This window comes from Streptomyces tibetensis (assembly GCF_007655005.1).
Lineage (GTDB): Bacteria > Actinomycetota > Actinomycetes > Streptomycetales > Streptomycetaceae > Streptomyces > Streptomyces tibetensis.
In genome coordinates, this window is sequence record NZ_SZVW01000019.1 from 57,672 (window position 1) to 173,014 (window position 115,343).

Annotated in this window: 98 protein-coding genes and 3 pseudogenes (2 of these 101 cut by a window edge); 37 read left to right on the forward strand and 64 right to left on the reverse strand. The window is 71.5% G+C overall.

The window, feature by feature from the left end; all coding sequences use genetic code 11:
* From FDO69_RS29680 to FDO69_RS29700, 5 genes are all read left to right on the forward strand, one after another.
* A protein-coding gene (locus FDO69_RS29680; RefSeq protein ID WP_104783899.1) for a serine hydrolase domain-containing protein crosses the window boundary here: on the forward strand, positions 1–434 show its 3' portion. Its footprint begins 751 nt before the window's first position; only the last 434 of its 1,185 coding nucleotides appear in the window; the start codon falls outside the window, past its left edge; the stop codon is at positions 432–434.
* A gap of 88 nt (positions 435–522) precedes the next feature.
* Positions 523–1,371, forward strand: coding sequence for an alpha/beta hydrolase family protein (locus tag FDO69_RS29685; protein WP_324827769.1), 849 nt, complete (start codon positions 523–525; stop codon positions 1,369–1,371).
* Positions 1,368–5,582 carry a caspase family protein gene (locus FDO69_RS29690; RefSeq protein ID WP_104783905.1) on the forward strand — a complete coding sequence of 1,405 codons (4,215 nt, stop codon included), beginning with the start codon at positions 1,368–1,370 and terminating at the stop codon, positions 5,580–5,582. Before FDO69_RS29685 ends, FDO69_RS29690 begins: the two co-directional genes overlap by 4 nt.
* 55 nt (positions 5,583–5,637) lie before the next feature.
* A complete protein-coding gene (locus FDO69_RS29695) occupies positions 5,638–6,621 on the forward strand; it encodes a small ribosomal subunit Rsm22 family protein (protein WP_104783908.1) in 984 nt (327 codons plus the stop codon).
* Positions 6,622–6,698: 77 nt separating this feature from the next.
* Positions 6,699–7,052 (forward strand): hypothetical protein, encoded by a 354-nt coding sequence (locus tag FDO69_RS29700; RefSeq protein ID WP_104783911.1) that lies wholly within the window; start codon positions 6,699–6,701, stop codon positions 7,050–7,052.
* On the opposite strand, the gene FDO69_RS29705 is transcribed toward FDO69_RS29700, so the two are convergent.
* Positions 7,019–8,239 carry a S28 family serine protease gene (locus tag FDO69_RS29705; protein WP_104783914.1) on the reverse strand — a complete coding sequence of 407 codons (1,221 nt, stop codon included), beginning with the start codon at positions 8,237–8,239 and terminating at the stop codon, positions 7,019–7,021. The genes FDO69_RS29700 and FDO69_RS29705 overlap by 34 nt on opposite strands.
* A 133-nt stretch (positions 8,240–8,372) precedes the next feature.
* Positions 8,373–8,582: a DUF6243 family protein gene (locus FDO69_RS29710; protein ID WP_234388172.1), complete on the reverse strand. Its 210-nt coding sequence runs from the start codon at positions 8,580–8,582 to the stop codon at positions 8,373–8,375.
* Between the two features lie 112 nt (positions 8,583–8,694).
* Between FDO69_RS29710 and FDO69_RS29715 the strand changes: the two genes are divergently transcribed.
* Complete coding sequence (locus tag FDO69_RS29715) at positions 8,695–9,327, forward strand: TetR/AcrR family transcriptional regulator (RefSeq protein ID WP_104783919.1); 633 nt, start codon at positions 8,695–8,697, stop codon at positions 9,325–9,327.
* Here the strand turns inward: FDO69_RS29715 and FDO69_RS29720 are convergent.
* Complete coding sequence (locus tag FDO69_RS29720; protein WP_104784199.1) at positions 9,306–10,163, reverse strand: glycerophosphodiester phosphodiesterase; 858 nt, start codon at positions 10,161–10,163, stop codon at positions 9,306–9,308. The two genes, FDO69_RS29715 and FDO69_RS29720, sit on opposite strands and share 22 nt — an antisense overlap.
* Positions 10,164–10,225: 62 nt before the next feature.
* Between FDO69_RS29720 and FDO69_RS43125 the strand changes: the two are divergent.
* The 3 genes and pseudogenes from FDO69_RS43125 to FDO69_RS29730 form a co-directional block, all read left to right on the forward strand.
* Positions 10,226–10,510: pseudogene (locus FDO69_RS43125) on the forward strand (hypothetical protein); the annotation flags it as partial.
* Positions 10,462–11,496, forward strand: a pseudogene (locus FDO69_RS43130) (hypothetical protein); the annotation flags it as partial. The pseudogenes FDO69_RS43125 and FDO69_RS43130, both read left to right, overlap by 49 nt.
* On the forward strand, positions 11,393–12,130 hold the full coding sequence (locus tag FDO69_RS29730; RefSeq protein ID WP_104783922.1) for a bifunctional DNA primase/polymerase: 738 nt from the start codon (positions 11,393–11,395) through the stop codon (positions 12,128–12,130). The pseudogene FDO69_RS43130 and the gene FDO69_RS29730, both read left to right, overlap by 104 nt.
* A gap of 185 nt (positions 12,131–12,315) precedes the next feature.
* On the opposite strand, the gene FDO69_RS29735 is transcribed toward FDO69_RS29730, so the two are convergent.
* The 4 genes from FDO69_RS29735 to efeO all read right to left on the reverse strand — a co-directional run bounded on the left by FDO69_RS29735 (position 12,316) and on the right by efeO (position 16,658).
* Positions 12,316–13,308, reverse strand: coding sequence for an SCO2278 family lipoprotein (locus tag FDO69_RS29735; protein WP_104783924.1), 993 nt, complete (start codon positions 13,306–13,308; stop codon positions 12,316–12,318).
* A gap of 116 nt (positions 13,309–13,424) precedes the next feature.
* Positions 13,425–14,258, reverse strand: a complete 834-nt coding sequence (efeU, locus tag FDO69_RS29740; protein WP_104783927.1) for an iron uptake transporter permease EfeU — start codon at positions 14,256–14,258, stop codon at positions 13,425–13,427.
* Between the two features lie 4 nt (positions 14,259–14,262).
* A complete protein-coding gene (gene efeB / locus FDO69_RS29745) occupies positions 14,263–15,498 on the reverse strand; it encodes an iron uptake transporter deferrochelatase/peroxidase subunit (protein ID WP_104783930.1) in 1,236 nt (411 codons plus the stop codon).
* Positions 15,499–15,509: 11 nt separating this feature from the next.
* Positions 15,510–16,658, reverse strand: a complete 1,149-nt coding sequence (gene efeO / locus FDO69_RS29750; protein ID WP_104783933.1) for an iron uptake system protein EfeO — start codon at positions 16,656–16,658, stop codon at positions 15,510–15,512.
* A gap of 284 nt (positions 16,659–16,942) precedes the next feature.
* Here efeO and FDO69_RS29755 point away from each other — a divergent pair, with 284 nt between their 5' ends.
* The gene (locus tag FDO69_RS29755; protein WP_104783936.1) at positions 16,943–17,587 is read left to right on the forward strand and encodes a PhzF family phenazine biosynthesis protein; all 645 of its coding nucleotides are present in this window, start codon (positions 16,943–16,945) and stop codon (positions 17,585–17,587) included.
* A 125-nt stretch (positions 17,588–17,712) separates the two neighbouring features.
* Here FDO69_RS29755 and FDO69_RS29760 read toward each other — a convergent pair whose 3' ends face one another.
* Positions 17,713–18,360 carry a biliverdin-producing heme oxygenase gene (locus FDO69_RS29760; RefSeq protein ID WP_104783939.1) on the reverse strand — a complete coding sequence of 216 codons (648 nt, stop codon included), beginning with the start codon at positions 18,358–18,360 and terminating at the stop codon, positions 17,713–17,715.
* A gap of 139 nt (positions 18,361–18,499) precedes the next feature.
* A complete protein-coding gene (gene map / locus FDO69_RS29765) occupies positions 18,500–19,357 on the reverse strand; it encodes a type I methionyl aminopeptidase (protein WP_104783942.1) in 858 nt (285 codons plus the stop codon).
* Positions 19,358–19,415: 58 nt separating this feature from the next.
* On the opposite strand from map, the gene FDO69_RS29770 reads away from it, so the two are divergent.
* Complete coding sequence (locus FDO69_RS29770; protein WP_031105401.1) at positions 19,416–19,649, forward strand: hypothetical protein; 234 nt, start codon at positions 19,416–19,418, stop codon at positions 19,647–19,649.
* Positions 19,650–19,743: 94 nt separating this feature from the next.
* Here the strand turns inward: FDO69_RS29770 and FDO69_RS29775 are convergent, their stop codons facing one another.
* Entirely contained in the window at positions 19,744–20,346 is a 603-nt protein-coding gene (locus FDO69_RS29775) for a hypothetical protein (RefSeq protein ID WP_104783945.1), read from the reverse strand.
* A 394-nt stretch (positions 20,347–20,740) separates the two neighbouring features.
* Between FDO69_RS29775 and npdG the strand changes: the two genes are divergently transcribed.
* Both npdG and FDO69_RS29785 read left to right on the forward strand, forming a co-directional pair.
* The gene (npdG, locus tag FDO69_RS29780; protein ID WP_104783948.1) at positions 20,741–21,460 is read left to right on the forward strand and encodes an NADPH-dependent F420 reductase; all 720 of its coding nucleotides are present in this window, start codon (positions 20,741–20,743) and stop codon (positions 21,458–21,460) included.
* Positions 21,461–21,532: 72 nt separating this feature from the next.
* Complete coding sequence (locus FDO69_RS29785; RefSeq protein ID WP_104783951.1) at positions 21,533–21,712, forward strand: hypothetical protein; 180 nt, start codon at positions 21,533–21,535, stop codon at positions 21,710–21,712.
* Between the two features lie 9 nt (positions 21,713–21,721).
* On the opposite strand, the gene FDO69_RS29790 is transcribed toward FDO69_RS29785, so the two are convergent.
* Positions 21,722–22,522 (reverse strand): site-2 protease family protein, encoded by an 801-nt coding sequence (locus FDO69_RS29790; protein WP_104783954.1) that lies wholly within the window; start codon positions 22,520–22,522, stop codon positions 21,722–21,724.
* A 104-nt stretch (positions 22,523–22,626) separates the two neighbouring features.
* On the opposite strand from FDO69_RS29790, the gene FDO69_RS29795 reads away from it, so the two are divergent.
* Positions 22,627–23,358: a DUF6578 domain-containing protein gene (locus tag FDO69_RS29795; RefSeq protein ID WP_104783957.1), complete on the forward strand. Its 732-nt coding sequence runs from the start codon at positions 22,627–22,629 to the stop codon at positions 23,356–23,358.
* 112 nt (positions 23,359–23,470) lie between these two features.
* Positions 23,471–26,749 carry an ATP-binding protein gene (locus tag FDO69_RS29800; RefSeq protein WP_234388173.1) on the forward strand — a complete coding sequence of 1,093 codons (3,279 nt, stop codon included), beginning with the start codon at positions 23,471–23,473 and terminating at the stop codon, positions 26,747–26,749.
* A gap of 20 nt (positions 26,750–26,769) precedes the next feature.
* Here the strand turns inward: FDO69_RS29800 and FDO69_RS29805 are convergent, their stop codons facing one another.
* From FDO69_RS29805 to panB, 3 genes are all read right to left on the reverse strand, one after another.
* Entirely contained in the window at positions 26,770–27,585 is an 816-nt protein-coding gene (locus tag FDO69_RS29805) for an ABC transporter permease (RefSeq protein ID WP_104783960.1), read from the reverse strand.
* Complete coding sequence (locus tag FDO69_RS29810; RefSeq protein ID WP_167526707.1) at positions 27,582–28,601, reverse strand: ATP-binding cassette domain-containing protein; 1,020 nt, start codon at positions 28,599–28,601, stop codon at positions 27,582–27,584. The genes FDO69_RS29805 and FDO69_RS29810 overlap by 4 nt, the downstream gene beginning before the upstream one ends.
* A 200-nt stretch (positions 28,602–28,801) precedes the next feature.
* Positions 28,802–29,677: a 3-methyl-2-oxobutanoate hydroxymethyltransferase gene (gene panB, locus FDO69_RS29815; RefSeq protein ID WP_104783966.1), complete on the reverse strand. Its 876-nt coding sequence runs from the start codon at positions 29,675–29,677 to the stop codon at positions 28,802–28,804.
* A 382-nt stretch (positions 29,678–30,059) separates the two neighbouring features.
* On the opposite strand from panB, the gene FDO69_RS29820 reads away from it, so the two are divergent.
* From FDO69_RS29820 to FDO69_RS29835, 4 genes are all read left to right on the forward strand, one after another.
* Positions 30,060–31,661, forward strand: coding sequence for an MFS transporter (locus FDO69_RS29820; protein WP_104783968.1), 1,602 nt, complete (start codon positions 30,060–30,062; stop codon positions 31,659–31,661).
* Between the two features lie 66 nt (positions 31,662–31,727).
* Positions 31,728–32,378 (forward strand): TetR/AcrR family transcriptional regulator, encoded by a 651-nt coding sequence (locus FDO69_RS29825; protein WP_104783971.1) that lies wholly within the window; start codon positions 31,728–31,730, stop codon positions 32,376–32,378.
* 178 nt (positions 32,379–32,556) lie between these two features.
* Positions 32,557–33,609, forward strand: coding sequence for an endonuclease/exonuclease/phosphatase family protein (locus tag FDO69_RS29830; protein ID WP_104783974.1), 1,053 nt, complete (start codon positions 32,557–32,559; stop codon positions 33,607–33,609).
* A gap of 136 nt (positions 33,610–33,745) precedes the next feature.
* Complete coding sequence (locus FDO69_RS29835) at positions 33,746–34,963, forward strand: MFS transporter (protein WP_104783977.1); 1,218 nt, start codon at positions 33,746–33,748, stop codon at positions 34,961–34,963.
* A gap of 103 nt (positions 34,964–35,066) precedes the next feature.
* On the opposite strand, the gene FDO69_RS29840 is transcribed toward FDO69_RS29835, so the two are convergent.
* The 6 genes from FDO69_RS29840 to FDO69_RS29865 all read right to left on the reverse strand — a co-directional run bounded on the left by FDO69_RS29840 (position 35,067) and on the right by FDO69_RS29865 (position 41,513).
* Positions 35,067–35,642, reverse strand: coding sequence for an O-methyltransferase (locus FDO69_RS29840; RefSeq protein ID WP_104783979.1), 576 nt, complete (start codon positions 35,640–35,642; stop codon positions 35,067–35,069).
* 99 nt (positions 35,643–35,741) lie between these two features.
* Positions 35,742–36,137 carry a VOC family protein gene (locus FDO69_RS29845; protein ID WP_104783982.1) on the reverse strand — a complete coding sequence of 132 codons (396 nt, stop codon included), beginning with the start codon at positions 36,135–36,137 and terminating at the stop codon, positions 35,742–35,744.
* Between the two features lie 130 nt (positions 36,138–36,267).
* Positions 36,268–38,022 (reverse strand): NAD+ synthase, encoded by a 1,755-nt coding sequence (locus FDO69_RS29850; RefSeq protein ID WP_104783985.1) that lies wholly within the window; start codon positions 38,020–38,022, stop codon positions 36,268–36,270.
* Positions 38,023–38,121: 99 nt separating this feature from the next.
* Positions 38,122–40,059, reverse strand: coding sequence for a S53 family peptidase (locus FDO69_RS29855; protein WP_104783988.1), 1,938 nt, complete (start codon positions 40,057–40,059; stop codon positions 38,122–38,124).
* 168 nt (positions 40,060–40,227) lie between these two features.
* Positions 40,228–40,848, reverse strand: coding sequence for a DUF305 domain-containing protein (locus FDO69_RS29860; RefSeq protein ID WP_170320962.1), 621 nt, complete (start codon positions 40,846–40,848; stop codon positions 40,228–40,230).
* Positions 40,845–41,513 carry a DUF3105 domain-containing protein gene (locus tag FDO69_RS29865; protein ID WP_104783990.1) on the reverse strand — a complete coding sequence of 223 codons (669 nt, stop codon included), beginning with the start codon at positions 41,511–41,513 and terminating at the stop codon, positions 40,845–40,847. The genes FDO69_RS29860 and FDO69_RS29865 overlap by 4 nt, the downstream gene beginning before the upstream one ends.
* Positions 41,514–41,728: 215 nt before the next feature.
* Here FDO69_RS29865 and FDO69_RS29870 point away from each other — a divergent pair, with 215 nt between their 5' ends.
* Complete coding sequence (locus FDO69_RS29870) at positions 41,729–42,226, forward strand: RrF2 family transcriptional regulator (protein WP_234388175.1); 498 nt, start codon at positions 41,729–41,731, stop codon at positions 42,224–42,226.
* Here the strand turns inward: FDO69_RS29870 and FDO69_RS29875 are convergent.
* Positions 42,223–43,410: a globin domain-containing protein gene (locus FDO69_RS29875; RefSeq protein WP_104783993.1), complete on the reverse strand. Its 1,188-nt coding sequence runs from the start codon at positions 43,408–43,410 to the stop codon at positions 42,223–42,225. The genes FDO69_RS29870 and FDO69_RS29875 overlap by 4 nt on opposite strands.
* 295 nt (positions 43,411–43,705) lie before the next feature.
* On the opposite strand from FDO69_RS29875, the gene glnA (FDO69_RS29880) reads away from it, so the two are divergent.
* The gene (gene glnA / locus FDO69_RS29880) at positions 43,706–45,067 is read left to right on the forward strand and encodes a type I glutamate--ammonia ligase (RefSeq protein WP_033312643.1); all 1,362 of its coding nucleotides are present in this window, start codon (positions 43,706–43,708) and stop codon (positions 45,065–45,067) included.
* Between the two features lie 57 nt (positions 45,068–45,124).
* Here glnA (FDO69_RS29880) and FDO69_RS29885 read toward each other — a convergent pair whose 3' ends face one another.
* Entirely contained in the window at positions 45,125–45,748 is a 624-nt protein-coding gene (locus FDO69_RS29885) for a VOC family protein (protein ID WP_104783996.1), read from the reverse strand.
* A 239-nt stretch (positions 45,749–45,987) separates the two neighbouring features.
* The gene (locus tag FDO69_RS29890; RefSeq protein ID WP_104783999.1) at positions 45,988–46,434 is read right to left on the reverse strand and encodes a VOC family protein; all 447 of its coding nucleotides are present in this window, start codon (positions 46,432–46,434) and stop codon (positions 45,988–45,990) included.
* Positions 46,435–46,771: 337 nt separating this feature from the next.
* Between FDO69_RS29890 and FDO69_RS29895 the strand changes: the two genes are divergently transcribed.
* Positions 46,772–49,816 (forward strand): bifunctional [glutamine synthetase] adenylyltransferase/[glutamine synthetase]-adenylyl-L-tyrosine phosphorylase, encoded by a 3,045-nt coding sequence (locus FDO69_RS29895; RefSeq protein WP_104784002.1) that lies wholly within the window; start codon positions 46,772–46,774, stop codon positions 49,814–49,816.
* Between the two features lie 58 nt (positions 49,817–49,874).
* Here FDO69_RS29895 and FDO69_RS29900 read toward each other — a convergent pair whose 3' ends face one another.
* Positions 49,875–50,765: a phosphatase PAP2 family protein gene (locus FDO69_RS29900; RefSeq protein WP_104784005.1), complete on the reverse strand. Its 891-nt coding sequence runs from the start codon at positions 50,763–50,765 to the stop codon at positions 49,875–49,877.
* A 105-nt stretch (positions 50,766–50,870) separates the two neighbouring features.
* Positions 50,871–51,905 (reverse strand): LacI family DNA-binding transcriptional regulator, encoded by a 1,035-nt coding sequence (locus tag FDO69_RS29905; RefSeq protein WP_104784008.1) that lies wholly within the window; start codon positions 51,903–51,905, stop codon positions 50,871–50,873.
* 401 nt (positions 51,906–52,306) lie between these two features.
* Between FDO69_RS29905 and FDO69_RS29910 the strand changes: the two genes are divergently transcribed.
* The 7 genes from FDO69_RS29910 to FDO69_RS29940 all read left to right on the forward strand — a co-directional run bounded on the left by FDO69_RS29910 (position 52,307) and on the right by FDO69_RS29940 (position 64,961).
* Positions 52,307–53,575, forward strand: a complete 1,269-nt coding sequence (locus FDO69_RS29910; protein ID WP_104784011.1) for an extracellular solute-binding protein — start codon at positions 52,307–52,309, stop codon at positions 53,573–53,575.
* 101 nt (positions 53,576–53,676) lie between these two features.
* The gene (locus FDO69_RS29915) at positions 53,677–54,681 is read left to right on the forward strand and encodes a carbohydrate ABC transporter permease (RefSeq protein ID WP_104784014.1); all 1,005 of its coding nucleotides are present in this window, start codon (positions 53,677–53,679) and stop codon (positions 54,679–54,681) included.
* Positions 54,682–54,695: 14 nt separating this feature from the next.
* The gene (locus FDO69_RS29920) at positions 54,696–55,604 is read left to right on the forward strand and encodes a sugar ABC transporter permease (protein ID WP_104784017.1); all 909 of its coding nucleotides are present in this window, start codon (positions 54,696–54,698) and stop codon (positions 55,602–55,604) included.
* A gap of 194 nt (positions 55,605–55,798) precedes the next feature.
* Entirely contained in the window at positions 55,799–57,505 is a 1,707-nt protein-coding gene (locus FDO69_RS29925) for a glycoside hydrolase family 13 protein (protein ID WP_104784208.1), read from the forward strand.
* Between the two features lie 119 nt (positions 57,506–57,624).
* Entirely contained in the window at positions 57,625–58,998 is a 1,374-nt protein-coding gene (locus tag FDO69_RS29930) for an alpha-amylase (RefSeq protein WP_104784020.1), read from the forward strand.
* A gap of 115 nt (positions 58,999–59,113) precedes the next feature.
* Complete coding sequence (pulA, locus tag FDO69_RS29935; protein WP_104784023.1) at positions 59,114–64,510, forward strand: pullulanase-type alpha-1,6-glucosidase; 5,397 nt, start codon at positions 59,114–59,116, stop codon at positions 64,508–64,510.
* Between the two features lie 94 nt (positions 64,511–64,604).
* Complete coding sequence (locus FDO69_RS29940) at positions 64,605–64,961, forward strand: 5-carboxymethyl-2-hydroxymuconate Delta-isomerase (protein WP_104784026.1); 357 nt, start codon at positions 64,605–64,607, stop codon at positions 64,959–64,961.
* Positions 64,962–64,967: 6 nt separating this feature from the next.
* Here the strand turns inward: FDO69_RS29940 and FDO69_RS29945 are convergent, their stop codons facing one another.
* From FDO69_RS29945 to FDO69_RS29955, 3 genes are all read right to left on the reverse strand, one after another.
* Positions 64,968–65,657 carry a TetR/AcrR family transcriptional regulator gene (locus FDO69_RS29945; RefSeq protein ID WP_104784029.1) on the reverse strand — a complete coding sequence of 230 codons (690 nt, stop codon included), beginning with the start codon at positions 65,655–65,657 and terminating at the stop codon, positions 64,968–64,970.
* Positions 65,658–65,751: 94 nt separating this feature from the next.
* The gene (locus tag FDO69_RS29950; protein ID WP_104784032.1) at positions 65,752–67,674 is read right to left on the reverse strand and encodes a hypothetical protein; all 1,923 of its coding nucleotides are present in this window, start codon (positions 67,672–67,674) and stop codon (positions 65,752–65,754) included.
* A 48-nt stretch (positions 67,675–67,722) separates the two neighbouring features.
* Positions 67,723–68,250, reverse strand: a complete 528-nt coding sequence (locus FDO69_RS29955; RefSeq protein ID WP_234388176.1) for a tetratricopeptide repeat protein — start codon at positions 68,248–68,250, stop codon at positions 67,723–67,725.
* 161 nt (positions 68,251–68,411) lie between these two features.
* Here FDO69_RS29955 and FDO69_RS29960 point away from each other — a divergent pair, with 161 nt between their 5' ends.
* Entirely contained in the window at positions 68,412–68,861 is a 450-nt protein-coding gene (locus tag FDO69_RS29960) for a hypothetical protein (protein ID WP_104784038.1), read from the forward strand.
* Positions 68,862–68,937: 76 nt separating this feature from the next.
* On the opposite strand, the gene FDO69_RS29965 is transcribed toward FDO69_RS29960, so the two are convergent.
* The 8 genes from FDO69_RS29965 to FDO69_RS30000 form a co-directional block, all read right to left on the reverse strand.
* On the reverse strand, positions 68,938–70,521 hold the full coding sequence (locus FDO69_RS29965) for a DUF1996 domain-containing protein (RefSeq protein WP_104784040.1): 1,584 nt from the start codon (positions 70,519–70,521) through the stop codon (positions 68,938–68,940).
* 204 nt (positions 70,522–70,725) lie between these two features.
* Complete coding sequence (locus FDO69_RS29970; RefSeq protein ID WP_104784043.1) at positions 70,726–71,379, reverse strand: LuxR C-terminal-related transcriptional regulator; 654 nt, start codon at positions 71,377–71,379, stop codon at positions 70,726–70,728.
* Positions 71,370–72,635, reverse strand: a complete 1,266-nt coding sequence (locus tag FDO69_RS29975; protein WP_104784046.1) for a sensor histidine kinase — start codon at positions 72,633–72,635, stop codon at positions 71,370–71,372. Before FDO69_RS29975 ends, FDO69_RS29970 begins: the two co-directional genes overlap by 10 nt.
* Positions 72,636–72,731: 96 nt before the next feature.
* Positions 72,732–73,742, reverse strand: coding sequence for an SDR family oxidoreductase (locus FDO69_RS29980; protein WP_104784049.1), 1,011 nt, complete (start codon positions 73,740–73,742; stop codon positions 72,732–72,734).
* 85 nt (positions 73,743–73,827) lie between these two features.
* The gene (locus tag FDO69_RS29985; RefSeq protein WP_104784052.1) at positions 73,828–74,418 is read right to left on the reverse strand and encodes a winged helix-turn-helix domain-containing protein; all 591 of its coding nucleotides are present in this window, start codon (positions 74,416–74,418) and stop codon (positions 73,828–73,830) included.
* 407 nt (positions 74,419–74,825) lie between these two features.
* Positions 74,826–75,857 carry a glutamine synthetase gene (gene glnII, locus FDO69_RS29990; protein ID WP_104784055.1) on the reverse strand — a complete coding sequence of 344 codons (1,032 nt, stop codon included), beginning with the start codon at positions 75,855–75,857 and terminating at the stop codon, positions 74,826–74,828.
* 351 nt (positions 75,858–76,208) lie between these two features.
* Complete coding sequence (locus FDO69_RS29995; RefSeq protein WP_104784058.1) at positions 76,209–76,895, reverse strand: RlpA-like double-psi beta-barrel domain-containing protein; 687 nt, start codon at positions 76,893–76,895, stop codon at positions 76,209–76,211.
* A gap of 119 nt (positions 76,896–77,014) precedes the next feature.
* Positions 77,015–77,374: an arsenate reductase family protein gene (locus tag FDO69_RS30000; protein WP_104784061.1), complete on the reverse strand. Its 360-nt coding sequence runs from the start codon at positions 77,372–77,374 to the stop codon at positions 77,015–77,017.
* A 228-nt stretch (positions 77,375–77,602) separates the two neighbouring features.
* Here FDO69_RS30000 and FDO69_RS30005 point away from each other — a divergent pair, with 228 nt between their 5' ends.
* Positions 77,603–77,917 (forward strand): hypothetical protein, encoded by a 315-nt coding sequence (locus tag FDO69_RS30005; RefSeq protein WP_104784064.1) that lies wholly within the window; start codon positions 77,603–77,605, stop codon positions 77,915–77,917.
* Between the two features lie 197 nt (positions 77,918–78,114).
* Here the strand turns inward: FDO69_RS30005 and FDO69_RS30010 are convergent, their stop codons facing one another.
* From FDO69_RS30010 to glnA (FDO69_RS30050), 9 genes are all read right to left on the reverse strand, one after another.
* Positions 78,115–79,299, reverse strand: coding sequence for a winged helix DNA-binding domain-containing protein (locus tag FDO69_RS30010; protein WP_104784211.1), 1,185 nt, complete (start codon positions 79,297–79,299; stop codon positions 78,115–78,117).
* A gap of 75 nt (positions 79,300–79,374) precedes the next feature.
* Entirely contained in the window at positions 79,375–81,003 is a 1,629-nt protein-coding gene (locus FDO69_RS30015; RefSeq protein ID WP_104784067.1) for an alpha/beta fold hydrolase, read from the reverse strand.
* A 65-nt stretch (positions 81,004–81,068) separates the two neighbouring features.
* Positions 81,069–82,169 (reverse strand): recombinase family protein, encoded by a 1,101-nt coding sequence (locus FDO69_RS30020; protein WP_104784070.1) that lies wholly within the window; start codon positions 82,167–82,169, stop codon positions 81,069–81,071.
* 7 nt (positions 82,170–82,176) lie between these two features.
* The gene (locus FDO69_RS30025; protein ID WP_159030662.1) at positions 82,177–82,563 is read right to left on the reverse strand and encodes a recombinase family protein; all 387 of its coding nucleotides are present in this window, start codon (positions 82,561–82,563) and stop codon (positions 82,177–82,179) included.
* 73 nt (positions 82,564–82,636) lie between these two features.
* Positions 82,637–83,224: a PspA-associated protein PspAB gene (gene pspAB / locus FDO69_RS30030; protein ID WP_104784076.1), complete on the reverse strand. Its 588-nt coding sequence runs from the start codon at positions 83,222–83,224 to the stop codon at positions 82,637–82,639.
* Positions 83,225–83,231: 7 nt separating this feature from the next.
* Positions 83,232–84,149, reverse strand: coding sequence for a zinc metalloprotease HtpX (htpX, locus tag FDO69_RS30035; protein ID WP_104784079.1), 918 nt, complete (start codon positions 84,147–84,149; stop codon positions 83,232–83,234).
* 96 nt (positions 84,150–84,245) lie between these two features.
* Positions 84,246–84,617, reverse strand: coding sequence for a cupin domain-containing protein (locus tag FDO69_RS30040; protein WP_104784082.1), 372 nt, complete (start codon positions 84,615–84,617; stop codon positions 84,246–84,248).
* Between the two features lie 154 nt (positions 84,618–84,771).
* Entirely contained in the window at positions 84,772–85,038 is a 267-nt protein-coding gene (locus FDO69_RS30045; RefSeq protein ID WP_104784085.1) for an SCO2583/SCO2584 N-terminal domain-containing protein, read from the reverse strand.
* A 110-nt stretch (positions 85,039–85,148) separates the two neighbouring features.
* Positions 85,149–86,558, reverse strand: coding sequence for a type I glutamate--ammonia ligase (gene glnA / locus FDO69_RS30050; RefSeq protein ID WP_104784088.1), 1,410 nt, complete (start codon positions 86,556–86,558; stop codon positions 85,149–85,151).
* A 210-nt stretch (positions 86,559–86,768) separates the two neighbouring features.
* Between glnA (FDO69_RS30050) and FDO69_RS30055 the strand changes: the two genes are divergently transcribed.
* Positions 86,769–87,236: an RDD family protein gene (locus FDO69_RS30055; protein WP_104784091.1), complete on the forward strand. Its 468-nt coding sequence runs from the start codon at positions 86,769–86,771 to the stop codon at positions 87,234–87,236.
* 152 nt (positions 87,237–87,388) lie between these two features.
* On the opposite strand, the gene FDO69_RS30060 is transcribed toward FDO69_RS30055, so the two are convergent.
* The 4 genes from FDO69_RS30060 to lipB form a co-directional block, all read right to left on the reverse strand.
* The gene (locus FDO69_RS30060; protein ID WP_104784094.1) at positions 87,389–88,090 is read right to left on the reverse strand and encodes a DUF4191 domain-containing protein; all 702 of its coding nucleotides are present in this window, start codon (positions 88,088–88,090) and stop codon (positions 87,389–87,391) included.
* 74 nt (positions 88,091–88,164) lie between these two features.
* Positions 88,165–88,377 carry an SCO2195 family GlnR-regulated protein gene (locus tag FDO69_RS30065; protein ID WP_053671998.1) on the reverse strand — a complete coding sequence of 71 codons (213 nt, stop codon included), beginning with the start codon at positions 88,375–88,377 and terminating at the stop codon, positions 88,165–88,167.
* 262 nt (positions 88,378–88,639) lie between these two features.
* Positions 88,640–89,629: a lipoyl synthase gene (gene lipA, locus FDO69_RS30070; RefSeq protein ID WP_104784097.1), complete on the reverse strand. Its 990-nt coding sequence runs from the start codon at positions 89,627–89,629 to the stop codon at positions 88,640–88,642.
* Positions 89,630–89,731: 102 nt separating this feature from the next.
* Positions 89,732–90,532, reverse strand: coding sequence for a lipoyl(octanoyl) transferase LipB (gene lipB, locus FDO69_RS30075; RefSeq protein ID WP_104784100.1), 801 nt, complete (start codon positions 90,530–90,532; stop codon positions 89,732–89,734).
* Positions 90,533–90,770: 238 nt separating this feature from the next.
* Here lipB and FDO69_RS30080 point away from each other — a divergent pair, with 238 nt between their 5' ends.
* Positions 90,771–92,249, forward strand: a complete 1,479-nt coding sequence (locus tag FDO69_RS30080) for an NsdA family TPR-like regulatory protein (RefSeq protein ID WP_104784103.1) — start codon at positions 90,771–90,773, stop codon at positions 92,247–92,249.
* 88 nt (positions 92,250–92,337) lie between these two features.
* Here the strand turns inward: FDO69_RS30080 and FDO69_RS30085 are convergent, their stop codons facing one another.
* The gene (locus FDO69_RS30085; protein WP_104784106.1) at positions 92,338–93,744 is read right to left on the reverse strand and encodes an NAD(P)/FAD-dependent oxidoreductase; all 1,407 of its coding nucleotides are present in this window, start codon (positions 93,742–93,744) and stop codon (positions 92,338–92,340) included.
* 296 nt (positions 93,745–94,040) lie between these two features.
* Entirely contained in the window at positions 94,041–94,943 is a 903-nt protein-coding gene (locus FDO69_RS30090) for a TIGR01777 family oxidoreductase (RefSeq protein ID WP_170320963.1), read from the reverse strand.
* Positions 94,944–95,014: 71 nt separating this feature from the next.
* On the opposite strand from FDO69_RS30090, the gene FDO69_RS30095 reads away from it, so the two are divergent.
* Positions 95,015–95,512, forward strand: coding sequence for a GNAT family N-acetyltransferase (locus FDO69_RS30095; protein ID WP_104784111.1), 498 nt, complete (start codon positions 95,015–95,017; stop codon positions 95,510–95,512).
* A gap of 7 nt (positions 95,513–95,519) precedes the next feature.
* On the opposite strand, the gene FDO69_RS30100 is transcribed toward FDO69_RS30095, so the two are convergent.
* On the reverse strand, positions 95,520–96,704 hold the full coding sequence (locus FDO69_RS30100; RefSeq protein WP_104784114.1) for a MarP family serine protease: 1,185 nt from the start codon (positions 96,702–96,704) through the stop codon (positions 95,520–95,522).
* A gap of 275 nt (positions 96,705–96,979) precedes the next feature.
* Here FDO69_RS30100 and FDO69_RS30105 point away from each other — a divergent pair, with 275 nt between their 5' ends.
* Positions 96,980–97,756, forward strand: a complete 777-nt coding sequence (locus tag FDO69_RS30105) for a peptidoglycan recognition protein family protein (RefSeq protein ID WP_234388179.1) — start codon at positions 96,980–96,982, stop codon at positions 97,754–97,756.
* Positions 97,757–98,204: 448 nt separating this feature from the next.
* On the opposite strand, the gene FDO69_RS30115 is transcribed toward FDO69_RS30105, so the two are convergent.
* The 9 genes from FDO69_RS30115 to FDO69_RS30155 form a co-directional block, all read right to left on the reverse strand.
* Positions 98,205–98,723: a DUF4240 domain-containing protein gene (locus FDO69_RS30115; RefSeq protein ID WP_104784119.1), complete on the reverse strand. Its 519-nt coding sequence runs from the start codon at positions 98,721–98,723 to the stop codon at positions 98,205–98,207.
* Positions 98,724–98,779: 56 nt separating this feature from the next.
* Complete coding sequence (locus tag FDO69_RS30120; RefSeq protein WP_104784122.1) at positions 98,780–99,766, reverse strand: helix-turn-helix transcriptional regulator; 987 nt, start codon at positions 99,764–99,766, stop codon at positions 98,780–98,782.
* 201 nt (positions 99,767–99,967) lie between these two features.
* On the reverse strand, positions 99,968–102,670 hold the full coding sequence (aceE, locus tag FDO69_RS30125; protein ID WP_104784125.1) for a pyruvate dehydrogenase (acetyl-transferring), homodimeric type: 2,703 nt from the start codon (positions 102,668–102,670) through the stop codon (positions 99,968–99,970).
* A 267-nt stretch (positions 102,671–102,937) separates the two neighbouring features.
* Entirely contained in the window at positions 102,938–103,561 is a 624-nt protein-coding gene (locus FDO69_RS30130; protein ID WP_104784128.1) for a GntR family transcriptional regulator, read from the reverse strand.
* Positions 103,562–103,822: 261 nt separating this feature from the next.
* Complete coding sequence (sucB, locus tag FDO69_RS30135) at positions 103,823–105,622, reverse strand: 2-oxoglutarate dehydrogenase, E2 component, dihydrolipoamide succinyltransferase (protein ID WP_104784130.1); 1,800 nt, start codon at positions 105,620–105,622, stop codon at positions 103,823–103,825.
* Positions 105,623–105,685: 63 nt separating this feature from the next.
* Positions 105,686–107,074 (reverse strand): dihydrolipoyl dehydrogenase, encoded by a 1,389-nt coding sequence (gene lpdA, locus FDO69_RS30140; RefSeq protein ID WP_033312603.1) that lies wholly within the window; start codon positions 107,072–107,074, stop codon positions 105,686–105,688.
* A 605-nt stretch (positions 107,075–107,679) separates the two neighbouring features.
* Positions 107,680–109,206, reverse strand: a complete 1,527-nt coding sequence (locus FDO69_RS30145; RefSeq protein ID WP_104784133.1) for a leucyl aminopeptidase — start codon at positions 109,204–109,206, stop codon at positions 107,680–107,682.
* Between the two features lie 308 nt (positions 109,207–109,514).
* Positions 109,515–110,138, reverse strand: a complete 624-nt coding sequence (locus FDO69_RS30150; protein WP_104784136.1) for an RDD family protein — start codon at positions 110,136–110,138, stop codon at positions 109,515–109,517.
* Positions 110,139–110,220: 82 nt separating this feature from the next.
* Complete coding sequence (locus tag FDO69_RS30155; RefSeq protein ID WP_104784139.1) at positions 110,221–111,003, reverse strand: adenosylcobinamide-GDP ribazoletransferase; 783 nt, start codon at positions 111,001–111,003, stop codon at positions 110,221–110,223.
* Between the two features lie 60 nt (positions 111,004–111,063).
* Here FDO69_RS30155 and FDO69_RS30160 point away from each other — a divergent pair, with 60 nt between their 5' ends.
* A complete protein-coding gene (locus FDO69_RS30160; protein ID WP_104784142.1) occupies positions 111,064–111,825 on the forward strand; it encodes a hypothetical protein in 762 nt (253 codons plus the stop codon).
* Here FDO69_RS30160 and FDO69_RS41365 read toward each other — a convergent pair.
* Together FDO69_RS41365 and cobT are read right to left on the reverse strand one after the other, a co-directional pair.
* On the reverse strand, positions 111,765–112,463 hold the full coding sequence (locus FDO69_RS41365; RefSeq protein WP_159030663.1) for a hypothetical protein: 699 nt from the start codon (positions 112,461–112,463) through the stop codon (positions 111,765–111,767). The genes FDO69_RS30160 and FDO69_RS41365 overlap by 61 nt on opposite strands.
* A 152-nt stretch (positions 112,464–112,615) precedes the next feature.
* Positions 112,616–113,824, reverse strand: a complete 1,209-nt coding sequence (gene cobT / locus FDO69_RS30170; RefSeq protein WP_234388177.1) for a nicotinate-nucleotide--dimethylbenzimidazole phosphoribosyltransferase — start codon at positions 113,822–113,824, stop codon at positions 112,616–112,618.
* 203 nt (positions 113,825–114,027) lie between these two features.
* Here cobT and FDO69_RS30175 point away from each other — a divergent pair, with 203 nt between their 5' ends.
* A complete protein-coding gene (locus FDO69_RS30175) occupies positions 114,028–115,074 on the forward strand; it encodes a class I SAM-dependent methyltransferase (protein WP_104784145.1) in 1,047 nt (348 codons plus the stop codon).
* Between the two features lie 123 nt (positions 115,075–115,197).
* Here the strand turns inward: FDO69_RS30175 and FDO69_RS30180 are convergent.
* Positions 115,198–115,343, reverse strand: a pseudogene (locus tag FDO69_RS30180) (bifunctional adenosylcobinamide kinase/adenosylcobinamide-phosphate guanylyltransferase) (it continues 1,139 nt past the right edge of the window).

The following is a 115,343-nucleotide window of genomic DNA, read 5'->3' on the forward strand; positions in this document are numbered from 1 at the left end:
GGCCCTGGGCCAAGGCGGACCGGGGCATGCTGCGGGGCGAGGTCCACGACGAGAACGCCTGGGCGCTCGGGGGCGTGGCCGGGCACGCGGGGCTGTTCTCCACCGGCCGGGACCTCGCGGTGTTCTGCCGCACCCTCCTCGCCGGCGGTTCGCACGGCCCGGCCCGCATCCTCGGCCCCGACTTCGTCGAGCTCCTCTTCACCCCGCCGGGCCTCGGCTTCTCCCTCGACCAGCCGTGGTTCATGGGCGACCTGGCGGGCCGCGGCGCGGCGGGCCACACCGGCTTCACGGGCACGTCCCTCGTCCTGGACCCGGCCACGGACACCTTCCTGATCCTGCTCACCAACGCGGTCCACCCGCGCCGCCGCCGCCCGGACAACGCCCCGAGAGCGGCAGCGGCGTCGCGGGTGGCGCGGGCGGTGCGAGGGATGTGAGAGCGTGGCCGATCGGCTCTGCACGCGGCCGATCGGCCTTATAGGGTTGTTTCGAGGCAGAGCGCGTGGGGGGCCTATGGCGCGGGTTGTGTGTGTTCACGGTGTCGGGCAGCAGCAGTCGGGCGAGGAGCAACTCCTCAAGGAGTGGATCCCGGCCATGCGGGACGGTCTCACCCGGGCCGGTGCGTCAGGGGCACTGCGGCCCGGCGACGTGGCCATGGCCTTCTACGGCGATCTCTTCCTCCCGCCGGGTCGTACGCTGGACACCGCTGATCCCTTCCTGTCCGCCGTGGACGTGGCATCCGGGTGGGAGACCGATGTCCTGCTGGCTTGGTGGGCCGAAGCCGCCGCCGTGGAACCGCAGGTCATGCCTCCCGCGGCCGCGGGCACCCTGGGTGGGCTGCCGTCGTCGGTGCAGGCTGCCCTGATCGCGCTGTCGCAGTCCAGGTTCTTCGCCGGACTGACGGAACGAGCGATGGTGTCCGATCTCAAGCAGGTTCGCCGCTATCTCGGCGAACCCGCGTTGCGGGCAGCGGCACGCGCGAGGGTGCACGCACTGGTCGGTCCGGACACTGTGGCTGTGGTGGCCCATTCCCTGGGGTCCGTGGTGGCGTACGAAGCGCTGTGTGCGTTACCGGGCCACGCTGTACGGGAACTGATCACGCTCGGCTCCCCTCTGGGCATTCGAAATCTGATCTTCGACAGGCTGGAGCCCGCGCCCGTGGCCGCCAGGGGAGCGTGGCCCGGCAGCGACCTGCTGGGCTGGACCAACATCGCCGATGCCGGTGACGTCGTGGCGCTGGCCAAGGACCTGCGCCCCCGTTTTGGGGAGCGCGTCGTGTGCCGGTTGGTCCCCAACGGCTCCCACGCTCATGACGCCACCCACTATCTGGGCAAGGCGGAGACCGGGCAGGCCCTCTCGGCGGCACTGCGATGACCGGGGAAGGACCGCAGGATGCGCAGCCTCGACGCTTCCTCATTGCTACGGCGGTCGCACACCATCAGCGCTCACCGGAGGGAAACCGGCCGGGGCTGGTGGAGGCACGGCAGAAGATCATCGATCTGTTCACTCAGCGGCTCGGCTACACGCACGTCAGCGACCTCGGACTGGATCCCGACCGGAACGCGCTGCTCCAGCATCTCGACCGCTTCGCCACCGACCCCGATCGGCGTCCCGAGGACATCGTGGCCGTGTATCTGGCCGGACACGGCCAGTTGATCGGCTCCACGCCGCGCAGACACATGTTCTTCCCCGCCGACGCCGACCTGGCCAAACCCAAGCTGGCTCTGCCGACGGCACAGATCGCGGCGGCGCTCACCGACGACACCCAGCTCACACAGGTGTTGCTCATCCTTGACACCTGCTATGCAGGTCAGGGCGGCAGCGATGCGATCTCCGCGGCCCTTGAGAGTCTGCGGCGCAGCATCGACGACGATCCGTCCGGCATCGCGGTGATCGCGTCCGCCCAGCCCGCCCAGCAGGCATGGGAAGGCGCGTTCCCCGATCTCCTCGTGGCCGCGATCGAGAGTCGGACCATCGCGGGGGAAAGGCCGTCCACTCTGGACCTGGGTGCTCTCATCACCCATATGAACGCCAACCCGTCCAAGCCGCCGACCCAGCGCATCGAATGGGACGCGGCCAGACTGACCGGCGACATCCCCGGCTTCTTCCCCAACCCGCGCCGACGCGCTGGACCCCGCGAAGTGGATCTCGCCATCCAGCATGCGGCCGAATGGGACGCCCAGGCCCGACGAAGGGACACGGAGTTCGCGCGCCGCCTGCTGGTCAGGGCCATGGCCTACTTCGGCGACCGTGAACAGTGGTGGTTCGCCGGCCGACACGAGGTGATGGCGCATATCACCGACTGGCTGGAGCCCCTGACCCCGGGCCACGCGGCGCTCGTGGTGACCGCGGGACCCGGCTCCGGCAAGACAGCAGTCCTCGGTCTCACAGCCGCCCTCGCCCACTCCGAACACCGCAACACCGTGCCCGTTCACCTGCTCGGCCTACGGCCGCACCAGGTGCCGGCCGTCGGCTCGGTCGACGTCGCCATCTACGCCCAGGCCTTGACCAACGACGATGTGCTGCGCGGGCTGTCCGCCGCCGTCCGCACGCCCGTCGGCGTCCCCGGCGATCTTGTCGAGGCCCTGGCCGAGCGGGACCGCCCGCTCACCGTGATCATCGACGCCGTCGACGAGGCCGCGACCCCCGACGCCCTGGTCACCCAACTCGTCCGGCCGCTTCTCGAACACGGCCAGGGACGTGTCCGGCTGCTGCTCGGCACCCGTCGGCACCTGTTGCGTCATCTGCCGCCCGACATCCCGGTGGTGGACCTCGACGACCCTGATCATCGCGACTCCCGGGCCATCGCCTCCTACGCCCTGCGCGGATTGCTGGACTCCCGCCCGGAGAGCCCGTACCTGAACGTCTCTCCCCGGCTCTCCGCAGAGGTGGCACAGGCGGTCGCCGAGGCCGCCGATCCGTCCTTCCTCGTGGCCCGTATCGTCTCCGGTACGCTCGCCGCCCAGTCCTCGGTCGCCGACCCGGGAGACCAGGCATGGCGCACCCAGCTCCCACGCACCGCGGACGCGGCCATGGCCCGTGACCTGGACACGCGTCTCGGCGACGACGCCGCCCGGGCCAGGGACTTGCTCAGGCCGCTCGCCTACGCCGAGGGGCAGGGCCTTCCCTGGGAGGACATCTGGGCTCCCCTCGCCTCCCGCATCGCCGGTGAGACCTACACCAACGACGACCTGCTGTGGCTCAAACGCAACGCCGGTTCATACGTCGTGGAGGCGGCCGAAGAGGGACGCTCGGTCTACCGGCTGTACCACATGGCGCTCGCCGAGCATCTGAAACGAGGATGCGACGACGACGCCGTGCAACAGGCGTTCCTCGACGTACTCGTGGGTGGGACACCGCGCGGAATCGACGGACAGCGCGACTGGAGTCGGGCCCATCCTTACGCCCTGCGATACCTGGCCGTCCATGCGGCGTACATCGGACGGGTCGACGAACTCCTCGCAGACTGCGGGTATTTGACGCTGTCGGAGCCGGACCTCCTGCTGCACGCGCTGCACCGGGTGACGACGTCGAGGGGGCGAGTCGTAAGAACCATCTACCGGGCCTCGGCCGGAATGCACGCGGTACTGGAACCTGCCGAACGAGGCATGGTCCTGGCGGTGGACGCCATGCGGCATCGGGACCCGACCCTGTCCCGGGAACTCGCCGCCGGTCACCACTGGAAGCCGCGATGGGCCTCGGGGACGCAGACGAGCACGGCCTTGCGCGCCACGCTCATCGGACACACCGATTGGGTCTTCGCTGTGGCGTGCACGATCGTGAACGGCGTGCCGGTCGCGGTCACCGGAAGCAGGGACCACACCCTGCGTATCTGGGACCTGACCACCAACACCGAGCTGCGCACTCTGATCGGGCACCAAGCGGACATCGACGCGGTGGCCTGCGCGATCGTCAAGGGCACGCCCCTGGCCGTCACCGGCAGCCGGGACGGCACAGCGCGGGTGTGGGACCTCAAGACAGGTGAGCAGCAGGCAGCGCTGAGGGGGCACGGAGTGCGCGGAGGGCACAACTGTTCCGTCACTGCTGTCGCGTTCACCGCAGTGCAGGGGGAACCGGTGGTACTCACCGGGGGCGCGGACGGCACCATACGCGTCTGGGACCTGAACTCACTGGCCCTGCGGTATGTCCTGGCGGCGCATTCCGGGTTCGTGCAGGGCATCGCCTGCACCCTTGTGGAGGGTGTGCCCGTCGCAGTGTCGGGAGGCAGGGACGAGTGGGTCAAGGTGTGGGACCTGGAGTCCGGCACCGAGAGGGACGCGTTCTGGCACGGAGGCTGGGTGACCGACGTGGCGTGCACCGATGTCGACGGGAATCAGTTCGCCGTCACGGACGGCCATGTCCTTCATCTGTGGGACCTGACCGGCTCGGGTAGGCACCGGAAGACGGCCGAGGGAACGCGCTGTGTGAGTGTCGCCACGTCAGGCACCGCCGGGGCTCCCGTCATCGTCGCAGGCAGTGGCGAAGGACCGGTGATGCTCTGGAATCCCGAGGGTCCCGGCGAGCCCCGCCACCTCGGAGGCCACACCAACATCGTGTACTCGGTCGCCTGCACCGAGGTGGCCGGTGATCCCGTGGTGGTCGCGGCCGGCCTTGACCAGGAAGTGCGCGTGTGGGACCTGGACGCGACGATGGAGAGCAGCGATCCAGGCGGCCACCGGGCGATCGTCTGGTCCATGGCCTGGGCGACGCACGGCGGCCGGTCGGTGCTGGTGACGGGGGCCGTCGACGGCAGCGCAACCGTATGGAACGTCAGGACGGGGGAGGTCGAGGCTTCCTTCGGCGCATCTGTGATCAGGGGCCGCATGGCTCAGTGCGCCGAGACGGCCGGCGAGCCCTGGGTGATCACGCGTGGCCGGGCCGACAAAGTGGTCCACGTGTGGGATCCGTGCACAGGTGCCGAGCTGGGATCCTGGGACAGCGGGGACATGAACACCCGCGTCATCGGATGCATGGAACTCGAGGGGCGGCGCCTGGCGTTCGTCGAGGCCGGGACAGGGCGGGCGGCCGTCGTCGACCTGGGAACGGGCGCCGAACCGGCGATCCTGAGCGGCCTTCCGCTGGCGAGCACGTGGCTGGACGGCAGACAGGTTGCCCTGTTCGTCACAGGTCCCACGACGGACGCACGGTTCACCACGGACGTCATGGGCGAGATTTGGGCGTGGGACCCGGGGACAGGGAAAGAGCGGCTCCTCGCCCGTGCTCCCATGGCACCCGTCCAGTCGCTGAGCACGGCAACTCTTCAAGGGACGTCCCTCGCCGTCAGCGGGCACGTGGACGGCGAGGTGCGACTGTGGGACCTCCTTTCCGGCGCGCAGCTCAGCGTGGTCCGTACCGAGCCGGGGGAAGTGCGCCGGGTGGCTCTGGGCTGCCGTCAGGGAACCCTGATCGTGGCTGTTGCGCACGACAACACGGTCGAGGTACGGGATGCCCGCACGGGATCCGCACGGGACACCTGGGTCTTCCCGTATGCCGTCGGGACCCTGTCATTCGGTCCTGCGGGTGAGCTCGCCGTCGCCACGGGCCATGAGGTCGTGCTCCTCGAACCGCAAGGCTCCCTGTCATGAGCGGTGCCTTCCCCATGGGCGCCGCTCTCTGCGGTGCCGCCCGTAGAATCGCCGGGTGAACGCCCCCGCACCCCCGGCCGAAAACCTCCGTGCCGCCCTTGCCGGTCTGCTCGACGGGCTGCCGCCCCGGCAGGCCTCGCAGGCGGTCGAGCGGCTGATCGCCAGCTACCGGGGGGCCACCCCGACCGACGCCCCCATCCTCCGGGACCGGGCCGACGTCGCCGCCTACGCCGCCTACCGGATGCCCGCGACATTCGAGGCCGTGCGCTGCGCGCTGGAGGCGTTCGCCGAGGCCGCGCCCGAGTGGGTGCCCGGCGGGCACACCGACCTCGGCGGCGGCACCGGTGCCGCCGCCTGGGCCGTGAACGCGGTCTGGGGCGGGGAGCGGCCCGTCACCGTGCTCGACTGGGCGGAACCCGCGCTCGCCCTCGGACGCGAGATCGCCGCGGCCAACCCGGAGCTGAAGGACGTCCGCTGGCAGCGTTCCCGGATCGGGGCGGCCCTGACCCTTCACAGCACGGATCTCGTCACCGTCTCCTACGTCCTGAACGAGCTGACCCCCGCGGACCGCACCGCCCTCGTCGACGCCGCCGGGGCCGCCGCCCAGGCCGTCGTGATCGTCGAACCCGGCACCCCCGACGGTTACGCCCGCCTCATCGAGGCCCGGGACCGGCTGATCACCGCCGGTTTCCGGATCGCCGCCCCGTGCCCGCACAGCGCCGCCTGCCCCATCGCCCCCGGCACGGACTGGTGCCACTTCTCCGCCCGGGTCAGCCGTTCCTCCCTGCACCGCCAGGTCAAGGGCGGCTCCCTCGCCTACGAGGACGAGAAGTTCGCCTACGTCGCCGCCGCCCGCTTCCCCGTCGACCCTGCTCCCTCCCGGGTCGTCCGTCGCCCCCAGATCCGCAAGGGCCAGGTCCTCCTCGACCTGTGCGAGAGCGAACCGTCCCTGCGCCGCAGCACCGTCACCAAGCGCCACGGCGACCTGTACAAGGCCGCCCGGGACGCCGACTGGGGAGACGCCTGGCCGCCCTCCTGAGCTTCTGTCAGGTACGCATAAGATCAACTCGCGCCCTCGGGCGTGAGCAACGCGTACCACTGAAACGGGAGGAACCTTTGAAGAAACTGCTGATCGCTCCGCTGGCGGTGGCGGCCCTGGCCCTGACCGGCCTCGTGCCGAGTGCCTCCGGCGCGGCGACCGTCAAGAGCGACGACATGTCCACCGTGGCGGCGACGGCGCAGTGCAAGAGCCTCACGGCCCTGTCGACCGTTCACGTCCGCAAGTCGGCCAGTACCGGGTCCACCAGCCTGCGCCTTTGGTACAAGGGCACCAAGGGCTGCGACATCAAGGGCGTCGACGGCGGCTCGTACAAGAACACCTGCGGCATAGACAGCTACCACTACTGGCGCAAGGTCAACTACCGCGGCACCGTGGGCTACGTGCCCAACGTGTGCGTGAAGTACTCCTGACCCGCCCAGCGGACCAGCATGTCCTCCGCCGACGCCCGGTCGGCGGGGGACAGGTCCGCGAGGTCGGCGCCGTGATTGCCGCCCAGGGGGACGTCCCGGGGGACGAAACTGCGCGGCTCGGCGGCGCCCGGATGGCGGAGCAGGTCGGCGAGGTGGGCGGTGGGGAGGCTGCCGTACCCCAGCTGGGTGCCGATCTGGTACCAGTACGGGATGTAGTTCCGGGCCGTCGTGTCGGCGTACAGCGCCAGGCCCGTCGTGTCGTCCAGCCAGGCGTACAGCTCGTCGGTCGTCGCCCCGGGGCCTGGGATCGCTGCGATATCGGCCGGTGTGCCGCGCTGCCAGAACATGAACGGCACGCGCAGGACGGCGATCTCGAGTGCCTTGTCGGCGCTGCCGACGAGCCGGAAGGTGTCGCCGTCGGCGGCCGCCCAGGCCTCGTAGCGGGCGACCAGCTCGGCCCGGCGCAGCAGGATCGCCCGCTGGGCCGCCTGGAGGGCCTCCCGGGCGGCGGGGGTGCCGACCGTCTCCAGGAAACGCAGAGACGCGGAGTCGTCGCGGTCGTCGACGTTGTTCGGGGCGGAGTGGACCACCGTGCCGTTCACGTCGTGGGGATGGAAGCGGCGGTGGTAGACGCTCGCCATACCGCCCTTGCTGCTGCCGGTGGAGATCCACGCGCCGGGGTAGAGGCGGCGGAAGAGCCGGACGACGCGGTGGTGGTCGTCGGCGGCCTGCCGGACGGTGAGGTGGGCGTAGCCGGGGTCCGCCGGGCGTGAGGTGCCGAAGTAGCGGTGCTCGACCTGGAGCTGGTTGGCGCCGAGCAGGACCGCCGGTTCGGTCCGGCGTGGGGTGAGGACCGCCTGGTAGCCCGTGCTGAACAGCACTGTGGGGCGGTCGGCGGCAGTGTGCAGCAGGGTGAGGCGCTGCTCGAAGGTGCCGGCGGCCGGGTTCGTGTGGTCGACCGGCTGGCGCAGACCCAGCACGAAGTGCCGGTATCCCGGTTCGGCGTCGTGCCGCTCCTCGACCAGGCGCAGCCCGGGCAGGGCCCGCAGGGCGTCGGTCACGTCGAGGTCATCGGGGCGGGTCGTGGCCGCCGCCCGCGTGAGGGGGGCCGCCGTCGTGGCGAGGCCCGCCGCCGGGAGGGCCGTGGCCGCCGTGCTGAGCAGCCGTCGTCTGGTCCATGCGGTCATGAGCCGAGTCCTCCCGGGTGGTCCGTGGGGCGGGTGTCCGCCGGTCGCGGGCCGCGACCGCCTCAGTACATCCGCCGGACCGCCCGGGAGGATCCCGCGCGCGGGGGTCCGCTCTCCCTCGCACGGGGGAGGGTCACGACGCCGTGCCCGGCGTGTCCCCTTCCTGCGTGTCCTGCTGCTGCCGTTCCTCCTGGAGCTTGCGCAGCAGCTCGCGCTTCTGGGCCTGCGGGTCGAGACCGCCGCCGATCCGGTCGCCCCGGCCGCCGCCGCGCAGCTCCCTGCGACCGAGGTTCTTGCGCGATCCGCCGACGCCCAGCATGTTTCCGGCTCCGCCTCGGGCCATCTCGGGCTCCTTCCTGGGGACGTCCTCATCGAGTGACGAGACGTTTCGTCTCGTACCTGTCGCTCCACTATCCGCGAGACGCTCCGTATTGTCAACCTGATAAATTCGGCCCATGGCCGTCCAGAAGCCCACCCAGCCCGCTCCCGGCAAGCCCGCCCCCGACTCCACCCGGCGAAGCGAGAAGTCCCGCCGCGCCATCTACGACGCCGCCCTCGCGCTCGTCGTCGAGGTCGGCTATCCGAAGACCACCATCGAGGGCATCGCCGCCCGCGCCGGTGTCGGCAAGCAGACGATCTACCGCTGGTGGTCGTCCAAGGCGGACGTCCTGATGGAGGCGTTCCTCGATCTGGCCCTGCGGGAGGCCGGGCCGGCGCCGTACACCTTTCCGGACACCGGCGACCTCGCCGCCGACGTCAAGGGCGTGCTGCGCGCCACCGTCGACCAGATGAACGACCCCAGGTTCGACGTGCCGTCCCGCGCGCTGGCCGCCGAGGGCGTCGTCAACGAGCAGCTCGGGCGCGAGCTCGTGGCCAAGCTGATGCAGCCCTCACTCGACCTCTACATAGACCGGCTGCGCGCCGCGCAGGACGCGGGCCAGGTGCGGCCCGAGATCGACCCGCGCATCGCCCTGGAGCTCTTCATCTCCCCGCTCGCCCAGCGCTGGCTCCAGCACACCGGCCCCATCTCCCACGAGTACACCGACGCCCTCGTCGACTACGCCCTTCACGGCCTGGCCCCGCGCTGAGCGGCCCGGGCCAGGCGCCCCGGCGCGTCCGTGATCACACCGTCGCAGCCCAGCGCCAGCACCCGGTCCCGCTGCGCGTCCGTCACCACGGTGTGCGCCCACACCCGCGCGATCCCCGAGTTCACCGCCCTCGCCAGATCCGAGTCGCGCGCCCGGTGATCCACGTCCAGCAGATCCACGTACGACCGCCAGCGCTCCGGGCGGTCCGTGCGCAGCTGCTGCGCCGAGCGCCACACCTGCGAGAGCAGGCCGAGGCGGTGGACGCGCCGGGCCACCTCGGGGTCGTTGGAGTTCACGAACACCGAGCGGGTCAGGCCACGGGACCGGATCATCTCGGCCAGCCGGTCGAGGCTGTGCGGGTCCTTCGCCTCCAGCATCAGCACGATCCGCCCGCCGAAACGATCCAGCACCTCGGCGACCGTCGGCGGCCGCTCCGACCGCCAGCTCCCCGGGAGCCTGTCCTTCGGGCGCAGCCGTACGCCCCGCCACTCCCGGGCGTCCAGGCCGCGCACCGCGCCGCCCAGGTAGGTGGTGCGGTTCAGGGTCTCGTCGTGGAACACCACCGGCGTGCCGTCGCGCAGCAGCCGCGTGTCGAAGTCCAGCACCTGCGCCGTCCCGCGCTCGTAAGCGGTCGCCAGCCCCGCCATGCTGTTCTCGGGAACCTCGCGGGCGCCGCCGCGGTGGGCGACGTACGTGATCCGGGGCAGGGCCGCCACGGTCAGCGGGCCCCCGCCCCACTCCAGCGGGGCCGGGGCGCGGCCGCCGGGTCCCGACAGGGCCAGCGAGACCACGGACGCCACGGAGGCCAGACCCGACAACGCGATCCTTGTGACCATGGCGACCACGGTAGGGCGCCATGTCATGGCAAAGCGGGCAATGACACCCGATCGCGGTCACGGTGGAGAGCGCGGCTCGCCGTTCTCCTCCCGCCCGACGCCCGACGCCCGACGCCCGACGCCCGACGCCCGACGCCCGACGCCCGACGCCCGACGCCCGACGCCCGACGCCCGACGCCCGACGCCCGACGCCCGACGCCCGACGCCCGACGCCCGACGCCCGACGCCCGACGCCCGACGCCCGACGCCCGACGCCCGACGCCCGACGCCCGACGCCCGACGCCCGACGCCCGACGCCCGACGCCCGACGCCCGACGCCCGACGCCCGACGCCCGACGCCCGACGCCCGACGCCCGACGCCCGACGCCCGACGCCCGACGCCCGACGCCCGACGCCCGACGCCCGACGCCCGACGCCCGACGCCCGACGCCCGACGCCCGACGCCCGACGCCCGACGCCCGACGCCCGACGCCCGACGCCCGACGCCCGACGCCCGACGCCCGACGCCCGACGCCCGACGCCCGACGCCCGACGCCCGACGCCCGACGCCCGACGCCCGACGCCCGACGCCCGACGCCCGACGCCCGACGCCCGACGCCCGACGCCCGACGCCCGACGCCCGACGCCCGACGCCCGACGCCCGACGCCCGACGCCCGACGCCCGACGCCCGACGCCCGACGCCCGACGCCCGACGCCCGACGCCCGACGCCCGACGCCCGACGCCCGACGCCCGACGCCCGACGCCCGACGCCCGACGCCCGACGCCCGACGCCCGACGCCCGACGCCCGACGCCCGACGCCCGACGCCCGACGCCCGACGCCCGACGCCCGACGCCCGACGCCCGACGCCCGACGCCCGACGCCCGACGCCCGACGCCCGACGCCCGACGCCCGACGCCCGACGCCCGACGCCCGACGCCCGACGCCCGACGCCCGACGCCCGACGCCCGACGCCCGACGCCCGACGCCCGACGCCCGACGCACGGTGCGTCCCCTCTGTTCCGTCCGGTGTGCGGTGCGTCCCGTCCGTCCCGTCCGGCGTCCGGTATGCCGCGCGTCCCGCCTGTTCCGTCCGGCGTCCGGTGTGCGGTGCGTCCCGTCTGTCCCGTCCGGCGTCCGGTGCGTGGTGCGTCCCACCTGTCCTGGATGTGGGCACTGGCCCCCCGGTGCGCGGCAAGATGGGACGATGAGGCATGCTGTTCGGCACGACGGCGAGGCGAGGGGATAGATGAGCGCGGAGTTCGGCGGCCGGACCGGCCTGCAGCGCAAACTCACCCAGTGGCTGCGCGCAGGGCGCCGGCCGAAGGAGACCGCCGGGGACGGCGGCCGTGAGGCCCTGCTGCTCGCCGCCGCCGACGCGGGACTGCCCCTCGCGCCGGCCGCCCACCCGGCGGGCTACCGCTGCTCCTGCGACCGGGTCGGCTGTCCCACCCCCGCCCGGCACCCGGTGTCCTTCGCCTGGCAGACGCAGTCCACCACCGACCACGCCCAGATCGAGCGCTGGGCCCGCCATCAACCGCAGGCCAACTTCATCACCGCGACCGGCATGGTGCACGACGTCCTCGACGTGCCCCTCGATGCCGGTCGCGACGCGTTGGAGCGGCTGCTCGCCGCCGGTGTCGAGGTCGGGCCGGTCGCCGAGAGCGACGACGGCCGCATCCTCTTCTTCACGGCCACCCGCGGTACGCCCGAGGACGAGGACGAGTGGTGGCCGTGCGAACTGGACTGCCACCCCGAGACGATGGACGAACACCCGGGACTGCGCTGGCACTGCCGGGGCTCCTACGTCCTCGTACCGCCGGCGCGGCTGCCCGGTGAGGAGCAGGCGGTGCGGTGGGTGCGCGGGCCCGAGTACGCGTTGCCGGATCCACTGAGCCTGCTGGAGGTGCTCACGGAGGTCTGTGGGCGGTACGTGGGTGAGAACACCGGCCGGGCCGGCGAGGCGGCGTGGCCCCTGCGGCACTGAAGCCGTTCGGCGACCGGGGCGTGAGGCGACCGCGCCGTGAGGGCCGCAGGGTGGTGAGGGTGACCGGGCGTGAGGGCCGCAGGGTGGTGAGGGTGACCGGGGCGTGAGGGCCGCAGGGTGGTGAGGGTGACCGTCCGGTGAGGGCCGCAGGGTGGGTGAGGGTGACCGCGCCGTGAGGGCCTGGGTTACGAGCCCTCCGCCGAGGTCAGCCCCTGGATCCTGCCGAGGATCGTCACCTTGCCCGGGCCCTTGGGGTCCAGCGCCACCTCGTTGGAGACGAACTCCATCGTGAGGGACTGCTTGATCTCGCCCTTCGTCAGGGCCAGGACGTCCTTGTTGGGGGCGGGGACGGACGTGCCGGCGTAGGCGGTCTGCTTCTCGTAGTGGCGGGTGGTGAAGAACACCAGTGCCCCGCCGTCCGTCGTGCGCAGCGCCAGCGGTGCGTAGTCGCCGTTCGTCAGCGGCTCGTCGATGAACTGGGTGACCATGCCCGGCTTCTTGCCGTTCTTCTCGCGCAGGGCACGCCACTGGCTGGTGTGGGCGCCGTCCGCGAAGGTCTCTCCGCCGCTCTTCAGGTACGTCGCGTATGTCCGGCTCAGGTCGCCGGGGTCGGTGGCCAGGTCGGTGGAGTTCACGGGAACGGACTCGGCCCAGCCGTCGGCGTCCTTCTTGAACTGCGGGACCTTGTCGGGGGCGACGAGCGTCAGGTACGCCACCTGGAAGGGGTCGTCCAGGCTGCTGCGGGTGAAGACCAGGAGCCAGCGGGCGGTGCCGCCCTTGTTGCCGGCCGCGTCGGCGACGAACCAGCGGGGCCAGCCGGCCTTCTTCGGGATCGTGAACTTCGCGTCCGTCAGCTTCAGCGGGGTGTGGCGCGGGTTGCCCTCCGGGTTGTTCGCCTTTCCGGCTTCGAGGCGGGCCGAGTCGATGTCGGCGAGGGCGCCCGTGGTGTGGTCGGCGTCCAGGGTGGCGTCGTAGGCCTTGTCGGCCTCGTTGTACGCGGTCGTGAACTCCTGGAGGGCCTGGGCGGCTTCGGCGCGGGTCGTGGACGGGAGGATCTCCCGTTCGCCGTGCACGACGACGCATCCACTGGCCGTCAGCGACAAAGCGGTCGCCGAGGTTGCTATGAGGGCGCTCCGGGCGGGCCTGCGGAGCGTTCGAGGGTCGCGATCCCTGCTCATCGGGTACCTTCACCTTCCCCTTTCCGGAGGCGAACCCTACCGGGTGCCTCCGGCGGTCGGGCCGGGGGTGGGGGTGGGGGTACGGGTCCTCGCCTGGCGCCCGGTGCCGTGCGGTGTCACGCCTTGTCGCGCACCGGAGTTGGGGCCGTGGTCCGGGTCGGCGCCAGGAACAGGGCCAGGGTCGGGATCAAGTACAGCAGCCACACTCCCACTTGGAGCGTCGTGGGGTCGGGCTGGAAGTTGAGGACGCCCTTGAGGAGCGTGCCGTACCAGCTGTCCGGGGGGATCGTGCCGGAGATGTCGAAGGCCTTGTCGGTGAGGCCGGGCAGGAAGTCGGCCTCCTGGAGGTCGTGGAAGCCGTAGGCGAGGACGCCGGCCGCGACGACCACCAGCATGCCGCCGGTCCACGTGAAGAACTTCGCCAGGTTGATACGCAGCGCGCCCCGGTAGAACAGCCAGCCCAGGAGGATCGCCGTGAGGAGGCCCAGGGCGACGCCCAGCAGGGGACGCGGTGTGCCGTCGCTCGCCGCGTGGACCGACGCCCAGACGAACAGGGCCGTTTCCAGGCCCTCCCGGCCCACCGCGAGGAAGGCCGTCGCGACCAGCGCACCCGTGCCCATCGCCAGCGCCGCGTCCAGCCTGCCGTGCAGCTCGGACTTGAGGTGGCGGGCCGTGCGGCGCATCCAGAACACCATCCACGTCACCAGGCCCACCGCGAGGATGGAGAGCGAGCCGCCGAGCGCCTCCTGGGCCTGGAACGTCAGCTCCTGGGAGCCGAATTCGAGGGCGCAGCCGAAGCCGAACGCGAGGGCGATCGCGACGGCTATGCCGGCCCAGATCGGCTTCAGGGCGTCCTTGCGGTCCGTCTTGACGAGGTAGGCGATGAGGATGCAGACGACGAGGCTCGCCTCCAGGCCCTCGCGCAGACCGATCAGGTAGTTGGAGAACACCGGCTCAGGCCTCCTTGGAGAACAGCGTGCGGCCCCACCAGTCGTCCTTGTCGCGGACGCCCGGCGGGACGGCGAAGAGGGCCGAACCCACGTGCTGGATGTATTCGTTGAGCGCGTCCGCGGCCAGGCTGCGCTGGATGGGGATGAAGCCCTTGCGGACGTCGCGCTGGTAGGCCAGGAAGAACAGGCCCGCGTCCAGGCGGCCGAGGCCGTCCGTACCGTCGGTGAAGGAGTAGCCGCGGCGCAGGATCGTCGCCCCGTGGTTGCTGTCGGGGTGCGCGAGCCGGACGTGCGCGTCGGGCTTCATCGCCTTCAGGAACGGCTCGTCGCGCTCCTTGGCCTTGCCGATCGGGGCGCCCTCGCCCTTGTCGCGGCCGAAGATGTCCTCCTGCTCCTGCAGCGAGGTGCGGTCCCAGGTCTCGATGTGCATGCGGATGCGGCGGGCCACCAGGTAGCTGCCGCCCGCCATCCAGGCCGGTTCGTCCTTCTCGTCCACCCAGACGAACTTCTTCAGGCGGTCCGTCTCCGTGCCCGCGATGTTGCGGGTGCCGTCCTTGAAGCCCATCAGGTTGCGCGGTGTCTGCGCCTCGGGCGTGGTGGAGGAGGTCTTGCCGAAGCCGAGCTGCGACCAGCGGATGACGACCTTGCCGAAGCCGATACGGGCCAGGTTGCGGACGGCGTGCACGGCCACCTGGGGGTCGTCGGCGCAGGCCTGGATGCACAGGTCGCCGCCGCTGCGGTTCTTGTCGAGGTTGTCGCCCGCGAACTTCGGCAGGTCGACCAGGGCCTCCGGGCGGCGGTCCGTGAGGCCGAACTTCTCGAACAGGGACGGGCCGAAGCCGATGGTGAGGGTCAGGCGGGAGGGCTTCAGGCCCAGTGCCTCGCCCGTGTCGTCCGGGGGCGCCTCGGCAAGGCCGCCGTAGGCGCCCTCGCCGACCGCGTGTCCGGCCGTCATCCGCCGGGCCGCCTCGGTCCAGTCCTTCAGCAACCGGACGAAGGCCTCACGGTCGTCGGTCGTCACGTCGAACGCGGCGAAGTGCAGGCGGTCCTGCACCGGGGTGGCGATGCCCGCCTGGTGCGCGCCGTGGAAGGCGATCGCCGAGCCGGCCGGTTCGGTGGCGTCCTCGGTGCGGGCCATCGCCACCGCGCCGCCCGCCGCGGCCGCGCCGAGCGCCAGGCCCGCGCCGCCCCAGCCGAGCAGGGAACGACGGCTGGGGGAGGGGGAGTTGGTGTCCGTCATCGGGGCCTCCACTACTTGACCACGGCCGCGGCGAGCTTCGACAGCGGCTCCGCCAGGGCGTTGACCGCGTCCGAGAGCTCCTTGCGGTCGGCCTTGCCGACCTTGTCGTAGGAGGTGAAGTCGTACGACGTGGTGTTCGGGCGGTACTGGTCGAGCAGCTTGTCCAGGGCCGCGAACTGCTCGTCGAGTTCGGTGACGAGGGCCGCGTCGTTCTCCTTCGCGACCGGCTTCAGCAGGTCGTAGGACTTCTGCGCGCCCTCGACGTTGGCCTTGAAGTCGACCAGGTCGGTGTGCGAGTAGCGCTCCTCCTCGCCGGTGACCTTGCCGGTGGCGACCTCGTCGAGGAGTTCCTTGGCGCCGTTGGCCATGGAGGTGGGGGTGATCTCGGCCTTGCCGACCCGGTTCTGCCAGTCCTTCAGGTCCTTGATCAGCAGGTCGGCGAGGTCCTTCTCGCGGGTGCCGATCTTCTTGTCCTGCCAGAGGGCCTTCTCCAGGCGGTGCCAGCCGGTCCAGTCGGTGGCCGGGTCCTGGCCGTCCTCCAGGCCGTCCTCGCGGACGTCGACCTTGGGGTCGATGTCGCCGAAGGACTCGGCGACCGGCTCGGTGCGCTCCCAGCCGATGCGGGAGGGGGCGTAGGCCTTCTTCGCCGCTTCGAGGTCGCCGTCCTTGACGGCCTTGGCGAACGCCTCGGCCTTCGGCAGTGTCTCGTCGGCCTGCGCCTGAACGTAGGAACGATAGGCGGCGACGGCCTTGTCCAGGCGCGGATCGCGCTGGACGGCCTTGCCGCCGGTGGCCTTGACGGCCTGGCGGATGCCGTCGCCCTTCATGCCGGGCTTGCAGGCGATCTGGTAGTCGCCGGCCTTCACCTCGGCGGTGACCCGCTGCCTGGTGCCGGGGCCTATGTTCTCCCGCTCGGTGACCACGCGGTCGTCGGGGAAGAGGACGTAGACCTCGGTGACCTTGGAGCCCTTGTTCTCGACGGCCAGCTCGACGTGCCCGGCGGGGAACTCCTTCTTCGACACCTGGCACTTGTCGTCGGTCGCCGTCACGTTGATCACGTGGTCGCCGTCCTTCGCGTCGCTCTTCTCGGTGCAGCCGGTGACGGCGGCCAGGGCCGCCGCGGCGGCGATGACGACGGAAGCGGGACGGGCGGGTCGCATGTGGGCTCCAGGAGAGAGGAAGGTGAGGCTCACCTAAGGGCAGCACATAAGGATTACCTAAGTGGCTCAAAATCGCTCCCATGATTGAGTCAAGGGAAGGTCAAAGGTCGCGTTTCGATGTCTTGGGGCCGAGTGCCTGCCCTGACACGCCCCGCGCATGGGAGCGTGAGCTGGTGCGCACACGCCACGACAAGCCCCCCTCGTGCTCCACCTGGCCACCACGTCACCGGCGTGCGCCCTTGCCTGGTGCGACCCGTCCACTCGGGCGATGTTTGAATTCCCTCGTGACTGACTACGACGTGCTCCGCGTCTTCTGCGGGCCGAACGGTGGGTACGGCAACGAGCTCGGGGTCGTGCGCGAGGGTTCCGTGATGCCGGAGCGGGACGAGCGGCAGGCGTTCGCGGCGAAAGTCGGGTTCAGCGAGATCGTGTTCGTCGACGACCCCGAGCGCGGGGTGATCGACATCTACACGCCCACCCTGCGGCTGCCCTTCGCCGGGCATCCCTGCGTCGGGACGGCATGGCTGCTCGACGTGCCCGAACTGGTGACGCCCGCCGGGGTCGTCGGGGCCCGGCAGGACGGGGAGTTCTGCTGGATCGAGGCCCGCGCGGAGTGGGTGCCGCCGCGGACGCTGCGGCAGTACGGCAGCGCCGTCGAGGTCGACGACCTGACCGTGCCGCCGCCGGGGGAGTGGGTGTACGCCTGGGCGTGGGAGGACGAGCCGGCCGGGCGGATCCGGGCCCGGGCCTTCCCCGGCCGGGACGACGGCATCGACGAGGACGAGGCGACGGGGGCCGCGGCCCTGCTGCTCACCGACCGGCTGGGCCGGGCCCTCAACATCACCCAGGGCGCGGGCTCCCAGATCCTCACCGCGCCCCAGCCGGGCGGATGGACCGAGGTCGGCGGACGGGTCCACCTCGAACGCTGACCCGGACGGAGCGCTTCCGTACGGGGAGCGCGCCCCAGCCGGGCGGATGGACCGAGGTCGGCGGACGGGTCCACCTCGAACGCTGACCCGGACGGAGCGCTTCCGTACGGGGAGGTCCCGGCCGTTCACGCCGTGAGCGGGAACTCCGCACCCAGCGCCTCGAACATGGCGTTGTTCAGCCCGTACGCCCGCTTGCACTCGGCCACGACCCGCTGCCGCTCCAGCTCGTCACCGGGCAGCGCGTCCAGCAGCTCGCAGTAAGTCCGCTTGAAGGCGGCCGGGTTGGGGATCTCCTCGAAGACGTAGAAGCGCACCCCGTCGCCCTTCCTCGACAAACCCCACGTCTTCTCGGCCGTGTCGCGGATGATCTGGCCGCCGGAGAGGTCGCCCATGTAGCGGGTGTAGTGGTGAGCGACGTAACCGGCCGGCCAGGTGCGGGCGCACGCGCTGATCCGCTCCGCGTACTCCAGGGTGGCCGGCAGCGCGCTGACCGACGTCCGCCAGCCGGGGCCGCGCAGATGCTCCAGGTCCTGCTCCAGCGCCGTCATGCGGAAGAGCTCCGGACGGACGAAGGGGCCGGCCACCGGGTCCGCGGCCAGCCGGCGGGCGCCGGACTCCAGTGCCCCGTACACGAACCACAGCTGCTCCGTGTAGCGCGCGAACGCGTCGACCCCCAGCTTGCGTCCCAGCAGGTCACCGATGAAGGTCGAGCCCCTGACCTCCTCGTGCTGCTCGCGGGAAGCCGTCCGAAGAAGCGTCGAGAAGGATTCCATGCGCACACTTTTCCCGACGTGGTGTCGGCAAAAACCCCCGGCAGGAAAGGAACGGCCCGCCCTCCGTGGGAGAGCGGGCCGTGCGGGGGGCGTGCGGGGCGCGGGGTGCGGACCGTGCGGGGGCGTGCGGGGTGCGGGGCTACGGCAGCGTGAGGATCTCCGCGCCCGAGTCCGTCACCACCAGCGTGTGCTCGAACTGGGCCGTCCGCTTCCGGTCCTTCGTGACGACCGTCCAGCCGTCGTCCCACATGTCGTACTCGTGCGTACCGAGCGTCAGCATCGGCTCGATCGTGAACGTCATGCCGGGCTGGATGACGGTCGTCGCGTGCGGGCTGTCGTAGTGCGGGATGATCAGGCCCGAGTGGAACGACGAGTTGATGCCGTGCCCGGTGAAGTCCCGGACCACCCCGTAGCCGAAGCGCTTGGCGTACGACTCGATGACGCGGCCGATGATGTTGATCTGCCGGCCGGGCTTGACCGCCTTGATCGCCCGCTCCAGGGACTCCCGGGTCCGCTCCACCAGCAGCCGCGACTCCTCGTCGACGTCACCCACCAGGTAGGTGGCGTTGTTGTCGCCGTGCACACCGCCGATGTACGCCGTCACGTCCAGGTTGACGATGTCGCCGTCGCGCAGGACCGTCGAGTCCGGAATGCCGTGGCAGATGACCTCGTTGACGCTCGTGCACAGCGACTTCGGGAAGCCGCGGTAGCCCAGCGTCGAGGGGTAGGCGCCGTGGTCGCACATGTACTCGTGCGCGACTCTGTCCAGCTCGTCCGTGGTCACCCCGGGGGCGATCAGCTTCGCGGCCTCCGCCATCGCCCGGGCCGCGATCCGGCCGGCCACGCGCATCGCCTCGATCGTCTCGGGCGTCTGCACCTCCGGTCCGGTGTACGGCGTCGGCGCGGGCTTGCCGACGTACTCGGGGCGACGGATGTTTCCGGGCACGGAACGGATGGGGGAGAGCTCCCCAGGGACGAGCAGCGACTGGCCAGACATGCCAGCGAGTCTAACCAGCGGCCATGGGGGAACATGACGATGGCGAGAGGAGCTGGTCATGGCCCTGTTCAAGAAGCGCACGGTCGGCAAGCCGGGTGAGTGGTACTACTGCCTGGAGCACAAGAAGGTCGAGGAGGGGCCGGAATGCCCCAACAAGGACCGGTTCGGGCCGTACGCCTCCCGCACGGAGGCCGAACACGCGATGGCGACCGCCCGGGAGCGCAACCTCCAGTGGGAGAACGACCCGAAGTGGCATGACGCACCGGCGGGCAGCCGGGACGACGAGAGCTGATCCCACCGACGCCCGGGGCCGCGGCCCCGGGCGTTCGTCATGCGCGGGGTGCCCGCGAGCCCGGCAGGGCCGGCAGCGGCGGGCCGCCCGGACGTCACCAGCGGGCCGGTGGCGGTGCGGTCAGGTGTTCCGCCAGTCGCGCCACCCGGTCCCGCAGTCGGCGCCGCCCTCTCGGGGTGGGCAGGGAGTTCTCCCCGGCCGCCGCGCTGACCAGGTGCTGCACCGTGTCGAGGTCCAGCTCCGAGCCGTCGGGGACGGCCAGGGTCTCGTGCGCCATGGACGGCAACTCGCCCGGGCCGGGACCCAGGGCCAGGACCGTGGCCCCGGCGCGACGGGCGTCGGACACCCGTTCCAGGAGGGGCGCGGCGGGCCCCTCGGGGGCGACCACCAGCAGTGTCTCGCCCCGCCGGGCCGCCTCCAGCCGGCCCAGACCGACCGCCAGATGCGTCGGATCGCAGGGGCGCGCGTCGTGCCGTACCAGTGTCGGGGTCAGCTCCGGCGTGCCCGACCAGGCGGCCTCGTCCACCAGGTGCGCGGCCAGATGCCACGGCTCGTAGTCCTGCGTGCCGACGAGCAGCAGCCCGCCCCCGTGCGACACCACCGAGCCGCGCAGCGCCCCGGCGAACCGCCGCGTGGCCTGGAGCCACTCCGTCCCGGCGAGGACTTCCCGCAGCAGCGCGACCCGTACGGCATCCATGGGGTCGCATCCTGCCCCGAGCGGTCACTCGTGACGACGACTTCATTCCGCATTCGCCCGGGCTGGGGAGGCCGATCGGTCACCTGTGCCACCGTCGAACGACCGGAGGAGCCCGCCGAAAACCGAGACCGGCGTCCCCTTCCGCGGCGCACGGGAGGGATACGCCGGGCCCGGGCGCGTCTGCTCCGCCACCCGCTACGGTTCCCCGGGCGCGTCTGCTTCGCCACCCGCTACGGTTCCCCGGGCGCGTCTGCTCCGCCACCCGCTACGGTTCCCCGGCGCCCGGCGCCCGGCGCCCGGCGCCCGCACCCTGGTGAACGGCCCTTCCGGCGGGCGCCCGTGAGGGACCGACCTGAGCCGCCCGGCGCGACGGCGCGGTCGTAGAGTCGGGGCCATGACCTCTACCGACAGTGCTGCCACCGACAACGCCCAGAAGGCGCCCGCCAAGGACCCCTGGGACCTGCCCGACGTCTCCGGACTCGTGGTCGGGGTGCTCGGCGGGACCGGACCGCAGGGCAAGGGCCTGGCCTACCGGCTCGCCAAGGCCGGCCAGAAGGTGATCATCGGCTCACGGGCGGCCGACCGTGCCCAGGCCGCCGCCGACGAACTCGGCCACGGGGTCGAGGGCGCCGACAACGCCGAGACCGCGCGCCGCAGCGACGTCGTGATCGTCGCCGTGCCGTGGGACGGCCACGGCAAGACCCTCGAATCCCTGCGCGAGGAGCTGACGGGCAAGCTCGTCGTCGACTGCGTCAACCCGCTCGGCTTCGACAAGAAGGGCGCCTACGCCCTCAAGCCGGAGGAGGGCAGCGCCGCCGAGCAGGCCGCCGCACTGCTGCCGGACTCCCGGGTCACGGCTGCCTTCCACCACCTCTCGGCCGTGCTGCTCCAGGACCCGGAGATCGACGAGATCGACACCGATGTGATGGTGCTCGGCGAGGTGCGGGCGGACGTGGAGATCGTCCAGGCCCTCGCCGGCCGCATCGCCGGGATGCGCGGTGTCTTCGCCGGGCGACTGCGCAACGCCCACCAGGTGGAGTCGCTGGTGGCCAACCTGATCTCCGTCAACCGCCGCTACAAGGCGCACGCGGGGCTCCGCGTCACCGACGTGTGAGCCGGTGAGGAGCATGGGGGACACTGGACGGCACCAGCAGTGCCGCAGTGTCCCCCGACAGGAGTCCACCCCATGCCCCGCCTCGCCCTCTACGCCCTGATCGTCTGCGTCCTGTCCGTGGCCGCGGCCGTGGTCTCCTTCGTGGAGGGCAGCTGGCTGGGGATCGTGTGGGTGCTGCTCGCCGGACTGTCGTCGAACATGGCCTGGTACTACCTGAAGCGCGCCAGGGCACAGAAGTCGGTCACGCACTGACCGCTTCCGTCACGGCGCCGCCTGGCAGAACTCGTTCGAGCCCTGCCAGAAGCGGTACAGCTCCTGACCGCAGTACGTCTCGAAGTCACTGATCCCCAGGGACTTCAGGATCGTGTCGATCACGTCGAAGAAGACGCCGTTCACCGCCGGCAGCCACAGCAGCGCGAACACGAACAGCAGGCCGAACGGCGCGAACGGCTCCACCTGGCGGCGGATGTTGTACGACAGCCAGGGCTCGATCACGCCGTAGCCGTCCAGCCCGGGCACCGGCAGGAAGTTCAGCAGCGCGGCCGACACCTGGAGCAGCGCGAGGAAGGCCAGCGCGAACCGGAAGTCGCTCGGCACGCCGTCCAGCGAGTCCAGCCAGAACGGGGCGGTGCAGACGACGGCGAACAGCACGTTCGTCAGCGGACCCGCCGCCGAGATCAGGCTGTGCTTCCAGCGCCCCTGGATCCGGTTCCGCTCGATGAACACGGCGCCGCCGGGCAGACCGATGCCGCCCATGATCACGAAGATCACCGGCAGGACGATGCTGAGGAGCGCGTGCGTGTACTTCAGCGGGTTGAGGGTCAGATAGCCCTTCGCGCCGATGGAGATGTCGCCGCTGTGCAGGGCGGTGCGCGCGTGCGCGTACTCGTGCAGGCACAGGGAGACGATCCACGCCGCCGTCACGAACAGGAACACGGCGACGCCGGGCTGCTCGGCGAAGCCGGTCCAGGTCGCCCATCCCGTGACCGCCGTCACGGCGAGGATCCCCACGAACACGGGGCTGATCCGCCGCTCGCTGTGGCGGGTGGTGGCGGTGGTCATGGGGCTCCCTGCATTCGTCGACACGGGGTGGGACGGCCCGACGGTACCGGGCTCAGGTGAAAAACGTCTCGCGCGGGGCGGTCGGTTCCGGGGAGGCTGGGGGAATGGGGCTGTGGCACGTGTACTACGCGGACTGGCAGGTGGAGTGCTGCGGCACGCCGTTCTCGGTGGGGGACGAGGTGAGCTGGCCGCTGCTGCTGGTGGACCCGGGCACCGTGCTGGGCGGCGGCTGGCACGACCAGCTCACCGAGGTGGCCGGGCCGGTGGAGGACGTGGGCGGGGTGCGGATGGTGCGGGAGGAGTCGGGCCTGCCGGTGGCCCTCGGGGCGGATCCCGACGCCGAGGAGGACCTGCGCCCGGAACCTGGAGGCCGGACCCGGTCGGCCGGGCTGCTGTCCGTCGAGCGGCACGGCGCGAAGTGGCCCGAGGCCGGCGGGCTGGTGCGGGCCGTGCAGGTGCTGACCCAGACCTGGACCGAAACCGTGCCCGGATCGCGCTCCTACGAGCCGGTGGCGGGGGAGCGCGGGCTGCGGCCGGTGGACCGGTGCCCGAAGTGGTTCAAGGAGACCGAGGCGGAGCGGGCCGCCGACGGGCGGGGACGCCGCTCGCGCGAATCGGGGCTGATGGTGACCCTGGACGTGCCGGACACCGACTCCCGGCTCTCCCGCGCCGTCCGCGAGGCCCAAGGCCTCCCCCAGGACGCGCAACCGGGCGCGGAGACCCGCGACATCCCGGCGGCGGACCTGACGGCCCTGCTGGAGAGCCTGAGCACGGTCGCACCCCCGCCGCGGCGAAAGGGGAGCGGACCGGCCGACCGTGCCCGCCGCCGCCACTGACCCCCAGGCCCCCACGCGAGCCCGAACGTCCCGGCCCCGCACCGGCCCCCAACGCCCCGCCGCGCCGTCGGTCGCCGTGACCCGGCCCCTTTCCACCGGAGACAATGAGCCCGTGCATTACCGCATCCTCGGCACCACGCAGGCGCTCCGCGACGACGGGACGGTTCTTCCGGTCGGCGGGGCGCGGTTGCGTGCGCTGCTGACCGTGCTCGCGCTGCGGGCCGGCCGGACCGTGCCCGCCGGGCTGCTCGTCGACGAGGTGTGGGGCGGGCAGCCGCCCGCCGACGCGCCGGGGGCGCTGCAGGCGCTGGTCGGACGGCTGCGCAGGATTCTCGGCGCGGACGCGATCGCCTCCGCCGAGGGCGGGTACCGGCTCACCGCCCCGCCCGACGACGTCGACCTGCACCGGTTCGAGCGGCTGACCGGCGAGGGGCTGCGGGCGCTGTCCGACGGCGATCCCGCCAAGGCCGCCGTGGTCCTCGACGACGCCCTCGCCCTGTGGCACGGCCCGGCCCTCGCCGACCTGCCCGACCGCACCGCCGAGGCGGCCCGCCGGGACACCCGCCGGCTCGACGCGCTGCGCGCCCGCCACACCGCCGCCCTCGCCCTCGGCGAGGCCGAGCAGTCCCTGCCGGAACTGACCGCCCTGTGCGACGGCCACCCCCTGGACGAGCCGCTCCAGGCCCTGCGGCTGCGCGCCCTGCGGGAAGCCGGCCGGGCGGCGGAGGCGCTGGGCGCCTACGAGGACGTGCGGCGCCTCCTCGCCGACCGTCTCGGCGCCGACCCGGGGCCGGAACTGCGTTCCCTGCACGCGGAGTTGCTTCGCCTCGGCGACGCCCCCGCACCTTGGCCGGCAGCCGGGAGGCCGGGCAGGGCCGCCGGGAATCTCCGGGCCCGCCTCACCTCCTTCATCGGCCGGGAAACCGACATCGAGACCATCCGCGGGGATCTCGCGGCGGCCCGGCTGGTCACCCTGCTCGGGCCCGGCGGCGCCGGGAAGACCCGACTGTCGCAGGAGGCCGCCGAGTCCGTGCGCGAGGCCATGCCCGGCGGCGTGTGGCTGGCCGAACTCGCCCCGGTCGACGACCCCGACGCCGTCCCCGAGGCCGTGCTCACCGCCCTCGGCGCCCGCGAGACCGTGCTGTACGGGGCCGGCGCCGAGGGCATCCGCGCCGCCGTCGCCGACCGGCTCGACGACCCGGTCGAGCGGCTCGCCGAGCACTGCTCCAGGCCCCGCATGCTGCTCATCCTCGACAACTGCGAGCACGTCGCCGACGCCGCCGCCCGCCTCACCGCGGAGCTGCTGGCACGCTGCCCCGACCTCACCGTCCTGGCCACCAGCCGTGAACCGCTCGGGGTGCCGGGGGAGTTGCTGCGCCCGGTGGAGCCGCTGCCCGAGCCGGTCGCACTGCGGCTGCTCGCCGACCGGGGCGCCGCGGCCCGGCCCGGCTTCCGCACCGAGGACGACCCCGGGGCGTGCGCCGAGATCTGCCGGCGCCTCGACGGCCTGCCGCTGGCCATCGAACTCGCCGCCGCCCGCCTGCGGATGCTCACCCCCCGCCAGATCGCCGACCGGCTCGACGACCGCTTCCGTCTCCTCACCTCCGGCAGCCGCACCGTCCTGCCCCGCCAGCAGACCCTCAGAGCCGTCGTCGACTGGTCCTGGGACCTGCTCGACGAGGGCGAACGGGACGTTCTGCGGCGGCTGTCGGTGTTCGCCGGCGGCTGCGACCTGCCCGCCGCCGAGGCCGTGTGCGGACCGGCCGCCCTGGAGGCGCTCGCCTCCCTCGTCGACCGGTCCCTTGTCGTGGCCGCCCCGCCCGGCGAGTCCGCCGACGGGGAGATGCGCTACCGGCTCCTGGAGACCGTCGCCGAGTACGCCGCCGAACGGCTGGACGAGTCGGGGCAGCGCGCCGACGCCGAGCGCGCCCACCTGACGTACTACCGCGAACTCGCCCGCACCAACGACCCGTTGCTGCGCGGCCCCGGCCAGCTCGCCGCCATCCAGCGGCTGGAGCGCGAGTACGAGAACCTGCGCATCGCCCTGCGCCACGCCGTGGTCCTGCGCGACGAGCAGGAGGCGCTGTGCCTGGCGCTGTCCCTCGTCTGGTACTGGCAGATGCGCGACCTGCGCATCGAGGCCCGCAACTGGTGCCGCGAGGTCATGGCGCTCGGCCCCGACCCCTTCACCGAGCCCGTACGTCCCGCCGGCGCGGTGTGGGAGCGCTGCACCGACGCCCCGCCCCCGATGACCGGCGAGGTCCTGTGGGAGGCCCGGCGCGGCATCCACCTCGCCCATCTGGCCTGCATGGACACCGAGCTGGATGCCTGGCAGAACCCGGAGTCCCGGCGGAAGCTGCGGGCCATCGCCGGGACCTACGAGCCCGGCCTTCCGCAGAACTGCCGCATGCCCGGCCTGCTCTGGTTCTTCGCCGTGATGCTGACCGGCGACATGGACCGGCTGCGCGTCATCATCGAGGCGTCCATCCGCACCTGCCGACAGGCCCCGGGCTTCGACTGGGAGCTCGCCTCCGGCCTGCAGATGCGGGCCAACTTCCTCGCCAACCGCACCGACTGGGCCGGCGACGCCGCCCACGACGCCGACGAGGCGCTGGAGGTCTACCGGCGCCTCGGCGACGCCTGGGGCACCGCCGAGGCCCTCTCCGCCCGCGCCGAGGCCCACGAACGCAAGGGCCACTACGCCCTGGCCGCCGCCGACTACGAGGCGGCCATCGCCCACGCCGAACACCTCGGCGCCCGCGCCCAGGCGGCGGTGCTCAGCGCCCGGCTGGGCAGCGCCCTGCTGGAGGCGGGTGACGGCGAACGCGGTGAGCGGCTGCTGCGCGAGGTGATCGCCCGGGGCGAGGACACGCACAGCGAGGCCATGCCTGCCGCCCGGCTGTTCCTCGCCGGCTGGCTCGGTACCACGGGCCGCACCGCGGAGGCACGCGAGCAGCTGAAGCGGCTGCGCCGGGATTTCCGGATCGCCCACTTCATCGTCTTCGACGCGTTCATCCTCGGCGCGGAGGCCTGGCTGGACGCCGCGGAGAGCCGGTACGAGGAGTGCCTGCACCTGATCCGCAAGGCGCTGGGCCGGGCCGCCGATCCGCTGTCCACGGCCATCGCGCCCTACATGCGCTCGGGGTATCTGCTCATCGGCGCCTGGGCCCTGGCCGGCCTCGAGGGAGTCGGGCGCGCCGAGGACGCGGCCCGCTGTCTGGGCGCCTTCGACGCTCTGCTGCCGCCCGGTCACATCGCCCATCGGCAGGAGCGCGACGCCCGTCGGCGGGCGGAGCGGCAGGCCCGGGCGCTGCTCGGCGACGAGGTGTACGAGGCCGCGTACGCGGCGGGCGGTGGCCTCTCCCTCGAAGAGGCCACCGCCCTGCTGTGACGCGGCTTCGAGCCGTCCGGTCAGCTCTTGGTGCGGAACTTGTGGATCGCGACGGGCGCCATCACCGCGGTGATCGCCACCGACCAGCCGAGCGTCACCCACAGGTCGTGGGCGACGGGCCCGCCCACCATCAGACCGCGCGCGGCGTCCGCGAGCGTGGACAGCGGGTTGTAGTCGGTGAAGGCCTGCAGCCAGCCCGGCATCGATGTCGTCGGCGCGAAGATCGACGAGCCGAACTGCAGCGGGAACAGCACCAGGAAGCCCATCGCCTGCACGGACTGCGCGTTCTTCAGGATCACGCCCAGGGTGAGGAACACCCACATGATCGACGAGGCGAACGCGGTGGACAGGGCCACGGCCGCGAACAGCCCGGGCCAATTGGTGATGTCGAACCCGACCGCCACGGAGACGATCATCAGCACGGCGGTCGCGAACAGCATCCGCAGCAGCTCCACCGAGATCTTCGCGAACAGGACCGAGCCGCGCCCGATGGGCAGGGACCGGAACCGGTCCATGACACCGGAGTTGAAGTCCTGGCTGAAGCCGGTGCCGACGCCCTGGGACAGCGTCATGCTCATCATCGCGATCATGCCCGGGATCACGTACTGCACGTATCGGTCCTGCCCGCCGCCCAGCGCCTGCCCGATCGAGCCGCCGAACACGAACACGAACAGCAGGGTGAAGATGACCGGCATCAGCAGCGCGTCGGCCATCGACTCCGGGTCCTTGCGGATCCACAGCAGGTTGCGGCGGATCAGGGCCCCGGTGTGGCGCAGATGGCCGCGCAGCGGGATACGGGCGTCCGCGGCGGCGTCGTTGACGGTGACGGCGCTCATACGGCGGCCTCCTGAAGGTCTTCGGCGGGCACGGCGTCCTGCGGGGCACTGGCACGGTGGCCGGTGAGGGACAGGAACACCTCGTCCAGGCTGGGCAGTTCGGTGGTGATGGAGGAGAGCGTGATGCCGCGCGCGGTGACCGCGCCGACCACGGCCGTCAGCTGCTCGTCGCTGAGGATCGGCACGAGGACGTCGCCCCGGTCGGTGTCGACGGTCGTGGTGGCGAGCCCGGTGATCCCCAGCTCGTCCAGCGCGCCGGCGAGGGGCCGCAGGTGGGTGGGGTCGGCCGGGCGGATCCGCAGCGCCCGGCCGCCGACCTTCGCCTTCAGCGCCTCGATCCCGCCCCCCGCGATGACCTGGCCGCGGTCGACGACCGTCAGCTCGGTGGCGAGCTGCTCGGCCTCCTCCATGTACTGGGTGGTGAGCAGTACGGTGACCCCGTCGCCGACCATGCGCTTCACCTCGTCCCACACCTCGTTGCGGGTGCGCGGGTCGAGCCCGGTGGTCGGCTCGTCGAGGAAGAGCACGGCCGGCCGGCCGATCATCGACGCGGCCAGGTCCAGCCGCCGCCGCATCCCCCCGGAGTACGTCGCCGCCGCCCGCTTGGCCGCCTCGGTGAGCGAGAAGCGCTCCAGCAGCCCGTCGGCACGGGCACGGGCCTCCTTGCGGGGCAGATCGAGCAGCCGCCCGATCATGTACAGGTTCTCCCAGCCCGAGAGCTTCTCGTCCACGGACGCGTACTGGCCCGTGAGTCCTATCACCCGCCGCAGCTGCCGCGGCTGCCGTACGACGTCGTACCCGGCCACGGTGGCCTGCCCCGAGTCGGGCGCCAGGAGCGTGGACAGGATCCGCACGAGGGTCGTCTTCCCGGCCCCGTTCGGCCCGAGCACCCCCATCACGGTGCCCTCCCGCACCTCCAGGTCGACTCCGTCCAGAGCCTTGGTCTCCCCGTAGTGCTTCACCAGCCCCCGCACGGTCACAGCGGCGCCGCTGGTCTGTGTGTCGATTCGCGTCATGAGACAGACACTCGCAGGCCCCACCGACAAACCACCGACAAGCCACCGACAGTCGCCGACGTACACCGCAACCATCACGTGAGAAACCACGACGACGACCGGCCACGTCCGCGAGAGCGGCGCCGGTTCAGGCGCAAAAAGGGGACGGCCCGCCGACGGGGGCAGATCGGCGGGCCGTCCGTGGTGGTGCGGCAGTGGTCCTAGTGGACGGAGTTCTCCTCCTGCGGGAACGTCCCGCCGACGACCTCGTCGGCGAACGCCTTCACCGCGTCGCCCATGACCTCACGCAGGTTGGCGTACTGCTTCACGAACTTCGGCACCCGCCCGCCGGTCAGACCGAGCATGTCCGTCCACACCAGCACCTGCGCGTCGGTCTCGGGGCCCGCCCCGATGCCGACGGTCGGAATGTGCAGCACGCGCGTCACCTCGGCGGCCAGCTCCGCGGGAACCAGCTCCAGCACCACCGCGAACGCCCCCGCGTCCTGCACGGCCTTCGCGTCCCGCAGCAGCTGCTGGGCCGCCTCCTCGCCCCGCCCCTGCACGCGGTAGCCCATCGCGTTGACCGACTGCGGGGTCAGACCGATGTGCGCCATGACCGGGATGCCGGACTCGACGAGCAGCCGGATCTGCTCGTGCGACCGCTCACCCCCCTCCAGCTTCACGGCCTGCACGCCCGCCTCCTTCACCAGCCGGGTCGCCGAGCGCAGCGCCTGCACCGGACCCTCCTGGTAGGAGCCGAAGGGCAGGTCGCCGACGATCAGCGCGCGGGAGGTGCCCCGTACGACCGCCGCCGACAGCATCGTCATCTCGTCGAGGGTGACGGGCACGGTCGTCTCGTACCCGAGGTGGCAGTTGCCCGCCGAGTCGCCGACGAGCATCACCGGGATCCCGGCCTCGTCGAAGACGGACGCGGTCATCGCGTCGTACGCGGTGAGCATCGGCCACTTCTCGCCGCGCTCCTTGGCGGCGGCGATGTCGCGCACGGTGATACGGCGGGTGCCCTTGCCCCCGTACAGCGCCCTGCCGCCGTCGGAGGGCTTCGTCTGAGCAGTCTGGGCAGCCGGAAGCTGCGTCATTGCACGGCTCCTAACACGTCATCTCGAGGCGCCCTGACGGCGTCCCCGGACCACGTCCATGGTGGCACCTCGTGCCACCGAGGGCTAGGGGAGCCCCTGTGAGTTCCGCCCCGGAGGCCCGAAGGCCAGGAACTCGCCGACTCCGGCCAGGCCGCCCGTGCCCTGACCGTCGGCGCCCATGGCCCATTGAGCCGCGCGCCGCGCCGGGCGCCGGGCCCGCAGCCCCCCCCCGAGGCCCGGGCGTGGCACCCGCAGCCCCCCGAGGCCCGGGCGTGGCGCCCGCAGCCGCCGGAAGCCGGGAACGCGTAAGCCGCGTAAGATCTCGGTAAGAGACTTCCGATACGAGACGGTCTCGTATCGAAATGGTTCTAGGCTCGACTCCATGACTACTCCTGCCGATCCGGCCGCCCCCACCGGCCCGCGCGTACCGGAAGCGGTGCACCGGCGCCGCTGGGCGATCCTCGGCGTGCTGATGCTGAGCCTGCTGATCGTCGTGCTGGACAACTCGATCCTGAACGTCGCCATCAAGACGATCTCCACCCCGGCCCCCACCGGCCTGGGCGCCACGCAGAGCGAGCTGGAGTGGGCGATCAACGCCTACACCCTCGTCTTCGCGGGCCTGCTGTTCACCGCCGGCCTGCTCGGCGACCGGCTGGGCCGCAAGAAGGTGCTGATCGGCGGCCTCGCCGTGTTCGGCATCGGCTCGGCGCTCGCCGCCTTCTCCGGTTCACCGGGCCAGCTGATCGCCTTCCGTGCGGTGATGGGCCTGGGCGCCGCGTTCGTGATGCCCGCCACCCTCGCCGTCCTCATGAACGTCTTCGAGCGCGAGGAGCAGCCGAAGGCCATCGGTATCTGGGCGGGCGGCGTCGGACTCGCCATCGCCATCGGCCCGATCACCGGCGGCGTGCTGCTCGACCACTTCTGGTGGGGCTCGGTCTTCCTCGTCAACGTGCCGATCGTGGTGCTCGGGCTCGCGCTGATGCTCTGGCTGGTGCCCGACTCGCGCGACCCGAACCCCGGCCGGGTCGACCCCGTCGGCGTCGTGCTCTCCGTCGTCGGCCTGGTGCTGCTCGTCTACGGCATCATCAAGGGCGGCCAGCTGGCCGACTTCACCGACGCGACCGTGCTGGCGACCATCGGCGCCGGTCTCGCCGTGCTCGTCGCCTTCGTCGTGTTCGAGAAGCGCAGCGACCATCCGTCGATAGACGTCACGTACTTCAAGGACAAGGTCTTCTCGGCCGCCATCGCCGCCATCGCGCTGGTCTTCTTCGCCCTGATGGGCGTGACCTTCTTCTCCGTCTTCTACACGCAGAGCGTGCGCGGCTACTCGCCGCTGCAGACCGGTCTGCTGATGCTGCCGCTGGCCGCCGCCCAGTTGATCTTCGCGCCGCGCGCCCGGCTGGTGGTCGACCGCTTCGGCAACCGGGTCACGACCACGGCCGGCATGGCCGTCATCGCCGCCATGCTGGCCGCCTTCGCCACCCTGGACGCGGACACGCCCATCTGGATCCTGGAAGTGATCTTCTTCCTCATGGGCACCGGCATGGCGCACATCATGACGCCGGTCAGCGTCGTCATCATGCAGGCCCTGCCCCGCGAGAAGGCCGGCTCCGCCTCCGCGCTCAGCAACACCTTCCGGCAGGTCGGCGGCGCCCTCGGCATCGCCGTCCTCGGCTCGGTGCTGTCCACGGCGTACCGCACGGGCATCGAGGACAAGCTCGGCGCCCTGCCCCCGGCGCTGCGGCACACCGCGGGGGAGTCCATCGAGGCCACGCTCGGCATCGCGGACAAGCTGGGCCCCCGGGGCGAGTCCCTGATCGCCCCGGCCTACGACGCGTTCCTGCACGCGATGCACGTCACCGCCCTGTGGGGCGCGGGCGTCGCCGTGCTCGGCGCGGTCGTCGTGGCGCTGTTCCTGCCGGGCAAGCCGCCGGCGGCCCAAGGGGTCGAAGACGAACAGGAGTTGTCGCACACCAGGTCGTAGGCCTGCGGGAGAATTCATCTCCCGCACGGCACGGAACGGCCGGCCGGTAGGAAAGGAAGCAGCGACGTGAGCCTCGCCGAACGGCACCCCCCGCACGACGGTCCCGCGAGGGGACGTCCCAGAAGCGAGGCCGTCGAGCGCGCCATCATCGAGGGCGTGATGAAGCTCCTGGAGGAGGGCGTCCCCCTCGCGGAGCTGTCCATCGAGCGCATCGCCCGCACTGCGGGCGTCGGAAAGGCCACCATCTACCGCCGCTGGAGCGGCAAGGAGGAACTCTTCGTCGACGTCGTGCGCGCCGCCGAGCCCCCGGACCCGCCGCTCCCGGGCACCTCCATGCGCGACGACCTCGTGGTCCTGCTGGAGCAGGTGCGCCGGCGCGGCCTGGCCAACCGCTCCTCGGCGATCCTGCACAGCGTCCAGGCCCAGATGAAGAGCAGCCCGAAACTGTGGGCGGCGTACCACGCCACCGTCGTCGCCCCGCGCCGCCGGCTCGGCCTGGAGGTCCTCAGCCGCGGCCAGGAGAACGGCGAACTGCGCACGGACCTCGACCTGGAACTGCTGAACGACCTGTTCGTCGGCCCGATGCTGGTGCGCGCCGTGCTGCGCACCGACGCCGACCTCCCCGACGACCTCGCCGAGCAGGTCGTCGACACCCTGCTCGAAGGGCTGCGGCCCGGCAGCTCACCCTCTGTCAGTTCGGCGTCCCAGGGCTCCTAGTGTGCGCGTTTCGTCACAGAGGGCGCTTTCGGCGGGTCTGATCGGAACTCGTCGCGGGGACTCGAACGTCATCGCCCCCGTACGGCCGTCGAGGGACGGCGAGAACGGAACGGATCATCCCCTAGGGTCGTAAGGACACGGGGGCGATGGTGTGCACGGCAGGCAGTGAGGCGACGGTATGGCGCAGCAGGCGTACATGACGGAGACGGACAACGGCGGCTCGGGGCCCGAGCACCGGGGAGCCCGGCTTCGGCGCCTGTTCGACCGGCTGGCGGGCTCCTGGCGCGGCGACCCGCGGATCTGGCGGCGCGGACTGTTCCTCGCCGCGGGCGCGGTGCTGCTGGCCCTGGTCATGGTGCTGCACTCGCGCATCCCGAACACGATCGGCAACCTGGGCAGCCTCACCGAGACGTTCCTGCCCTGGCTGGGCCTGCTCGTCCCGGTTCTGCTCGTCCTCGCCCTGGTCCGCAGGTCGGCGACCGCGCTGATCGCGGTGCTGCTGCCGTCCGTGGTCTGGCTGAACCTCTTCGGCGGCCAGCTCAGCGACAAGAACGTCACCGGCGGCGACCTCACGGTGGTCACCCACAACGTCAACGCCGAGAACCCGGACCCGGCCGGCACCGCCCGTGACGTGGCCGCCTCCGGCGCGGACGTGCTGGCCCTGGAGGAGCTCACGCCGGCCGCGGTCTCCACGTACGAGAAGGCGCTTGCGCCCACGTACCGCTACCACTCGGTGCAGGGCACGGTCGGGGTGTGGAGCAGGTACCCGCTGACCGGTGTGCGGGACGTCGATATCGACATGGGCTGGACCCGCGCGATGCGCGCCACCGTGACCGCCCCGGCCGGGCAGGTCGCGGTCTACGTCGCCCATCTGCCGTCCGTGCGCGTGAAGATGGAGGCCGGTTTCACGGCCCGGCAGCGCGACCGGAGCGCCGACTACCTGGGCGAGGCCATCGCCCGCGAACCGCTGAACAACGTGGTCCTGCTCGGCGACCTGAACGGCACGATGAACGACCGTGCGCTCAACGCCGTCACCTCGCAGATGCGTTCCACGCAGGGCGCGGCCGGCAACGGCTTCGGCTTCAGCTGGCCCGCGTCGTTCCCGATGGCGCGCATCGACCAGATCATGGTCCGGGGTCTGAAGCCGGACAGCTCGTGGACACTCCCGCAGACGGGCAGCGACCATCTTCCGGTCGCGGCCCGTGTGAGTGTCACCACAAGCGGTTCCTGAAAAACGCTGGTCAGAGCAGTACGGCCAGAAATCCGCGCTGGAGGCGTCAACGCGTGGAATAGTGCGCCTGCGAGACTTTGTTCCGTACTTGAACATACGCGTACGGATCTCCAAGCAAGTCTCGAAAGGCTCACTCATGCCCCTGGCCCTACTCGCCCTTGCCGTGGGCGCCTTCGGCATCGGTACGACCGAGTTCGTGATGATGGGGCTGCTGCCCGACGTCGCGAACGACCTGAACATCTCGATACCCAGCGCCGGCCATCTGGTGTCGGCGTACGCGCTGGGCGTCGTCATCGGCGCCCCGCTGCTGGCCGCGGTGACCGCCAAGATGTCCCGGCGCACGGTTCTGACCGGCCTGATGGGACTGTTCGTCGTGGGCAACGCCCTGTCGGCCCTCGCGCCGGACAACGGCTGGCTGCTGGCCGCCCGCTTCCTGAGCGGTCTGCCGCACGGCGCCTTCTTCGGCGTGGGCGCCGTCGTCGCCATGAACATGGTCGGCCCCGAACGCAAGGCGCGCTCGGTCTCGCTGATGTTCCTCGGCCTGACGGTCGCGAACGTCCTGGGCGTGCCGGTCGCCACCCTCATGGGGCAGAACCTCGGCTGGAGGGCGACCTTCCTCGGCGTCAGCGCCATCGGCCTGGTGGCCATCGCCGCGCTCGCGCTCCTCATCCCGCAGGACCACGAGCACACCACCGCCAAGGGCCTGCGCGGCGAGCTCGCCGCCCTGAGCTCCCTGCCGGTCTGGCTGTCGCTGGGTACGACCGTCGCGGGCTTCGGTGCCCTCTTCTCGGCCTACAGCTACATCACGCCGATGCTCACGGACGCCGCCGGCTACGCCGACGCCAGCGTCACCCTGCTGCTGGCGCTGTTCGGCGTCGGCGCGACCGCCGGCAACCTGCTGGGCGGCCGCCTGGCCGACCACTCCCTGCGCGGCACGCTGTTCGGCTGCCTCGCCTCGCTGGTGGTCGTCCTGTCGCTGTTCCCGCTGCTGATGCGCACGGAGGTCACGGCCGCCGTCGCCGTGATCCTGCTCGGCATGACGGCCTTCGCCACCGGCTCCCCGCTTCAGCTCATGGTCATGGAGAAGGCCTCCTCGGCCCCGTCCCTGGCCTCCTCGGCCAACCAGGCCGCCTTCAACCTGGCCAACGCCGGCGGTGCCTGGATCGGCGGCCTCGCCCTGGCCGCGGGCTTCGGCGTCACCTCCCCGGCCCTGGCCGGCGTGGCCCTGGCCGTTCTCGGTCTGGCCGTGGCGTCGCTGGCCTACGCGGTGGACCGGCGCCGGGTTCCGGCCACCGGCCGCGAGCGGATCGTGGCGAGCCACGTCCCGCAGGAAGCGGAACCGGTCCACCACTGACGGCTTCCGACACACACCAGCCCGTGGAGCCACCTCCCACGGGCTGACGTTTTTTCGTCGGGCGGCGACCTTGGGACAAGCCCCACAGGCTGCCGCTCGTCGACTACCGGGGCGCCTGCCGCCGCGCCGCGACGATCGCCGAACTGGTCGCAGTGGTGAGGACTTCGGCCGCGTCCAGGTCCGGATGGGTCAGGTAGAACAGCCGCAGCCCGTCCACCTCGCCCTCGAACCGGGGCGGCCACTCGGCCGACGGGGTGAAGTCGTCCAGGACGAGAATCCCACCGGGTGCGAGCAGCTCGACGACCCTGCGCGGGTCGTCCCGCTTGCCGCCGCCGTCGCAGAAGAACACGTCGAACGGTGCATGCCGCTCGAGCAGCCGCCAGCCCCCGGTCAGCACGCCGACGCGACCGTCGTCGGCGAAGACCCCGGCCGCGCGCCGGGCCAGCCCCTCGTCCCGTTCCACGGTGACGAGCCGCGCACCGTCCCCGAGACCGCTGTGCAACCAGGCGGTCCCCACCCCCGACCCCGTGCCGCTCTCGGCGACGACCCCGGCGGGCTTGGCGGACGCGGCCGTCCTCAGCAGCCTGCCGACCTCCCGGATGCAGCTCTTGGTGAACCCCGCCTCGACGGCGATGCGCTCGGCGGTCAGAACACGCGCCGGAACAACGCGCTCACTCATGATCAACCCCCTCCACGGTGAGGCCGACGCTACGTGACCACCCGTCAGTACGTCGCCGGATCGATCGAGTTGGGCCGGACCCCCGGGTGCGCCGGAGGACTACTCCTGCGGCTGGGTCGCGATCTGGATCAGGTTGCCGCAGGTGTCGTCGAGGACGGCCGTGGTGATGGGGCCCATGTCCAGGGGCTCCTGGGTGAAGCGGACGCCGAGGCCGCTGAGGCGCTCGTACTCGGCGCGGACGTCGTCGACGGCGAACTGGGCGACCGGGATGCCGTCGGCGGCGAGCGCGTCGCGGTAGGGCTTGACGGCCGGGTGGCCGGCCGGCTCCAGCAGCAGCTCCGTACCGCCCGGCTCCTCCGGGGAGACGACGGTCAGCCACCGGTCCGTCTCGCCCACCGGGACGTCGTACTTCTTCACGAAGCCGAGGACCTCGGTGTAGAAGCGCAGGGCCTTGGCCTGGTCGTCGACGAAGACACTGGTCAGATGGATCCTCATGGCGGGCTCCCGTGGTCGGGTCGTGGAAGTCGGGTCCCGGCGAGCGCGGCGGTCTCCCGCACCGTGAGGCGCGGGAGACCGCCGGGCCCGAGATGCCGGGCCGGTGGCCGTCCCTGACGACCCTGGCCCGTCAGAGCGACTCCCGCCACCCGTTCGTGATCGGCAGCCGCCGGTCCTTGCCGAAGCCCTTCGGGGAGATCTTCGTGCCCGGCGGGTACTGGCGCCGCTTGTACTCGGCCGTGTCGACCATGCGCAGCGTCTTCGCGACCAGCTCCGGGTCGAACCCGGCCGCCACGATCTCGTCCGCGCCCCGGTCCCGGTCGACGTACAGCTCCAGCAGCGCGTCCAGCACCGGGTAGTCGGGCAGCGAGTCCGTGTCGACCTGGCCCGGGCGCAGTTCCGCGCTCGGGGGCTTGGTGATCGAGCTCTCCGGGATCGGCGGGGTCTGCCCGCGCTCCCGGGCGGCCCGGTTGCGCCACTCGGCCAGACGGAAGACCGACGTCTTGTACACGTCCTTGATCGGGCCGTACGCCCCGACGGAGTCGCCGTAGAGCGTCGAGTAGCCGACCGCCAGTTCCGACTTGTTGCCGGGGGCCAGGACGATGTGGCCCTCCTGGTTGGAGATCGCCATGAGCAGCGTGCCGCGCAGGCGCGACTGGAGGTTCTCCTCCGCCAGGCCCGTCAGGCCCAGCGCGCCCATATACGCGTCGAACATCGGCTCGATGGCCACGGTCCGGTAGTTCAGGCCGGTGCGACGGGCCAGCTCGGCCGCGTCGTCCTTGGAGTGGTCCGAGGAGTACTTCGACGGCATCGACACGCCGTACACGTTCTGCGCGCCCACCGCGTCGCACGCGATCGCCGCGACCAGCGCCGAGTCGATGCCGCCGGACAGGCCGATCAGGACCGAGGTGAAGCCGTTCTTCGCGACATACGCCCGCAGGCCCACGACCAGCGCCGAGTAGACCTCCTCGTCGTCGTCCAGCCGGTCCGCGTAACCGCCCGTGAGCTCGGGCTCGTACGCGGGCAGCGGCTCCTCCGAGAGCACCACGCGGTCGATGCGCAGACCGTCGTCGACCACGCCCGTGGGGGCGTCGGGGGACGCCGCCGGCAGGTCCAGGTCCAGGACCACGCAGCCCTCGGAGAACTGCGGGGCCCGCGCCACGACCTCGCCGTCCTTGTCGACGACGATCGAGTCGCCGTCGAACACCAGCTCGTCCTGGCCGCCGATCATGGCCAGGTACGCCGTGGTGCAGCCGGCCTCCTGGGCCCGCTTGCGGACCAGCTCCAGGCGCGTGTCGTCCTTGTTGCGCTCATACGGCGAGGCGTTGATGGACACCAGCAGGCCCGCCTGCGCCGAACGGGCGGCGGGGACGCGGCCGCCGTCCTGCCACAGGTCCTCGCAGATGGCCAGGGCGACGTCGACACCGTGCACCCGCAGCACCGGCATGCTGTCGCCGGGCACGAAGTAGCGGAACTCGTCGAAGACGCCGTAGTTCGGCAGGTGGTGCTTGGCGAAGTTCAGGACCACCTCACCGCGGTGGAGCACCGCCCCGGCGTTCTGCGGCGCGCCGGCCGGCTGGCCGTACTTCGGCTGGGCGGTCGCGCTGCGGTCGAGGTAGCCGACGATCACCGGCAGCTCTCCGAAGCCCTCCTCGGCCAGGCGCGCGGCGAGAGCGCGCAGCGCCGCCCGGGAGGCCTCGACGAAGGACGACCTGAGCGCCAGGTCCTCGACGGGATACCCGGTCAGCACCATCTCCGGGAACGCGACCAGATGCGCTCCCTGTTCGGCGGAGTGCCGGGTCCAGCGGACGATCGACTCGGTGTTACCGGCGAGGTCGCCCACGCCGGCGTCGATCTGGTTCAGGGCGAGACGTAGTTGAGGCACGCCGTCCAGTGTAATCGTCAGAGCGACACAATGGGGTGGTGTGGGTCACCCCACACCACCCCATGTCCCCTTGCGGAGGTCAGCGGCGGCCGGCGGAGGTCAGCGGCGCCGGTACGACTCGACGTAGCCGTTCGCGGGAGAGCCCACGCCGGTGACGTCGTCGTAGCCCTTCACGGCTGCGAGCGAGCTGTCCTTGCCGAGGCTGCGCACGGACGTGGACAGGCCGCCGGTGGCGTCGTAGCCGTTCACGAAGTCGACCCGGGCCACGGCGAGGCCGGAGCCGGTCGGGTTGTCGGTGACGTCGTGGTAGACCTTCGAGCCGTACTTCGCGTAGATCACCGGGTTGGCGAAGCCGATCGCCTTGCCGCGGGCCTCCTGGGCCAGGGCCTGGACGGCCGCGATCGTCGGCGCCGCGAGCGAGGTGCCGCCGATGCGGTACTCGCTGTAGGCCTGCGTCTTCCCGTCGGGGAGCGTCTGTGTCTGCCCCACCAGGAAGCCGGTGTTCGGGTCGGCGATCGCCGCGATGTCCGGGACGACCCGGTTGCCGGATGCGCTGTTGGCCTTCGCCAGCGCGTCCGGAACGACTCCCTGCTGGTAGGTGGGCTCGGAGACGGTCCTGCTGGTGCCGCCGCCCGCGCCCGAGGTGAAGGCGCCCGGGAAGTCGGTCCAGCTCTTGCCGTCGGCCGACAGGTTCGCCTTGTCGGTGCCCCAGCCGGTCTCCCAGAGGTACGTGTCGTTCTTGCCGACGGCCAGCGAGGTGCCGCCGACGGCGGTCACCCATGCCGAGTTGGCCGGGGAGTCGACCTGCTTCGTCCCGGAGCTGGCGACCTCGTCGCCGTCGTCGCCGGAGGAGAAGTAGAAGCCGATGCCCTCGACCGCGCCCAGCTGGAAGACCTGGTCGTAGGCGGCCGCGATGTCGGGGGTCTGCGCGGCCTCGACCTCGCCCCAGGAGTTGGACACGATGTCGGCCAAGTGCTTGTCGACGACCTTGCCGAGCGCGTCGAGCAGGTCGCCGTCCGTGCAGGAGGCGGCGCCGACGTAGGTGACGTCCGCTGCCGGAGCGACCGCGTGCACGGCCTCGACGTCCAGGGTCTCCTCGCCGTACCAGCCGGACGCCCCGCAGTCCTCGGTGTTCGTGTACGTCGCGGGCAGCGACTGGTGCAGCTGGCCCGTCTTCCACGCCGCGTCGCCGTTGCGCTTGGCGTAGGTGCCGGCGTCGTAGGCGATCGTCGGGGAGGCGTACGCGTCCGTGATGGCGACCCGGACGCCCTTGCCGGTGCGCGTGCCCGCGCCGTAGGCGGCCCGCAGCTGCTTGCCCGTGTAGCCCTTGACGGCGTACGGGATCTTCTTGCCGTAGGCGTCCGGGAGCGTGCTCGCGGTCTTCGAGCCGTAGTACGAGGAGAACGGCCCGGCATTGCGGAACACGGTGTCCGGCGGGGGAAGCTGGTCGTCGTGCGTGGCCATGTGCGGCGCGTTGTCCAGCCCGGTCACGGTCAGGACGGCGTCGGCCAGGCCCTGCGGCACGGAGGCGGTGCTCGCCGGGGCGCGGTAGGTCTTCGAGCCCTTGGCGAAGTTGTGCAGCTGGGTGCCGAACGCCTTCTCGGCGGCGGCCACGTCACCGGTGACGGACACGTAGTGCCGCGTGACGCCGGTGACCTTCAGACCGGCCGCCGTCAGCCAGGACTTCACGGCCGCCACCTGGGCCGGGGTCGCACCGAAGCGGGCCTGCGCCTGCTTGGCCGTCAGGTACTTGCCGTACGAGGCCGAGTCCGGGTCGGAGACGGCCTTTGCGTAGGCCGCGAGGCCCGCCGCGTCCTTGCCGGCGAGGTAGACCCGGGCCGAAACCCGGGCACCGTCGGAAGCGGCGCCCTTGTCCGCCTTGGCCGTGGCCCAAGCGGGCCGGGTCCCGGACAGCAGGTCGCGGACCGGGTGGTCGGCGGCGTGTGCCGCGGGTATGCCGAGCGCCAGCGCACCGGCGAGCATCGGCAGTGTCGCTGCCATGCTCACGGCGCGCACCTTGGCGCGGTTGGATCTCATGGAACCCCCTGTGCGGTTCGTCGCGAGTGGATCACTCGACGATCGCCACTCTCGCGATGAACCGTTCATGCCAGGGAATGGCACAACCCAAGAACCGCCCTACGCAGGCCAAAAAGAGCCCAAGAGGGAGCCGGGCGGGGCGATTTGAGGCTTACGTGTCCGGTGTTCCTATGACCGGGGCGCCGCGCTGCGCTCCTTGAGCATGTCCGCCATCAGAGAGATCTCCGACTGCTGCGCGTCCACCATGCCCTGGGCGAGCCGCTTCTCCACGCCGACCGCGCACCTGTCCACACACCCCTCGGCCATGTGGACGCCGCCCTTGTGATGGTCCGTCATCAGCTGCAGGTAGAAAACTTCAGCCTGCTTCCCGCTGAGCTCGCCGAGCTTCTTCATCTCGGAGTTGGTCGCCATGCCCGGCATCAGCGCGCCGTCCTTGCCGGAGGCCATGCCGCCCATGTCCATCCAGGTCATCGGCGGTTCGGAGGACACCTTGGGCAGACCCCACAGATCCAGCCAGCCGAGCAGCATGCCGCGCTGGTTGGCCTGCGTCTGTGCGATGTCGTACGCCAGACGCCGGACCTCCTCGTCCTTCGTGCGGTCGCGCACGATGTACGACATCTCCACGGCCTGCTGGTGGTGCACCGCCATGTCCCGCGCGAACCCGGCGTCCGCGGACTCGGCGGACGGCGTCCTGCTGCCGCCGTCGTCCCCGGCGACGGCGTAGGTGATCGCACCGGCGGCGACGAGCGCCGCCGCCGCGGCCCCGGCGACCAGGCCGACATGCCTCACTTGGACAGCCCGTTCGTGCAGGCGGCCCCCGGCTCGGGGGTCTGCTCGCCTTGGACGAACTTCTCGAAGAACGCGTCCACGTTCGGGTCCTTCGCGCTCGTCACCGTGCGCTGGTGGCCCCACGCCGACAGCATGATCGGGTCCTTCTGGTCGTCCATCGGGCTCATCAGCGTGTACGGCGTCTTCTTCACCTTCGCCGCGAGCGCGTCGACGTCGGCCTTCTTCGCGTCGGCGTTGTACGTCACCCAGACCGCGCCGTGCTCCAGCGAGTGCACGGCGTTGGTGTTCTTCAGCGGCTCGGTGTAGACGTCGCCGTTGCAGTTCATCCAGACCGGATTGTGATCGCCGCCGACCGGCGGTTCGGAGGCGTACTTCACGACCTTGGTGACGTGGTTGCGGGACAGCTTGCCCTCCCACGTCCTCACGCCGTCCTTGCCCGTCACGAACTTGCCCTTGCCCGAGGAGTCGCTCGTCGCCGCGGTGTCACCGCCCTTGTCGTCCTGGGACCGCACCAGCACGACGCCGCCGACCACGAGCCCGGCCACGACCACCACACTGGCCGCGACGGTGAGGACCCGGTTGCGGCGCTCACGGGCCTGCTCGGCGCGCCGCATCTCCTCTATTCGCGCCTTGCGGTCCGTGCTGCTCTTGTTGGCGGAGCCCATGAGGTGTCCTTCGTGGGAAAAGTGACGGTCGGGTGGAGTGATCGTAGTGGGGGAGACGGGGCGCCTCGTAGAGCGGCCGCGGGAATGGGCCGAATCGATACGGCACCGACAGCCGCCCGACAGCTTCACCGGTCCCGGCCGGGCTCCGGCCCGGGGATCCGCTCGCGGATCACCGATAATTTGAACCTGAGATTCCCATTACCTACGCTGCCCGCATGCGGCTGCTGCGCTCCACCGACCTCGCCCTGCGGGTGCTGATGCGGCTCGCCGTGGCGGGCGGGTCGAGTCCGACGACGCGGGATGTCGCGGACGGCATGGACGTGCCGTACACCCACCTGGCGAAGGTCGTCGCCGAGCTCCAGCACATGGGCCTGCTGGAGGCCCGCCGCGGCCGGGGTGGCGGTCTCACCCTCACCGAGCAGGGCCGTACGGCCTCGGTGGGTGCCGTGGTGCGCGCCTTCGAGGGCAGCGGTGACGTGGTCGACTGCGAGGGCCCCACGCCCTGCCCCCTCAACGCCGCCTGCCGCCTGCGCGGCGCCCTGCGCCGGGCCCAGGAGGCGTTCTTCACCTCACTGGACCCGGTGACGGTGGCGGACATCGTCGCGGAGCCGACCGGGGCGCTGCTGCTGGGGATCTCGCGGGGCGCCGACCTCCCAGACGGCCAGGCCGCCGACCTCCCAGACGGCCAGGCCGCCGACCTCCGAGACGGCTAGACCTGGCCCGCCAGCCACAGGTCCGGGCCGAACACCTCGTAGTGGACGTCCGCGGGGGCGATGCCTTTGGCGAGCAGCTGGGTCCGCACCGCCCGCATGAACGGGAGCGGACCGCACAGGTACGCGCGCGTGCCCGGGGCGAGCGCGACATCGGTGAGGTCGACCAGCCCGGCGTGCGTGCCTGAGGGGGCGTCCTGCTCATACCAGAGGTGGACGGCCACGTCGGGCAGCTTGGCGGCGTAGGCCAGGTGGTCGGTGCGCAGGGCGTGGGTGGCGGGGGAGCGGTCGGCGTGCACGACGGTGACCGGGGCGCGGTGCCCCGAGTCGGCGAGGTGCGCCAGCATCGCCGCCATAGGGGTCACGCCGATGCCCGCCGAGGCCAGCAGCAGCGGCGTGCCGGGGCCGCCGGACAGGACCAGGTCGCCGTACGGCTCGGACAGCTCCAGCACGTCACCCACCCGCACGCGCGCGTGCAGGTGGTTCGAGACCTCGCCGTCGGGGGCGCCGGACTCGCGCACGCGCTTCACGCTGATCTGCCGCAGGCCGGGGCCGGGTGCTCCGGAGAGGCTGTACTGCCGTATCTGCCGGGCGCCGTCCGCGAGGGCGACGCGGACGGAGACGTACTGGCCCGCGAGGAAGTCCCGCACCGCGCCCCCGTCGGCCGGCCGCAGCCGGAACGTGGCGACGTCGTCGGTCTCGGCGACCCGTTCGACGACCTCCCAGGACCGCCAGGTGTGCCCGCCGCGCTCCTCGCGCAGCCGCTGCTCCACGGCGATCAGGGCGTTGGCCATGAGCCAGTAGACCTCGTCCCAGGCGGCGGCGATCTCGGGCGTGACGGCGTCGCCGAGGACCTCTGCGATGGCGGCGAACAGGTGCTCGTGGACGATGCCGTACTGCTCCGGCGTGACACCGAGCGAGGCGTGCTTGTGGGCGATGCGCCGCAGCATCGCGTCGGGACGCTGCTCCGGGTGCTCCAGCAGGTGCGTGGCGAACGCGGCCACAGAACCGGCCAGTGCCTGCCGCTGGGTGCCGGAGGCCTGGTTGCCCCGGTTGAACAGATCCCGCAGCAGCTCCGGGTGGGCCGCGAACAGCCCGGCGTAGAAGCGCTCGGTGATCGTGCCGAGGGCGGCCCCGACGGCGGGGAGCGTGGCACGGACGGTGGCGGCGGACTGCTCGGACAGCATCAGGCCTCCTCAGGACTCGGCTGCGCGCACGCTATTTAAAGTTGCATCTGAGATGCAAATTAAGTGGTTGGGGCGACGAGAGGAACCGGCCGTTACGGATGGCGGTGCGAGCAGGCACTATGGGCGGAAGAGCAGTTCACCTGCCGTACGTGAGGCGTTCGACCCCGGATCAGCCGGGCGATCATGGTCCGCAACGCGTACGAAATGGTGGTGTGGTGGGATGCTCAGGTGCCCGACCGCCTCCCGTGGTACGGAAGAGAAGGCGGCCTGACCAGCAAGGATGGGGAAGCGGAAGATGGACAAGCAGCAGGAGTTCGTGCTCCGGACGTTGGAGGAGCGCGACATCCGGTTCGTACGCCTGTGGTTCACGGACGTGCTGGGCTTCCTCAAGTCCGTCGCCGTGGCCCCGGCCGAGCTGGAGCAGGCCTTCGACGAGGGCATCGGCTTCGACGGCTCCGCGATCGAGGGCTTCGCCCGGGTCTACGAGTCCGACATGATCGCCAAGCCGGACCCGTCGACCTTCCAGATCCTGCCGTGGCGCGCGGAGGCCCCGGGCACGGCCCGCATGTTCTGCGACATCCTCATGCCGGACGGCTCCCCGTCCTTCGCCGACCCGCGCTACGTGCTCAAGCGCGCCCTCGCCCGCACCTCCGACCTGGGCTTCACCTTCTACACCCACCCGGAGATCGAGTTCTTCCTGCTGAAGGACCGGCCGCTGGACGGCTCCCGCCCCACTCCGGCCGACAACTCCGGCTACTTCGACCACACCCCGACCAACGTCGGCATGGACTTCCGCCGCCAGGCCATCACGATGCTGGAGTCGATGGGCATCTCGGTGGAGTTCTCCCACCACGAGGGCGCGCCGGGCCAGCAGGAGATCGACCTCCGCTACGCCGACGCGCTGTCCACCGCCGACAACGTCATGACGTTCCGCCTCGTCATGAAGCAGGTGGCCCTGGAGCAGGGCGTGCACGCCACGTTCATGCCGAAGCCGTTCTCCGAGCACCCGGGCAGCGGCATGCACACCCACCTCTCCCTCTTCGAGGGCGACCGCAACGCCTTCTACGAGTCCGGCTCGGAGTACCAGCTCTCCAAGGTGGGCCGCTCCTTCATCGCGGGCCTGCTGCGGCACGCCGCGGAGATCTCCGCGGTCACCAACCAGTGGGTGAATTCCTACAAGCGCATCTGGGGCGGCGCGGAGCGCACCGCGGGCGCGGGCGGCGAGGCCCCCTCGTACATCTGCTGGGGCCACAACAACCGCTCGGCGCTGGTCCGCGTCCCCATGTACAAGCCCGGCAAGACGGGCTCGGCGCGGGTCGAGGTCCGCTCCCTCGACTCCGGCGCCAACCCCTACCTCGCCTACGCGCTGCTGCTGGCCGCCGGTCTCAAGGGCATCGAGGAGGGCTACGAGCTCCCGCCGGGCGCCGAGGACGACGTCTGGGCCCTCTCCGACGCGGAGCGCCGCGCGATGGGCATCGAGCCGCTGCCGCAGAACCTGGGCGAGGCCCTGACCCTGATGGAACGCAGCGATCTCGTCGCCGAGACCCTCGGCGAGCACGTCTTCGACTTCTTCCTGCGCAACAAGCGGCAAGAGTGGGAGGAGTACCGCTCGGAAGTCACGGCGTTCGAGCTGCGGAAGAACCTGCCGGCGCTGTAGGTCTGCCAGGTCTGCCAGGTTTGCCGGCCCGGGCCGGGCGGCCTCCCCCGGCACCGCTCACACCGACGCGTTCTCCGAAGCCGTCGTCCACGCGAAACCGTCCGGGTCGGTGAACGGCCCGGCGTCGCCGGTGATCGTGAGGCGATGGGAGCCGGTGCCGTCGGGGGAGACGCCGGCGACCTTGGCGAGGCCGCGGCGCTTGTACAGGGCCAGCTTCACGGGGCCGTCGGCGGCGAACTCGACGTACTTGGAGCCGAAGCTCTTGCCCACGGCCAGGCCGTGATCGACGTAGAACTGCTTGCTGGCCTTCACGTCCTCCACGCCGAGCAGCAGCACGAAGTCGTCGACCTGCCCGGTCGCCGGGCCGGTGTTCTTCTTCGACGACGACGCGAGCTGCCAGATCGTCCCGTCCGGGGCCTGGACGACGCCCCCGTAGCCCCACAGCGACTTGGCCGCGGGCTTCAGGGGCGTCGCCCCGGCCCGCACGGCCGCGTCGAAGAACGCGTCCACATCGGCCGGCTGGGGGACCACGAGTGACAGCGTGAACCCGCGGAAGCCGGAGGTCGGTGCCTCCGACGCCCGCAGGCGCAGCCGGTCGCCCAGACCGAAGGCGGCGGAGTAGAAGCGGTCGGCGGCGGCGGAGTCGGCCACCTCGAGGGTGACGGATGCGATGGAAGTCATGACAACGACGCTAAGCGCGCCCTGCCAGACGCGCTTCTCGATTCCTGACCGGGTTCTCCAGCCCTCGGGCCTGCCTCCGGTTCAGCCCTGCTTCCGCCGCGGGCTTGCCTCCGCCGGGCCGGATTCCACCTCGGGATTGCCTCCGCCGCGGGCCTTCCATTTCGGGCTTGCCTCCGCCTCAGGCCTGCTTCTGCCGCGGACCTGCCCCGCCTCGGGTTCCACCTCGCCCTACCCCCGCCTCAGCCCTGCTTCCGCTTCAGGTCGGCCAGCAGCTGGTGCAGCGGCTCCGTGGCCCTGCGCCGGTACTCCTGCACCGCCCAGCCGTTGCCGTCCGGGTCCTGGAAGTGCATGAACGTGGCGCCGTCGTCCGGGGAGTACTGGACCGGTTCGGAGACGTCGAGGCCGCGGGCGACCAGCTCCGCGTGGGCCGCCTTGATGTCGGCGACGCACAGTTGCAGGCCCTGGTAGGAGCCCGGAGCCGGGGTCGGGCCGGGCGTCATCTGCCAGATCGACTCGCCCAGGGCGATCGAACAGCCCGAACCCGGAGGGGTCAGCTGGACGATCCGCATCCCCGGCATGACCTCCTGGTCGATGTCCACGTGGAAGCCGACCTTGTCCCGGTAGAAGTCCCGGGCGCGGTCGATGTCGCTCACGGGCAGCGGGATGACTTCGAGCGTGATGTCCATCGGCATGACTCCTTCGTCCGGCCTCATGAGAGCCGCTCACCGGGTCCGGCCTGAAGCCGGCTGAACGACTCCCCCTCACCGAAGCCGAAAACCCCGGGCGGCGCCACCGAGTGGACGGCCACCGGACCCGTGCCGTGGCGGAAATGGCCCTCACGTCCCGCGGAACGCCACCAACGGCCGTATGGCGCCTCACCCGCACGGCCGGTCCGCCTGGCCACGCGCGCACCCCGTCCGCGTGCCGAACTCCCCGGCGCTTCCCCGGGCCCGTGCCGTTAGGCTCGAAGCCGTACGACCTTGATCCGATGCATGTCCGAGGAACAGTGCGAGGGAGGCCCGGATGACGGCGGTGCCGGGGCGCAGGAGCAGCACCTTCACACGGCTGCTGCGGCACGGCTTCACCGACGCGTCCGCCGCCGAACGGCTCCTGGACAGCCCCGAGCTCGCGCCCCTGCGCGACGACCCGGTCCTGCTGGAGGCGCTGGGCGCCACCGCCGACCCCGATCTCGCGCTGCTCGGACTCGTCCGGCTGCTGGAGGCCCAGCACGGCCCCGGCGCCCGCCGGGAACTGCTCGACACGCTGATCTCCTCCAAGCCGCTGCGCGACCGCCTCCTAGGTGTCCTCGGCGCATCCACGGCCCTGGCCGACCACCTCACCCGGCACCCGGACGACTGGCAGGCTCTCGTCATGTACGAGGCGTACGACCTGCACCCCGGGGTGGAGGAGTTCGAGGCCGGCCTCGCCGAGGCCACCGACCCGGTCTCCCTGCGCGTCGCCTACCGGCGCTGCCTGCTGTCCATCGCCGCCCGGGACGTCTGCGGCACCACCGGCCTCGCGGAATCCGCCGCCGAGCTGGCCGACCTCGCCACCGCCACGCTGCGCGCCGCCCTCGGGATCGCCGAGGCGGCCGCGCCCGAGGACGCCGCCCTGTGCCGCCTCGCGGTGATCGCCATGGGCAAGTGCGGCGGCCACGAGCTGAACTACGTCTCGGACGTGGACGTCATCTTCGTCGGGGAGGCCACCGAGGGAGCCGACGAGACCAAGGCCGTACGCGCCGCGACCCGGCTCGCCTCCCACATGATGCGGATCTGCTCCGAGACCACCGTCGAGGGCTCCATCTGGCCCGTCGACGCCAACCTCCGGCCCGAGGGACGCAACGGCCCCCTCGTACGGACCGTGTCCAGCCACCTCGCCTACTACCAGCGCTGGGCCAAGACCTGGGAGTTCCAGGCGCTGCTCAAGGCCCGCCCGGTGGCCGGCGACCTCGACCTCGGCGCGGAGTACGTCGCCGCCGTCCAGCCCCTGGTGTGGAAGGCCGCCGAGCGCGAGAACTTCGTGCCCGACGTGCAGAAGATGCGCCGCCGGGTCGTGGAGAACATCCCCGTCGGCGAGGTCGACCGCCAGCTGAAGCTGGGGCCGGGCGGCCTCAGGGACGTCGAGTTCGCCGTGCAGCTGCTCCAGCTGGTGCACGGCCGGGCCGACACCTCCCTGCGCAGCGGCACGACCCTGGACGCGCTGGCGGCCCTCGCCGCCGGTGGCTATGTCGGCCGGGCCGACGCGGCCCAGCTCGACGAGGCCTACCGCTTCCTGCGCTCCATGGAGCACCGCATCCAGCTGTTCCGGCTGCGCCGCACCCATCTCGTCCCCGAGGACGAGGCCGAGCTGCGCCGCATCGGCCGCTCCCTGGGCCTGCGCGCGGACCCGGTCGCCGACCTGCACCGCGAGTGGCGGCGGCACGCGGGTGTCGTACGCCGTCTGCACGAGAAGCTCTTCTACCGGCCGCTGCTGGACGCGGTCGCCCAGCTCGCGACCGGCGAGGCCCGGCTGAGCACCGAGGCGGCCCGGGAACGCATGGTCGCCCTCGGCTACGCCGATCCCGCCTCCGCCCTGCGCCACCTGGAGGCGCTGGCCTCCGGCGTCACCCGCAAGGCCGCCATCCAGCGCACCCTGCTCCCCGTGCTGCTCGGCTGGTTCGCCGACTCGGCCGACCCGGACGCGGGCCTGCTGGGCTTCCGCAAGGTCTCGGACGCGCTCGGCAAGACGCCCTGGTACCTGCGCCTGCTGAGGGACGAGGGCGCCGCCGCGCAGAACCTCGCCCGTGTGCTGTCCGCCGGCCGGCTCGCGCCCGACCTGCTGATGCGCGCCCCGGAGGCGGTCGCCCTGCTCGGCGACGGGGACGGCGGCGGCCTGGAACCCCGGTCGCGCGCCCATCTCGAGCAGGAGATAACCGCCGCCGTGCGCCGGGCCGACGGCGCCGCCCAGGCCGTCACGGCGGCCCGCGGGGTGCGCCGCCGCGAGCTGTTCCGTACGGCCGCCGCCGACATCGTCGGCTCCTACGGCACCGAGGAGCAGCCCGCCGAGGCCGACCAGGGCGCCCTGGTGGACCGCGTCGGGGCGGCGGTGTCGGACCTGACGGCGGCGACCCTCGCCGGCACGCTCCGCGCGGTCGTACGGTGGGGGTCCCCCCGCTCGAGCGAAGTCGAGAGCGGGGGAGGCTGGGGCGACGACCTGCCCACCCGGTTCGCGATCATCGGCATGGGCCGGTTCGGCGGCCACGAGCTGGGCTACGGCTCCGACGCGGACGTGCTGTTCGTGCACGAACCGCGCGAGGGCGTCGACGAGCGGGAGGCGTCCCGGGCGGCCAACAAGGTCGTCTCCGAGATGCGCCGCCTGCTGCAGATCCCCAGCGCCGACCCGCCCCTGCTCATCGACGCCGACCTGCGCCCGGAGGGCAAGTCCGGCCCGCTGGTCCGCACCCTCACCTCGTACGAGGCGTACTACCGCCGGTGGGCCATGACCTGGGAGTCGCACGCGCTGCTGCGGGCCGAGCCCGTCGCGGGCGACGAGGACCTGGGCCGCCGCTTCATGGACCTGATCGACCCGCTGCGCTACCCGGCGGACGGGCTCACCGACGAGGCCGTGCGCGAGATCCGGCGCCTGAAGGCCCGCATGGAGTCCGAGCGGCTGCCGCGCGGCGCCGATCCCAAGCTGCACGCCAAGCTCGGGCCGGGCGGCCTGTCCGACGTGGAGTGGACCGTGCAGCTCATGCAACTGCGGCACGGCTCGAGGGAGCCGGGCCTGCGCACCACCCGCACCCGCGAGGCCCTGGCCGCCGCCCGCACCGCGGGGCTCATCACGGACGAGGACGCGGCTACCCTCGACGAGGCCTGGGTCCTCGCGACCCGCGTCCGCAACGCGGTGATGCTGGTCCGCGGCCGGGCCGCCGACACGTTCCCGACCGAACCCCGGGAACTGGCGGCCGTGGGCAGGTACCTGGGCTACGGCCCGGGCCACGCCGGCGACATGCTGGACGCGTACCGCCGCACGGCACGCCGGGCGCGCGGTGTGGTGGAGGAACTGTTCTACGGCGTCGCCGAGCGGTAGGGCCGGTCGTCCGTTCCAGGGCCGGTCGTCCGGTCATGCCCGCGTCGCGGGGCAGGCCCTAGGGACGCCCGCCCCGGACGCCCTGGGGACCCACCCGGGCCGAGGGCCGGGACGCACCGCGCCTGCGCTCCGGCGCCACCCTCGGCAGCGCGTACGGCTGCCTCCCGTACCAGAGCCGCGCGACCGTGAACCCGAAGGCCAGGCACAGCAGGCCGCCCACCGCGTCCAGCCAGAAGTGGTTGGCCGTCGCGACGATGACCACCAGCGTCAGCGCCGGGTACAGCAGGCCCAGCACCCGCACCCAGGGGACCGACGCCAGGGCGAAGATCGTCAGCCCGCACCACACGGACCAGCCGATGTGCATCGACGGCATCGCGGCGTACTGGTTGGACATGTGCTTCAGATCGCCCGACGCCATCGAACCCCAGGTCTGGTGAACCATGACCGTGTCGATGAAGTCGCCGCCGTTCATCAGCCGCGGGGGCGCCAGCGGATACAGGTAGTAGCCGACCAGGGCGACGGCGGTGGTCGCGAACAGCACCAGACGGGTCGCCGCGTACCGTCCGGGATGGCGACGGTACAGCCACACCAGCACACCCAGCGTGACGATGAAGTGCAGCGTCGCGTAGTAGTAGTTCATCCCGACGATGAGCCAATGCACCGAGTTCACCGCGCGGTTGACCGACTCCTCGACGGCGATGCCCAGATGGTGCTCGACCCGCCAGATCCAGTCGGCGTTGTGCAGCGCCTCGGCCTTCTGCTCGGGCACGGCGTTGCGGACGAGCGAGTACGTCCAGTAACTCACCGCGATCAGCAGGATCTCGAACCAGAACCGGGGCCGGCGCGGGGTGCGCAGCCGGCGCAGCGGGCCATGTCCCGGATCGGCCGCAACGGGGTCCGGGAGGGCCGCTTCCAGGCCCTCCGGCTTCGTTACGGTCGTTTCACCCATAGGCGCAAAGTCTGCCAGAAAAGGACTTACGCACCGATCATCCCGCGGCCCCGCACGAGCCGCATGTTCTACGGCGAAATCAGGCCGAAGGCCTCAGGAGCGGCCTCAGGAGCGGCCGCGTTCCCCCGGCGCCGAGGCGGTCGAGCCGCGCACCACCAGTTCCGGCATGAACACGAACTCGCTGTGCGGCGCGGGCGTCCCGCCGATCTCCTCCAGCAGGGTGCGCACGGCCGCCTGCCCCATCGCCGGGACCGGCTTGCGGATCGTGGTGAGGGGCGGGTCGGTGAAGGCGATCAGCGGGGAGTCGTCGAAGCCCACCACGGAGACGTCCTTCGGCACGTCCAGACCGAGCTGCCGGGCCGCCCGGATCGCACCCAGCGCCATCATGTCGCTGGCGCACACCACGGCCGTGCAGTTCCGGTCGATCAACGCCGTGGCCGCCGCCTGACCACCCTCAAGGGTGTACAGGGAGTGCTGCACCAGCTCCGACTCGACGGTCTCGGCGCGCAGACCCAGCTGGTCCTGCACCGTGCGCACGAACCCCTCGATCTTGCGCTGCACCGGCACGAACCGCTTCGGCCCGAGGGCCAGACCGATCCGGGTGTGACCGAGCGACACCAGGTGCGTGACCGCGAGGCTCATCGCCGCGCGGTCGTCGGGGGAGATGAACGGCGCCTGCACCTTCGGCGAGAAACCGTCGACCAGTACGTAGGGCACGCCCTGGGCGCGCAGCCGGTCGTAGCGCTGCATGTCGGCGGTGGTGTCGGCGTGCAGTCCGGAGACGTAGATGATGCCGGCGACGCCGCGGTCGACGAGCATCTCGGTCAGCTCGTCCTCGGTCGAGCCGCCCGGGGTCTGGGTGGCCAGCACCGGGGTGTAGCCCTGCCGCGTCAGCGCCTGGCCGATGACCTGCGCCAGGGCCGGGAAGATCGGGTTCTCCAGCTCCGGGGTGATCAGCCCGACCAGCCCCTCGCTGCGCTGGCGCAGCCGCACCGGGCGTTCGTAGCCCAGCACGTCGAGAGCGGCCAGCACGGACTGGCGGGTGGTGGCGGCGACGCCCGGCTTCCCGTTGAGGACGCGGCTGACGGTCGCTTCGCTCACCCCCGCCTGCAACGCGATGTCGGCAAGCCGTGTGGTCACAGCACCGGACTGTAGCGGCCGGTGTTCCCCTTGCACACCGACGGGACGCCTGGTGCGCGCCGTCGCACGGCCCGCTGCGGGTGGCTTGGTCATCGCGGTCCCTCGAGATTCCTGGTCGGCGTCCGATCCGTCCGATCCGCAACGGATGATCCCCCCGGCGGACACGGATGGCAAGTGCTTGCAGAGTCTTGCACAACCGTCCGACTACCCGCCGAGCAGCCGGAAATGAAGGCCTCGGGGCGATCGAGGGGAGGTCACGGCGGGATAACCATCCGCACCCCTTGCAACTTTTTGCTGCAAGGTCTTTCGCAAGTCGTTGCAGCGCGGCTAATCTCACCGACGCCCGGCGGCCAACGGCGCAGTCGGCAGCACGAAACGGGCTTCACCCTCAAGGAGAACTCATGCGGCGTGGCATAGCGGCCACCGCGCTGGTGGCGTCCCTCGCCCTGGCGGCGACGGCCTGCGGCGGAAGCGACAGCGGCGACGAGGCCGGCGGCCCGGTCACCATCACCTGGTGGGACACCTCCAACGCCACCAACGAGGCGCCGACGTACCAGGCCCTGGTGAAGCAGTTCGAGGCCGCCAACAAGGACATCAAGGTCAAGTACGTCAACGTCCCCTTCGACCAGGCGCAGAACAAGTTCGACACCGCCGCCGGTTCCAAGGGCGCCCCCGACGTGCTGCGCTCCGAGGTCGGCTGGACCCCCGCCTTCGCCAAGAAGGGCTTCTTCGCGCCGCTGGACGGCACCGAGGCACTCGCCGAGCAGGCCAAGTTCCAGCCCAGCCTGATCGAGCAGGCCACGTACGAGGGCAAGACCTACGGCGTCCCGTTCACCACGGACACCCTCGCCCTCGTCTACAACAAGGCCCTGTTCGAGAAGGCCGGCGTCGAGGCCCCCAAGACCTGGGACGACCTGAAGAAGGCCGCCGCCACGATCAAGGGCAAGACCGGCGTCGACGGCTACTGGGGCTCCACCCAGGCCTACTACGCCCAGTCCTTCCTCTACGGCGAGGGCACCGACACGGTCGACGCCGACGCCAAGAAGATCACCGTCACCTCGCCCGAGGCCAAGAAGGCCTACGGCACCTGGCAGGGTCTCTTCTCCGGCAAGGGCCTGCACAAGGCCGACACCACCGCCGACGCCTACGCCCACATCCAGGAGGCGTTCGTCAGCGGCAAGGTCGCCTCGATCGTCCAGGGCCCGTGGGAGATCACGAACTTCTACAAGGGCTCGGCCTTCAAGGACAAGAGCAACCTCGGCATCGCCACCGTCCCGGCCGGTTCCACCGGCAAGGCGGGCGCCCCGACCGGCGGGCACAACCTCTCCGTGTACGCGGGCTCGGACAAGGCCCACCAGGAGGCCTCGCTGAAGTTCGTGAAGTTCATGACCTCGGCCAAGGCGCAGGAGACCATCGCGCTGAAGAACTCCACGCTCCCCACCCGCGAGGACGCCTACACCGACAAGGTCAAGGCCGACCCCGGAATCGCCGGCTACCAGGGCGTGCTCTCCAGCGCCCAGCCGCGCCCGGCGCTGCCCGAGTACAGCTCGCTGTGGGGCCCGCTCGACGACGAGCTCATCAAGATCGCCGGCGGCAAGGAGTCCCTGGACAAGGGCCTCGGCAACGCCGAGACCGCCATCGCCAAGCTGGTGCCCGGCTTCTCCAAGTGACCGCCGGGTGGCCGCCGGATCCCCTGTCACAGGGACGGGATCCGGCGGCCACCGGCCCGCGCAGCCCTTGACCTCCTTGAACCTCCAGAAGGTGTCGAACCATGACCGTCGCCATCGACCGAGCGACCGGCAAGCGGCGCGGTGAGCGGGAACCGCGACCCGGCCCGGCCAAGCGGCTGAAGAACGGCTTCCACAAGCACTGGTACGCCTACGCGATGATCGCCCCGGTGGCCGTCGTGCTCGGCGTCCTCGTGGTGTACCCGCTGGTGTACGGCCTGTACCTCACCCTCACCGACGCCACCAGCCTCAACACCGCCCGCACGATCGGCGTCAACCACATCGACGCCACGTACAAGTTCATCGGCTTGGACAACTACGCCGACATCCTCTGGGGCCCGACGGCGTACGACCGCTTCTGGTCGCACGTCCTGTGGACGGTCTTCTGGACGGCGGCCTGCGTCGCCCTGCACTACGGCATCGGTCTCGGCCTCGCCCTGCTGCTCAACCAGAAGCTGCGCGGCCGCACCCTCTACCGGATGATCCTCGTCCTGCCCTGGGCGGTGCCGACCTTCGTCACCGTCTTCGGCTGGCGGTTCATGCTGGCGGACGGCGGCGTCATCAACACCGCCCTGGAGGGCCTGGGCCTGCCGACACCGCTGTGGCTGGAGGACACCTTCTGGCAGCGGTTCGCCGCGATCATGGTCAACACCTGGTGCGGTGTGCCGTTCATGATGGTCTCGCTGCTCGGGGGTTTGCAGTCGATCGACGCGAGCCTGTACGAGGCCTCCGAGATGGACGGCGCGGGCGCCTGGCAGCGGTTCCGCTACGTCACCCTGCCCGGCTTGAGGTCCGTCAGCACGACGGTTGTCCTCCTGGGTGTCATCTGGACCTTCAACCAGTTCGCCATCATCTTCCTGTTGTTCGGCAACACCGCACCCGACGCCCAGATCCTCGTCACATGGGCCTACCAACTGGGCTTCGGGCAGCAGCCGCGCGACTACGCCCAGTCCGCCGCCTACGGAATCCTGCTCCTGTCCATCCTGATCGTCTTCACCTCCTTCTACCGCCGCTGGCTGAACCGCAACGAGCAGCAGCTCGCGATCTGAGGCAGGAGTCCCCCATGAGTACGACCACCGTCGAGACCTCCGCCCCGGCCGGCGAGCGGCGCCCCGCGAACGCCCCCGGCAAGGTCCGCGGCCGCGGCGAACGCGGCATCGGCGCCTCCCTCGCCTCGCACGCCGTGCTGATCCTCGCCAGCCTGACCGCCCTCTTCCCGGTCGCCTGGCTGCTCTTCCTGTCCCTCGGTCCGGACAAGGACGACTACCTCCACCCCGGACGCATCTGGGGCAAGCTGTCGCTCGAGAACTACGCCTACGTCCTGCAGGACACCGGCTTCTTCGACTGGCTGAAGAGCACACTGGTCGTGGTGCTGGGCACGACGCTGATCGGTGTCGTCGTCGCCGCGTCCACCGGCTACGCGGTCTCCCGCATGCGGTTCCCCGGCTACCGCAAGCTGATGTGGGTGCTGCTGGTCACCCAGATGTTCCCCATCGCGGTACTGATCGTGCCGATGTACCAGATCCTCTCGGATCTGCAGCTCATCGACAGCTACCTTGGTCTCATCCTGGTCAACTGCACCACGATCGTGCCGTACTGCGCCTGGCTGATGAAGGGCTATTTCGACACCATCCCGTTCGAGATCGACGAGGCCGGGCGCGTCGACGGGCTGACCCCCTTCGGCACGTTCGCGCGGCTCATCCTGCCGCTCGCCAAGCCGGGCCTCGCGGTCGCGGCGTTCTACAGCTTCCTCACGGCCTTCGGTGAGGTCGCGTTCGCGTCGACGTTCATGCTGAGCGACGGCAAGTACACGTTCGCCGTCGGTCTGCAGACGTTCGTGAGCGAGCACGACGCGCAGCGCAACCTGATGGCCGCGACGGCTGTGTTGATCGCGATACCGGCTGCCCTGTTCTTCTACCTGGTGCAGAAGAACCTGGTGACCGGACTGACGGCCGGTGGCACCAAGGGGTGACCCTGCGAGTCGACCGTCCGCGGCTCACGTCGTGGCTGGTCGCGCAGTTCCGCCCGCCCCTTGGCGCGCTGCCGAACCGTCCCTCAGAAGCCCGAGGCGGCCGCGGTGCTCATCCGACCCCGCTGTGCCGCGGCCGCCTCGTCACCCCACCCACGCCTTCCATGACCGACCTCCTGTTACGCATCAAGGACGACATGAGCCAGCACTCAGCCGCACCTGCCCCCACCCCCACCCCCGCGTCCGCCGTCGCCGTCGCCAAGCGCCGCGACTGGTGGCGGGACGCGGTGATCTACCAGGTGTACCCGCGCAGCTTCGCCGACAGCAACGGTGACGGCATGGGCGACCTGGAAGGTGTCCGCACCCGTCTGCCGTACCTGCGCGACCTCGGCGTGGACGCCGTGTGGCTCAGCCCCTTCTACGCCTCGCCGCAGGCCGACGCCGGCTACGACGTCGCCGACTACCGTGCCGTCGACCCCATGTTCGGCAACCTGCTGGACGCCGACGCGCTGATCCGCGACGCCCACCGGCTCGGCCTGAGGATCATCGTCGACCTCGTCCCGAACCACTCCTCCGACCAGTACGAGTGGTTCAAGCGGGCCGTCGCCGAGGGCCCGGGCTCCTCGCTGCGGGACCGCTACCACTTCCGCCCCGGCAAGGGAGAGAACGGCGAACTGCCGCCCAACGACTGGGAGTCGATCTTCGGCGGCCCGGCGTGGACCCGGGTCACCGAACCCGACGGCACGCCCGGCGAGTGGTACCTGCACCTCTTCGCCCCCGAGCAGCCCGACTTCAACTGGGAGCACCCGGCCGTCGGCGACGAGTTCCGTTCCATCCTGCGCTTCTGGCTGGACATGGGCGTCGACGGCTTCCGGGTCGACGTCGCCCACGGCCTGGTGAAGGCCGAGGGGCTGCCCGACCTTGGATCCCACGACCAGGTGAAGCTTCTGGGCAACGATGTCATGCCGTTCTTCGACCAGGACGGCGTGCACGAGATCTACCGGCAGTGGCGGCTGATCCTCGACGAGTATGCGGGGGAGAGGATCTTCGTGGCGGAGGCCTGGACCCCGACCATCGAGCGGACCGCGAACTACGTCCGCCCGGACGAGTTGCACCAGGCCTTCAACTTCCAGTACCTCAGCACCCACTGGGACGCCGCGGAGATGCGCGAGGTCATCGACCGCACCCTGGAGGCCATGCGCCCGGTCGGCGCCCCCGCCACCTGGGTGCTGTCCAACCACGACGTGACCCGGCACGCCACCCGCTTCGCCAACCCGCCCGGCCTCGGCACCCAGATCCGGCTGGCCGGCGATCGCGCACTGGGGCTGCGCAGGGCCCGGGCCGCGAGCCTGCTCATGCTGGCGCTGCCCGGCTCGGCGTACGTCTACCAGGGCGAGGAGCTCGGCCTGCCCGACGTCGTCGACCTGCCGGACGAGGTGCGCCAGGACCCGGCGTACTTCCGGGGCGCGGGCCAGGACGGCTTCCGCGACGGCTGCCGGGTGCCGATCCCGTGGACCAGGTCGGGGTCGTCGTACGGCTTCGGTGACGGCGGCAGCTGGCTGCCGCAGCCGGAGGGCTGGGGCGAGCTGAGCGTCGAGGCGCAGACCGGCGAGCCCGGTTCGACCCTGGAGCTGTACCGGGCCGCGCTCGCCGTGCGCCGCGAGCAGCCCGACCTCGGCGCCGGCACGTCCGTGGAGTGGCTGCGGGCGCCCGAGGGCGTGCTGGCCTTCCGTCGCGGGGAGTTCGTGTGCGTCGCCAACACCACCGGCGAGTCGGTGGCGATGCCGGCGTACGGCCGGGTGCTGGTGGCGAGCGGGGAGATCGTCGAGGTCGACGACGAGGCGAAGGTGCCGGCCGACACCACGGTGTGGTGGACCACCGCGACCGCCGAGGCCCGCGCCTGATTTTCCTTTGAATTCCGTACGGCCCGCTGCCCTTTCGGGCGGCGGGCCTTTACCATCTGCGTCACCGCAAGGTTTCTGAACCTTGCAGCAAGAACCTTCAACGAAGAAGGAAACCCCACATGGCACGCAGATACCTCGCCACCGCCGTCGCGCTCGCCGCGGCCTCGGTTGTCATGAACCCGACTGGTGCACAGGCCTCCCCACCTGGCACCAAGGACGTCACCGCCGTCCTCTTCGAGTGGAACTTCGCCTCGGTCGCCCGCGAGTGCACCACCACCCTCGGGCCCGCCGGATACGGCTCCGTCCAGGTCTCCCCGCCCGCCGAGCACATACAGGGCCCGCAGTGGTGGACCTCGTACCAGCCGGTCAGCTACAAGATCGCCGGCCGGCTCGGTGACCGGACGGCCTTCCGGGAGATGGTGAACACCTGCCACGCGTCCGGTGTGAAGGTCGTCGTGGACACGGTCATCAACCACATGTCGGCCGGCAGCGGCACCGGCACCGGCGGCTCGTCGTACGGCAAGTACACCTACCCCGGCCTGTACTCGTCGTACGACTTCGACGACTGCACCAGCAGGATCAGCACCTACCAGGACCGCTGGAACGTCCAGCACTGCGAGCTGGTCGGCCTCTCCGACCTCGACACGGGCGAGAACTACGTCCGCGACGCGATCGCCGGCTACATGAACGACCTGCTCTCCCTCGGCGTCGACGGCTTCCGCATCGACGCGGCCAAGCACATGGACGCCTCCGACCTGGCGAACATCAAGTCCCGGCTGAGCAACCCGTCGGTGTACTGGAAACAGGAGGTCATCCACGGCGCCGGTGAGGCCGTCCAGCCCACCGAGTACACGGGCAACGGAGACGTCCAGGAGTTCCGCTACGCCTACGACCTCAAGCGCGTCTTCACCAACGAGAACCTCGCCTACCTGAAGAACTACGGAGAGGGCTGGGGTTACATGAGCAGCGGCGTCTCCGGCGTCTTCGTCGACAACCACGACACCGAGCGCAACGGCTCGACCCTCAGCTACAAGGACAACGCGACCTACACCCTGGCCAACGTCTTCATGCTGGCCTGGCCCTACGGCGCCCCCGACATCAACTCCGGCTACGAGTTCTCCGACACGGACGCGGGCCCGCCCAGCGGGGGCGCGGTGAAGGCCTGCTGGCAGGACGGATGGAAGTGCCAGCACAACTGGCCCGAGATCACGTCCATGGTGGCCTTCCGCAACGCCACCCGGGGCCAGGCCGTCACCGACTGGTGGGACAACGGAGGCGACGCCATCGCCTTCGGCCGGGGAGACAAGGGCTTCGTGGCCATCAACCACGAGTCGGGCCAGGTGAGCCGGACCTACCAGACCTCACTGCCCGCGGGGACGTACTGCGATGTGCAGAACAACAGGACCGTGACGGTGAACTCCAGCGGGCAGTTCACGGCCACCCTGGCCTCCGGCACCGCCCTGGCGATCCACGCGGGCAAGTCGAGCTGCTGAGCGGCCGACTGAAAGTTTTTTCCGATGGTTTCAAGCCTCTTGCTGTAAGCGTTGCGGCGGCGATACGGTCGCGCGGGGTCGGACCCGAAGAGCCGTAATCGCAAGGAGCCCATCTGTGATACCGAGATGGCCGACGCCGTCGAGGCGCCGAACCACCCATGCCGGACGGGTCGCTGCGGTCACCGTGACCGCGCTGGCCGCAGCGCTCGTCCAGCCCCTCGCGGCGCGGGCCGACACACCGCCTCCGCCCCCCTCCGACGCCGAGCTGGCCGCCCAGCCCGCCCGGCACGACGCCACCCGTGAACAGTTCTACTTCGTGCTGCCGGACCGTTTCGCCAACGGCGACCCGCGCAACGACAAGGGCGGCCTGACCGGTTCGCGCCTGTCGACCGGCTACGACCCCACCGACAAGGGCTTCTACCAGGGCGGCGACCTCAAAGGCCTGACCAAGCGGCTCGACTACATCAAGGGCCTGGGCACCACCGCCCTGTGGATGGCCCCCATCTTCAAGAACCAGCCCGTGCAGGGCACCGGGGCGAACGCCTCGGCCGGCTACCACGGTTACTGGATCACGGACTTCACCCAGGTCGACCCGCACTTCGGGACGAACCAGGACCTGGAGAACCTCATCTCCAAGGCCCACGACAAGGGCATGAAGGTCTTCTTCGACGTCATCACCAACCACACCGCCGACGTCGTCGACTACGAGGAGAAGTCCTACGACTACCTCTCCAAGGGCGCCTTCCCGTACCTGACCAAGGACGGCGTGCCCTTCGACGACGCCGACTACGCCGACGGGCGGCACGGCTTCCCCGCGGTCGACCGGGACTCCTTCCCGCGCACCCCGGTCGTCACCAAGAAGAACAAGGTGCCGTCGTGGCTCAACGACCCGACGATGTACCACAACCGCGGCGACTCCACCTTCGCCGGTGAGAGCTCCACGCACGGCGACTTCTCGGGGCTCGACGACCTGTGGACCGAGCGGCCCGAGGTCGTCCACGGGATGGAGAAGATCTACCAGCGCTGGGTGCGGGACTTCGACGTCGACGGCTTCCGGATCGACACCGTGAAGCACGTCGACATGGAGTTCTGGACGCAGTGGGCCACCGCCCTCGACGCGTACGCCGCCCAGCGCGGCCGGGACGACTTCTTCATGTTCGGCGAGGTCTACTCGGCCGACACGAACGTCACCGCCCCGTACGTCATCCAGGGCCGCCTCGACGCCACGCTCGACTTCCCCTTCCAGGAGGCGGCCCGGCAGTACGTCTCGCAGGGCGGGAGCGCCCGCAAGCTCGCGGGTGTCTTCGGCGACGACTACAAGTACACGACCGGCAAGGCCAACGCGTACGAGCAGGTCACCTTCCTCGGCAACCACGACATGGGCCGGATCGGGTCGTTCCTCGAGCAGGACGACCCCGAGGCCACCGATGCCGAGATCCTCGCCAAGGACGAACTCGCCAACGAGCTGATGTTCCTCAGCCGCGGCAACCCCGTCGTCTACTACGGCGACGAGCAGGGCTTCACCGGCCCGGGCGGTGACAAGGACGCCCGGCAGAGCATGTTCGCCTCGCGCACCGCCGACTACCTCGACGACGACCGCATCGGCACCGACCGCACCCATGCCGAGGACGCCTACGACACCAAGGCGCCCCTCTACCGGCAGATCAGCGCCCTCGCCAAGCTCCGCGAGGCGAATCCGGCGCTGACCGACGGCGTCCAGCAGGAGCGCTACGCGGCCGACGGCCCGGGCGTCTACGCCTTCTCCCGCACGGACGCGAAGACCGGCACCGAGTACGTCGTCGCCTTCAACAACGCGGGCGAGAACAAGACCGCGACCTTCCCGACGGGCTCGGCCGTCATGACCTTCAAGGGCGTGTACGGCACCGACGCCGCCCCGAAGAGCGACGGCGACAAAAAGCTCACCGTCACCGTCCCGGCCGGCTCGGCGATCGTCCTCAAGGCGTCCGGAAAGCTCGCCAAGCCTGCCACCGCACCGACCATCACCCTGAAGGCCCCGGAGTCCGGCGCCACCGGCACGGTCGAACTCAGCGCCGACGTGGAGGGCGGACAGCTCAACCGGGTCGTCTTCGCCGCCCGGACCGGCAACGGCAAGTGGCGGGTCCTCGGCTCCGCCGACCACGCCCCGTACAAGGTCACCCACACCATCGGCGAGGACGTGGCCCCCGGCACGGCCCTGCGCTACAAGGCCGTCGTCGTCGACACCACCGGCCGCACCGCGAGCGCCCTGGCCGCCTCCACCACCGGCACCCCGCCCGCCCCCGAGCCGCCCACCGCGTCCTCCCGCGACCACGCGATCGTCCACTACAAGCGCACGGACGGCGACTACGCCGACTGGGGCCTGTACGCCTGGGGCGACCTCGCCGAGGGCGAGGCCACCGAATGGCCCAAGAGCCACCCCTTCACCGGCCGCGACGCCTACGGCGCCTTCGCCTGGGTCAAGCTCAAGCCCGGCGCCTCGAACGTCGGCTTCCTCGTCATCGACAAGGACGGCACCAAGGACGTCGCCGCCGACCGCACGATCGACGTCGCCAAGACCGGCGAGATCTGGATCGAGCAGGGCAAGGACACCGTCACCACCGAGCGCCCCGCATATCCGGCGCCCGACAAAAGCAAGGCCGTCCTGCACTACCACCGGGCCGACGGGAACTACGACGGCTGGGGCCTGCACGTCTGGACCGGAGCCGCGAACCCGACCGACTGGTCGAACCCCCTCAAGCCGGTCGAGACTGATACCTATGGCGCAGTCTTCGAGGTACCGCTCACCGACGGAGCCACCAGCCTCAGCTACATCCTCCACAAGGGCGACGAGAAGGACCTGCCCACCGACCGGTCGCTCGACCTCAAGGCGAACGGCCATGAGGTGTGGCTGGTGAACGGCCAGGAGAAGTACCTGCTCCCGCAGCCCGCGGGCAGTGCCGCCGCCCTCGACCTGACGACGTCCAAGGCGGTGTGGATCGACCGGAACACCCTCGCCTGGAACGGCTCCGACACAGCCGCCTCCACCCAGCTGCTGTACTCCCGCGACGGCTCGATCAAGGCCGAGGACGGCGCCCTGACCGGCGACGCCAAGTGGCTGCGCCTGTCGAAGGGCGAACTGAGCGACGCCCAGAAGGCGAAGTTCCCGCACCTGAAGGCGTACGACGCCTGGACCGTCGACCCCCGTGACCGCGACCGGGTCCGCGAGGCCCTGCGCGGCCAGGTCGTCGCCGCCCAGCACGCCGCCAACGGGGCCGTCCTCGCCGCGACCGGCGTGCAGATCGCCGGAGTCCTCGACGCCCTGTACCCCGGCGCCACCGAGGCCGACCTCGGGCCCACCTTCTCCAAGGGCCGCCCCACCCTGTCCGTGTGGGCACCGACCGCGCAGTCCGTCGCCCTGGAGCTCGACGGCAAGGCCGTCCCCATGCACCGCGACAGCGCCACCGGCGTCTGGTCCGTCACCGGCCCGGCGTCCTGGAAGGGCAAGCCCTACCGGTACGTCGTGAAGGTGTGGGCGCCCAGCGTCGGCAAGGTCGTCACCAACAAGGTCACCGACCCCTACGCCCTCGCCCTGACCGCCGACTCGACGCGCAGCCTCGTCGTCGACCTGGACGACAAGGCGCTCAAGCCCGCCGGCTGGTCGGCGTACGCCAAGCCGAAGGCCGTGCCGCTGCGCAACGCGCAGATCCAGGAGCTGCACATCCGGGACTTCTCCGTGGAGGACCGGACGGCGAAGCACCCCGGCACCTACCTCGCCTTCACCGACAAGGCGAGCGACGGCTCCAAGCACCTGCGCGAACTGGCGAAGGCGGGCACCTCCTACGTCCATCTCCTGCCCGCGTTCGACATCGCCACCATTCCGGAGAAGAAGGCCGACCAGGCGAAGACCGACTGCGACCTGGCGTCCTTCCCCGCCGACTCGGACAAGCAGCAGGAGTGCGTCGGCAAGATCGCGGCGAAGGACGCCTACAACTGGGGCTACGACCCGTACCACTACACGGTCCCCGAGGGCTCCTACGCCACCGACCCGGACGGCACCGCCCGCACGGTCGAGTTCCGGAAGATGGTGAAGGCCCTCAACGACGACGGGCTGCGGGTCGTCATGGACGTCGTCTACAACCACACCGCCGCGAGCGGCCAGAACAGGACAAGCGTCCTCGACCGGATCGTGCCCGGCTACTACCAGCGGCTCCTCGCCGACGGCTCGGTCGCCGACAGCACCTGCTGCGCCAACACGGCCACCGAGAACGCCATGATGGGCAAGCTGGTCGTCGACTCGATCGTCACCTGGGCCAAGAAGTACAAGGTCGACGGCTTCCGCTTCGACCTCATGGGCCACCACCCCAAGGCCAACATCCTCGCCGTCCGCAAGGCCCTCGACGAGCTGACCCCCGCCGAGGACGGCGTCGACGGCAAGAAGATCATCCTCTACGGCGAGGGCTGGAACTTCGGCGAGGTCGCCGACGACGCCCGGTTCGTCCAGGCCACGCAGAAGAACATGGCCGGCACCGGCATCGCCACCTTCTCCGACCGCGCCCGTGACGCGGTGCGCGGCGGCGGCCCCTTCGACGAGGACCCCGGAGTCCAGGGCTTCGCCTCAGGCCTCTACACCGACCCCAACTCCTCGAAGAACAACGGCACGCCCGCCGAGCAGAAGGCGAGGCTCCTGCACTACCAGGACCTCATCAAGGTCGGCCTCTCCGGCAACCTCGCCGGCTACCGGTTCACCGACACCGGCGGCAAGGAGGTCAAGGGCTCCGAGGTCGACTACAACGGCGCCCCCGCCGGATACGCCGACGCCCCGGGCGACGCCCTCGCCTACGCCGACGCACACGACAACGAGTCCCTGTTCGACGCCCTGGCCTTCAAACTGCCCGCCACGACCAGCGCGTCCGACCGGGCCAGGATGCAGGTCCTCGCCATGTCCACGGCCACCCTCTCCCAGGGCCCGGCCCTCTCCCAGGCGGGCACCGACCTGCTGCGCTCCAAGTCCCTGGACCGCAACTCCTACGACAGCGGCGACTGGTTCAACGCCGTCCACTGGAGGTGCGAGGACGGCAACGGCTTCGGCCGCGGACTGCCCATGGCGGCCGACAACACCGACAAGTGGCCGTACGCCAAGCCCCTGCTGAGCCGAGTCGAGGTGGGCTGCGAGCAGATCGAGGGCACCTCGGCCGCCTACCGCGACCTGCTGCGGATCCGGAGCACCGAGAAGGACTTCTCCCTCGGCACGGCCGCGCAGGTGCAGTCCCGGCTCTCCTTCCCGCTGTCCGGCACGGACGAGACGCCCGGCGTGATCACCATGCGGCTCGGTGACCTCGTCGTCGTCTTCAATGCCACGCCCGAGCGGCAGGAGCAGCGCGTGTCCGCCCTCGCCGGGACCGGGTACCGGCTGCATCCGGTGCAAGCGGCGGGCGCGGACGCCACCGTGAAGTCCGCCGCCTACGCGCAGGCGTCCGGCACCTTCGCCGTGCCGGCGCGCACGGTCGCGGTCTTCACCCGGACCGCGGGGTAACGCACCCGGTGCGGGAGGGGCGGACCGCGACCGGCGGCCCGCCCCACCCCGCCCGCGGCTAGGGTGGGCACACCGACCTGGAACAGGAGTGCTGATGCCGCAGATCACCGTCGACTATTCCGCCGACCTCGCGGACGGCTTCGACCGGCCCGGATTCGCGAAGGCGCTGCACGAGGCGACGGTCGAGATCGCGGCCGCCAAGCCGCCCGCGTGCAAGACCCGGTTCCGCCCGACCGAGGACATCGTGGTCGGCCCCGAGACCGAGGGCCACGCCCACGTCCACGTGCACATCGCGCTGCTCGCCGGCCGCACGGCCGAGACCAAGGCCCGGCTCACCGAGGCCGCGCTGGAACTGCTGCGGACCCATGTGAAGCCCGCCGCCGGGCTCGCCCTGCACGCCTCCGCCGAGGTCCGCGACCTCGACCCGTCGTACGCGAAGTACGAAAGCTGAGACCGCTCAGCCCGCCAGGGCGATGAGCCGGCCGACCAGGTGCGCGAACGGGCCGTCGGTCGGCTCGTCCTTGAGGGCGCCGCGCAGCAGCTCCGCCATCTCCTCGTCGTAGGCGGCGCTGACCGCGGCCAGGGCGGCGAAATCGTTGACGAGCTGCGGCTCCAGCTCCTCGCGCGGGATGCGCCGGCCGTCCAGCCAGATCAGCGCCGTCGACTCGGCGAGCGAGATCCAGGAGCGGACGACCAGTTCGAGACGCGCGGGCGGATCGGCCACGCCCAGGTGCGAAAGGATCTGGACATACGCGGCCTGCCGTACGGAGTCGACGAGCGCGTTGGTCGTCGAGGAGCCGACGGCCGGACCGCCGCGCATCAGGGCGGAGAAACCGGGCCCGTGCTCGTCCACGAAGTCGAAGTAGCGGTGCATCACGCGCAGCAACCGGGCCCCCAGCGGACCCTCGTGCGGCTCCACGAACCGGGCCGCCAGATCGTCCGAGGCGCGCTGCAACGCGGCCTCGTACAGGCTGAGTTTGCCGGGGAAGTAGTGGTAGACCAACGGGCGTGAAATGCCCGCGGCCGACGCTATCTCGTCGATGGAGACCTCGTCGGGCGAGCGGCGGCTGAACAGTTCGAGGGCGACGCCGATCAACTGCTGCCGCCGTTCCGCGACTCCCATTCTGCGGCGAACCCCGGTAGTCATGCGAACACCTTACCGATCGATTCCGGCCTCGAACGGGCCGGATCGATCAGCGGGGTTCCAGCGACCTCACCGGACGCACCCCCGTTCGCCTCCGTCAGCGCAGCCCGCGCAGCGAACGCCCGTCCTTCAGGGACCCCTTGAGCTGAGCCTGGGCGCCCTGCTCGGCCGGCACGGTCAGCAGACTGCCCCGCGCCGCCCCGTTCACCCCGCCCGTCGCCCGGACCGACGCCGTCTTCCGGCTGCCGGCGGCCAGCAGGTACCAGTCGCCGGCCTTCGACTTCCACAGCACCCCGGCCAGCACATGCGGATCACGCGCCCCGCAGGCCGGGACGTTCTCGGCCTGTGCCGCCGCCGCCCCGTACGCCCCGCCCGGCGTGTGGAACTGCGCCAGCACCCGCGCCCCGCCGCCCCGCCAGGTCTCGGCCCGTGTGCACACCCACGCCGCCGAGCCGCTCGCGTCGGGCAGTGGCTGTTCGTTGAACGCCCAGGCGTTGACGCTCCGCACCCCGGCCGAGCGCATCGTGCCCAGCGAGCAGGCGAACGGCTGCCAGGTGTGCAGCGCCGCCGCCCCGGACACCTCGCCCGGGGAGCCCGGCCGTCCGGCGGTGAGCCGGGCCGGGACCAGTTCACCGAGGTCGGTCAGCAGCCGGGTCCCGCCGCCGTCGGTCACCTGCAGCACGTTCCACGAGGTGCAGGCGCCGGACCGCAGGGCCGGGCTGGCCAGCGGCGCGGCCACACCGCCGGTGAGCGTGAGGTTCATCGCGCCGGAGCCCGGCTTCATCAGGTCCCGCTCGCCGGCCTTTCGCACCCAGGGGGCCGTGAGGTAGCGGACGTTGCCGTCGGACCGGCCCAGCACCACCGCGCTCGCCCCGGCCCGGCCGGCCCCGTCCACCCGGGCGAAGTCGAGGGCGGCGCCCTGCGTGCCGTCCTTCGGCTCGGCGTACCGGACGATGCGCAGACCGTCGTGGAGGATCACCACGCGCGCAGCGTCGACCGTCCCCGCGTACAGCAGCTGGGGCGGTCCGGCGGGGCCCCCGGAGGGGGTGCCGGGGGTCGCCGACACCTGGACCGTCTCGCCGGGGCGGGCCCACACGGCCAGGGCGCGGCGCAACAGGGCCTTGTCGCCGGTGCGGTCGCCGCGGGCCGGCCACACGGAGAAGTCGGTGCGCGCCGAGCTGCGCCACGCGGTGGGCGGGACCCGGGTCAGCTTCGCCGGGTCCAGGGCGGCCTGCGCGGCCGGGTTCTGCGCATACGGGGGTGCCGCGGCGCCCTCGGGGCCCCAGCCCTCACCGGGCAGGCCGAGCAGCGCCCCGCACACCAGCAGGGCGGCACCGGCGGCCAGCGCGGCCTTCAGATGCTGGCGGCGGCGCATCAGGTCGGTGGGCCGGGCCTGGAGCGAGCAGGGATCGAACTCGGGGGAGTCGAGCAGCCCGTACTGGGCGGGGACCCCGCCGGCCTCCAGCACCGCGCCCTCCGGGTCGGCGACGCCCGCTGCCGCGAGGACCTCGCACACCCCGTCGTCCGTGAGTCGCTCCAGGCCGCGCAGCGCGTAGGCGGCCCGGGCCGGGCCGGACAGGGTGGACAGCCGCTGGTCCAGGGCGAGTTCGTCGGCGCCGCCGGAGCGCGGGAACAGCTTCAGGCCCCACACGTGCGGCAGCAGCGGCGGCAACTGGGCCCTCTTGGGCCACGCCTTCGCCTTCAGCGGCAGTCCCGCCTCCAGCGCCGTGCGCAGCACCTGGAGACGGACCAGGGCGTAGCCGGGGTCGCCGTCCCGCCCCGTGGACTGCGCCGGGATCACCGGGGACGGCGTGCGGTTGCGGGGGAGCGCCCGCTGGGTGAGGGCGTGTGCGGTCAGGACGCGGCGGCTGCGGCCCAGCCCGGGTGGCAGGACCAGGTAGGCCAGCCGGACGAGCCGCGGGTAGTGCTCGACGAGCGCGGCCTCGGCCTGCTCGACGTCGACGACCGGGCCGGCGGGGGAGGGAGGTGCGGGGCGCTGGGCGACATCCTGTGACTGCACGTTCAGCAGAACGAGCGAACCGTTGGTTGGTCACCTGGCCGCAGGGCGTCACGCCCCCGGGTGCTCCCCGGGTTCCACGAGCAGCCGGGCGTAGTTGGCCATGGACCGCTGGTAGCGCGGGAGGTGCGGGGCCAGGGCGCCCAGGGCCAGTGCCAGTGCCTCCCGGTCACGGCCGAGGCTCGACAGGCACAGCGCGAGCGTCGCGCGTACGGGGTCGTCGAGCTCGTCGGACGGGGCGAGAAGCTCGGGCGTCAGCAGCGCGAGGCCCTCTTCGGCCCGGCCGGTGTTCCGCAGTGAGCTGGCCAGCTGGATCTTCGTCCGGCGGGCCTTGTAGGGGCTGGCGTCGGCGAGACCGCCCGCCAGCGCCTCCTGGTACAGGGGGACCGCCTTGTCGGAGCGGCCCGTGGAGTCCCAGGCGCAGGCCCGCTCGAACAAGCCGAGCGGACTGCCCTCGGGCAGCTCGGCGACGAGGGCGTCGACGTCGGCGCGGAAGCGGGCCTCGCCCTCCTCCGTCTCGGCGTAGTCGTCGAAACGGTCCCACAGGGCGGCCACGCGATCTTCCCAGTCCTGATCCACCTGCCCACCCTCGCACAGGAGTGCACACCGGGGCAGCGGATTTTGAGCACGGTGGGCTCCGCAGCCGTATCGAGGGCGAGAGCCTCTTGCCGGGGCTCGGTGCGGCATGCGTCCGGATCGTGCCGTGACAGGGACCGTGCCGACAAGGACCGGAGGAACAGATGAGGGTGACCCGACCGATGCTCGCGCTGAGCGGCGCGGTGGCGATGGTGGCGCTGACCGGCTGCGGCGGATCCGGCGGCAAGGACGAGGCGGCCGTTCCGAAGGAGGTGAGCGGCAGCCTGGAGCACATCGCCGCCGAGGCCGACTGCAAGCCGAACATGCAGACCGACGCGGACACCATCCGCCAGGCGCTGTGCAAGAAGGGCAAGGACAAGTACGTCCTCGCGACCTTCTCCACGGACCGCGGCCAGCGCGAATGGCTGAACAGCGCCAAGGACTACGGCGGTTACTACCTCGTCGGCCGCAAGTGGGTCGCCGTGGGCCAGCAGAAGACGGTCACGGCGCTGCAGGGCACCCTCGGCGGCACCATGGAGGAGGGTTCCGAGCACATGAACCCGGGCGGCAGCCACAACAAGAACGGTCACGGCGGCAGCAGCCACCACGGCTGAGCACGCGGGTCGCAACACAGCAGAAGGCCGGCGGTGGGAATTCCCACCGCCGGCCTTCTGCGCTACCGGTTCAGGACTACTGGCAGTCCTGGCCGTCGTTGATGCACTGGACCATCTTGTTCATCAGGTTGTCGTCGAAGAAGTTGATGAAGTCGTTGTGGTCGGTGATCGGCTTGTGCAGCTGCTCCGGGAAGGAGTCCACCGCGAAGGCGTTCTGCACCTGGCCGTTGTTGATCTGCGGCGCCTGTACGTCGTAGACCAGTCGGACCTGGAGCTGGGGGATGGCCTTGAAGCCGTTCGAGCAGCTGCCGTCCGCCTCGACGAAGTCGACGTGGGTGCGGTGGTTGGCGCTGTCGATGTTCTGGCCGTCCCAGCAGCTCTGGAAGTTGGACGTCCGCACCACGGAGCTGCCCTCGGGGCAGAGCGGGTACTTGTCCGTCACCTGGCGGTCCTCGAAGCCGGTGCAGCTCCACGAGGTGTTGGCGTTGTTCAGGCCGTTGGTGAGGGACTTGGCGTCACCGGTGATGATGCGCAGGGCCTTCGGCATCGCGACGACGTCGCTGGTGCGGTTGCCGACGAACTTCAGCTGGGCCTCGGCCGGCTCGACGATCTTGCCGACGTTGCCGTCCTGGCCACCGCCGGGCTGGCCGGCGTCGATGTCGTCCGAACCGTCCTGGATACGGATGACGGGCCAGAAGTAGGTGGACTTGTCGCCCTGGTTCTGGCAGGTCGTCTGGCCGTTGGCCAGGTCGTCGTCGCTCGCGAAGGCGTTGTTGTTCTGGTTGCCGACGTAGTCGTGCTGGTGCTGCGCACCGTTGGAGACGCCGGGCGCCACGATCACGTTGTCCGAGTTGCGGTTCTCGTTCTCGTTGGTGCCGCACTCCGTGGTGAACGTGCCGGTGGAACCGCCGTCGCCGTTCGCGGCGAGGCCGTTCGGCAGGTTGCGCGAGTTGGGCTGGACGTCCTCGATCTTGATGAAGTCGTCCGCCGCCGGGCCGTTGTCGGCCTGCCCGCCGTTGCCGCCCTGCCCGTTGTCCTGGCCGCCGTTGTCCTGGCCCTGGTCCTGACCGCCGCCGTTGTTCTGACCGCCGTTGTTCTGACCGCCGTTGTTCTGGCCGTCGTTGTTCTGGCCGTCGTTGTTCTGGCCGTCGTTGTTCTGACCACCGCCGGCCTGGCCGTCGTTGGTGTTGGCGTCGGCGGCCATGCCCTGGCACGAGGCCAGCTGCTCGAGGTTGCCCGGGGCCTGCCCGCCCACCCGCCGGATGTTGATGCCGATCCGGTCGATGACCGCGGTCCGCTTCGACTTCAGCGGGCCGAGGATGGCGTTGTCGACGAAGCTCGCGTCACCGGCCTGGGCCTGACGCGTGGAGGCGAGACGGGTGTAGGCCTCGCTGATCTGCTTGTCGAGGTTGGCCAGCTCCTTGTCCACCCCCTGGCGAGCGCCGTCCGGCACGTCGGTCAGCTTCTGTCCGACGTCCGGGCACTGGATCGTGGCGATCTGTGCGCCCGCGGACTTCGTCTGGTTCGCCGAGTTCTCCTCGTGCGCCGAGGCGTAGAAGTTTGCCCAGATCAGCCCGCCCCCACCGAGCGCTAGGGCCGCCGATGCGGCAATGGCCTTGGTGGCCAGCGGCGTACGGCGTTTTCTTGTGTTGCGTCCCATGGAACTCCTCTGACTTCCTTTTTCGGGGGCATCGAGGCGCCCGACAGGAGTGAAGCGGCTCCCATCCATACGGAGGGCGTCCCACAGGTGTTCAGAGGTCCCGGAAATTGATGCGAGATTCGTGAAGACTCTGGGTCCTCAACAGCCCCTCATGCATCGGTAGTTGTTGATCCCCCACGAGGGGTGAAGGTAATCGCCCCGGTTTCACCGGCCGTGGTCGAGATACGCCAGAACCGCCAGCACGCGGCGGTTGTCGTCGTCCGAGACCTCCAGCCCCAGTTTGGCGAAGATGTTGGCGGTGTGCTTGGCGATCGCCCGTTCCGTCACGACCAGTTTCCCGGCGATCGCCGCGTTCGACCGGCCCTGCGCCATCAGCTCCAGCACCTCCCGCTCCCGGGGCGTCAGCCGCGCCAGCGGCCTGTCGTCGCCCGAACGGCGGGCCAGGAGCTGCTGGATGACCTGCGGGTCCATCGCCGTACCGCCGTCGGCGACCCGCCGTACCGCGTCCACGAACTGCTCGGCGTCGAACACCCGGTTCTTCAGCAGATAGCCGACCCCGCCGGTGCCGTCGGCGAGCAGCTCGCGCGCGTACAGCTGCTCCACGTGCTGGGAGAGCACCAGTACCGGCAGGCCCGGCCGCTTCCTGCGGGCTTCGAGCGCGCACTGCAGGCCCTCGTCGGTCTGCGTGGGCGGCAGGCGTACGTCGACGACGGCCACGTCCGGGTCCAGCTCGGCCAGCGCGGCGGCCAGTTCGGGCCCGGTCTCGACGGCCGCCGCGATTTCGAAGCCGTGCGCCTGCAGCAGCCGGACGAGTCCGTCGCGCAGCAGGAAGAGGTCTTCGGCCAGGACTACGCGCAAGGGATCTCCACGGTGACCATGGTGGGGCCGCCCGCGGGGCTGCTGACGGCCAGGACGCCGTCGAATGTACCCAGCCGCCGCTCCACCCCGGCCAGCCCCGAACCGGCCCCGATCACCGCGCCGCCCTTGCCGTTGTCCGTGACGGTCGCCCGCAGCATGCCGTCCGCCCGGTGCAGATCGACCCAGATCCGGTCGGCGCCCGAGTGCTTCACGGCGTTGGTGAGGACCTCGCTGACGGCGAAGTACGCGGCCGACTCCACGGGCGCCTCGGCCCGCCCGGGCAGATCCACGCTCACCTCGGTGGCCACCGGCAGCCGCAGCGCCAGCGCCCGCACGGCGTCTCCCAGACCGCGTTCGGCGAGGACCGGCGGGTGGATGCCGCGGACCAGTTCGCGCAGCTCGGTCAGGGCCTCGACCGAGGAGGCGCGGGCCTGCGCGATCAGCTTCTTCGCCTGCTCCGGGTCCTTGTCGAGGAGCGCCTCGATGGTGCCGAGGTCCATGCCGACGGCGACCAGCCGGGCCTGCGCCCCGTCGTGCAGGTCCCGCTCGATGCGCCGCAGTTCGGCCGCGGAGGCGTCGACGGCGTCGCGCCGCGTCTCGGTCAGCACCCGCACCCGCTCGGCCAGTTCCCTCTGGTCGCCGCCGAGCACGGCCCGGGTGAGCCGGAAGTGGACGCCCAGCAGGCGCGGGGTGAGGAAGTGCGCGAAGAAGAGCAGGACGAGGGCAAGGGCGCCCGCGCCGAAAGCGGAGCTCTGGTCGTGGACCCGCACGAACCCGTACCAGTATCCGTCTGCCCCGTCCAGGACGCGCCACAGCCCGGCCGCGATCGCGAACCCCTCCAGAGGATAGAAGAGCAGCACCGCCGGCAGCAGCGCGGTGACGAACCCCGCGGTCATGTCGACCGGCAGCCACCGCAGGTCCCGCCAGGTCGCCGGGTCGCGCAGCATCCCGAAGGTGCGCGCCCAGGGGTTGGCGTCCTTGGGCAGCGGCCGGTACGCCGGGGGGATCCGCACCCCGCCCCACTCCGCCGCGAGCACCCGCCGCGCGTTCGCGAACGCCCGCACCCCCGTCAGCACGTACGGCGTGGTGACGATCCCGACCCCGATCGGGATGAGCGCGATGGAGACCAGGGACAGGCAGAAGCACAGCACCGCCCCCGGCAGGGAGAGGAGGGCCAGCGCGAGCCCCCGCACCGCGGCGAGCCCGATGCCCCGCCCTGTCGTCCGCCCGGTGCCGTTCATCGTGTCCGTGGTCATGGCGTCAGTCTCGCCGAGCGGACGGGCCCGGTCACGGGGCCGGACCCCCGGTCCTGGGGTGGTGCTACGTACACCTGAGGGGCGAACGCGCGGTCCTCACATGCCGGTTCCGGCCGCGAGCACCTTCGCCTCCACCTCCGGGTCGAGGCCCTTGCGCGTCCGGTCCGGGCGCTGGGGCGCGACACCGCCGATGCCGCACAGCCAGTCCCAGGTGTCGGCCACGGTCTCCTCGACGGGCCGGCAGACCAGGCCGGTCCCGACCGCACGGGAGACGTCCACGCTGTGCAGGGCGTCGTGCAGGTCGCTGTCCGGCGGCACCCACACCGGCAACTGGGTCCACGGCTCGATGCCCGCCTCCAGGATCACCCCCGGTTCGGTCCAGCGGAGTTCGGCCGCACCGCCCGTGACCCGCGCGCACGCGTCGAGGAACGTCCCCATGGTGGCGTGCCCCTGCGGGCTGATCAGGTTGTACGGCCCGCTCAGTTCCTGCTCCACCGCGCCGAGGATCCACTCCGACAGGTCCCGGACGTCGACGTACTGCAGGGGGAGGCCCCGCGGCCCCGGCGCCAGGACCGGGCCGCCGCGGGCCGCCCGGGTCAGCCACCACGGGAGACGGCCGACGTTCTCGTACGGACCGAGGAGCAGCCCGGCCCGCACGAGCAGCGAGCGGTCCGCGCCGAAGGCCTCGACGGCGGCCAGCTCGCCGCCCCTCTTGTCCCGGGCGTAGTCGCTCTGCTCCGCGTCGGCCGCCGCCCCCTCCACCAGGGGCGCGTCCTCGTCGTACCCGGCGGGCGGGGCCCACGCGTACACCGAGCAGCTCGACACGTACACGTACCGGCCGGCGCGGCCCCGCAGCAGCCGCGCCGTGTCCAGCACCGCCCGGGGCGCCGCCGACCAGGTGTCCACGACGACGTCCCACTCGCCCGGGTCGTCGGCCAGGGCTGCCGGACCGCCGGGCGTGGTGCGGTCACCGAGCAGCGACCGGACGCCCCGCGGGGCCTCGTGCCGGCCCCGGTGGAAGACGGTCACCTCCCAGCCCCGCCCCAGCGCCGCCTCCACGACGGCCCGTCCCACGAACTCCGTACCACCCAGCATCAGAAGCCTCATGCCGGTGACTCTGCCCGGCCGGGTGAGGCGACGGAACGGGGATCTGCTGTCAGCAGAGACGGAGCACCCCGGCCGTCCGAGGGCGTCAGTGTCCCGTCGGCGGCACGTACTTGTAGCCCACGCGGCGCACCGTGCGGATCGTGTCGCGGTGCTCCACGCCCAGCTTGCGGCGCAGGCGGGCGATGTGGACGTCGACGGTGCGGCCGTCGCCCACGTGTCCGTAGCCCCACACCGTGCCAACGAGCTGGTCGCGGGTGTGCACCCGGCCCGGGTGCGCCACCAGGTGCGCCAGCAGCTCGAACTCCAGGTAGGTGAGGTCGAGCGGGCGACCGGCCACCCGGGCGGTGCGCTGCACGGTGTCGACCCGGATCACCGGATCACCGGCCGGCTCGGCGACGGGCTCCGGGCCGGCGGCCTGCGGCAGGTCGGGCACCGCCACCGGGAAGGGCGGCTGCTGGTCGGCCGGGACGAGCACCAGGTAGCCGATCATGGGCGGCTGCCCCGGCAGCGTGGGAAGAGTGTGCTGCGGCGCCGGCAGCCAGGTGGCACCCGGCGGCAGCAGGTCCGCGACCGTGACCACCTCGTCCCGGTCGACGGCACGCAGCCGATGCCGGGGGCCGTGCGGCGCGGGGGTGGCGAGGGGGGCGGCGGGGGACAGGGAACGAGTGGTCGCCATGAGAGGTCAGCTCTTTCGCGCGAGGAGTTCGTCGGGGAGGTCGACGGCCGCGATTCGTGGTCGGGCTCGCCGAGGGACGTACGCGGTGCGCGCTGGCCGAAGGCCGGGTGTACGGCTTTAGAGGGCCGGCGCGTTCGTCGCGCGGCAACACACCCGGTCGAAGTCGTGGTGCTGGCGGGACGGCCAGAAGGGCTCGAGGTCATGACGACCCGTCGCGATGCACTTCCGGTGGCTGGCCATGACTCCATTGAAGCAGACCCGCTGCCGTGAGGGGACCCTCCTCTCACTGCTTGGACACGTGCCCCGAAGGGGCGCGGGGGACTGCGCGACGAGCCACGACGTCGCGGCAGACGAACCGAGGCGCCCACCGCGAACGGTGAGCGCCTCGGCGAGCTTTGCGGGGCGGGTCAGACCTGGCCGGCCTTCTCCAGCGCCGAGCAGCAGGTGTCGACGAGCAGACGCGTCACCACGTACGGGTCGACGTTGGCGTTCGGGCGGCGGTCCTCGATGTAGCCCTTGCCGTCCTTCTCGACCTGCCAGGGGATACGGACCGAGGCGCCGCGGTTGGAGACGCCGTAGGAGTACTCGTTCCACGGGGCGGTCTCGTGCAGGCCGGTGAGGCGGTCGTCGATGCCGGCGCCGTAGTTTTTGACGTGGTCGAGCGGCTTGGAACCCTCGCCGAGCGACTCGGCCGCGGTGATGATCGCGTCGTAGCCCTCGCGCATCGCCTTGGTGGAGAAGTTGGTGTGCGCACCGGCGCCGTTCCAGTCGCCCTTGACCGGCTTGGGGTCGAGGGTGGCGGCGACGTCGAAGTCCTCGGCGGTGCGGTAGAGCAGCCAGCGGGCCACCCACAGGTGGTCGGAGACCTCCAGCGGGGAGACCGGGCCGACCTGGAACTCCCACTGGCCGGGCATGACCTCGGCGTTGATGCCGGAGATGGCGAGTTGGGCCTTCAGGCAGTTGTCCAGGTGCGCCTCGACGACGTCACGGCCGAAGATCTCGTCCGCGCCGACACCGCAGTAGTAGCCGCCCTGCGGGGCCGGGAAGCCGCCCTTGGGGAAGCCGAGCGGGTAGCCGTCCTTGAAGAACGTGTACTCCTGCTCGATACCGAAGATCGGCTCCTGCGCCGCGAACTTCTCCGCGACCTCGGCCAGCGCCGCACGGGTGTTGCTGGCGTGCGGGGTGAGGTCGATGTTCAGGACCTCGCACAGCACCAGGATGTCGTCGCCGCCGCGGATCGGGTCGGGGCAGCTGAAGACCGGCTTGAGGACACAGTCCGAGGAGTGGCCCTCGGCCTGGTTGGTCGAAGACCCGTCGAAGCCCCAGATCGGCAGCGCGTCGAGACCGGCGGGGGAACCCGTGATGATCTTGGTCTTGGAACGCAGTTTGGCCGTCGGCTCGGTGCCGTCGATCCAGATGTACTCAGCCTTGTAGGTCACGGGCCACATCCTCGGGTGTGTCTGGGCGCGTATCGCGGGTGCTTGCGGCGCAGCGGCACCGGTGCGCCGCGTCTGCTGCCCGGCAGCCTGACAACAGGCGATTTCCCGGCCATTGCTCGAATGTGAACCCCGTGTTACCTGGTGACACCGTGCCGCACTTGACGCCGTGAGGGCGTTTCGCGGGTGCGGCGCCGGTCACCGGCTCCCCTCCGTCAAGCCGGTGAGCGGCGCCGCACGGCCCGCACGCGCCGGTCCTGCCGCCCCTGGCCGGGGGCGGCAGGACCGGTGACACGTACGAGGGGCGGCCGAGGGGGTGGCCGCCGCCTCATCGACTCACTCGGCCGTAGGGCCTCACCCCACCTTCTCGATCAGGGCCCGGCGGATCAGGAACTTGCCGGGCTCACGAACCTGTTCGAAGGCCGCGTTGTTGAGCAGCGCACAGCTGCCGGAGACCGAAGTGACCTCCACCGTCGTGGACTTGTTGTTGTCCAGGTTGGTGACCTTCAGCTTCGTGCCGGCCGGGAACTGGTTGCTGGACGCGGCGGGCGCACCGCCCTCGCCGGAGAGCGTGACCGTGGAGCCGTTGCACACCTGCTGCCCGGAGGCAGCGGCACCGTCCCCGGTGTCTCCCGCCGGGGCGGACTCGGCGGGCTGCGACGGCTGGGCCGAAGCCGCGGGCGGCTGGGCCGACTGGGCGGGCTGCGACGGCTGCGCGGTCTGGGAGTCCTGAGCCGACTCCCCGACGGTGCACCCCGACGCCTCCTGCTTCCGCTTGATCTCCGCGACGACCGCCTCGCGGTTGGCGATCCGCGCCTCGGACTGCGCGTCCGGGTTGGCCCGCTGGTCCGCGATGAACTTCTGGTTGTTGCCGAGGGCGGTGGCGAGACCCAGGCAGACCGTCGACTCCGACGCCGACTTGGGGGTCGGTGCGGCGTTCGACGTGCTCGCCATGACGAAGGCCCCGCCTCCCGCCACCGTCGCCGCGCTCACCAGCAGCGCGATCTTCTTCTTCGTACCGAGAGTTCTCCTGCGCGACATGCGCGCCTCCTGAAGAGGTAGGGGAGCGTACGCCGCTATGTACGAGATACCGAACGAGGTTACTCAGCGGTTACAGGAGTCACTCAAGTGACCTGCGCCACAAGGAAGAGTGTGGCTGGTCAGCGCGACAGGGCGTCCCGCACGGCCTCGTCGGTGCGGCCGACCACCGCCGTCCCGTCGTCCGCGGTGATGATCGGCCGCTGGATCAGCTTCGGGTGCTCGGCGAGAGCGGTGATCCAGCGCTCGCGCGAGGCGGCGTCCCGCGGCCACTCCTTGAGCCCCAGCTCCTTGGCGTCGGCCTCCTGGGTGCGGGTGATGTCCCAGGGTTCGAGACCGAGGCGTTCGAGCACGCCCCGGATCTCGTCCTCGCTCGGCACGTCCTCCAGGTAGCGGCGGACGGTGTAGTCGGCGCCCTCGGCATCGAGCAGCGTCAGGGCGCTGCGGCACTTCGAGCACGCGGGATTGATCCAGATCTCCATGCGCACACGGTACGCGCCAACCGACTTGTTCGAATTTCTGGCGCCTCTCCCGCACCTCGCAAACCTGTTGTGACACGGTGCCAATTACCGGCCCCACCAGGTCTTTTGAAGGGTCCTGCGGACTCCCTGTTGTCAGTGCCGGGCGGTAAACTGTAAGCAGTGTTCGAGGGTGGCGCCGGGGATGACGACGTCTTCGGTGAGCCGCCCGACCGCGACAGGAGGATGCCTGTGCCCGCTGCCGCCCTGAAGCCGAAGCCGCTGCCCACCCAGTCCACCGCGAAGCGTCCCGTTCCGCTCGACCTGCCGTACGCGCCCGTGGAGAAGCGGCCGCTGCCCCCGGGCCGGCCGCGCCAGTGGTACGTGACGCACAACCGCCGTCTCAAGGCGATGCGCCTGGCCATCGCCCTGCTCGACTCGGGCGTCTACATGCCGAACCAGGCCCGCAACGAGACGATCCGCGACACGGCGGAGCTGATCGGCGTCCACCCGCCGTCGGACACGACGTGCCACATGGTGCGGGCATTCCTGCGGTACGCCCGCTGACCCGCTCCGATCCGAGCGCCGGGCATCCCGAACGACGGGGCGCCCGGCGCTCGTTCATGCCGCCCGGCCGGGTGCCGTGAACACCGGCGGGTTCAGACGGGCGCCGGGTGCCGTGAACACCGGCGGGTTCAGACGGGCGCCGGGTGTACACACCGGAGGGAGTCCGGCCGCCCCGGGTGTCCTCCGGGCCGCCTGACTCAGCCCGCCGCCAGTTCCTTCTCCAACGGCGTGCGGAAGCGCGGCGTGATCCTGGTCGTGCCCAGCCAGCCGCTCAGCCGCTCCGCCTCCGACTCGATCGCCGCGAGGGCGTCCCGGCCGACGCCCTCCATGTCGAGGATCCGCCAGACGATCTCCCCGTCCGGCCGCTGCGCCCAGCCGCCGACCACCCGCCCGTTCCACCACACCGTCGGTCCGACGTTGCCGCTGCCGTCGAACAGCCGGGGCCGCAGCTCCGGCGCGAGGTACCAGTCGCGCTGCTGCCACCCCATCGCCGTCGGATCGAGGCCGGGCAGCAGCGCGGCCCAGGGCTCCTCGGGCCCGGCAACCGGGTCGGCGTCGCCCTCGGTCACGTACCCCGTGCCCTCGTCCAGCGACACCGCCTCCGCCCCGATCGCGGCCAGCGCCCTGCGGACCTCCGTCACACGCCACCCCGTCCACCACTTCAGATCGGCCTCCGTCGCCGGGCCGCACGCGGCGAGCCACCGCCTCAGCAACTCGGCCTGCGCCCCGGCCGTGTCCAGCTCGGGATGCTCGGGCGCGAGGGCCCAGCGGAACCGGCTCGACGTCCACGAGCCGAGCGGCCGGCCGCGGACGACCTTCCCCTCCACGCCCAGCACCCTCAGCAGCCTCGTCGAGACCGTGTGCACCCCCTCGTAGCTCTTCCCGGCCGCGTACACGAACTGCTCCCGCAGGCGCGGCTCGTCCCGGGCGAGTTCGGCTGCCGTCGCCTGCCCGCGCCGGGCGAGCGCCGCCAGCGCCGCGTCCTCGACCTCCTTCAGCCAGGCGGCGTCCGGCGCGCCGGACGCCGCCATGTGCTTGAGCAGCGAGGCCCTCTCCCGGGCGGCGACGGCCAGCCCCGTCGAGGCGTGCACCACGGCGGTCAGGTCGCCGGGGAACACGAACACCGTGTGCCGCATACCGTGCATCCGCACCAGACGACGGTCCTCGTACAGGGCCCGCTCGGTCTCCTCCACCGTCCTCGCGGGATCGGCGAGCCGCGCTCCCACGGCCAGGTACACCGTCGCCGGGTCGGTGCCGTGCAGCGCGACCAACGAACCGGCGACCTCCTCGGGCGTCCCCGCCCGTGCCCGCCCGGCCAGTCGCTGCCGCAGTGCGAGCCGGGCCCGCCGCTCCGCCACACCGATGTACCGCTGCGCACCCATGACGGCCTCCACTCGTCGCGTCCTTCGCCCGACGGCATCTTCGCGGACGACACTGACATCACCCCGTCGAACACCTCAGCCGTACCGCTTGAGCAGCCCCGTCACATACGCCTCCAGCCGTCCGCCCAGCACCTCCGGCGTCAGATCGGACCGCCCCAGCTCCCGCCACGGCCCCGCGAACTTCGCCGCGTCGGGCACGTAGGCCAGCGCGTCGAGCAGCCGCCAGTACAGATGGTCCGGGCCGCCGGCCAGGCGCCGCCCGCCCTGTGCCTCGTAGCGCTCCGGGAAACCGAGGCCGTACTCGGGTCCGTGCAGCAGGGCGAGCGCAGTCGAGCAGTGGGCCACGTCCAGGTCGGCCGGTCCCCACGAGGTCTCCACCCAGTCGACGACCCCGCTGATCCGCAGGCCGGCCCCCGAGCCCGTGAACAGCACGTTCCCGGGGTGGAAGTCCCGGTGCAGGAAGCAGCCGTCGTAGGGCGGGGGAGTGCGGCGGATGACGTCCACGGCCCGTTCCCACCCCGGCGGGACCGCGGCCGGCGACGTCCAGGCCTGGTACGGCCGCGGACGTTCCCGGGGGACGATCCGGTGGATCCGCGCGAGCTGAGCCGCGAGCAGGTCCACCCGGGCATCCAGGTCCCGCTCGTCGATCCGGACCCGCCCCGGCAGCACCGACATCAGCAGGGACGGATGGTCGCAGTGCTCGGCCGTCGCGTCGACGCCGATCAGCTCGGCGGCCGGCACGCCTTCCTGCTCAGTCAGCAGCGTGAGAATCTCCGCCTCGCGGGCCACCAGCCCGGGGGCGTGCCGCCGGAAGAAGGGCTTCACGAAGGTCCGCAGCGCCAGTTCGGTGCCGTCGTCGAGGGTGAGCCGCCGCATCTGGGCACTCCAGCCGCCGGTCAGAAAAGACGACGTGTCGATGGTGCGGCCTTCGGGGAGCTGCTTGGCCACCCACCCGCGGGTCGCCGTCCAGCCCTGCTCGCCGAGCCCCGTCAGGAGGTCGGTGACGAACTCCCGCCGGTCGTCGGGGTGATCACGGAACCACAGGCCCAAGCGGTGCCCGGCGTCGGGGAGTACCCGGTGGGTGAACTGCGCGCGACGGGCCAGCGCCTCGGAGAAGGCCTCCGTCACGGCGGGCGGAATGACCTCGTCCGTGCCCGGCACCACCAGCACGGCCCGCCCCTCGTACGCCCGCAGCACGTCGAGGGCGGGGGAGGCGCGCCAGCTCCCGGGGCGACGGATGAGCTCGCTGAACGGCCCGTCGCCCGCGCCGAACGGCACGTCCCACGCCTCGCCCGCGTACACGGCCGGCGCGCACAGCCCCAGGGCCGCCACCCGCTCCCCGTAGTGCCGCACGAGGTCCGCCACCGTCTGGCCGCTCATGCTGAACCCGACCAGGACCAGCGGCGCGTCCACCCGCGCGCGGGCGTCGATGACGGAGACGGCCTGCTCGAAACGGCGGCGCAGGCTCAGCTTACTCAGCAGGCCGGTGCTCTCCCCGTGCCCCGAGAAGTCGAAGGCGAGGGCGTGGCAGCCGTGCGCGGCGAACTCCGCCAGCCACGGCACCAGCCGCTCCTTGCTGCCGTTGCCCGCGCCGTGCAGCAGGACGACCGTCGCTCTCGCCGCCTCACCGGCAGGGACGCCGCCGTACCATCCGCTGAGGCGTTCACCGTCGACGGCATGCGTGAAGGGGATCAGCTCACTCATGTGGCCATTCACGCACGCCGTATGTGGCCGCGAGGGGCGATCGGAGACCGGGTGGCGACGTCTTGTCACACCTTCAGACGTTCTGGGATGAACAATTCAAAGGATTCCGGGTAGCAGAGGAACTGGACGCCGTTCTTTCGCATCAGCTTCTCCAGTTCGGGCAAGCGTGCCGTCTTCCAGTGCTGCCGCCAAGTCTTCCCGAGGCTGCGGTACTCCCACCTGTCACCGGTCGGTGCCTTGCTCAGGGCTTCGTACTCGGCGTTCAGCTTGTCGAGCATTTTTTCTGCTCGAGGGCGCATCAGGGCTGTTCCGTATCGTCGGCCAGGTTCCATGTCGGCCATGATGACGGGCACGAATTGCTCGATCTCGCGCATGCGGGTCTCGTGGTCCTCGCCTACGACATAGATTCGCTCTTCCGCTTCGGTGTCGCCGAACTCTTCCAGGAAACGGTGCTCTAAGGCGACCAGCAGGCGACCGGGGTCCCAGGACACCTGGTCCTCGCAGCCGTACCGAGTCCTCCCGCCCACCAAGCGGGGGCTGACGCATCGGAATTTGGGGTACTCCTTGCGGCCATTCTTGGTCTCCCTGCGAGAGACGTGCATACGCATCTTGCCTTTGCAGTAACCGCAGAGGATCACGTCCAGGAACGGGGTTGCGTTTGTAGGGGAAGAGACCAGGAACGAGCGCTCGCTGAGGTGAGCCTGAAGCCTTTCCCATTCCTCGTCAGTGAAGATCGGTTCCGCCATGCGGATCTTTTTGCCGGTCTTGTCGATGACGGGGACGCTCTCGTAGTACTTCTTGCCGAGGACGGGTCGGCTCTCCATCTTCCAGCCCAACAGGGCTTCGCTCTTGAGCATCTTGCGGATGCCGGCCGCTGTCCACTTGTACTCGCGTCCTGAGTCGGTGATGCGCTTGGACGGACGTGTACCTCGCGGCGTCGGCTCCTTCCGGCTGTTCAGTTCGTCGGCGATCTCGGCGGGAGTCTCCGGCGTGTCCTCGGCGAGGAGGCGGTTCACGATCTCGCGAATGACGTTGACCTGTCGGGGGTTTTGCCTGAGGTAGGCAACTCCGTCCTCCCCTTTGTAAGCCTCGAAACCATAGGCCGGCATGCCACCCGGCCAGCGCCGCTGCTCCCGGATGCTTCCTCGGAAGCTCTTGACGCGCATGGACGTGTTACCAGGATTTTTTCCCGTGGCCCTTCGCCCAACGGAGCATGTCTTGCATGTCTATGACTTTGCGGATAAAGCGGTCCAGCTTCCAGAACAAGATGAGATCGAATTCTGGAGCGCGTTCCCTGAGCCAATGCCCTAGCTCAGCTCGATCCATTGGATGCTGCTTTTTTGCTGAGACGTGCGCGTCTCGCGCTACGCCGACCTCTACCCAGTTGAGTCCTTGGGCGGCCTTCTTGGCGATGTACGCACGGGCGTCCGCAAGTTGTCGCTCAAGACTGGTGGATTCGTCGGTCAGGCAGCTGATTCGCAGGGCTACGAGGACTCTTACAGGCTTACTTCTGTTCAAGACGTCCGCACCCGTGCCAACAGCCGTGTCAAAGGTGGTCACGGCCGAGGAGCCTACGTGCCTACGTAGCCGATACAACGGCTTCTTGTATCTGTAGAGACTTTCGAGTGAAGGTTCAGTCGATCAGTCCTGCCACGTCCCAGAGAGGGAACCAGCGTGTCTTGTCCTTCTCGATGCGCAGGTCACTCTCCAGTAGGGAGGCTACCTGCAGCTCCAGCGCGTTATCGCGTTTACGCTGGCCAGTGAGCGTACATAGCGGATAGAAGGTACCGCGCTTGTAGAGGTAGACCAGCGCGAGCCGCCGGCCGGAGGAGTCCTCGAACCCGGCCAGTGAGCAGAGCAGTTGGGGCCCGAACCCGTTGACCTCCATCTGGCTGTTCACGGCGTGCAGGTCGTTCACGAGGGCGGAGAGCCGGTCGGGGGTGCGGCGCGAGACCAGCCAGGAGTAGCCGTAGTCGTCCCGCCGCAGCTCCACCGGCGGTCCGTCGCGGTCGATGTCGGCGTCCAGCAGCGCCTGCACTTCGCGGTGGGACTGCTCGAAGGCCGCGCCCTCGACCGAGGCGAAGCAGACCGCGCCCTGCCCGGTCGGGGTGAAGCCGGCCGCCGCCTCCAGGGTCACGGCCGCTGACGGCAGTGCGAAGAGCCGGTCGAGATCCGCCACGACCGGTTTCGTCCGGCCGAGCAGGATGTCCAGCAGCCCCATCCGCCGATCACCCTCCTCCCGGTGCCGTCGCCTCGCCCAGCTCGGCGGAGATCCGGCCCAGCTGGTCGAGCCGCTCCTCCAGGCTCGGGTGGGTCGCGAAGAGCCGTGCGACACCGGGCTCACGGCCCAGCGCCGGCGTGAAGTAGAAGGCGTTGAAGGCCTGGGCCGTGCGCAGGTCCTTGGTCGGGATGCGGGCGATGTCGCCGGAGACCTTGGTGAGCGCGGAGGCCAGTGCCGAGGGGCGGCCGGTGAGCAGGGCCGCAGCCCGGTCCGCGGCCAGCTCCCGGTACCGGGACAGGGCCCGGATCAACAGGAAGCTGAGCGCGTACACGGTCGCGGCCACACCCATCACCGCGGCGAACACGGCAGCCGTGTTCTGGTCCCTCCTGGCCCCGCCGAACAGCTGCGAGTAGAAGGCGAACCGCACGAGCAGCCCGGCGATCACCCCGAGGAACGACGCGACCGTGATCACGGCGACGTCCTTGTGCGCCACGTGCGACAGCTCGTGGGCGAGGACACCCTCCAGCTCGGCCGGCTCCAGCCGCCGCAGCAGCCCGGTCGTCACACACACCACCGCGTGATCGGGGTTCCGCCCGGTCGCGAACGCGTTCGGCATGTCCATCGCGGACACGGCGACCACCGGCTTGGGCATGTCGGCGATGGCACACAGCCGGTCCACGACGCCATGCAACTCGGGATACTCCTCCCGCTCCACGACCCGGCCGCGCATGGCGTACAGCGCGATGCGGTCCGAGAACCAGTACTGCGAGCCGAGCAGCGCCGCCGCGATCACCACGACGAGCACCCACGACTTCAGCAGCACGATCAACGCGGCGACGAACCCCACGTACAACAGTCCGAGCAGGAACAGCGTGATCCCCATCCGGGTGGTCAACCGCCGGTCGCTCCGGAATCGGCTGTGCATCTGCCTCACCCCGCAGTCACGCACTCGTCCCACCGCCAGTGTGCACCGGCCCCGCTCATGAACGGGTCGTGCACGTCTCCAGAGCGGGCAAAGGCGTCACTCGCCGGCGGCCACCGCGTAGCCGGGCACGGACGGCCACCGCACCGTCAGCACGACCGACTCCTCCTCGGCGACCCACGAGTGATCGACGCCGCGCCCCCACACGACGTAGTCCCCCTGCCGCTCCAGCAGCACACTGCGCCCGGGCAGCTCCACCCGGAACCGCCCGCTGATCAGCACGAGCAGCGCGGTACGCGCCTCGCCCCGCACCCACTCGGCCCGCTCGTCGCCCGGGGGATGCACCCCCCACTTGATCTCCACGTCCTCGCTGTGCCGCGGATCCCCGGCGTCCTTGAAATGCCCGAGAATCCAGCCCCGGTCCAGTGCGGCGTCCACACCGGCGTTGCCCACATACACATGACCATCCACGGGGCCGGACGCTAACAGCCGCCACCTGCGAGTGCGTACCGCCGGAGCGATGGTGTCCAGTACGTGGGACTCCGCCCGGCACGCCGAGAGCACGCACCAGACGCCGCGGGGCCCGCCCTCCGGGCGAACGACGGGACTTTGCGGACACGACGACCTAGTACGGCGCTCTGAAGTTGATGTACCCCAGCAGCACGATCACCGCCGCCACGCAGCCCAGCACCACGGCGGTCGAGATCCAGGAGGATCGGCGGCGGGACGAGACATACTCCGGGTCGGCGCGGAACGGCACCGGCCCGGGCGGGTTGTCCTTCCAGCGCGCGGCAAGCATCCGCGCCCGCGCCGAGGGCTCCTTGTGCTTGGCCCGGTCCGCCCATCTGAGGTCGAACTCGTGCTCCTGGTCGTCCTGTTCGTGCTCGGGCATTCCCATCCACCCCCGTGTGGTCCTTCCCCCAAGAATAGAACAAACGCCCGCGCCCCCGCCGTCGGAAACGACAGCGGGGGCGCGGGCGTGATGCCTCGGTCAGGCGTCGATCACACGTCGAAGTACAGCTCGAACTCGTGCGGGTGCGGACGCAGCTGCAGCGGCGCGATCTCGTTCGTGCGCTTGTAGTCGATCCACGTCTCGATCAGGTCCGGGGTGAACACGTCGCCCTGGAGCAGGAACTCGTGGTCGGCCTCCAGGCGGTCGAGGACGGCCGGGAGGGAGGTCGGCACCTGCGCGACGCTCGCGTGCTCCTCGGGAGCCAGCTCGTAGAGGTCCTTGTCGATCGGCTCGGCCGGCTCGATCTTGTTCTTGATGCCGTCGAGGCCCGCGAGGAGGAGGGCCGAGAAGGCGAGGTACGGGTTGCCGGAGGAGTCGGGCGCGCGGAACTCGACGCGCTTGGCCTTCGGGTTGGAGCCCGTGATCGGGATACGCATGGCCGCGGAGCGGTTGCGCTGCGAGTACACCAGGTTGATCGGCGCCTCGAAGCCCGGGACCAGACGGTGGTAGGAGTTCACCGTCGGGTTGGTGAACGCCAGCAGCGACGGGGCGTGCTTGAGGATGCCGCCGATGTAGTAGCGGGCGGTGTCGGACAGGCCCGCGTAGCCCGCCTCGTCGTAGAAGAGCGGCTGGCCGCCGGTCCACAGCGACTGGTGGACGTGCATGCCCGAGCCGTTGTCACCGAAGATCGGCTTCGGCATGAAGGTCGCGGTCTTGCCGTTCTGCCAGGCCACGTTCTTCACGATGTACTTGAAGAGCTGGAGATCGTCGGCCGCGGCGAGCAGCGTGTTGAACTTGTAGTTGATCTCCGCCTGGCCGGCGGTGCCCACCTCGTGGTGCTGGCGCTCGACCTGGAGGCCGGAGGCGGCAAGCTGGAGGGAGATCTCGGCACGCAGGTCGGCGAAGTGGTCGACCGGCGGGGTCGGGAAGTAGCCGCCCTTGTAGCGGACCTTGTAACCACGGTTGTTCTCGACCGCACCGGTGTTCCAGGCGCCGGCCTCGGAGTCGATGTGGTAGAAGGACTCGTTCGCGCTGGTCGCGAAGCGGACGGAGTCGAAGACGTAGAACTCGGCCTCGGGGCCGAAGTACGCGGTGTCCGCGATACCGGTCGACGCGAGGTAGGCCTCGGCCTTCTTCGCCACGTTGCGCGGGTCACGGGAGTACTGCTCGCCCGTGATCGGGTCGTGGATGAAGAAGTTGATGTTGACCGTCTTGTCGCGGCGGAACGGGTCGACCCGGGCGGTCGACAGGTCCGCGCGGAGCGCCATGTCGGACTCGTGGATGGCCTGGAAGCCGCGGATCGAGGAGCCGTCGAAGGCGAGCTCCTCGGCCGGGTCGAAGGCCTCGGCAGGGATCGTGAAGTGCTGCATCACGCCCGGCAGGTCGCAGAAGCGGACGTCGATGAACTTGACGTCCTCGTCCGCGATGTACTTCTTGGCCTCGTCGGCGTTCTGGAACATCCAGCTCCTCCTACTCCCGACCGTCCCGCCGGGGTGGTAGTTCGTTCGTGCTGCCAGTGCGGGTGGCACACGCTGACCTCGACCCTAGGGACGGGTGGTTTCTCGGGCGTGACTCATTTGTTTCGCACAAGTTAACCGGCTCACCCTCCACCGTAGCCCGGACACACCCCGCCGTGCCCTGGTCATTTACGGGCGCAGTACCGTGGACGGGTGGACAACAGGCAAGCACTCGGATCGTGGCTTTCCGGGCCCCGCGCGGCCGCGGAAGAGGCCGGTGTCGACTTCGGATACCGGGGTGAGCAGCTCGGTCTGCCCGAGGAGGGATCCGGCTCGATCGCCCGCCCGGGCCGCCGGATCGGTGCCCTGGCCGTCGACTGGGGCCTGTGTCTCCTGATCGCATACGGTCTCATCACGCAGAGCTACAACGAGGCGGCCCAGATCTGGGCGCCGCTCATCATGTTCGCGCTGATGGTCCTCACGGTCGGCACGGTCGGCTTCACCCCGGGCAAGCGCCTGTTCGGCCTGCGGGTGCTCGCCCTGGACACCGGCCGGGTCAGCCCCTGGCGCGCCGCCCTGCGCACGGTCCTGCTTTTCCTCGCGATCCCCGCGCTGATCTGGGACCGCGACGGCCGCGGTCTGCACGACCGGCTGGCCGGCACGGTCGAGGTCCGCATCTGATCCGAGAGGTCGCGCGTCCGACCCGAAGCGCGAACCGTCCGACATGAATGAGCGACATGACGACCGGCATGAATGACCGGCATGAACGACTGACATGAACGAGGGGCGCCCGGTGTGATCCGGGCGCCCCTCATTCATGTCGTGTGCGGGTGTCAGCGAGCCTTCGGCCCGCCCCTCGGCAGGCGCATGCCCTTCGGCATCGGCCCCTTCGGCAGCGGCATGTTGCTCATCAGATCACCGAGCGCGCGCAGCCGGTCGTTGGTGGCTGTGACCTGCGGGCCGGTCAGCACCCGCGGGAGCTTCAGCATGGTCGTCCGCAGCTTCTTCAGCTCGATCTGGCCCTCGCCCGTGCCCACGACCAGGTCGTGCACCGGGACGTCCGCGACGATGCGGTTCATCTTCCGCTTCTCGGCGGCCAGCAGGGTCTTCACCCGGTTCGGGTTGCCCTCGGCGACCAGGACGATGCCGGCCTTGCCGACCGCGCGGTGCACCACGTCCTGATTGCGGTTCATCGCCACCGCGGGGGTCGTCGTCCAGCCCCGGCCGATGTTGTCGAGCACCGCCGCCGCGGCACCGGGCTGTCCCTCCATCTGCCCGAAGGCGGCCCGCTCGGCCCGGCGCCCGAACACGATCGCCGACGCGAGGAAGGCGAGCAGGAGGCCCAGGATGCCGAGATAGATGGGGTGACCGATCAGGAAACCGATCGCGAGGAAGACACCGAAGGTGACGATTCCGACTGCCGCGAGTACAAGACCGATCTTCTTGTCGGCCTTGCGGGTCATCTTGTAGGTCAGGGCGATCTGCTTCAGTCGCCCGGCATTAGCAGCGTCCGCTGCAGGTTCCTTCCTCGCCATGCCACGAAGTCTACGTGGCCCCACAAGCCCCGACGACGGCAGTGCCCGCGGGTGCCCCTGGGGAGGGCCCGGAGTCAGGGGCGGACGGAGCGGACGGACAGGGACTGCTCGATGACGCGCTGCGTCTCGACCCGGTCCTTGGCGCGACGGCGGTCCTCCAGCACGGAGGTCCAGGCGTTGCGGCGGGCCGTGCGCTGACCGCTGCTCATCAGCAGCGACTCGACGGCACGCAGGGCGGTCGTGAAGGACGGGATCGCGGTGGCGCGGACGGGCGGCGCGGCCTGCATGGGTGAGGTCCCCCCTCGGGTACGGGTGTACGTGCTGTGAGTCCAGCGTTACTGATTGGTGTTACCAGCGCGTGACCGGCCGGTCAAACACCCATGAAGGGCCGGCGGGGAGCGGTGGAACGCCGACGCGGTCCTGACATGTGCCCTCATCTGCGAGGACGGTCAGGACCGCGTCGAATCGGACGCTACTGCCGAGTAGTCTCTTGTGCGCGAATTCACACGCTTGTGTCGCCCTTTGAGGGGCAGGAGCGGTGACGGTTCGTCAGACGGCCTGCGCCGCGACGTGCTCGTCCCCCCGCCGCGGAGCGGCCGAATGACGCTGCTCCATGGCCATCTGGTAGAGCCGCCCGGCGCGGTACGAGGAGCGCACCAGCGGCCCGGACATCACGCCGGAGAAACCGATCTGTTCGGCCTCCTCCTTGAGCTCCACGAACTCGTGCGGCTTGACCCAGCGCTCCACCGGGTGGTGGCGCACGGAGGGCCGCAGGTACTGCGTGATGGTGACCAGCTCGCACCCCGCCTCGTGCAGCTGCTTCAGCGCGTCGCTGATCTCCTCGCGGGTCTCGCCCATGCCGAGGATCAGGTTCGACTTGGTGACCAGGCCGTAGTCGCGCGCCTCGGTGATCACCTTCAGGGAGCGCTCGTAGCGGAAGCCGGGGCGGATGCGCTTGAAGATCCGCGGAACCGTCTCGACGTTGTGCGCGAAGACCTCGGGCCGGGAGGAGAAGACCTCCGCGAGCTGCTCGGGGACCGCGTTGAAGTCGGGGGCCAGCAGCTCGACCTTGGTACGTCCGGCCTCGCGCCCCTCGGTCTGCTGGTGGATCTGGCGCACGGTCTCGGCGTACAGCCAGGCCCCGCCGTCCTCCAGGTCGTCGCGGGCCACGCCGGTGATCGTGGCGTAGTTCAGGTCCATCGTGACCACGGACTCGCCGACGCGTCGGGGCTCGTCGCGGTCGAGCGCCTCGGGCTTGCCGGTGTCGATCTGGCAGAAGTCACAGCGCCGGGTGCACTGGTCACCGCCGATGAGGAAGGTCGCCTCGCGGTCCTCCCAGCACTCGTAGATGTTGGGGCAGCCGGCTTCCTGGCAGACCGTGTGCAGGCCCTCGCTCTTCACGAGCTTCTGCATCGCGGTGTACTCGGGACCCATTTTCGCCCGGGTCTTGATCCACTCGGGCTTGCGCTCGATGGGGGTCTGGCTGTTGCGGACCTCCAGGCGCAGCATCTTGCGTCCGTCGGGTGCGACTGCGGACACGACCGGCTCCCTAGCGATTGATTCTTCGGCGTCCTCAAGGGTACGCCCGTTGATTTGAATGCCTGTGTGGGCGCTACCCCTCCAGCTCCGGCACGGGCCGTTTTATGCCGCGGGTGTCTTCTCGATCTCCCGCGGCTTCAGCTCCGCGTTCTCCAGGACCTCCCGCAGGTGACGCTCGACGACCGGCAGGACCTCCTCGATCGTCACGTCCCGGCCGAGCTCGCCGGCCAGCGAGGCGACGCCCGCGTCACGGATGCCGCACGGGATGATCCGGTCGAACCACTTGTTGTCGGGGTTCACGTTGAGTGCGAAGCCGTGCATGGTGACGCCTTTGGCCACGCGGATGCCGATCGCGGCGATCTTGCGGTCCTCGCGGCGCTGGCCCGCGTTGGACGGCGCGTACTCCGGGCCGTTCATGCGCGGGTCGAACTCCTCGTCGTGCAGACGCGGGTCGAAGTCCAGCGACAGTCGGCCGAGTGCGGGGCGCTGCTCCACCGGGTCGCCCAGGATCCACACGCCGCTGCGGCCCTCGACCCGGCTCGTCTCCAGGCCGAACTCCGCGCAGACGCGGATCAGGGCCTCCTCCAGGCGGCGTACGTGCGCCACGACGTCCACCGGGCGCGGGAGCTTCTGGATGGGGTAGCCCACCAGCTGGCCCGGGCCGTGCCAGGTGATCTTGCCACCGCGGTCCACGTCGATGACGGGCGTGCCGTCGAGGGGCCGCTCGTCGTCCGCCGTGCGCCGGCCGGCCGTGTAGACCGGGGGATGCTCCAGGAGCAGCACGGTGTCGGGGATCTCGTCGGCGAAGCGCGCCGCGTGCACCCGGCGCTGCTCGTCCCACGCCTCCTGGTACTCGACGGCCTCGTCACCGAACCCCATGCGGACGAACCGCAACTCACTCACGGCAAGCGCCTCCCTCGGACGGGTGTGTCAGGCACATAACGCGCCCAAGCCACTGTACGTCCGGCCCGGACACGTCAGTCCCGGGGGCAATCCTCACACGATCGGATGAATGTCCGCGAAAGTGTGTGATGGGGTGTTTACTCTCCGCTACATTCGCGCCGTCCAGCAAGCCAAAAGGCCTGCTCACAGGCGATCCGGCACATCGCCGACACCGGAAGGCAGGAGACCGCACCGCACCATGACGGAACGACCCGCGCAGCGCACCCCCAACCGACAGCTCGCCGCGCTCATCGCAGAAGCGGGGTTCTCCAACGCGGGACTCGCCCGTCGCGTGGACCAGCTCGGTCTCGAACACGGGCTTGATCTGAGATACGACAAGACATCCGTCACCCGGTGGCTGCGCGGCCAGCAGCCCAGGGGCACCACCCCGGCCCTGATCGCCGAGGTCTTCACCCGGCGCCTGGGCCGCCGCCTCACCGCCCAGGACCTCGGCCTGGACGCCTGCGCTCCCGTCTACGCGGGGCTCGAGTTCGCCGCGACCCCCGAGGAGGCCGTCGACATCGTCAGCGGGCTGTGGCGCAAGGACTCCGGCAGCCACGCCGAGCTCCGCAAGATCGCCTTCACCCCGGCCGGGCTCGTCGTGCCCAGCCGGGACTGGCTGATCGGACGGGCCGACGAGAAGGTCGCCCGGGGCGAGATGCCCGTGTCCCGCATCCCGGCGCAGGGCCGCCCCGCGCTCCGCCCCACGGCCACCACCGAGCAGGGCGCCCCGTCCCCGTCCCGCCGGCGCGGCCAGGCCGAGCGGGGACCCGGCCAGAAGGTCACCGCGGGCGACATCGCCGCCCTGCGCTCGGTCGGCGAGCTGTTCCGCACCCTCGACGACGCCTACGGCGGCGGCCACGCCCGTCAGGCCCTCGTGCGCTACCTGGAGCACGAGTGCGAGCCCATGCTGCGCGGCACCTACGGCGAGCAGACCGGCCGCCGGCTGTTCGCGGCCGCCGCCGACCTGACCCGGCTCGCGGGCTGGACGTCGTACGACATCGCCGCGCACGGACTCGCCCAGCGCTACTTCGTGCAGGCCCTGCGGCTCGCCCAGGCGGCCGGAGACCGCACATACGGGGCCTACGTGCTGGTCACCATGAGCCGCCAGGCCGTCTACCTCGGGCACGGGCGGGAGGCCGTCCAGCTCGCCCGCGTGGCCCAGCAGGGCGTCGGCACCTCCGGGCCGCCCGTCGTCCAGGCTCTGCTGCACGCCTCCGAGGCGCGCGGGCACGGGGTGCTCGGCGAGGTCCGGGCCTGCACCGCGGCGCTGGTCCGGGCCGAACGCGCGCTGGAGACGGCCCGGCCCGGCGACGACGTGCCGCACTGGGCGAGGTTCTTCGACGAGGCCCAGCTCGCCGACGAGTTCGGCCACTGCCACCGCGACCTGCAGCAGTTCCGCGCCGCCGCCCAGCACGCGGAACGCTCACTCCAGCTGCGGGCCCCCTCCTACGCCCGCAGCCGCCTCTTCAGCCGCGTGGTCCTCGCCACCGCCCGCCTGGGCCTCGGCGAACTCGACCAGGCCTGCCAGCTCGCCGCGGAGGCAGCCGGCCAGGCCGCGGAGATGCGCTCGGTGCGGGCGGTGGAGTACGTCAGGGACTTCGAGCGCCGCTTGGAGCCTTACAAGGACGCGGCGCCGGTGCGTACGTACCGTGACAAGGTAGCGGCCCTTGGGTGAAGCGACCCAGGGGCGCGGGACTGTGTCGACTTGCGGCTCCGCCGCGTGAGCGCGAACAACCCCCACGCGCCCGCGGCCGACGCGTCACCTACGCAGCCCGCGGCACCGTCGGCAGCGGATCGGCAACGTGCATCGACCGCCCCGCCCCGAGGTCCGCCAGAATCGCCGCCGACGCCCGATGCCCGGAGTGCAGAGCACCCTGGACCGTACTGGTGTCCCGGTGATCCCCACACACATACAGTCCGGCGATCAACCGCACCGGCCGCCGCAGATCATGCGGCGGCCGCATCGCCGGCACCGCCTCCACCGTCCGGTGCACGGCCAGCGTCTCCCACCGTGCCGTCGACACCCCGTACAACCGCGCCAGATGCATGCGCACCGCCGTGTCGACGTCCCCGGGGTACCGCCCGAGCACCGTCGACGACACCAGTGACCGCCCCGCCGGCGCCCGGGTCGGGTCGACCTGGCTGACCACCGCCGTGTGCGCGACCGGCCCGCCGAGGTCCGCGTCGAGCAGCAGTGACGCGCCCGTTTCCGGCGGCTCGTCGGTCGTGTGGTGCACCACCGTCACCGGGTGGAACTCCGGCACCCGCAGCCCGGGCAGCAGCTCGGCGGCGGCGCGCGCGCCCGTCGCCACCAGAACCGCCCGGCACCGGATCTCACCGTGCTCCGCGGTGGTCACCGAGGTCGTCGAGACGGACGTGACGCGCACGCCGGTGTGCACCGTGCCCGGCGGGAGTGTGCGCGCCAGCTGCTCCGGCAGGGCCTCCGCACCGCCCTGAGGCAGACACAACCGGCCCCGCGCGAAGGCGCGCAGCGCGAGGTCCGCGCACCGGCTGGACGTCGTCAGGCCCGGGTCGCACAGCAGGGCGGCGAGCAGCGGACGCAGAAAGCCGTCGATCGTACGGGCGGGCAGTCCGCGCGCCGCCAGGGCCTCCCCGGCGGGCAACTCCGGGCGGGCCAGCAGCCGTTCGGCCGGTGTACCCGCGAGCCGGGTCAGGGCGGCGCCGAGCCGGGCCTGGTCGACCGCCGTGCCCAGCGGAGCGCCGGGCCGGCTGCGGGGGACCGAGACCTGCCGGCCGGGCACGGCCGACGGCCTCCGGGTCTGCCTGGGCGCGGACGGCGACCGGGGAGCACTCGCGAGCGCGCGAGCCGCGTGCAGTGCGCCCCTTGCGCCCCCTGCGCCCGGCTGTACGCCGGCACGGTGGTGGCGTCCGTCGCCGTGCAGCAGGACACCGGGCGCGAAGGGCCGCAGCACCAGCCCGTCGAGACCGGGTGTCAGTCGTAGTTCCGGATACGCCGTGGACAGCAACTGGCCGATCCTGTCGAGCCGGAAGCCGTCGACCTTCTCCGTCGCCATGCGGCCGCCGACCCCGTGGGCGGCCTCCAGGACCATGGTCGTCACTCCTGCGCTGGTCAGCCGGTGCGCGGCCGAGAGTCCGGCGACCCCGGCCCCCACGACGACCACGTCCGCCTGGTACGCGGGCTCAAGCACGTGCCCCTCCTCGAGGTTGCGCGGGCGCTGGAGACGTCATGCCCTCAACAGGCCCCAGGGATACGCGAGTTCTGGTCGAGGGTAGGACCGTGATCGGTCAACGGGAGTCGCGCATCGGCAGGGCACGGTCGCACGGCGGTCGCATTCACACGCCTTGTGGGCATCAAGTGGTCACAGGAGGCTGGAGTGCGGATCGGTGAGGTGTCTCGGATCGACCGGTCGAATCCCGGACAGGCGGCCGGTGCGCGCCGGTCGGTCCCATGACACGGCGGCCGGTGTGTGCCGGTGGCGAGCCGTCACAGTGCCGCCCTGATCGCTCCCTCGATCTCCGGGAAGGCGAACCGGAAGCCCGACTCCAGCAGACGGGCCGGCAGCACCCTGGCACTGCCGAGGACGTCCCCGGCCATCTCGCCCAGCACGGTCCGCAGCACGGTCGCGGGCACCGGGAACAGGGTCGGGCGGTGCAGCACGCGCCCCATCGCCGCCGTGATCTCACGGTTCGTCACAGGGTTCGGTGCGGTGACGTTGAACGGCCCCGACAGGCCGTCGGTCTCGATGAGATGCCGGATCGCGGCGACCTCGTCGTGCAGCGCGACGAACGACCAGTACTGCCGCCCGTCGCCCATCCGCCCGCCGGCCCCCGCCCGGAACAGCGGGAACAGCCGCCCCCAGGCGCCGCCCTCGCGGGAGACGACCAGCCCGGTCCGGGTGAACACCGTGCGCACACCGGCCTCCCGGGCGGGTGCGGTGGCCCCCTCCCACTCGACGCAGAGCGCGGGCAGGAACCCCTCTCCCGCGGGCGCGCTCTCGTCGACCGTGCGCTCGCCGGTCTCTCCGTAGTAGCCGATGGCGCTGCCGTTCACGAAGACCCGCGGCCGGTCCTTCGCGTCCAGCGACGCCACCGCCTCGGCGAGGGCCGCCGTGCCGTTCACCCGGCTGTCGCGGATCCGTCGCTTGTAGGCATCCGTCCAGCGCCGGTCGCCGACGCCGGCCCCGGCCAGGTTCACCACCGCATGGCATCCGGCGAGCCCGGCCGCGTCCACCCGCCCGCCCTCGGGGTCCCAACGGATCTCCCCGGCCGAGCGGGGCGTGCCGCGCACCAGGCGGCGCACCTCGTGTCCGTCGGCGGTCAGGGACCGCACCAGGGCGCTGCCGATGAGCCCGGACGCACCCGCCACCGCGAATCTTGAATGTTCCATAAATCCATCCTGCCGGGTGGCCCCGTAAAACCCTTGCAAGGCCCCGATCCGCTCGCCGTAGGGTGACGCCCATGTCCGAGCTCCCCGAACCGCGCATCCGCACCGCCCGTACCGAGGACGACGACGAGCTGGCCCTGCTCGACCGGCTCGCCTGGTCGCCGCTGCACGCGGTGAAGCCCGAGCCGCAGCCGCCGTACGCTCCCTTCTTCAACGAGCGGCACGCCCCCGGGGACTGTCTGGTCGCCGAGCTCGGCGACCGTCTCGCGGGCTACGTCCTGCTCGGTTTCCCCACCGAGCTCGACTCGAACCGGCACGTCCGCCAGATCCAGGGCCTCGCCGTCGCCGAGGAGGCGCGCGGCCGGGGCGTCGGGCGGGCACTGGTCCGGGCGGCTGTCGACGAGGCCCGCCGGCGAGGCGCCCGCCGCATCACCCTGCGCGTCCTCGGGCACAACACCCCGGCCCGGGCGCTCTACGCGGCAGAAGGGTTCGTGGTCGAGGGGGTCATGCCCGAGGAGTTCCTGCTCGACGGGGCCTACGTCGACGACGTGGTGATGGGGCGCTTCCTGTGAGCCGGGGCTACGACGCGGCCAGCTCGCCCGTGTCCACCGGTGCCGTCGCACCCGCCGCGCTCCGCGCGTCGGAGGCGACCTCGTCCGCAGTCAGGACGTAACCCGTCTCGGCGTCCGAGGTGGAGCGGGCGAAGACCACGCCGAACACCCGCCCGTCGGTGGTGAGCAGCGGGCCGCCGGAGTTGCCCGGGCGGACCGTGGAGCGGATCGAGTAGATCTCCCGGGTGGCCGTCCCGTCGTTGTAGATGTTCTGGCCCGTGGCCCGCACCCGGTTCGCGACCGTCGCCGCCTGCAGGTTCAGATCGCCGTCCTGCGGATAGCCGGCGACGACCGCCGAGTCACCGCGCTCGGCGTCGTCGTCGAACCGCAGCACGGGCGCCCTGAGGCCCGGCACGTACAGCACCGCCACGTCCTTCTGCGGATCGAACAGCACCACCCGCGCCTCGTACGTCCGCCCGACGCCGCCGATCTGCACGGTCGGCTCGTCGATGCCCGCCACCACATGGGCGTTGGTCATCACGTGCTCGCGCGCGTACACGAACCCGCTGCCCTCGCGCCCCTGGGTGCCCGCGACGCCCTCGACCTTCACCGTGCTCCGCTTGGCCGCGTCGGTGGCGGCCGCCGTGACGCTGTCGCCGGTCGGCTTCGCGACCTCGGCCGTCGACTCGTTCTCGAAGGGGTTGAAGACCTGCGGGAAGCCCGCCTGCGTCAGCGCGGACGTGGCCCCCGAGAACCAGGCCGGGGTGGTGTCCGGCATCGTCCGCTGCACGGCTCCGAGCAGCCGCGAGTCCCGGATCGCCGAGGTGACCAGCGGCGACGAGGACGCGCCCAGGACACTCGCGGCCACCCACGCCACGATCAGCACGGCCACCGCGTTGGCCACCGCCCCGCCGACGCCGTCCGCCACCCGCAGCGGCCCCCGGTCCAGCTCCCGCCGCAGCCGCAGCGCGAGGCGCCCCGCCAGCTCGTGTCCCACCACCGCCGGGAGCAGCACCGTGAACACCGCCGTCAGCGTCGCCCGCGTCGTGCCCGCCTCCACCAGGTCCATGACCCACGGCAGGATCCACACGCCGACGACCGCACCGCCCACGAAGCCCGCCAGCGACACGCAGCCGGCCACCAGCCCGCGCCGGTACCCGGACGCCGCGTAGGCCAGGACGACCAGCAACAGCAGGATGTCGAGCAGGTCCACGCACGCCGCCTTTCTCTCGGAACCCCTTAATACGCGGGGGGAGGGCCCGTTGATCAGTCACACGCGCACGGGTGATCGGAATCGGCCGCGGGCGTGCACAGGGAAAAACGCCGCGGACCGTGACGATGGTTCCACCGGGTGGCACACCACACATCGCGGACGGACCGGATCAGGCCGACAGTGGGACCATGCGTGTCTTCCGAAGACGGCGGGGCGCACGCAGGCGCTACGCCGACGGGGCGCCCGGCATAGCCGGCCTGCCGCGCGCGGTCCGCGTGCTGCTCGGCTGCCTGCCGGGCGCCGCCGCCGTCATGGCGCTGTTCCTGTGCGCCCACGGCGTGGAGAACGCCGCCGGCACCGGCTCCCGCGCCACCCCGCCCCGCTCCCCGGCCAGGTCCTACACCGCTGCGCGCCCGCCCATCGAGCCGAGAGCGCACTGGCTGGGCGACGCCGCCCGCGCCCAGCCGCGCCCGCGCTACGACGACCGGGTCGCCGCCGTCTTCGTCCACCACACCGACTCGCCCAACGGCTACGACTGCGCCGACGCGCCCCGCATCATCCGGGACCTCTACACCGGCCAGACCGGCACCCGCGACTGGGACGACATCGGCTACAACTTCGTCGTCGACCGCTGCGGCACCATCTACGAGGGCCGCGCCGGGGGCGTGGAGCGCGCCGTCACCGGCGCCCACACCCAGGGCTTCAACCACCGCACCGCGGGCATCGCCGCCCTCGGCACCTTCACCGAGGGCATGCCCGTCCCGCGGCCCATGATCCGCGCGATCGCCGCGCTGTCCGCGTGGAAACTGGGCCTGAGCGGCACCGACCCGCGCTCGGACGTCCGCCTGGTCTCCAGCAACGGCCTGAGCCGGTACGCGGCCGGCACCACGGCCCGCCTGCCCGCCGTCGCGGGCCACAATGACGGCTACATGACCAGCTGCCCGGGCGCCGCCCTGCACGCCCGCCTGCCCGAGATCAGACAGCTCGCGGCCCGTCTCCAGGGCCGGCCGGACGATCCACGGCAAGGCCACAGCGAACGCGCAGCGTCCTGACATCCCGGCCCCCTACGGTCGTCCCCACAGTCAGCCGACCGGAGGCGGGGACCATGGACAACAGCCGTACGAAGACCCCGGGCGACGCAGGAGGGCCGCAGCCGCGGACGGGGAGTACGCGCGGCCCCTGGGCGGTGCTCGGCGCGGTGGTGACCGTCCTCCTGGGACCGGCCGCGCTGACCGCGTCCGCCCTCGACCAGGCCAACGCCGCTCCGCTGCACCCCGCGGAGCGCCCTCGACCAAGCCGACGCCGCCCCGCTGCTGCACCCCACGGAGCGCCCTCGACCAGCCCAACGCCGCTCCGCTGCACCTCGCGGCCCGGGCCGACCGGACGCACCCGTACATCCCGTCCGACGCGAGCCGCCGCCGGGTCGCCTGATCAGCCCTGAAGCGTCAGCCGCCGCCTGATGGGCCCTGACGTGTCAGCCGCCCGATCGGCCCCGCAGCCTCAGCCCCTGAAGCGCTGCCACAGGCGGGGATAGCGCTCGGCGAGCAGCCCCTCGTTCTCGAGGTCGAGCGGCGTGCCCTCCGGTTCCGGGGGTGCCGGCGCGATCTCCAGGTCGGGGGCGACCACGCCGGTGAGCTGCTCGTAGGCCTCGTCTGCCGCGTAGCCGAGCTCCTCGCCGTCGCCGTCGATCTCCTCGTCGAAGTCGTCCAGCAGATCGGCGAGCGCGTCCGGGTCGTGCACGGCGCCCTCGAACACCTCGCGCCCCTGGCCGATCAGCCAGCACCGGAAGAAGTCGAAGGCGTCGTCGCTCGCCCCGTCGAGCAGCACCCAGGCGGCCCCCCACAGGTCCCAGCGATAGGCGCGGTTGTAGCGGGACTCGAAGTGCCGGGCGAAGTCCAGGACCGAGTCCGGATCCAGCTGGGCGAGCCGGTCCACGAGCAGGTCCGCCTGCTCCTCCGGGTCGCCCTCGGCGGCCTCCCGGGCGTCGTCCACCAGCTCCCAGAACTCCGTCTCGTCCATCACGGGTCAAGCATCGGCCCTGGGACACAGGGGCGCACCCGGAGTGCGCGGGATCGTTATGCGCCGCTGCCGGGCCGGTAGAGCCGGGCCAGCCGTGCCGCGTCGGAGGCGAACCGCTCGCGCAGGCTCTCCGGCGCCAGCACCTCCACCTCCGGCCCCAGCGCCGCCAGCTGGGTGTGGGCGACCTCCTCGGACTCCACCGGCAGGGCTACCGTCACCCAGCCCCCCTCGTCCGGGGCGTCCGCGTCCGCCAGGGCCTCCCGGGCCGTCGGCGCGTCGAGGGCGTACGGCAGTGCGCGTACGCCGTCGGGGGACAGCCGCACCACGACCCGCGCCCGTAGCAGGGACCGGGCGAACTGTTCCGCCCGCTCCTCCCAGAAGGCGGGCAGGTCGAAGTCCGGCTCCCGCTCGAAGCGCTCACCGTCCGTGTCCACCGCCGTGAACCGGTCGATCCGGTAGACCCGGAACGACCCGGGCCCGGCCACCCGGGCGCACAGGTACCAGACACCCGCCTTCAGCACGAGCCCGTACGGCTCCAGCTCCCGGACGACCTCGTCCTCACCGCGCCGGTAGCGCGCGCCGATCCGCCGGTCGTCCCACACCGCGTCGGCGACGGCCGGCAACAGCGCGGGTGTCTTCGGCTCCTTGAACCAGTTCGGCGCGTCCAGGTGGAACCGCTGGGCGGCCGACCGGGAAGCGTCCCGCAGGGAGGGCAGCAGCGCCGCCGACACCTTCAGCCGGGCCGCCGAGGCGGCGTCCTCCAGACCCATCTCGCGCAGCGCCCCCGGCACCCCGGACAGGAACAGCGCCTCGGCCTCACCGCGGTGCAGCCCGGTCAACCGCGTTCGGTACCCGCCGACCAGGCGGTACCCGCCGGCCCGGCCCCGGTCCGCGTACACCGGCACACCCGCCTCCGACAGCGCCTGCGCGTCGCGGGTGACCGTCCGCTCCGAGACCTCCAGCTCGCGGGCGAGCTCGGCGGCCGTCATGGAGGGCCGGGACTGGAGCAGCAGCACCATCTTGATCAGCCGGGCAGCACGCATAGGGCCATCATGGTGCGTGTTCGGGTGCGGGTGTGCGGGGGGCCCGTCGCGCCCACGCGGCGAAGCCGCATATCGGTACAGCCCCGCGCCCCAGAAACAGGCCCGCTCGGCACGCCCGTTCTGGGGGCGCGGGGAACTGCGCGACAAGCCCCCACCGGCCCGCAGCCGACGAACGACCGGGACCGATGGGGGCCGCAGACCCTACAGACCGTACTGCTCGCGGGCTTCCTTCACGGCAGCCGCCTTCACCTCGCCACGCCCCGCGAGCTGGGCCAGGGCCGCGACGACGATCGACTCCGCGTCCACACCGAAGTGGCGGCGGGCCGCCTCACGGGTGTCGGAGAGGCCGAAGCCGTCGGCGCCCAGCGAGGACCAGTCCTGCTCGACCCACTGCGCGATCTGGTCCGGGACCTGGCGCATGTAGTCGGAGACCGCCAGCACCGGGCCGTCGGCACCCTGGAGCGCCTGCCGCACGAACGGCACCCGCTCCTCGCCGCGCAGCAGCGCCTCGTCCGCCTCCAGGGCGTCCCGGCGCAGCTCGCTCCAGGACGTCGCCGACCACACGTCGGCCGCCACGCCCCACTCCTCGGCGAGCAGCCGCTGCGCCTTCAGCGCCCAGTGGATCGCCGTACCGGAGCCGAGCAGCTGGATCCGCGGGGCGTTCGCCGGGGGCGTGATGCCCGCCGACTCCGCGGTGTTGAAGCGGTACAGGCCCTTGACGATGCCCTCGTCGACCCCGTCCACGGACGGCTTCGCCGGCTGCGGCATCGGCTCGTTGTAGACGGTCAGGTAGTAGAAGACGTTCTGGTCCTCGCCCGGGGCCGCCTCGCCGTACATCCGGCGCAGACCGTCCTTGACGATCGTCGCGACCTCGTAGGCGAACGCCGGGTCGTACGACAGCGCCGCCGGGTTCGTCGCCGCGATCACGGGGGAGTGGCCGTCGGCGTGCTGCAGGCCCTCACCGGTCAGCGTGGTGCGGCCGGCCGTGGCACCGACGAGGAAGCCGCGGCCGAGCTGGTCGCCGAGCTGCCACATCTGGTCGGCCGTGCGCTGCCAGCCGAACATCGAGTAGAAGATGTAGAACGGGATCATCGCCTCGCCGTGCGTCGCGTACGACGTCGAAGCGGCGATGAAGTCGGCCATCGAACCGGCCTCGGTGATCCCCTCGTTGAGGATCTGGCCGTTCTGGGCCTCCTTGTAGTACATCAGCTGGTCCCGGTCGACCGGCTCGTACGTCTGGCCCTTCGGCGAGTAGATGCCGAGCGACGGGAACAGCGACTCCATACCGAAGGTGCGCGCCTCGTCCGGGACGATCGGCACCCAGCGCTTGCCCGTCTCCTTGTCGCGGACCAGGTCCTTCACCAGACGGACGAACGCCATGGTGGTGGCCACGTTCTGCGAGCCGGAGCCCTTGTCGAAGGACGCGAACGCCTTCTCCGCCGGGGCGGGCAGCGGGGCGACCGGGTGCACGCGCCGGGCCGGGGCCGGACCGCCGAGGGCGGCACGCCGCTCCTGGAGGTAGCGGACCTCGGGAGAGTCGGCGCCCGGGTGGCCGTAGGGCACCACGCCGTCGACGAAGTCGCTGTCCTTGATGGGCAGCTCCAGCAGGTCGCGCATGTTCTTGAACTCGTCCACCGAGAGCTTCTTCATCTGGTGGTTGGCGTTCTTCGACGCGAAGCCCTCGCCGAGGGTGTGGCCCTTGACCGTCTGGGCCAGGATCACGGTCGGCGCGCCCTTGTGCTCGACGGCCGCCTTGTACGCGGCGAACACCTTGCGGGACTCGTGACCACCACGCGAGAGGTGGAAACACTCGAGGATCTTGTCGTCGCTCAGCAGCTTCGCCATCTCCACGAGCGCCGGGTCGCCGCCGAAGAAGTCCTGGCGGATGTAGGCCGCGTCGCGGGTCTGGTACGTCTGGATCTGCGCGTCGGGTACCTGGCGCAGGCGGCGCACGAGCGCGCCGGTGGTGTCGAGCCGGAACAGCTCGTCCCAGGCCGTGCCCCACAGCGTCTTGACCACGTTCCAGCCGGCGCCGCGGAACTGGGCCTCCAGCTCCTGCACGATCTTGAAGTTGGCGCGGACCGGGCCGTCGAGGCGCTGCAGGTTGCAGTTGATGACGAACGTGAGGTTGTCGAGTTCCTCACGGGCCGCGAGTGCCAGGGCCGCCGTCGACTCGGGCTCGTCCATCTCGCCGTCGCCGAGGAACGCCCACACGTGCGAACCGGCGGTGTCCTTGATGCCGCGGTTGGCCAGATAGCGGTTGAAGCGCGCCTGGTAGATCGCCGACAGCGGGCCGAGGCCCATGGACACCGTCGGGAACTCCCACAGCCAGGGCAGCCGGCGCGGGTGCGGGTAGGAGGGCAGGCCGTTGCCGCCCGCCTCCCGGCGGAAGTTGTCGAGCTGCTCCTCGTTCAGCCGGCCGTCGAGGAACGCGCGGGCGTAGATGCCGGGGGAGGCGTGGCCCTGGATGTAGAGCTGGTCGCCGGAGCCGTCGGCCTCTTTGCCCTTGAAGAAGTGGTTGAAGCCGGTCTCGTACAGCCAGGCCGCGGAGGCGAAGGTGGCGATGTGGCCGCCGACGCCGTACTTGCTGCCGCGGGTGACCATCGCGGCCGCGTTCCAGCGGTTCCACGCGGTGATCCGCTGCTCCATCGCCTCGTCACCGGGCACGGACGGCTCGGCGGAGGTGGGGATGGAGTTGACGTAGTCGGTCTCGAGGAGCTTCGGCAGCGCGATGCCGGCGCCCTCGGCGCGCTCCAGCGTGCGGCGCATCAGGTATGCGGCACGGTGCGGCCCGGCAGCCTTGGTGACCGCGTCCAGGGAGGCCTGCCATTCGGCGGTCTCCTCGGGGTCCCGGTCGGGGAGCTGGTCGAGCTCGCTCGGCTGGATGGCGTGGGGGTCGGTCATGTCGCCGCCTTCCTCAGTCGAAGGGGGTTCCCTCACATGCGGGGATCGGGGGTGCCCTTTGTCTTTGGCAGGACAGGGCTGGGGCTTGGGTGGCAAGCCCGTCGGCGACTGTAACTCCCTGATCGATGATCGATCAAAGGGTTGAGGGGCAAAACCTCTTGATCACGAGAAAGTAGGCACGGGGTGCCTCCGGCCGTGGCACGCGGTGACTGATTTTCGCATGGTTTTCGCAGGTCGGAGGCTTTTGAGCGGGGATGTGCTCGAGTGTCACGCCCGGGGCGCGCAGCCCAGGACGTGCGCCTTCACGAGTTCGGCGATCCGGGGGTCGCGGCGCTTGAACGCGGCGACGAGCTCCTCGTGCTCCTCGGCGTACGACTGCTGCTGCGTGCCCAGCCAGCGGATGGACAGGGCCGTGAACACCTCGATGCCGAGGCCTTCCCAGGTGTGCAGCAGGACGGAGTTGCCGGCGGCGCGGACCATTTCGCGGTGGAAGGCGACGGTGTGGCGCACCTGGGCGGTGCCGTCGGCGACGCGGTCGGCCTCGTACAGGGCGCTGACATGGGGTTCCAGCGCCGTGCAGTCCTCCGCGAGGCCCTGGGCGGCCAGCTCCGCGGCGATGGCCTCCAGGCCGGCCCGGACCGGGTAGCTCTCCTCCAGGTCGGCGGCCGTGAGGTTGCGGACACGCACGCCCTTGTTCGGAGCGGACTCGATCAGACGCAGGGACTCCAGCTCGCGCAGGGCCTCACGCACCGGGGTCTGGCTGACCTCCAGCTCGGTGGCGATCCGGCGCTCGACGATCCGCTCGCCCGGCTGCCAGCGTCCGCTGATGATCCCCTCCAGGATGTGCTCGCGGATCTGCTCGCGGAGCGAGTGGATGACGGGCGCGGTCATGAGGGCTCCTCAGTCGGGATTGACGCTTAGACAATACGGCCGGTTCGTATCGTGCGTGGGGCCGACGAGCGTGCTTTCACGCAGGTGAGACAAGTTGCACATGGTGCGTGTGGCGCACGGGAACTCGGGCCGCTCCGTGCGTGGGCGGCCGCGGGTCGTCGTGGCCTGTCGCGCAGTTCCCCGCGCCCCTTGAAACGGGCGGTGCCCCCGCCCGGAGATGATCCGAGCGGGGGCACCGTACAGCCGTACCGGCGATGGAGGTCAGAGGCCGAGCTCGACCTCGAACTCGCCCGCTTCCAGGATGGCCTTGACCGCCGTCAGGTAACGGGCGGCGTCGGCGCCGTCCACCAGGCGGTGGTCGTAGGACAGGGTCAGGTACGTCATGTCGCGGACGCCGATGACCGTGCCCTCCTCCGTCTCGATGACGGCGGGGCGCTTGACCGTCGCGCCGATGCCGAGGATGGCGACCTGGCCCGGCGGCACGATGATCGTGTCGAAGAGCGCGCCGCGCGAGCCGGTGTTGGAGATGGTGAAGGTCGCGCCGGACAGCTCGTCCGGGGTGATCTTGTTGGCGCGGACCTTGCCCGCCAGGTCGGCCGTGGCCTTGGCGATACCGGCGAGGTTGAGGTCACCGGCGTTCTTGATGACCGGGGTCATCAGGCCCTTCTCGGAGTCCACCGCGATACCGATGTTCTCGGTGTCGAAGTAGGTGATGGTCCCCTCGGCCTCGTTGATCTTGGCGTTGATCGGCGCGTGCGCCTTCAGCGCCTGGGCCGCGGCCTTGACGAAGAACGGCATCGGGGAGAGCTTGACGCCCTCGCGCGCCGCGAACGCGTCCTTGGCACGGCCGCGCAGCTTCATCAGGCGCGTGACGTCGACCTCGACCACCGAGGACAGCTGGGCCTGCTCGGTCAGGGCCTTGACCATGTTGTCGCCGATGACCTTGCGGATCCGCGGCATCTTCACGGTCTGGCCGCGCAGCGGGGACGCCTCCAGCACCGGGGCCTTCTTGGCGGCCGACGGGGCGGCAGCGGCGGGGGCCGGGGTGGCGGCGGCGCTCTTCGCGGCCTCGGCGGCGGCGACGACGTCCTGCTTGCGGATACGGCCGCCGACACCCGTGCCCTTGACGGTCGCCAGGTCGACGCCCTGCTCGGCGGCGAGCTTGCGCACCAGCGGGGTGACGTAGGCGCCGTCGTCGGCCGGCTTGGCGGCGGCCGGAGCGGCCGGGGCCTGGGCCGGAGCCGGGGCGGGCGCGGGAGCGGACGGGGCCGGCTCGGGAGCCGGGGTCGTCTGCTGCTGCGGGGCCGGAGCCGACGGAGCCTGCGGGGCCGGAGCCTGCTGGGCCGGAGCGGCCTGCTGCGGAGCCGGAGCCTGCGCGGGCTCGGGCTGGGCCGGGGCGGCCGGGGCCTCCTGCGCCGGGGCGGCGGCCGGAGCGGCACCCGCCTCGCCGATGACGGCGAGCTTGGCGCCGACCTCGGCGGTCTCGTCCTCGCCGACCACGATCTCCAGCAGCGTGCCCGAGGTGGGCGCCGGGATCTCGGTGTCGACCTTGTCGGTGGAGACCTCGAGCAGCGGCTCGTCGGCCTCGACGCTGTCACCGACCGACTTCAGCCAGCGGGTGACGGTGCCCTCGGTGACGGACTCGCCGAGCGCGGGCAGGACGACGTCCGTGCCCTCGGCGGAGCCGCCGCCGGTGGCGGCGTCGGCGGTGGGAGCGGGCGCCGGGGCGGCCTGCTCGGTGGACGGGGCGGCCGGGGCCGGCTCCGGAGCGGGCTCGGCGACCTGCTCGGCCTGCGGGGCCTCGGCGGCGGCGGGCGCGCCGCTGCCGTCGTCGATCAGGGCCAGCTCGGCGCCGACCTCGACCGTCTCGTCCTCGGCGACCTTGATGGAGGCCAGGACACCGGCGGCCGGCGAGGGGATCTCGGTGTCGACCTTGTCGGTCGACACCTCGAGCAGCGGCTCGTCGGCCTCGACGCGCTCGCCCTCGGCCTTCAGCCAGCGAGTGACAGTGCCCTCGGTGACGCTCTCACCGAGCGCCGGAAGGGTTACGGAAACCGCCATGGTTTCGGTTGCTCCTTACGGAAAGTGCGGAAGTCTGTGTCGTCGCGTTCGTCGACCGAGGGGTCAGTCGTGCGCGTGGAGGGGCTTGCCTGCGAGGGCCAGGTGGGCCTCGCCGAGCGCCTCGCTCTGGGTCGGGTGGGCGTGGATGAGCTGCGCGACCTCGGCGGGCAGCGCCTCCCAGTTGTAGATCAGCTGGGCTTCGCCGACCTGCTCGCCCATGCGGTCGCCGACCATGTGGACGCCGACGACGGCACCGTCCTTGACCTGGACGAGCTTGATCTCGCCCGCGGTGTTCAGGATCTTGCTCCTGCCGTTGCCCGCGAGGTTGTACTTCAGAGCGACGACCTTGTCCGCACCGTAGATCTCCTTGGCCTTGGCCTCGGTGATACCGACGGAGGCGACCTCCGGGTGGCAGTACGTCACCCGCGGGACACCGTCGTAGTCGATCGGAACGGTCTTCAGACCGGCCAGGCGCTCCGCCACCAGGATGCCCTCGGCGAAGCCGACGTGCGCGAGCTGGAGGGTCGGGACGAGGTCACCGACAGCGGAGATGGTCGGCACGTTCGTGCGCATGTACTCGTCGACCAGGACGTAGCCGCGGTCCATCGCGACGCCCTGCTCCTCGTAGCCCAGGCCCTGGGAGACCGGGCCGCGGCCGATGGCCACCAGCAGGACCTCGGCCTCGAACTCCTTGCCGTCGGCGAGGGTGACCTTGACGCCGTCCTGGGTGTACTCGGCCTTCTGGAAGAAGGTGCCCAGGTTGAACTTGATGCCGCGCTTGCGGAACGCGCGCTCCAGGAGCTTGGAGGAGTTCTCGTCCTCGACCGGGACGAGGTGCTTCAGGCCCTCGACGATCGTGACCTCGGTGCCGAAGGACTTCCAGGCGGACGCGAACTCGACGCCGATGACGCCGCCGCCCAGGATGATCGCGGACTTCGGCACGCGGTCCAGGACGAGGGCGTGGTCGGAGGAGATGATCCGGTTGCCGTCGATGTCCAGACCGGGCAGCGACTTGGGCACGGAGCCGGTCGCGAGCAGGATGTGGCGGCCCTCGACGCGGCGGCCGTTCACGTCGACGGAGGTGGGGGAGGACAGGCGGCCCTCACCCTCGATGTACGTCACCTTCCGGGAGGCGACGAGCCCCTGCAGGCCCTTGTACAGGCCGGCGATCACGCCGTCCTTGTACTTGTGGACCCCGGCGATGTCGATGCCCTCGAAGGAGGCCTTCACACCGAACTGCTCGCTCTCGCGGGCCTGGTCGGCGATCTCGCCCGCGTGCAGCAGGGCCTTGGTGGGGATGCATCCCCGGTGCAGGCAGGTGCCGCCGACCTTGTCCTTCTCGATCAGGGCGACGTCCAGGCCCAGCTGCGCCCCGCGCAGGGCCGCGGCGTAACCACCGCTGCCACCGCCGAGGATCACTAGGTCGAAAACGGTGCTGGCGTCGTTCGCCACGTCACGTCCTCCATGCATGTGCGCCGTGAGCCGGTCTTCGACGACCGGCAGGCGGCTGGTGTCCGGCCGCTCGTTCTTCGGCCCTTCGGTGGGGCCCTGTCCTGCCGAGCCCCATCTTCGCACTTGTCGGCACACAAGGAGACGCCGGGCTGCGGTGTGAGACGCCCCACGTTCAGATGAGCCACACCACGGGACGCCCCAAGCACAGCGCCCCAGGGGCACGGGGTTGTGTCTGATGTGCGGCTCTGCCGCGTGGGCGTGAGGGCAGCGGGCCCAAGGGGCGCGGGGCTGTGTCTGATGTGCGGCTCTGCCGCGGGGGCGCGAGGGCAGCTGGCCCAAGGGGCGCGGGGCTGTGTCTGCTGTGCGGCTCTGCCGCGTGGGCGTGAGGGCAGCGGGCCCAAGGGGCGCGGGGCTGTGTCTGATGTGCGGCTCTGCCGCGGGGGCGCGAGGGCAGCTGGCCCAAGGGGCGCGGGGCTGTGTCTGATGTGCGGCTCTGCCGCGTGGGCGCGAGGGCAGCTGGCCCAAGGGGCGCGGGGAACTGCGCGAACAGCCCCCACGCCCCCGCACTCGCCACACAACAGGCGAGACCGAGCCGATAGGCGAACTCAGCCGAGGTCGCCCGAAGCCGTCAGCTCGGCCAGCCGCACCAGCGTCCGCACAGCCGTCCCCGTGCCGCCCTTCGGCGTGTACCCGAAGGGCCCGCCCTCGTTGAAGGCCGGCCCGGCGATGTCCAGGTGTGCCCAGGTGATGCCCTCGCCCACGAACTCGCGCAGGAACAGACCGGCGACCAGCCCGCCGCCCATCCGCTCACCCATGTTCGCGATGTCGGCGGTGGGGGAGTCCATCCCCTTGCGCAGGTGCTCCGGCAGCGGCATCGGCCACGCCGGCTCCCCGACCTCCTCGGCGGCCTCGCACAGCGCCGCGCGGAACGCGTCGTCGTTGCCCATGATCCCGAACGTCCGGTTGCCCAGCGCCAGCACCATCGCCCCGGTCAGCGTCGCCACGTCGACGATCGCGTCGGGCTTCTCCTGGGAGGCGGCCCACAGCGCGTCGGCGAGCACCAGCCGGCCCTCGGCGTCGGTGTTGAGCACCTCCACCGTCTTGCCGCTGTACATCCGCAGCACGTCACCCGGACGGGTCGCGGACCCGGAGGGCATGTTCTCGGCCAGGGCGAGCCAGCCGGTGACGTTGACCTCGAGGCCGAGACGCGCGGCGGCGACGACCGCGGCGAACACCGAGGCCGCACCGGCCATGTCGCACTTCATCGTCTCGTTGTGACCGGCCGGCTTCAGCGAGATGCCGCCCGAGTCGTAGGTGATGCCCTTGCCGACGAAGGCGAGGTGCTTCTTCGCCTTGGACGAGGTGTACGACAGCTTGACCAGGCGCGGGGTGGCCGCGGAGCCGGAGCCGACGCCGAGGATGCCGCCGTAGCCGCCCTTGGTCAGGGCCTTCTCGTCGAGCACCTGGATCTTGACGCCGTGTTCCTTGGCCGCGGCCTGGGCGATCGCGGCGAACGACTCGGGGTTCAGGTCGTTCGGCGGGGTGTTGACCAGGTCGCGGGCGCGGTTGAGCTCCTCGGACACGGCGACGGCGCGCTCGATCGCGGCCTTGTACGCCTTGTCGCGGGGCTTGCCGCCGAGCAGGGCGATCTCGGCGAGGGGAGCCTTGCCGTTCTTCGCCTTGGGGTCCTTGCCGTTGTCCTTGTAGGCGTCGAAGGAGTACGCGCCGAGCAGCGCGCCCTCCCCGATCGCGCCCGCGTCGGCGGCGTCGCCGAGCGGCAGTGCGAAGGCGGCCTTCTTGGACCCGGCCAGGGCGCGGGCGGCGGCACCGGCGGCCTTGCGCAGGGCCTCGGTGTCGTAGTCGGCGTCCTTCTCCGGGACCGCGCCCAGGCCGACCGCCAGGACGAGCGGTGTCTTGAAGCCGGACGGCGCCGGCAGCTTCGTCACCTCGCCCTCGCCGCCGGAGGCGCCGAGAGTCTCCAGAACGCCGGCGAGCCTGCCGTCGTACGCCTTGTCCACGGCCTCGGCGCCCGGTGCGACGACCGGCCCCTTGGCACCCTTGGCGACACCGATCACGATCGCGTCGGCCCGCAGGCCGGGCGCCGCGGCGGTGCTGAGAGTGAGAGCAGTCACGGTGGTGAAATCTCGCTTCCGATGTGAAGTTGCAGTGGTCGAACGGTGTGGGTCGACCGGGCCCGACAGCCGACCCTATGTCGACCTTCTAGGGCGGGTCTCACGGGGCCTTCCCCGGTGCGGCGAACACTCGACGACGAGACTACGCGCGTGGCCTCGTTCGCTCATTCCTGCGGGCGTTCACCTCTCGGTGGCGTAGTGGCCATTTCCTGATCCCTCACACCGGTGAACCGGGTCACACCGCCCGGGCGGCACCGCCCGGCCGTGACCCACCCCCAGCTTCTGCGCCGCATCGCGCCGCCTGAAGCTCAGTTCGCTGCTCGAGTAGGAGGAACTGGGGGTGTGGCGACGGGCCTGCTGAACCCGATCCCGGTGACGGAGGTGCCCGCGAACCGGTCGGCGAGGGAGCGGCGGCCGGGGGAGAGGACCGGCAGCGCGTTCAGCAGGAACAGCACCACCGCGACCGCCCACATCAGCACCGACAGCACGACCTGGCCCTCGACCAGCAGCACGCAGGCCACGGCGTACACGGCGATGTCCGCGACGGTGGTGACCGCGGCCCGGCGTGCCGCCCTGACCCTGCGCGGGGAGTCCGTCGTGACCTTCAGCCCCACCAGGGCCTTGCCGACGGTCCGCCCGGCCAGGGACAGGCACGCCCACTGGTAGAGGAACACCGCCAGCACCAGCAGCCCGAAGGCCTGCTCGACGTACAGCACCGACTTGTTCCACAGCGAGAGCCCGAGGTCCTGCGAGGCGTCGAGCACGTCACCGCGCGAGGTCAGCAGGTCGAAACCGCCGCGGGTGGCCAGCTCGGGCACGTCGGTGACGAGCGCGGAGACCCGGTGGAAGGTGAGCACGGCGAGCGCCGAGGCCAGCGCCACCACCAGCGCGAAATCGACGAGCCAGGCCAGGGCGCGGCGCAGCTTCGGCATGAACGTCCCCCGATCACTTGTGTGTCGGGGCAGGAAGCTAGCGGCTGAGCGGCCCGTGCAGGAGAGGCACGAGGAGATCGTTTCAGCCCAGTGACAGAACGACCAGCGCCGTGGTCGCCGCCGTCTCCGCAAGACCGCCGAAGACGTCCCCCGTGACCCCGCCGAACCGGCGCGTGCAGTGGCGCAGCAGCGCCTCCGCGGAGGCCAGGGCGAGGGCGACCGCGCCCGCCGTACGGATCACGCCGTACGGCCCGAAGAGGGAACCTGCCGCTGCCGCGGCCACCGTGACGGCCACCGCGGCGAGCACCGCGCCCCGCACCGGCACCACACCCGCGACCGCCGCGCCCAGCCCCTCCGGCCGGGCCGCCGGCACCCCGGTCCGGGCCGCCAGGGTCAGGGCCAGCCGGGCGAGGGCGGCCGAGACGACGGCGGCGCACGCACCCCGGGCCCAGGAGGCGTCGTACGCCTGGGCGAGCGCGGCGACCTGCGCGAGCAGGACGAGGACCAGGGTGATGACCCCGAACGGCCCGATGTCCGACTGCTTCATGATCCGCAGCGCGTCCTCGGCGGGTTTCCCGCTGCCCAGCCCGTCGGCGGTGTCCGCGAGCCCGTCGAGGTGCAGCCCCCGGGTGAGGGCGGCCGGCACGGCGACGGTCGCCACGGCGGCGAGCGGGGAGCCCGCGCCGAGGAACAGCAGCGCCAGTCCGAGCCCGGCGGCGGTGGTACCGACCGCGAGACCCGCCAGCGGAGCGCACAGCATGCCGCCGCGCGCGGCCTCCCGGTCCCACCGGGTCACCCGGACCGGGATCACCGTCAGGGTGCCGAAGGCGAAGCGGAGGCCGTCGAGGGGCGAGGTTCTGGGCACCGGCGCAGGCTACCGGCCGGTCATGAGGGCGGGAACGGCAGCCGAGGATAAAGTTCACATATGGGATGGCTGGAGCGGAACATCATCGAACCAGGCAAGCTGCCGCTGCTTCTCGCTCTCGTCGCCTTCGTGCTGACCTTCCTGATCACCCGGCTCATCACCCGCCTCATCCGGGCGGGCAAGGGCCCCTTCGGCAACGTCAGCAGCGGCGGCGTCCACGTCCACCACGTGGTCCCCGGGGTCATCCTGACGATCATCGGCGGCTTCGGCGCGGTAGCGGGCGGCCAACACGGCTTCGGGTCGTGCCTGGCCGCGGTGTTCTTCGGCATCGGCGCGGGCCTCGTCCTCGACGAGTTCGCCCTGGTCCTGCATCTCGCCGACGTCTACTGGACCCCGGACGGCCGCAAGAGCGTGGAGATGGTCGTCCTCACCGCCTCCCTGGTGGGCCTGCTCCTGATCGGCTTCTCGCCGCTGGGCGTCAACGACCTCAACGACGACCAGCAGCAGAACCGCGCCGTCGTCCTCGTGAACATCCTCGTCAACTTCGCCTTCGCCCTCGTCGCCCTGTTCAAGGGCAAGGTCCGTCTCGCGGTCGTGGGAGTGATCATCCCCTTCATCGCCATCATCGCGGCCGTACGGCTGGCCCGGCCCACCTCGCCGTGGGCCAAGCGCTTCTACCGCAACCGGCCCCGCGCCCGGGCCAGATCCGCCCTGCGCTCCTACCACCACGACCGCCGCTGGGTGACCCCCTCGCGGGCCTTTCACGACTGGATCGGCGGCGCGCCCGACCCCGAGCCGGCCCGGTCCCTCGAACGCCGCTGACGCAGCTCGCCGACCGCGCACAGCACCAGTACCGCCACGATCGCCGCGAGGTGCTCCTTGCCGGCGAGGTTCTCCTTCAGCGCGACCTCGGCCACCATCGCCACGATCACCACCGAGGCCGTGACGTACGCCCGGTGGCGCCACCCCAGGAAGACGGCCAGGCCCACCACCGCCGCCGACGGCCCGGTGTCCACGACCCGGGCGTCCGAGGCGGGCAGGCCGAGCGGCGAGTCCGGGCCCAGCCAGATGCCCAGGCGCGCGTACAGCGTGCCCGCGAGCGTGGCCACGTAGGCGAGGGCCAGGGCGCGCCACCGGCCCAGGCACAGCTCGGCGATGCCGAACACCAGCAGGATCTGCACGAGCGCGCCCCACACCGGCAGATCCAGCGCGGGCACGAACAGCGACAGCGGCGTGCGCAGCAGCGCGAGCCACAAGGGGTCCTCGGCCCGCACGCCACCGGCGTTCTGCACGAACCGATAGCCCCACGCCTGGTTGTGCACGACGTGCAGCACGGCCGTGAGGCACACGGCCGTGACCGCCATCGGCGCGGCCCGCCACCGCCGCTCGGCCAGCGGCCCGCGCACCGCGGCGTACAGCGCACCCCATTCGGCGCGGGCCCAGCGGGCGAGCGTGGTCATCCGGCGGTCGTCCTCGTCCGTGCGGGGCCTGGTCTGAGGGTGTCTGCGACTCAGTCAAACCGACACCACGTTCCAAGACCGACCGGAACGGGACGAAGTTGAGCCAGGCGTGAGTGACCTGGATCTCGGGACCGCTACTGCGCGCCGGGCGCCTACAAGACCCCCGGCCCGCCCGGCTCCCCGGGCCCCTGCGGCTTCCCGGGCCCCTGCGGCTTCCCGGGCCCCTGCGGCTCCCCGGGCCCCTCCGGCTTCCCGAGCCCCTGCGATTCCTCGGCCCCTTCCGGTTCCTCGGCCCTTCCCGGCTCCTCGGACTCCTTGGGCTTCTCGGGCAGTTCCGCCGCCAGCGCGGCAGCGGCCTGTACGAGCGGCAGCGCCAGCAGGCCGCCCGCGCCCTCCCCGACGGTCACGCCATGGGTGAGCAGCGGCTCCAGCGCCATCCGGTCCAGCGCCTTCGCCTGCCCGGGCTCGCCGCTGTCGTGGGCGGCCAGCCACCAGTCCGGCGCCCGGAACGCGATCCGCTGCCCGACCAGCGCGCACGCGGCCGCCACGACCCCGTCGAGCACCACCGGGAGCTTGCGCACCGCGCTCTGCAGGAGGAAGCCCGTCATCGCGGCGATGTCGGCCCCGCCGACCGCCGCCAGCAGCTGCAACTGGTCCCCGAGTACCGGACGCGCCCGGCGCAGCGCGTCGCGGATCGCCGCGCACTTGCGCATCCATGCCAGGTCGTCGATCGCCTGCCCGCCGCGCCCGGTCACGACCGACGCGTCGACCCCGCACAGCGCCGCGACCAGCACGCCCGCCACCGTGGTCCCGCCGACGCTCACATCACCGAGCACCACGAGGTCCGTGCCCGAGTCGGCCTCCTCGTCGGCCACCGCGACCCCCGCCAGGAAGGCCGCCTCGGCCTCCTCGGGGGTCAGCGCGTCCTCGATGTCGATCCGCCCGCTGCCGCGCCGCACCCGGTGCCGTACGACGCTCGCCGGCAAGGCCTCGGGGTCGCAGTTCAGGGCCATGTCGACGATCCGCACCGGCACGCCCAGCCGCCGTGCCAGCACCGAAACGGGCCGGCCGCCCTCCAGGACCTCGCGGACCAACTCCCCGGCGCTGCCCGCCGTACGGGCCGAGACGCCCAGCTCGGCGACGCCGTGGTCACCGGCGAAGAGCACCACCCGCGGCCGTTCGACCGGCCGGACCGGCACGGCGGACTGTGCCGCCGCCAGCCACTCGCCCAGTTCGTCGAGTCGGCCCAGCGACCCGGGCGGCACGATCTGTCGTTCCCGGCGCGCCTCGGCGTCACGGCGGATCCCGCCGTCCGGACGCTCGATCAGATCGGTGAAGTCGTCGAGATTAAGCGAGCTCATTCGCCGAACAGTACCGGCCTGGGTCGAACAGCACGGCGCCACATCACCACTCCGTGAAGGCGACGTCGTTGCACCCGAGATCGTCATCCCATACGTTCCGTTTTGCAGCGGATTGTCGTATGCGGTCGTGCGTGGTCGTACACGGTCGTGCGACGTCCCCGCGGTACGTCCTCGCCGTACGCCGTCGCGCCCGGGAGCCGCCCATGCCCGCACACCCCGCCTCGTCCGCACCCTCCCTCTCCCAGTCGACCGCACGGGTCCACGAACCGCGCCGGGAGGACTGCCCCTGGTGCGGCTCCGACCGGCTGCGGAACCGGCTGCGCACCGGTGACCTGCGGCAGTACAAGCCGGGCAGCTTCACCGTCGACGCGTGCCGGGACTGCGGCCACACCTTCCAGAACCCCCGCCTCACGGTTGAGGGTCTCGCCCTCTACCACCGGACCGCGCGCGGGGCGCCCAGAGACCCGGCGAGCGACGGCCTCCTCGCCCTGCGCGGCAGCCCCCGCCGCCACCGCTCGGCGGCCCGCGCGATGCTGCGCTGCGGCGAGCCGGAGAGCTGGCTGGACGTCGGGACGGGCCACGCCCGCTTCCCCGCCACAGCCCGTCAGTACTTTCCCTACACGGCCTTCGACGGCCTCGACCCGACCCCGCGCGTGGTCCGCGCCCGCACGGCCGACCGCGTCGAGGAGGCCCACGTCGGCCGTCTGACGGACCCCCGGATCGCCGCCCCGCTGCGCGCCCGCTACGACGTGGTCAGCATGCTCCACCACCTGGAGGGCACGCCGGATCCCCGGGCGGAACTCCGGGCCGCCCTCTCCGTCCTGCGCCCCGGTGGCCATCTGCTCATCGAGACCCTGAGCCCCCGCTGCGTCTTCGCGGCCCTGCTCGGCCGCTGGTGGCTTCCCTACGACCAGCCGCGCCACCTCCACCTGCTGCCCCCGCAGAACGTCCGCGCGGAACTGGAGTCGGCCGGCTGCACGATCCTGGCGCTCGACCACCGCCCGGTCCACGTCCCCCACGACCTCGCGGGCGCCACGTCCCTGGCTCTCTCCCACGCGCTGCCCGCCCCGGACACCCCCTGGCGGGCGATCCCCCCGCCCCCCGTGCAACGGCACGCCCGTACGGCCCTGCTCCGCGCCGGCCTCCCGCTGGTGGCCCTGGCGGCACTGGCGGACCACCTCATCGCCCCGGTGACCCGCCGCACGCGCTTCGCGAACACCTACCGAGTGATCGCCCGCACAGCGCCGTAGGCCGAGTCCAAGGGGGGAGGGGGAGCCGCGGGGCGAAGGCCGAGCCCAAGGGGGGAGGGGGCCGCGGGGCGGAGGCCGAATCCAAGGGGGGAGGGGAGCCGCCGGCCGGCCTTACGGAGTGCGTCAGCCCCGCAGCACCATCGCCTGCCCCGCCACCACCAGCAGCACATGCTCACACTCGTCCGCGAACTGCGCGTTCAGTCGCCCGAGTTCGTCCCGGTAGCGCCGCCCCGACGCCGTCGACGGCACGATCCCCGACCCCACCTCGT

Bases quoted from the DNA above. Each gene is read 5' to 3' on its own strand.
- FDO69_RS29845 (WP_104783982.1), bottom strand. From the start codon at position 36,137: ATGAGGATCCATCTGACCAGTGTCTTCGTCGACGACCAGGCCAAGGCC.
- FDO69_RS29690 (WP_104783905.1), top strand. From the start codon at position 1,368: ATGACCGGGGAAGGACCGCAGGATGCGCAGCCTCGACGCTTCCTCATT.
- FDO69_RS29900 (WP_104784005.1), bottom strand. From the start codon at position 50,765: ATGGGTGAAACGACCGTAACGAAGCCGGAGGGCCTGGAAGCGGCCCTC.
- FDO69_RS29985 (WP_104784052.1), bottom strand. From the start codon at position 74,418: ATGGCGACCACTCGTTCCCTGTCCCCCGCCGCCCCCCTCGCCACCCCC.
- FDO69_RS30065 (WP_053671998.1), bottom strand. From the start codon at position 88,377: ATGCAGGCCGCGCCGCCCGTCCGCGCCACCGCGATCCCGTCCTTCACG.
- FDO69_RS29710 (WP_234388172.1), bottom strand. From the start codon at position 8,582: ATGGCCCGAGGCGGAGCCGGAAACATGCTGGGCGTCGGCGGATCGCGC.
- FDO69_RS29865 (WP_104783990.1), bottom strand. From the start codon at position 41,513: ATGGGCTCCGCCAACAAGAGCAGCACGGACCGCAAGGCGCGAATAGAG.
- FDO69_RS29945 (WP_104784029.1), bottom strand. From the start codon at position 65,657: ATGACTACCGGGGTTCGCCGCAGAATGGGAGTCGCGGAACGGCGGCAG.
- FDO69_RS30080 (WP_104784103.1), top strand. From the start codon at position 90,771: ATGACGGAACGACCCGCGCAGCGCACCCCCAACCGACAGCTCGCCGCG.
- FDO69_RS29910 (WP_104784011.1), top strand. From the start codon at position 52,307: ATGCGGCGTGGCATAGCGGCCACCGCGCTGGTGGCGTCCCTCGCCCTG.
- FDO69_RS29775 (WP_104783945.1), bottom strand. From the start codon at position 20,346: ATGGATGCCGTACGGGTCGCGCTGCTGCGGGAAGTCCTCGCCGGGACG.
- FDO69_RS29760 (WP_104783939.1), bottom strand. From the start codon at position 18,360: ATGGAATCCTTCTCGACGCTTCTTCGGACGGCTTCCCGCGAGCAGCAC.
- FDO69_RS29785 (WP_104783951.1), top strand. From the start codon at position 21,533: ATGCCCCGCCTCGCCCTCTACGCCCTGATCGTCTGCGTCCTGTCCGTG.
- FDO69_RS30150 (WP_104784136.1), bottom strand. From the start codon at position 110,138: ATGCCGAAGCTGCGCCGCGCCCTGGCCTGGCTCGTCGATTTCGCGCTG.
- FDO69_RS29805 (WP_104783960.1), bottom strand. From the start codon at position 27,585: ATGAGCGCCGTCACCGTCAACGACGCCGCCGCGGACGCCCGTATCCCG.
- FDO69_RS29960 (WP_104784038.1), top strand. From the start codon at position 68,412: ATGAGGGTGACCCGACCGATGCTCGCGCTGAGCGGCGCGGTGGCGATG.
- FDO69_RS29830 (WP_104783974.1), top strand. From the start codon at position 32,557: ATGGCGCAGCAGGCGTACATGACGGAGACGGACAACGGCGGCTCGGGG.
- FDO69_RS29885 (WP_104783996.1), bottom strand. From the start codon at position 45,748: ATGACTTCCATCGCATCCGTCACCCTCGAGGTGGCCGACTCCGCCGCC.
- FDO69_RS29855 (WP_104783988.1), bottom strand. From the start codon at position 40,059: ATGAGATCCAACCGCGCCAAGGTGCGCGCCGTGAGCATGGCAGCGACA.
- FDO69_RS29995 (WP_104784058.1), bottom strand. From the start codon at position 76,895: ATGTCGCGCAGGAGAACTCTCGGTACGAAGAAGAAGATCGCGCTGCTG.
- map (WP_104783942.1), bottom strand. From the start codon at position 19,357: ATGTCTGGCCAGTCGCTGCTCGTCCCTGGGGAGCTCTCCCCCATCCGT.
- FDO69_RS41365 (WP_159030663.1), bottom strand. From the start codon at position 112,463: ATGACCACGCTCGCCCGCTGGGCCCGCGCCGAATGGGGTGCGCTGTAC.
- aceE (WP_104784125.1), bottom strand. From the start codon at position 102,670: ATGACCGACCCCCACGCCATCCAGCCGAGCGAGCTCGACCAGCTCCCC.
- FDO69_RS30060 (WP_104784094.1), bottom strand. From the start codon at position 88,090: ATGGCGAGGAAGGAACCTGCAGCGGACGCTGCTAATGCCGGGCGACTG.
- FDO69_RS29980 (WP_104784049.1), bottom strand. From the start codon at position 73,742: ATGAGGCTTCTGATGCTGGGTGGTACGGAGTTCGTGGGACGGGCCGTC.
- glnA (WP_033312643.1), top strand. From the start codon at position 43,706: ATGGACAAGCAGCAGGAGTTCGTGCTCCGGACGTTGGAGGAGCGCGAC.
- FDO69_RS29720 (WP_104784199.1), bottom strand. From the start codon at position 10,163: ATGGTCACAAGGATCGCGTTGTCGGGTCTGGCCTCCGTGGCGTCCGTG.
- FDO69_RS30175 (WP_104784145.1), top strand. From the start codon at position 114,028: ATGCCCGCACACCCCGCCTCGTCCGCACCCTCCCTCTCCCAGTCGACC.
- FDO69_RS29915 (WP_104784014.1), top strand. From the start codon at position 53,677: ATGACCGTCGCCATCGACCGAGCGACCGGCAAGCGGCGCGGTGAGCGG.
- FDO69_RS29835 (WP_104783977.1), top strand. From the start codon at position 33,746: ATGCCCCTGGCCCTACTCGCCCTTGCCGTGGGCGCCTTCGGCATCGGT.
- FDO69_RS29920 (WP_104784017.1), top strand. From the start codon at position 54,696: ATGAGTACGACCACCGTCGAGACCTCCGCCCCGGCCGGCGAGCGGCGC.
- FDO69_RS30115 (WP_104784119.1), bottom strand. From the start codon at position 98,723: ATGGACGAGACGGAGTTCTGGGAGCTGGTGGACGACGCCCGGGAGGCC.
- npdG (WP_104783948.1), top strand. From the start codon at position 20,741: ATGACCTCTACCGACAGTGCTGCCACCGACAACGCCCAGAAGGCGCCC.
- FDO69_RS29870 (WP_234388175.1), top strand. From the start codon at position 41,729: ATGCGGCTGCTGCGCTCCACCGACCTCGCCCTGCGGGTGCTGATGCGG.
- FDO69_RS29790 (WP_104783954.1), bottom strand. From the start codon at position 22,522: ATGACCACCGCCACCACCCGCCACAGCGAGCGGCGGATCAGCCCCGTG.
- FDO69_RS29795 (WP_104783957.1), top strand. From the start codon at position 22,627: ATGGGGCTGTGGCACGTGTACTACGCGGACTGGCAGGTGGAGTGCTGC.
- FDO69_RS30045 (WP_104784085.1), bottom strand. From the start codon at position 85,038: ATGCCCGAGCACGAACAGGACGACCAGGAGCACGAGTTCGACCTCAGA.
- FDO69_RS30090 (WP_170320963.1), bottom strand. From the start codon at position 94,943: ATGGAACATTCAAGATTCGCGGTGGCGGGTGCGTCCGGGCTCATCGGC.
- FDO69_RS29810 (WP_167526707.1), bottom strand. From the start codon at position 28,601: ATGACGCGAATCGACACACAGACCAGCGGCGCCGCTGTGACCGTGCGG.
- FDO69_RS29705 (WP_104783914.1), bottom strand. From the start codon at position 8,239: ATGACCGCATGGACCAGACGACGGCTGCTCAGCACGGCGGCCACGGCC.
- FDO69_RS30000 (WP_104784061.1), bottom strand. From the start codon at position 77,374: ATGGAGATCTGGATCAATCCCGCGTGCTCGAAGTGCCGCAGCGCCCTG.
- FDO69_RS29925 (WP_104784208.1), top strand. From the start codon at position 55,799: ATGAGCCAGCACTCAGCCGCACCTGCCCCCACCCCCACCCCCGCGTCC.
- FDO69_RS29890 (WP_104783999.1), bottom strand. From the start codon at position 46,434: ATGGACATCACGCTCGAAGTCATCCCGCTGCCCGTGAGCGACATCGAC.
- FDO69_RS30010 (WP_104784211.1), bottom strand. From the start codon at position 79,299: ATGGGTGCGCAGCGGTACATCGGTGTGGCGGAGCGGCGGGCCCGGCTC.
- FDO69_RS29770 (WP_031105401.1), top strand. From the start codon at position 19,416: ATGGCCCTGTTCAAGAAGCGCACGGTCGGCAAGCCGGGTGAGTGGTAC.
- FDO69_RS29875 (WP_104783993.1), bottom strand. From the start codon at position 43,410: ATGCTGTCCGAGCAGTCCGCCGCCACCGTCCGTGCCACGCTCCCCGCC.
- panB (WP_104783966.1), bottom strand. From the start codon at position 29,677: ATGACGCAGCTTCCGGCTGCCCAGACTGCTCAGACGAAGCCCTCCGAC.
- FDO69_RS30130 (WP_104784128.1), bottom strand. From the start codon at position 103,561: ATGACCGCGCCCGTCATCCACTCGCTCCGCGAGCAGATCCGCGAGCAC.
- FDO69_RS30095 (WP_104784111.1), top strand. From the start codon at position 95,015: ATGTCCGAGCTCCCCGAACCGCGCATCCGCACCGCCCGTACCGAGGAC.
- glnA (WP_104784088.1), bottom strand. From the start codon at position 86,558: ATGTTCCAGAACGCCGACGAGGCCAAGAAGTACATCGCGGACGAGGAC.
- FDO69_RS29840 (WP_104783979.1), bottom strand. From the start codon at position 35,642: ATGAGTGAGCGCGTTGTTCCGGCGCGTGTTCTGACCGCCGAGCGCATC.
- FDO69_RS29730 (WP_104783922.1), top strand. From the start codon at position 11,393: ATGAGCGCGGAGTTCGGCGGCCGGACCGGCCTGCAGCGCAAACTCACC.
- FDO69_RS29820 (WP_104783968.1), top strand. From the start codon at position 30,060: ATGACTACTCCTGCCGATCCGGCCGCCCCCACCGGCCCGCGCGTACCG.
- cobT (WP_234388177.1), bottom strand. From the start codon at position 113,824: ATGAGCTCGCTTAATCTCGACGACTTCACCGATCTGATCGAGCGTCCG.
- FDO69_RS29715 (WP_104783919.1), top strand. From the start codon at position 8,695: ATGGCCGTCCAGAAGCCCACCCAGCCCGCTCCCGGCAAGCCCGCCCCC.
- FDO69_RS29975 (WP_104784046.1), bottom strand. From the start codon at position 72,635: ATGACCACGGACACGATGAACGGCACCGGGCGGACGACAGGGCGGGGC.
- FDO69_RS30015 (WP_104784067.1), bottom strand. From the start codon at position 81,003: ATGAGTGAGCTGATCCCCTTCACGCATGCCGTCGACGGTGAACGCCTC.
- FDO69_RS29735 (WP_104783924.1), bottom strand. From the start codon at position 13,308: ATGAGCAGGGATCGCGACCCTCGAACGCTCCGCAGGCCCGCCCGGAGC.
- FDO69_RS30020 (WP_104784070.1), bottom strand. From the start codon at position 82,169: ATGCGCGTCAAGAGCTTCCGAGGAAGCATCCGGGAGCAGCGGCGCTGG.
- sucB (WP_104784130.1), bottom strand. From the start codon at position 105,622: ATGGCGGTTTCCGTAACCCTTCCGGCGCTCGGTGAGAGCGTCACCGAG.
- efeO (WP_104783933.1), bottom strand. From the start codon at position 16,658: ATGCGACCCGCCCGTCCCGCTTCCGTCGTCATCGCCGCCGCGGCGGCC.
- FDO69_RS29930 (WP_104784020.1), top strand. From the start codon at position 57,625: ATGGCACGCAGATACCTCGCCACCGCCGTCGCGCTCGCCGCGGCCTCG.
- FDO69_RS29940 (WP_104784026.1), top strand. From the start codon at position 64,605: ATGCCGCAGATCACCGTCGACTATTCCGCCGACCTCGCGGACGGCTTC.
- efeB (WP_104783930.1), bottom strand. From the start codon at position 15,498: ATGACGGACACCAACTCCCCCTCCCCCAGCCGTCGTTCCCTGCTCGGC.
- FDO69_RS29965 (WP_104784040.1), bottom strand. From the start codon at position 70,521: ATGGGACGCAACACAAGAAAACGCCGTACGCCGCTGGCCACCAAGGCC.
- FDO69_RS30120 (WP_104784122.1), bottom strand. From the start codon at position 99,766: ATGCGTGCTGCCCGGCTGATCAAGATGGTGCTGCTGCTCCAGTCCCGG.
- FDO69_RS29895 (WP_104784002.1), top strand. From the start codon at position 46,772: ATGACGGCGGTGCCGGGGCGCAGGAGCAGCACCTTCACACGGCTGCTG.
- FDO69_RS30160 (WP_104784142.1), top strand. From the start codon at position 111,064: ATGGGATGGCTGGAGCGGAACATCATCGAACCAGGCAAGCTGCCGCTG.
- pspAB (WP_104784076.1), bottom strand. From the start codon at position 83,224: ATGGGGCTGCTGGACATCCTGCTCGGCCGGACGAAACCGGTCGTGGCG.
- htpX (WP_104784079.1), bottom strand. From the start codon at position 84,149: ATGCACAGCCGATTCCGGAGCGACCGGCGGTTGACCACCCGGATGGGG.